Source organism: Nocardiopsis sp. TRM 82005, from assembly GCF_056312425.1.
On the sequence record NZ_JBWDTQ010000005.1, the window covers coordinates 171116 to 286458 of the forward strand.

Annotated in this window: 104 protein-coding genes and 1 pseudogene (2 of these 105 running past the window's edge); 43 read left to right on the forward strand and 62 right to left on the reverse strand. The window is 71.3% G+C overall.

Translation table 11 applies throughout. The annotated features are described in order from the left end of the window. The 5 genes from AC0T5L_RS03275 to AC0T5L_RS03295 all read left to right on the forward strand — a co-directional run. Positions 1-330, forward strand: the end of a protein-coding gene (locus AC0T5L_RS03275) for a YbgA family protein (protein ID WP_476163827.1). 603 nt of this gene lie to the left of the window's left edge; only the last 330 of its 933 coding nucleotides appear in the window; its start codon lies off the left edge, out of view; its stop codon occupies positions 328-330. 104 nt (positions 331-434) lie between these two features. Continuing rightward, complete coding sequence (locus AC0T5L_RS03280) at positions 435-1427, forward strand: alpha/beta hydrolase (protein WP_476163828.1); 993 nt, start codon at positions 435-437, stop codon at positions 1425-1427. Positions 1428-1537: 110 nt separating this feature from the next. Continuing rightward, on the forward strand, positions 1538-2836 hold the full coding sequence (gene mshA / locus AC0T5L_RS03285) for a D-inositol-3-phosphate glycosyltransferase (protein ID WP_476163829.1): 1299 nt from the start codon (positions 1538-1540) through the stop codon (positions 2834-2836). Between the two features lie 10 nt (positions 2837-2846). After that, entirely contained in the window at positions 2847-3365 is a 519-nt protein-coding gene (locus AC0T5L_RS03290; protein ID WP_476163830.1) for a YbjN domain-containing protein, read from the forward strand. 52 nt (positions 3366-3417) lie between these two features. Continuing rightward, on the forward strand, positions 3418-4164 hold the full coding sequence (locus AC0T5L_RS03295; RefSeq protein WP_476163831.1) for a phosphoglyceromutase: 747 nt from the start codon (positions 3418-3420) through the stop codon (positions 4162-4164). Positions 4165-4291: 127 nt separating this feature from the next. On the opposite strand, the gene AC0T5L_RS03300 is transcribed toward AC0T5L_RS03295, so the two are convergent. Both AC0T5L_RS03300 and AC0T5L_RS03305 read right to left on the reverse strand, forming a co-directional pair. After that, positions 4292-4654: a DsrE family protein gene (locus tag AC0T5L_RS03300; RefSeq protein WP_476163832.1), complete on the reverse strand. Its 363-nt coding sequence runs from the start codon at positions 4652-4654 to the stop codon at positions 4292-4294. 14 nt (positions 4655-4668) lie between these two features. Then, positions 4669-5442, reverse strand: a complete 774-nt coding sequence (locus tag AC0T5L_RS03305) for a GIDE domain-containing protein (RefSeq protein WP_476163833.1) — start codon at positions 5440-5442, stop codon at positions 4669-4671. Positions 5443-5651: 209 nt separating this feature from the next. Between AC0T5L_RS03305 and AC0T5L_RS03310 the strand changes: the two genes are divergently transcribed. Next, entirely contained in the window at positions 5652-6191 is a 540-nt protein-coding gene (locus tag AC0T5L_RS03310; RefSeq protein ID WP_476163834.1) for a nitrobindin family protein, read from the forward strand. 403 nt (positions 6192-6594) lie between these two features. Beyond that, on the forward strand, positions 6595-7623 hold the full coding sequence (gene ygfZ, locus AC0T5L_RS03315; RefSeq protein ID WP_476163835.1) for a CAF17-like 4Fe-4S cluster assembly/insertion protein YgfZ: 1029 nt from the start codon (positions 6595-6597) through the stop codon (positions 7621-7623). An 84-nt stretch (positions 7624-7707) separates the two neighbouring features. Here the strand turns inward: ygfZ and AC0T5L_RS03320 are convergent, their stop codons facing one another. The 12 genes from AC0T5L_RS03320 to AC0T5L_RS03375 all read right to left on the reverse strand — a co-directional run bounded on the left by AC0T5L_RS03320 (position 7708) and on the right by AC0T5L_RS03375 (position 18847). After that, complete coding sequence (locus AC0T5L_RS03320) at positions 7708-8379, reverse strand: DUF4352 domain-containing protein (RefSeq protein WP_476163836.1); 672 nt, start codon at positions 8377-8379, stop codon at positions 7708-7710. Positions 8380-8587: 208 nt separating this feature from the next. Beyond that, on the reverse strand, positions 8588-9508 hold the full coding sequence (locus AC0T5L_RS03325; RefSeq protein WP_476163837.1) for an NADP-dependent oxidoreductase: 921 nt from the start codon (positions 9506-9508) through the stop codon (positions 8588-8590). Between the two features lie 115 nt (positions 9509-9623). Next, positions 9624-10334, reverse strand: coding sequence for a type 1 glutamine amidotransferase (locus AC0T5L_RS03330; protein ID WP_476163838.1), 711 nt, complete (start codon positions 10332-10334; stop codon positions 9624-9626). Between the two features lie 10 nt (positions 10335-10344). Continuing rightward, on the reverse strand, positions 10345-11601 hold the full coding sequence (locus AC0T5L_RS03335; protein WP_476163839.1) for a MurT ligase domain-containing protein: 1257 nt from the start codon (positions 11599-11601) through the stop codon (positions 10345-10347). Positions 11602-11692: 91 nt separating this feature from the next. Further along, a complete protein-coding gene (locus AC0T5L_RS03340) occupies positions 11693-13843 on the reverse strand; it encodes a hypothetical protein (protein WP_476163840.1) in 2151 nt (716 codons plus the stop codon). Between the two features lie 470 nt (positions 13844-14313). Then, on the reverse strand, positions 14314-14619 hold the full coding sequence (locus AC0T5L_RS03345) for a DUF1416 domain-containing protein (protein WP_476163841.1): 306 nt from the start codon (positions 14617-14619) through the stop codon (positions 14314-14316). Beyond that, entirely contained in the window at positions 14616-15461 is an 846-nt protein-coding gene (locus tag AC0T5L_RS03350; RefSeq protein ID WP_476163842.1) for a sulfurtransferase, read from the reverse strand. Before AC0T5L_RS03350 ends, AC0T5L_RS03345 begins: the two co-directional genes overlap by 4 nt. Positions 15462-15539: 78 nt before the next feature. Then, entirely contained in the window at positions 15540-15962 is a 423-nt protein-coding gene (locus AC0T5L_RS03355) for a DUF4395 domain-containing protein (RefSeq protein ID WP_476163843.1), read from the reverse strand. An 82-nt stretch (positions 15963-16044) separates the two neighbouring features. Further along, entirely contained in the window at positions 16045-16131 is an 87-nt protein-coding gene (locus AC0T5L_RS03360; protein WP_352983320.1) for a putative leader peptide, read from the reverse strand. A gap of 96 nt (positions 16132-16227) precedes the next feature. Further along, a complete protein-coding gene (locus tag AC0T5L_RS03365; protein ID WP_476163844.1) occupies positions 16228-16557 on the reverse strand; it encodes a thioredoxin family protein in 330 nt (109 codons plus the stop codon). Between the two features lie 181 nt (positions 16558-16738). After that, positions 16739-17437 (reverse strand): LmeA family phospholipid-binding protein, encoded by a 699-nt coding sequence (locus AC0T5L_RS03370; RefSeq protein WP_476163845.1) that lies wholly within the window; start codon positions 17435-17437, stop codon positions 16739-16741. 252 nt (positions 17438-17689) lie between these two features. Further along, positions 17690-18847 (reverse strand): putative quinol monooxygenase, encoded by a 1158-nt coding sequence (locus tag AC0T5L_RS03375; protein WP_476163846.1) that lies wholly within the window; start codon positions 18845-18847, stop codon positions 17690-17692. 264 nt (positions 18848-19111) lie between these two features. On the opposite strand from AC0T5L_RS03375, the gene AC0T5L_RS03380 reads away from it, so the two are divergent. Further along, positions 19112-19909 carry an HAD family hydrolase gene (locus AC0T5L_RS03380; RefSeq protein ID WP_476163847.1) on the forward strand — a complete coding sequence of 266 codons (798 nt, stop codon included), beginning with the start codon at positions 19112-19114 and terminating at the stop codon, positions 19907-19909. Positions 19910-20128: 219 nt separating this feature from the next. Here AC0T5L_RS03380 and AC0T5L_RS03385 read toward each other — a convergent pair whose 3' ends face one another. The 5 genes from AC0T5L_RS03385 to AC0T5L_RS03405 all read right to left on the reverse strand — a co-directional run bounded on the left by AC0T5L_RS03385 (position 20129) and on the right by AC0T5L_RS03405 (position 24400). Continuing rightward, on the reverse strand, positions 20129-21061 hold the full coding sequence (locus tag AC0T5L_RS03385; protein ID WP_476163848.1) for an NAD-dependent epimerase/dehydratase family protein: 933 nt from the start codon (positions 21059-21061) through the stop codon (positions 20129-20131). A gap of 225 nt (positions 21062-21286) precedes the next feature. Then, positions 21287-21385, reverse strand: a complete 99-nt coding sequence (locus AC0T5L_RS03390) for a 30S ribosomal protein bS22 (protein WP_013155353.1) — start codon at positions 21383-21385, stop codon at positions 21287-21289. 218 nt (positions 21386-21603) lie between these two features. Continuing rightward, positions 21604-22239: a histidine phosphatase family protein gene (locus tag AC0T5L_RS03395; RefSeq protein WP_476163849.1), complete on the reverse strand. Its 636-nt coding sequence runs from the start codon at positions 22237-22239 to the stop codon at positions 21604-21606. A 40-nt stretch (positions 22240-22279) separates the two neighbouring features. Further along, positions 22280-23575 (reverse strand): glutamate-1-semialdehyde 2,1-aminomutase, encoded by a 1296-nt coding sequence (gene hemL / locus AC0T5L_RS03400; protein ID WP_476163850.1) that lies wholly within the window; start codon positions 23573-23575, stop codon positions 22280-22282. A gap of 123 nt (positions 23576-23698) precedes the next feature. Continuing rightward, positions 23699-24400 (reverse strand): phosphatase PAP2 family protein, encoded by a 702-nt coding sequence (locus AC0T5L_RS03405; RefSeq protein ID WP_476163851.1) that lies wholly within the window; start codon positions 24398-24400, stop codon positions 23699-23701. Between the two features lie 250 nt (positions 24401-24650). On the opposite strand from AC0T5L_RS03405, the gene rraA reads away from it, so the two are divergent. Beyond that, a complete protein-coding gene (rraA, locus tag AC0T5L_RS03410; protein WP_476163852.1) occupies positions 24651-25139 on the forward strand; it encodes a ribonuclease E activity regulator RraA in 489 nt (162 codons plus the stop codon). A gap of 137 nt (positions 25140-25276) precedes the next feature. Here rraA and AC0T5L_RS03415 read toward each other — a convergent pair whose 3' ends face one another. Continuing rightward, positions 25277-25960 (reverse strand): SdpI family protein, encoded by a 684-nt coding sequence (locus tag AC0T5L_RS03415; RefSeq protein ID WP_476163853.1) that lies wholly within the window; start codon positions 25958-25960, stop codon positions 25277-25279. A 201-nt stretch (positions 25961-26161) separates the two neighbouring features. On the opposite strand from AC0T5L_RS03415, the gene AC0T5L_RS03420 reads away from it, so the two are divergent. Beyond that, a complete protein-coding gene (locus AC0T5L_RS03420; protein WP_476163854.1) occupies positions 26162-27505 on the forward strand; it encodes a histidine kinase in 1344 nt (447 codons plus the stop codon). Beyond that, entirely contained in the window at positions 27502-28164 is a 663-nt protein-coding gene (locus AC0T5L_RS03425; RefSeq protein WP_476163855.1) for a response regulator, read from the forward strand. The genes AC0T5L_RS03420 and AC0T5L_RS03425 overlap by 4 nt, the downstream gene beginning before the upstream one ends. A gap of 29 nt (positions 28165-28193) precedes the next feature. On the opposite strand, the gene AC0T5L_RS03430 is transcribed toward AC0T5L_RS03425, so the two are convergent. From AC0T5L_RS03430 to AC0T5L_RS03465, 8 genes are all read right to left on the reverse strand, one after another. Next, positions 28194-28844: a bifunctional DNA primase/polymerase gene (locus AC0T5L_RS03430; protein ID WP_476163856.1), complete on the reverse strand. Its 651-nt coding sequence runs from the start codon at positions 28842-28844 to the stop codon at positions 28194-28196. 93 nt (positions 28845-28937) lie between these two features. Beyond that, positions 28938-29936, reverse strand: a complete 999-nt coding sequence (hemB, locus tag AC0T5L_RS03435) for a porphobilinogen synthase (RefSeq protein ID WP_476163857.1) — start codon at positions 29934-29936, stop codon at positions 28938-28940. Between the two features lie 51 nt (positions 29937-29987). Beyond that, complete coding sequence (locus AC0T5L_RS03440) at positions 29988-31670, reverse strand: bifunctional uroporphyrinogen-III C-methyltransferase/uroporphyrinogen-III synthase (RefSeq protein WP_476163858.1); 1683 nt, start codon at positions 31668-31670, stop codon at positions 29988-29990. A 104-nt stretch (positions 31671-31774) separates the two neighbouring features. Next, complete coding sequence (hemC, locus tag AC0T5L_RS03445; RefSeq protein WP_476163859.1) at positions 31775-32752, reverse strand: hydroxymethylbilane synthase; 978 nt, start codon at positions 32750-32752, stop codon at positions 31775-31777. Further along, positions 32749-34254, reverse strand: coding sequence for a glutamyl-tRNA reductase (locus AC0T5L_RS03450; protein WP_476163860.1), 1506 nt, complete (start codon positions 34252-34254; stop codon positions 32749-32751). Before AC0T5L_RS03450 ends, hemC begins: the two co-directional genes overlap by 4 nt. A gap of 134 nt (positions 34255-34388) precedes the next feature. Next, a complete protein-coding gene (locus AC0T5L_RS03455; protein ID WP_476163861.1) occupies positions 34389-35084 on the reverse strand; it encodes a redox-sensing transcriptional repressor Rex in 696 nt (231 codons plus the stop codon). Between the two features lie 328 nt (positions 35085-35412). Beyond that, positions 35413-35679 carry a glutaredoxin family protein gene (locus tag AC0T5L_RS03460; RefSeq protein ID WP_476163862.1) on the reverse strand — a complete coding sequence of 89 codons (267 nt, stop codon included), beginning with the start codon at positions 35677-35679 and terminating at the stop codon, positions 35413-35415. A gap of 34 nt (positions 35680-35713) precedes the next feature. After that, positions 35714-35971, reverse strand: a complete 258-nt coding sequence (locus AC0T5L_RS03465) for a MoaD/ThiS family protein (RefSeq protein WP_476163863.1) — start codon at positions 35969-35971, stop codon at positions 35714-35716. A 108-nt stretch (positions 35972-36079) separates the two neighbouring features. Here AC0T5L_RS03465 and AC0T5L_RS03470 point away from each other — a divergent pair, with 108 nt between their 5' ends. The 7 genes from AC0T5L_RS03470 to AC0T5L_RS03500 all read left to right on the forward strand — a co-directional run bounded on the left by AC0T5L_RS03470 (position 36080) and on the right by AC0T5L_RS03500 (position 43677). After that, positions 36080-36847, forward strand: coding sequence for a winged helix-turn-helix transcriptional regulator (locus tag AC0T5L_RS03470; RefSeq protein ID WP_476163864.1), 768 nt, complete (start codon positions 36080-36082; stop codon positions 36845-36847). Between the two features lie 266 nt (positions 36848-37113). Beyond that, complete coding sequence (locus AC0T5L_RS03475; RefSeq protein WP_476163865.1) at positions 37114-38235, forward strand: hypothetical protein; 1122 nt, start codon at positions 37114-37116, stop codon at positions 38233-38235. Between the two features lie 120 nt (positions 38236-38355). After that, positions 38356-39348, forward strand: coding sequence for a mycothiol synthase (gene mshD, locus AC0T5L_RS03480; RefSeq protein WP_476163866.1), 993 nt, complete (start codon positions 38356-38358; stop codon positions 39346-39348). Between the two features lie 344 nt (positions 39349-39692). Beyond that, entirely contained in the window at positions 39693-40658 is a 966-nt protein-coding gene (gene pstC / locus AC0T5L_RS03485; protein WP_476163867.1) for a phosphate ABC transporter permease subunit PstC, read from the forward strand. Beyond that, positions 40655-41740, forward strand: coding sequence for a phosphate ABC transporter permease PstA (gene pstA / locus AC0T5L_RS03490; protein WP_476163868.1), 1086 nt, complete (start codon positions 40655-40657; stop codon positions 41738-41740). Before pstC ends, pstA begins: the two co-directional genes overlap by 4 nt. Before the next feature lie 55 nt (positions 41741-41795). After that, entirely contained in the window at positions 41796-42575 is a 780-nt protein-coding gene (gene pstB / locus AC0T5L_RS03495; RefSeq protein WP_476163869.1) for a phosphate ABC transporter ATP-binding protein PstB, read from the forward strand. Positions 42576-42711: 136 nt separating this feature from the next. Then, positions 42712-43677 (forward strand): nucleoside hydrolase, encoded by a 966-nt coding sequence (locus AC0T5L_RS03500; RefSeq protein ID WP_476163870.1) that lies wholly within the window; start codon positions 42712-42714, stop codon positions 43675-43677. A gap of 175 nt (positions 43678-43852) precedes the next feature. Here the strand turns inward: AC0T5L_RS03500 and AC0T5L_RS03505 are convergent, their stop codons facing one another. After that, positions 43853-44473: a DUF47 domain-containing protein gene (locus tag AC0T5L_RS03505; RefSeq protein ID WP_476163871.1), complete on the reverse strand. Its 621-nt coding sequence runs from the start codon at positions 44471-44473 to the stop codon at positions 43853-43855. Between the two features lie 422 nt (positions 44474-44895). Between AC0T5L_RS03505 and AC0T5L_RS03510 the strand changes: the two genes are divergently transcribed. The 3 genes from AC0T5L_RS03510 (at position 44896) to purM (ending at position 48036) form a co-directional block, all read left to right on the forward strand. Further along, positions 44896-45372: a sterol carrier family protein gene (locus tag AC0T5L_RS03510; protein ID WP_476163872.1), complete on the forward strand. Its 477-nt coding sequence runs from the start codon at positions 44896-44898 to the stop codon at positions 45370-45372. A gap of 9 nt (positions 45373-45381) precedes the next feature. Beyond that, positions 45382-46878 carry an amidophosphoribosyltransferase gene (gene purF / locus AC0T5L_RS03515; protein WP_476163873.1) on the forward strand — a complete coding sequence of 499 codons (1497 nt, stop codon included), beginning with the start codon at positions 45382-45384 and terminating at the stop codon, positions 46876-46878. 99 nt (positions 46879-46977) lie between these two features. Continuing rightward, positions 46978-48036, forward strand: coding sequence for a phosphoribosylformylglycinamidine cyclo-ligase (purM, locus tag AC0T5L_RS03520; RefSeq protein WP_476163874.1), 1059 nt, complete (start codon positions 46978-46980; stop codon positions 48034-48036). A 153-nt stretch (positions 48037-48189) separates the two neighbouring features. On the opposite strand, the gene AC0T5L_RS03525 is transcribed toward purM, so the two are convergent. Continuing rightward, positions 48190-48417 (reverse strand): DUF3073 domain-containing protein, encoded by a 228-nt coding sequence (locus tag AC0T5L_RS03525; RefSeq protein ID WP_476163875.1) that lies wholly within the window; start codon positions 48415-48417, stop codon positions 48190-48192. Positions 48418-48652: 235 nt separating this feature from the next. Here AC0T5L_RS03525 and AC0T5L_RS03530 point away from each other — a divergent pair, with 235 nt between their 5' ends. Together AC0T5L_RS03530 and bldC are read left to right on the forward strand one after the other, a co-directional pair. Continuing rightward, complete coding sequence (locus tag AC0T5L_RS03530) at positions 48653-49504, forward strand: DUF8083 family protein (RefSeq protein ID WP_476164092.1); 852 nt, start codon at positions 48653-48655, stop codon at positions 49502-49504. A 705-nt stretch (positions 49505-50209) separates the two neighbouring features. After that, positions 50210-50413 (forward strand): developmental transcriptional regulator BldC, encoded by a 204-nt coding sequence (gene bldC / locus AC0T5L_RS03535; protein ID WP_013155387.1) that lies wholly within the window; start codon positions 50210-50212, stop codon positions 50411-50413. Between the two features lie 189 nt (positions 50414-50602). On the opposite strand, the gene AC0T5L_RS03540 is transcribed toward bldC, so the two are convergent. Both AC0T5L_RS03540 and AC0T5L_RS03545 read right to left on the reverse strand, forming a co-directional pair. Then, positions 50603-51922 (reverse strand): hypothetical protein, encoded by a 1320-nt coding sequence (locus AC0T5L_RS03540; RefSeq protein ID WP_476163876.1) that lies wholly within the window; start codon positions 51920-51922, stop codon positions 50603-50605. 430 nt (positions 51923-52352) lie between these two features. Then, positions 52353-53660: an LPXTG cell wall anchor domain-containing protein gene (locus AC0T5L_RS03545; RefSeq protein WP_476163877.1), complete on the reverse strand. Its 1308-nt coding sequence runs from the start codon at positions 53658-53660 to the stop codon at positions 52353-52355. A 565-nt stretch (positions 53661-54225) separates the two neighbouring features. On the opposite strand from AC0T5L_RS03545, the gene AC0T5L_RS03550 reads away from it, so the two are divergent. The 4 genes from AC0T5L_RS03550 (at position 54226) to AC0T5L_RS03565 (ending at position 57417) form a co-directional block, all read left to right on the forward strand. Further along, a complete protein-coding gene (locus AC0T5L_RS03550) occupies positions 54226-55110 on the forward strand; it encodes an N-acetylmuramoyl-L-alanine amidase (RefSeq protein WP_476163878.1) in 885 nt (294 codons plus the stop codon). A 79-nt stretch (positions 55111-55189) separates the two neighbouring features. Beyond that, on the forward strand, positions 55190-55510 hold the full coding sequence (locus AC0T5L_RS03555; RefSeq protein WP_476163879.1) for a hypothetical protein: 321 nt from the start codon (positions 55190-55192) through the stop codon (positions 55508-55510). Between the two features lie 27 nt (positions 55511-55537). After that, positions 55538-56266, forward strand: a complete 729-nt coding sequence (locus AC0T5L_RS03560; RefSeq protein WP_476163880.1) for a DivIVA domain-containing protein — start codon at positions 55538-55540, stop codon at positions 56264-56266. A 218-nt stretch (positions 56267-56484) separates the two neighbouring features. Further along, positions 56485-57417, forward strand: coding sequence for a M48 family metallopeptidase (locus tag AC0T5L_RS03565; RefSeq protein WP_476163881.1), 933 nt, complete (start codon positions 56485-56487; stop codon positions 57415-57417). A 118-nt stretch (positions 57418-57535) separates the two neighbouring features. Here AC0T5L_RS03565 and AC0T5L_RS03570 read toward each other — a convergent pair whose 3' ends face one another. The 3 genes from AC0T5L_RS03570 to AC0T5L_RS03580 form a co-directional block, all read right to left on the reverse strand. Further along, on the reverse strand, positions 57536-57787 hold the full coding sequence (locus AC0T5L_RS03570; protein ID WP_476163882.1) for a DUF6504 family protein: 252 nt from the start codon (positions 57785-57787) through the stop codon (positions 57536-57538). Between the two features lie 146 nt (positions 57788-57933). Next, positions 57934-58404: an NUDIX domain-containing protein gene (locus AC0T5L_RS03575; protein WP_476163883.1), complete on the reverse strand. Its 471-nt coding sequence runs from the start codon at positions 58402-58404 to the stop codon at positions 57934-57936. 10 nt (positions 58405-58414) lie between these two features. Next, a complete protein-coding gene (locus AC0T5L_RS03580) occupies positions 58415-59032 on the reverse strand; it encodes a GNAT family N-acetyltransferase (RefSeq protein ID WP_476163884.1) in 618 nt (205 codons plus the stop codon). Positions 59033-59146: 114 nt separating this feature from the next. On the opposite strand from AC0T5L_RS03580, the gene AC0T5L_RS03585 reads away from it, so the two are divergent. Beyond that, complete coding sequence (locus tag AC0T5L_RS03585; RefSeq protein WP_476163885.1) at positions 59147-60415, forward strand: ROK family transcriptional regulator; 1269 nt, start codon at positions 59147-59149, stop codon at positions 60413-60415. Between the two features lie 8 nt (positions 60416-60423). Here the strand turns inward: AC0T5L_RS03585 and AC0T5L_RS03590 are convergent, their stop codons facing one another. Continuing rightward, the gene (locus tag AC0T5L_RS03590; RefSeq protein ID WP_476163886.1) at positions 60424-63231 is read right to left on the reverse strand and encodes a glycoside hydrolase family 3 C-terminal domain-containing protein; all 2808 of its coding nucleotides are present in this window, start codon (positions 63229-63231) and stop codon (positions 60424-60426) included. A gap of 196 nt (positions 63232-63427) precedes the next feature. On the opposite strand from AC0T5L_RS03590, the gene AC0T5L_RS03595 reads away from it, so the two are divergent. Genes AC0T5L_RS03595 through AC0T5L_RS03605 form a run of 3 tightly spaced genes read left to right on the forward strand, consistent with a single transcriptional unit; the run spans position 63428 to position 67033 of the window. Beyond that, positions 63428-65092, forward strand: a complete 1665-nt coding sequence (locus AC0T5L_RS03595) for an extracellular solute-binding protein (RefSeq protein WP_476163887.1) — start codon at positions 63428-63430, stop codon at positions 65090-65092. After that, entirely contained in the window at positions 65085-66125 is a 1041-nt protein-coding gene (locus AC0T5L_RS03600) for an ABC transporter permease (protein ID WP_476163888.1), read from the forward strand. The genes AC0T5L_RS03595 and AC0T5L_RS03600 overlap by 8 nt, the downstream gene beginning before the upstream one ends. Continuing rightward, positions 66122-67033: a carbohydrate ABC transporter permease gene (locus AC0T5L_RS03605; RefSeq protein ID WP_476163889.1), complete on the forward strand. Its 912-nt coding sequence runs from the start codon at positions 66122-66124 to the stop codon at positions 67031-67033. Before AC0T5L_RS03600 ends, AC0T5L_RS03605 begins: the two co-directional genes overlap by 4 nt. Positions 67034-67104: 71 nt before the next feature. On the opposite strand, the gene AC0T5L_RS03610 is transcribed toward AC0T5L_RS03605, so the two are convergent. Beyond that, positions 67105-67896, reverse strand: coding sequence for a hypothetical protein (locus AC0T5L_RS03610; protein ID WP_476163890.1), 792 nt, complete (start codon positions 67894-67896; stop codon positions 67105-67107). Positions 67897-67942: 46 nt separating this feature from the next. Beyond that, a complete protein-coding gene (locus tag AC0T5L_RS03615; protein WP_476163891.1) occupies positions 67943-68413 on the reverse strand; it encodes a MarR family winged helix-turn-helix transcriptional regulator in 471 nt (156 codons plus the stop codon). A gap of 70 nt (positions 68414-68483) precedes the next feature. On the opposite strand from AC0T5L_RS03615, the gene AC0T5L_RS03620 reads away from it, so the two are divergent. Beyond that, positions 68484-69734, forward strand: coding sequence for a Bcr/CflA family efflux MFS transporter (locus AC0T5L_RS03620; protein WP_476163892.1), 1251 nt, complete (start codon positions 68484-68486; stop codon positions 69732-69734). Between the two features lie 82 nt (positions 69735-69816). Here AC0T5L_RS03620 and AC0T5L_RS03625 read toward each other — a convergent pair whose 3' ends face one another. Both AC0T5L_RS03625 and AC0T5L_RS03630 read right to left on the reverse strand, forming a co-directional pair. Next, positions 69817-72567, reverse strand: coding sequence for a cellulose binding domain-containing protein (locus AC0T5L_RS03625; protein WP_476163893.1), 2751 nt, complete (start codon positions 72565-72567; stop codon positions 69817-69819). A 148-nt stretch (positions 72568-72715) separates the two neighbouring features. Beyond that, positions 72716-75070 carry a glycosyl hydrolase family 95 catalytic domain-containing protein gene (locus AC0T5L_RS03630; RefSeq protein ID WP_476163894.1) on the reverse strand — a complete coding sequence of 785 codons (2355 nt, stop codon included), beginning with the start codon at positions 75068-75070 and terminating at the stop codon, positions 72716-72718. A gap of 84 nt (positions 75071-75154) precedes the next feature. On the opposite strand from AC0T5L_RS03630, the gene AC0T5L_RS03635 reads away from it, so the two are divergent. The 3 genes from AC0T5L_RS03635 to AC0T5L_RS03645 all read left to right on the forward strand — a co-directional run bounded on the left by AC0T5L_RS03635 (position 75155) and on the right by AC0T5L_RS03645 (position 79131). Further along, a complete protein-coding gene (locus AC0T5L_RS03635) occupies positions 75155-77158 on the forward strand; it encodes a beta-galactosidase (protein WP_476163895.1) in 2004 nt (667 codons plus the stop codon). 56 nt (positions 77159-77214) lie between these two features. Then, positions 77215-78372: a xylose isomerase gene (xylA, locus tag AC0T5L_RS03640; RefSeq protein WP_476163896.1), complete on the forward strand. Its 1158-nt coding sequence runs from the start codon at positions 77215-77217 to the stop codon at positions 78370-78372. 186 nt (positions 78373-78558) lie between these two features. Beyond that, entirely contained in the window at positions 78559-79131 is a 573-nt protein-coding gene (locus tag AC0T5L_RS03645; RefSeq protein WP_476163897.1) for a hemerythrin domain-containing protein, read from the forward strand. Between the two features lie 338 nt (positions 79132-79469). Here the strand turns inward: AC0T5L_RS03645 and AC0T5L_RS03650 are convergent, their stop codons facing one another. The 6 genes from AC0T5L_RS03650 to AC0T5L_RS03675 all read right to left on the reverse strand — a co-directional run bounded on the left by AC0T5L_RS03650 (position 79470) and on the right by AC0T5L_RS03675 (position 87213). After that, positions 79470-80453 carry a LacI family DNA-binding transcriptional regulator gene (locus AC0T5L_RS03650; RefSeq protein ID WP_476164093.1) on the reverse strand — a complete coding sequence of 328 codons (984 nt, stop codon included), beginning with the start codon at positions 80451-80453 and terminating at the stop codon, positions 79470-79472. A 146-nt stretch (positions 80454-80599) separates the two neighbouring features. Then, positions 80600-81358: an iron ABC transporter ATP-binding protein gene (locus tag AC0T5L_RS03655; protein WP_476163898.1), complete on the reverse strand. Its 759-nt coding sequence runs from the start codon at positions 81356-81358 to the stop codon at positions 80600-80602. Beyond that, positions 81355-82359, reverse strand: coding sequence for an iron chelate uptake ABC transporter family permease subunit (locus AC0T5L_RS03660; protein ID WP_476163899.1), 1005 nt, complete (start codon positions 82357-82359; stop codon positions 81355-81357). Before AC0T5L_RS03660 ends, AC0T5L_RS03655 begins: the two co-directional genes overlap by 4 nt. Next, the gene (locus AC0T5L_RS03665) at positions 82346-83371 is read right to left on the reverse strand and encodes an ABC transporter permease (RefSeq protein ID WP_476163900.1); all 1026 of its coding nucleotides are present in this window, start codon (positions 83369-83371) and stop codon (positions 82346-82348) included. The genes AC0T5L_RS03660 and AC0T5L_RS03665 overlap by 14 nt, the downstream gene beginning before the upstream one ends. A gap of 4 nt (positions 83372-83375) precedes the next feature. Next, positions 83376-84323, reverse strand: coding sequence for a siderophore ABC transporter substrate-binding protein (locus AC0T5L_RS03670; RefSeq protein ID WP_476163901.1), 948 nt, complete (start codon positions 84321-84323; stop codon positions 83376-83378). 412 nt (positions 84324-84735) lie between these two features. Continuing rightward, complete coding sequence (locus AC0T5L_RS03675; RefSeq protein WP_476163902.1) at positions 84736-87213, reverse strand: PEP/pyruvate-binding domain-containing protein; 2478 nt, start codon at positions 87211-87213, stop codon at positions 84736-84738. A 215-nt stretch (positions 87214-87428) separates the two neighbouring features. Between AC0T5L_RS03675 and AC0T5L_RS03680 the strand changes: the two genes are divergently transcribed. Continuing rightward, entirely contained in the window at positions 87429-87794 is a 366-nt protein-coding gene (locus AC0T5L_RS03680; protein WP_476163903.1) for a hypothetical protein, read from the forward strand. Positions 87795-87809: 15 nt separating this feature from the next. Then, complete coding sequence (locus AC0T5L_RS03685) at positions 87810-88289, forward strand: hypothetical protein (RefSeq protein WP_476163904.1); 480 nt, start codon at positions 87810-87812, stop codon at positions 88287-88289. A gap of 46 nt (positions 88290-88335) precedes the next feature. Here AC0T5L_RS03685 and AC0T5L_RS03690 read toward each other — a convergent pair. The 5 genes and pseudogenes from AC0T5L_RS03690 to AC0T5L_RS03710 all read right to left on the reverse strand — a co-directional run bounded on the left by AC0T5L_RS03690 (position 88336) and on the right by AC0T5L_RS03710 (position 95087). Then, positions 88336-89050, reverse strand: a pseudogene (locus tag AC0T5L_RS03690) (class I SAM-dependent methyltransferase). A gap of 10 nt (positions 89051-89060) precedes the next feature. Further along, entirely contained in the window at positions 89061-89432 is a 372-nt protein-coding gene (locus AC0T5L_RS03695; RefSeq protein WP_476163905.1) for an STAS domain-containing protein, read from the reverse strand. A 352-nt stretch (positions 89433-89784) separates the two neighbouring features. Next, the gene (gene meaB / locus AC0T5L_RS03700; protein ID WP_476163906.1) at positions 89785-90831 is read right to left on the reverse strand and encodes a methylmalonyl Co-A mutase-associated GTPase MeaB; all 1047 of its coding nucleotides are present in this window, start codon (positions 90829-90831) and stop codon (positions 89785-89787) included. An 81-nt stretch (positions 90832-90912) separates the two neighbouring features. Continuing rightward, positions 90913-93135 (reverse strand): methylmalonyl-CoA mutase, encoded by a 2223-nt coding sequence (gene scpA / locus AC0T5L_RS03705; protein ID WP_476163907.1) that lies wholly within the window; start codon positions 93133-93135, stop codon positions 90913-90915. Next, on the reverse strand, positions 93132-95087 hold the full coding sequence (locus AC0T5L_RS03710) for a methylmalonyl-CoA mutase family protein (RefSeq protein ID WP_476163908.1): 1956 nt from the start codon (positions 95085-95087) through the stop codon (positions 93132-93134). The genes scpA and AC0T5L_RS03710 overlap by 4 nt, the downstream gene beginning before the upstream one ends. Positions 95088-95224: 137 nt before the next feature. Between AC0T5L_RS03710 and AC0T5L_RS03715 the strand changes: the two genes are divergently transcribed. Further along, the gene (locus AC0T5L_RS03715) at positions 95225-95719 is read left to right on the forward strand and encodes a DUF4184 family protein (protein ID WP_476163909.1); all 495 of its coding nucleotides are present in this window, start codon (positions 95225-95227) and stop codon (positions 95717-95719) included. Next, positions 95620-96087 (forward strand): DUF4184 family protein, encoded by a 468-nt coding sequence (locus tag AC0T5L_RS03720; protein WP_476164094.1) that lies wholly within the window; start codon positions 95620-95622, stop codon positions 96085-96087. The genes AC0T5L_RS03715 and AC0T5L_RS03720 overlap by 100 nt, the downstream gene beginning before the upstream one ends. A 9-nt stretch (positions 96088-96096) precedes the next feature. Here the strand turns inward: AC0T5L_RS03720 and AC0T5L_RS03725 are convergent, their stop codons facing one another. From AC0T5L_RS03725 to AC0T5L_RS03755, 7 genes are all read right to left on the reverse strand, one after another. Further along, positions 96097-96498, reverse strand: coding sequence for a spore-associated protein A (locus AC0T5L_RS03725; protein ID WP_476163910.1), 402 nt, complete (start codon positions 96496-96498; stop codon positions 96097-96099). 17 nt (positions 96499-96515) lie between these two features. Further along, positions 96516-98171 carry a serine/threonine-protein kinase gene (locus AC0T5L_RS03730; RefSeq protein WP_476163911.1) on the reverse strand — a complete coding sequence of 552 codons (1656 nt, stop codon included), beginning with the start codon at positions 98169-98171 and terminating at the stop codon, positions 96516-96518. 147 nt (positions 98172-98318) lie between these two features. Beyond that, positions 98319-102719, reverse strand: coding sequence for an FtsK/SpoIIIE domain-containing protein (locus AC0T5L_RS03735; RefSeq protein ID WP_476163912.1), 4401 nt, complete (start codon positions 102717-102719; stop codon positions 98319-98321). 102 nt (positions 102720-102821) lie between these two features. Further along, positions 102822-103118 (reverse strand): WXG100 family type VII secretion target, encoded by a 297-nt coding sequence (locus tag AC0T5L_RS03740; RefSeq protein ID WP_476163913.1) that lies wholly within the window; start codon positions 103116-103118, stop codon positions 102822-102824. Positions 103119-103273: 155 nt separating this feature from the next. Further along, complete coding sequence (locus tag AC0T5L_RS03745; RefSeq protein WP_476163914.1) at positions 103274-103921, reverse strand: hypothetical protein; 648 nt, start codon at positions 103919-103921, stop codon at positions 103274-103276. 25 nt (positions 103922-103946) lie between these two features. Continuing rightward, entirely contained in the window at positions 103947-104276 is a 330-nt protein-coding gene (locus AC0T5L_RS03750; protein ID WP_476163915.1) for a hypothetical protein, read from the reverse strand. 18 nt (positions 104277-104294) lie between these two features. Then, complete coding sequence (locus AC0T5L_RS03755; RefSeq protein WP_476163916.1) at positions 104295-108059, reverse strand: RHS repeat domain-containing protein; 3765 nt, start codon at positions 108057-108059, stop codon at positions 104295-104297. Positions 108060-108381: 322 nt separating this feature from the next. On the opposite strand from AC0T5L_RS03755, the gene AC0T5L_RS03760 reads away from it, so the two are divergent. Further along, entirely contained in the window at positions 108382-109785 is a 1404-nt protein-coding gene (locus AC0T5L_RS03760) for a hypothetical protein (RefSeq protein WP_476163917.1), read from the forward strand. Positions 109786-109844: 59 nt separating this feature from the next. Here AC0T5L_RS03760 and AC0T5L_RS03765 read toward each other — a convergent pair whose 3' ends face one another. Together AC0T5L_RS03765 and AC0T5L_RS03770 are read right to left on the reverse strand one after the other, a co-directional pair. After that, entirely contained in the window at positions 109845-111389 is a 1545-nt protein-coding gene (locus AC0T5L_RS03765) for a hypothetical protein (protein WP_476163918.1), read from the reverse strand. 118 nt (positions 111390-111507) lie between these two features. After that, positions 111508-112128: a YigZ family protein gene (locus AC0T5L_RS03770; RefSeq protein ID WP_476163919.1), complete on the reverse strand. Its 621-nt coding sequence runs from the start codon at positions 112126-112128 to the stop codon at positions 111508-111510. Between the two features lie 135 nt (positions 112129-112263). Here AC0T5L_RS03770 and AC0T5L_RS03775 point away from each other — a divergent pair, with 135 nt between their 5' ends. The 3 genes from AC0T5L_RS03775 to AC0T5L_RS03785 all read left to right on the forward strand — a co-directional run bounded on the left by AC0T5L_RS03775 (position 112264) and on the right by AC0T5L_RS03785 (position 114184). After that, positions 112264-112980 (forward strand): helix-turn-helix transcriptional regulator, encoded by a 717-nt coding sequence (locus AC0T5L_RS03775; RefSeq protein ID WP_476163920.1) that lies wholly within the window; start codon positions 112264-112266, stop codon positions 112978-112980. A gap of 33 nt (positions 112981-113013) precedes the next feature. Next, entirely contained in the window at positions 113014-113496 is a 483-nt protein-coding gene (locus AC0T5L_RS03780; protein ID WP_476163921.1) for a DUF3291 domain-containing protein, read from the forward strand. A 64-nt stretch (positions 113497-113560) separates the two neighbouring features. Then, positions 113561-114184, forward strand: a complete 624-nt coding sequence (locus AC0T5L_RS03785) for a superoxide dismutase family protein (RefSeq protein ID WP_476163922.1) — start codon at positions 113561-113563, stop codon at positions 114182-114184. 75 nt (positions 114185-114259) lie between these two features. Here the strand turns inward: AC0T5L_RS03785 and AC0T5L_RS03790 are convergent, their stop codons facing one another. Continuing rightward, complete coding sequence (locus AC0T5L_RS03790) at positions 114260-114976, reverse strand: YidC/Oxa1 family membrane protein insertase (RefSeq protein ID WP_476163923.1); 717 nt, start codon at positions 114974-114976, stop codon at positions 114260-114262. Positions 114977-115166: 190 nt separating this feature from the next. Next, positions 115167-115343, reverse strand: partial view of a DUF6412 domain-containing protein gene (locus tag AC0T5L_RS03795; RefSeq protein WP_476163924.1) — the 3' portion only. Its footprint extends 114 nt past the window's final position; 177 of the gene's 291 nt are visible here — the last part of the coding sequence; the start codon falls outside the window, past its right edge; its stop codon occupies positions 115167-115169.

Sequence of the window (115343 nt, forward strand, 5' to 3'; positions counted from 1 at the left end):
GCACGTGCGGGGACCGCCGCCCCCGAGGAGACCGAGGCCGCGTACACGGACGCGTTCCACCGGGCGATGGCGGTGCGTCCGAGCAGGGGCAAACACGTCAACGCGCTGCAACACGCCTTCGGGATGCTGAGCACGCTGCTGGACGACGCCCGCAGGCACGACCTGTTGGTGGCGATCGAGGACTATCGGCGGGAGCAGGTTCCGCTGAGTGTCCCGGTGGCCCTGCTGCGCCACCACTGCGCGGCGGAGGACGTCGGGTGGGCACGCGACCAGACCTACCTCCGCCCCTACCCCGACGAACTGCGGTTGCGGCACTCCGTCGCGGTCTGACCCTTCGCCCCACACCGTGGACACGCCTTGAGACCGATCCACTACAGTGAGCGACACCCCTGGTCCTCGACCGGCTTCCGGTGACCCGACTCTGAGGTTTCGGTGTGTTCGCGACTCTCTCCCGGCGGGCCGTCGTGCTCGCCTCCTCCTGCGCGATCGCCACGGCTGTCGCCACGCTGGCCACGCCTTCGCCCGAAGGAATGACGGAGCGGTTCGGCCGCCACCTCGGCCCGCCCGCCCGGGTGGTCGGCGGCGGGCCTCGGCCCCCCCTGCCCCAGGAGGCGTCCACGCCCGCGCCCGTCCCCCGCCCCGGACAGGTGTCGGTCTGCGACGAGCCCGGCAGCGACGAGATCGTGACCCTGCCCGCCCCCGGTGCTCCCGGGGGCGGGCGCCCCCTGTGGATTCGCCGCCCGCCCGGACCCGACAGCGCTGACCTGCCCGTGCTCTACCTGCTGCACGGGTCCGCGTCCACCCACGAGACCCTCATGGACGAGAACGTCGGCGAGCTCATGGACCGCGAGATGTGCCGGTCGGGGGTCGAGTTCGTCATCGCCGCCCCGCATGGCCAGGAGTACCGGGGCACCACCACCGAGTGGGGTGACGCCGCCCACGGACGGTTCGCCCTGGAGAGATTCGTCACAGGAGCGTCCGTGGCGGCCGTGGAGGGTGAACACGTGCGCCCCCGCGCGTTGCGCGCGGTCGGCGGATTCTCCATGGGCGGGTACGGGGCGGCGGCGCTGGCCCTGCGCAACCCCGGCCTCTACACGCAGGTGGCGTCCTGGGCCGGGTACTTCCGTGTGGACGACCCGCACGGCACCTTCGGCGGCGATACCGCGCCCCACTCGCCCAGCCTGCTGTTGGACTCCGAGGAGGTGCGCGACATCAGGTTCATGCTGGTGGAGGGCACCGACGACCACACCCCGCTCCAGGAGGGCAGCATCCACGGGGAGGCCGAGCGCTTCGCCGGCCTGCTTGCCGAGCGCGGTATGACGGTCGCCACGCTCCATCCGCACGGAGGCCATGACTTCGCGACGTGGAAGCGCGCCTTCCCCGACACCGTCGACTTCCTGGTCTCCGGCTGGTCCGCTACACCGTAGGCCGCCCCGAGTCAACACCCGGCCCCTCGAACAAACCGCTGGGGAACAGTGTGTACCTTCGTCGCTGTTGACGACAGCGGCTGTGCACACGACCTGAAGGGACCCGCCCGGTGTCTGGAATCGTTCCCGTGGGAGGACAGGCGGCGGTCCCGTCCCGGGTCGCGACCGTCAGTCTGCACACCTCTCCGCTCGACCAGCCCGGGACCGGCGACGCGGGGGGTATGAACGTGTACGTGGTCGAGGTGGCCCGGCGCATGGCCGAGCGCGGTGTGGCCGTGGACGTGTTCACCCGAGCGACCAGCCCCGATCTGCCCCCGGTCGTGGAGCTCGCCCCGGGCGTGAACGTGCGGCACGTGCCCGCCGGGCCCTACGGCCACCTGGACAAGCACACCCTCGCCGAACACCTGTGTCCGTTCATCTTCGGGCTGCTGCGGGCCGAGGCCCAGGGCGAGCCCGGCCACTACGACCTCGTACACGGCCACTACTGGCTGTCCGGCCAGGTCGGCGTGGTGGCCGCCCGGCGCTGGGGCGTGCCACTGGTGCAGTCCATGCACACCATGGCGCGGGTGAAGAACGCCTCCCTGGCCGAGGGGGACAATCCCGAGCCCCAGGCCCGGGTACTCGGAGAGGACCAGCTGGTCCGCCAGGCCGACCAGCTGATCGCCAACACCGACGACGAGGCCCGCCAACTGCGGAACCACTACGGTGCCCGCGACAGCCAGATCAGCGTCATCCCGCCCGGTGTGGACCTGGAGGTGTTCAGCCCGGGATCGCGCCAGGAGGCGCTGGAGCGGGTCGGGCTGCCCGCCGATGCCGAACTCCTGCTGTTCGTGGGACGTGTGCAGCGGCTGAAGGCCCCCGACGTGCTCATCCGCGCCGCGGCCGCGCTCCTGGAGCGCGACCCCTCGCTGCGGTCGCGCCTGGTGGTGGGCGTGGTCGGCGGCCTGTCCGGCGGCGGTATGCGTGAGCCCGAGCTGCTCACCGACCTGGCCCGCTCGCTGGGCGTGGCGGACGTGGTGCGGATCGAACCCCCGCAGAGCCGCGAGCGGCTGGCCGACTACTACCGCGCGGCCGCGGCGACCGTGGTGCCCTCCTACTCGGAGTCGTTCGGCCTGGTGGCCGTGGAGTCGCAGGCCTGCGGCACCCCGGTGCTGGCCGCGCGCGTGGGCGGGCTGACCACAGCGGTGGCGGACGGGGTGTCCGGGGTCCTGGTGCGGGGGCACGACCCAGCCGACTACGCGGCCGAGCTGCACCGGATGATCACCGAACCGGCGTGGCGTGCCAAGCTGGCGATGGCGGCACCCGGACACGCCGCCACCCTGGGCTGGTCGCGGACCGTCGACGAGCTGCTGGACGTGTACCGGGCCAGTACGACCCCGCGCGCGCTGCCGCTGGCCGCGTGCAGGTGACCGAGGAGGGATGTACGACGTGGGTAGAGAAGCGGCTCGCGACGCCGCGGTCGAGGCGGTCACCGCCGCCGTGGCGGAGGCCGAGCTGGAGGTGGAGCGCCCTCGCGAGGGAGCGTTCCTGGTCACGCTGCCGGGCAGAGCCAAGCTGAAGACCCTCGTGTGGCTGGAGGCGGGGCTGCACAGCCTCACCCTGACGTCGTTCTTCTGCCGCCAGCCGGACGAGAACCACGCCGACTTCTACCTGTGGCTGATGCGCCGGAACGCGGACATGTACGGGATGGCGTTCGTCGCGGACGAGGTCGGCGACGTGTACATCCGCGGCCGTCTGCCGCTGGAGGGGGTCGTCCCCGGCGAGGTCGACCGGCTGCTGGGATGTGTGCTCACCTACTCGGACGAGAACTTCAACGGGGCGCTGGAGCGGGGGTTCGCCTCGGCGATCCGCAAGGAGTGGCGGTGGCGGGCCGAGCGCGGCCACGACATGCGCAATCTGAAGGCGTTCACCCACCTGGTCGGACGGGACGACCGGTAAGAGTGCCGGGTGGGCTCCCGAGCGCGGCGGCCGGGTGGCTAGGCTGGCTCGCATGGGAACTCTGGTACTGCTGCGGCACGGTGAAAGTGTCTGGAACGCGAAAGGCCTGTTCACCGGTTGGGTGGACGTCGACCTCTCCACGACGGGTGAGGAGGAGGCCCGCCGGGGCGGTGAACTGCTCAAGGAGGCCGGTGTACGGCCGGACGTGGTCTACACCTCCCTCCTCAAGCGCGCTATTCGCACCGCGAACCTGGCGTTGGAGACCGCCGACCTGAACTGGCTGCCAGTGGAGCGCACCTGGCGCCTGAACGAGCGCCACTACGGCGCGCTCCAAGGCAAGGACAAGGCGCAGACGCGCGAGGAGTACGGCGAAGAGCAGTTCATGATCTGGCGCCGCTCCTACGACACCCCGCCGCCGCTCATCGCGGACGACGACACCTACTCACAGGCCGGTGACGCCCGCTACGGCGAGCTGCCGCCGGAGCTGCTGCCCCGCACCGAGTGCCTCAAGGACGTGCTGGAGCGCACCCTGCCGTACTGGTACGACTCGATCGTCCCGGACCTGGCCGCGGACAAGACCGTGCTGGTCGTCGCGCACGGCAACTCACTGCGTGCGCTGGTCAAGCACCTGGACGGCGTCAGCGACGCGGACATCGCCGGGCTGAACATCCCGACGGGCATCCCGCTGCGGTACGACCTGGACGACCAGTTCAAGCCGAACAACCCCGGTGGCACCTATCTCGACCCGGAGGCCGCCAAGGCCGCCATCCAGGCAGTCGCCAACCAGGGCAAGAAGTAGCCCCCGCATCCGCTGCCGCTCCCGTGCCCGCGCCGCCTCCGGTGGTGCGGGCACGGGAGCGTCCGGGAGCCGGGGCGCCGGCGCCGCTCCGGCTCGTGGGCGACACGGACGGTCCCGGCGGAGCCCTTCAGTAGACCAGGGCCTGCGCGCCGTCCTGGACGGCCTCCTCCACGAAGGTCGGCGCCCCGGCGATGCGTACCCCGTCGACGAGGTCGTCCCGGGTGAGGTCACGGCGGGCGGCGCACTGGGTGCACACCGTCACCCGGCCCGCGGCGAGCACAGCGTCGAGGAGGTCTTCGAGGGGCGCCGCGTGCGGCAGGGAGAAGCGCTCGGCACGGCCGGGAACCGCGAACCACGCCGACTCCCCGGTCAGCCACAGTGAGACGCCGACACCACTGGCCAGGGCCGCGGCGGCCACCGTGAACGCCTGGTTGCACCGCTCGGGGTCGTCCTCCCCGGCGGTGACCTTGATCACCAAGGAACGAGACATGGCCGCCAGCCTACTCAGAGCGCGACGGCGGTGAGCACGGCACCCGCCACCGCGCAGACCGCGAGGGCCGCGGCGAGCACCAGCACCTCGGTCCGGCGGGGAGGAACACGCACCGGCTGGTCGTCCACGCCGTGCTCGATGCTGAGGGTCCCGCCCTCGGGGGCGGCCAGGACCACGCGCCCGCCGCGTACCTGGACCTGTCCGGTGACGCGCACCCGGGAACCGGGGCGGATCACCCACTCGCGGTACTCGAACTCGATGGTCTCGCCCCGGAAGACACCCGAGATACGGCCGCGTACTCGTGGCAGCAGGTCGTCGGCCGGGGAGGCCACACCCGGCTGCGGGCGTCCCACCAGGCGCTTCAGGCACAGCTCGGCCCCCCGGGGCCTGGTGTCGCCCGGTTCGACGAAGACCCGGTTGGCATCACCGGACCGGCCCTCGGCCACGATCCCGAACAGGTCCTCGGAACCGTAGTCGGCGATGGAGTCGCAGGTGCGCTCGCGGACCGCGCCCTCTTCCACGTCGCGGTTGAGCGGCCAGTAGTGGCGCAGCACCTCATGGCCGTGCCACACACACTCCGTTCCGGCCAGGCCGGAGGAGACGGGCCCCTCGGGTCCGGGGGCCGCCGTACCGGTGAGCGTGACGCGCTGGCCCTCCCTACCCACGAGCGCTCCCGGGCGCAGCTGGGCCAGGCCGCGCTGGCGCAGCCAGCGCCGCAGGGCGAGCAGGGTCAGGGGGAGCAGTAGCACCGCGGCCACGAGCAGCGCCGAACCGATCACCAGTAACACAGGCCGCCCCTTTGGAAAGTGTGTGAGGTCATACGACAGCGGCTGGCATAACGCCCCGTGGCCACACCGCGTTGCTGACAATCTTTACCAGTTCTCCGGGAAAGCGGGGCCAATTGGGCATGTCCAGACCAGAGCGAGGGGGTGGCGGCCACCACCCGGGCCTGTCGGTGGTCACCGCCACCCCCTCGCCGCCGTTACCCTCGGAGGTTATGGACGCTGAGGTACACCCCGATCTGGCGAAACTGTCCTTCCTTCTCGGCCGTTGGGAGGGCGTGGGAGTCGCCGGCTACACCGACGTGGAGGAGTTCCAGTTCGGCCAGGAACTCGAGTTCGCGCAGAGGGCGGACCTGCCCTATCTGGCCTTCACCAGTAAGGCCTGGCGGATGAACGCGGACGGCGAGCCGGGCGAGCTGGTCACCGAGGAGTCGGGATACTGGCGCGTGCGCTCGGAGTCCGACGCCGGGGGGAACGGACAGGACGGGACCGTCGTCCACCTGGAGGCGCTGATCGCGCACCCCGAGGGCTTCACCGAGGTGTACTTGGGCAACGTGTTCGCGAACCGGGTGGAGATGTCCACCGACGCCGTGGTGCACACCGAGACCGGGATCGACGCGACCGCCTCGCACCGGCTGTACGGCCTGTTCGGCGAGGACCGGGAGACGCTGGGGTACGCCTGGGACCTGGCCGCGAGCGGCCAGAGCCTGCGCTCGTACATGTCCGCACAGCTCAAGCGGGTCGCCGCGAAGTAGTCGGGGGAAACAGTCGGGGGCCTGCCCCGGACAGGGGCAGACCCCGGGCTCTCTCCCGCCTTGGAGGCGGGGCCGGTCGGACGAGGCCGGCAGCCCGGGGTCCGGGTGTCCGTCTGGGATTCGCTGCGAACGACGTCGCGCGAACGCGAGCGTCGTCCTAGCGGACGGCCACCTCGCCAGTCCTAAGATCGATCATTACTTGGACCACCTCCTTTCCTGCGTGACACCGACATTACGTTCCGCCCGAGCCGTGGGGCAAATGTTTTTTCTGTGAGCAAAACCGCAGGTGGGAGGCGTGTTCTCCGCATCCCTGGCGGGGCGGCCAGGACACGCCCCGTGGGCGCCGCCCGTCGTGGCACGCGGCGGGGTGTGGACCCGCGGAGCATGTCCTAGGCTCGGCGGTATGACTTCGCCGCTGCTGAGCACACCGGGCGCCGTGAGCGCCGAGTCCCCCGATTCCGGGGTCGCCGCGCACTACGGCGATCCCTCGCACGAGGGGCGCGCCATCGAGCGTTCGAGCGCATGGGTCGATCGGAGCAACCGGGGCGTGGTCCGTGTGAGCGGTCCCGACCGCCTGGGCTGGCTCAACGACCTCACCAGCCAGCTGACCACGGGGCTGGCACCGGGAGCCGCCACTGAGGCGCTGGTCCTGGACACCCGTGGGCACCTGCGACACCACATGTCCCTGATGGACGACGGTGAGGCCACCTGGGTCCACACCGAACCCGGGGGCGGGCCGGAGCTGGCGAAGTTCCTGGACTCGATGCGGTTCATGCTGCGCGTGGAGGTGGAGGACCTGAGCGACTCCCGCGCCGTGCTGACCGTGCTCGGCCCGGACCGCGCCAAGGCGATCGGAGCCCTCCAGCTCGACGATGTGCCCGTGCGCTCGACCGAGGCCGAGGGGGAGGCCGACCTGTTCCTGCCCGCCGCGCGGCTCACCGAGGTGGCCGAAGCGCTCACGGCGGCCGGGACGCGTCCGGCCGGCATGTGGGCCTACGAGGCGAACCGGATCGCGGAGCACCGGGTGCGTCCGTGGCTGGACACCGACGACCGCACGATCCCGCACGAGGTGGACTGGGTGGGCCGGGCGGTACACCTGGAGAAGGGCTGCTACCCGGGGCAGGAGACCGTGGCGCGGGTGCACAACCTGGGCCGCCCGCCGCGCCGTCTGGTGATGCTGCACCTGGACGGTACCGCCGAGCGCCTGCCGGAGGTGGGTGCCACGATCGAGCTGGACGGACGCGCCGTGGGCCGGGTGGGCACGTCGGCCCGCCACCACGAGCTGGGACCGATCGCCCTGGGCGTGGTCAAGCGCGCGGCGCCGACCGAGACCGACCTGAAGGTGGACGGTATCGCCGCCGGGCAGGAGGCCGTGGTGGACCCGGACACGGGTGCCAACGTGCAGATCAACCTGCGCCGCCGTCCTCGCTGACGGTGTGGCGCGCTGGTTCGACCCCTGGCGGCGCTGTGGAGCACCGACGGCGCCGCTGGGAGCGGGACCGTCCCGCGCGGGCCCCTACCGGGGTTCGAGGAGGGTGTGCCCGGCGATCCTGACCTCGGCGAACTCGGTCTCGTCCGGAACCAGGAACATGATGTGGGTGGTGACGCTCTCCTCGGGGTTGACGTCCTCCCAGAAGTAGTCCCACGCCACGACGATCTCGGCGTCGACGTCGTTGACGTACTCCAGGCCGTCGGTGGTCGTGCCGATGGTCCCGTAGGTGTCGAAGACCGCCGGATCGGTGCCCTGGTTGGTCACGTTGAGCCGGTAGATGTGGAACTCCATGCCCGCGGGCGCCGTGTCGGAGGTCCCTCTCCCGTCGGTGATGGTGGTGTCGGTGTAGGCCGCCTCGACCTCCACGAGAAAGGCGCCGAACATGGTGGAAGCCCCGTTGTAGGACTCCGGTGGCACCGACTGCGGGGTCGGCCCGTCCTCCTCGGTGGTCGGTTCCTCGCCGGGTCCGGTACCCGATGCGGGGGACGGCTCCTGGCTCGGTCCCCGCGCGGTGCCAGAGCCCGGCTCCTCCTCCCCCACGACCAGCCGGACATTCGGTAGCGGTGCGCTCGCCAGCGCGACGACCATGGTGACGCAGGCGAGCCCGGCCAGGAGTACGGCGGCGGGGATGGCGAGGACGCGTGCGAAGGATCCGGGCCCGTTGGACGGTGACGGGCGCGGGCCACTGGTACTCATGCCTGTGTGACGCATGACATGTGTGGTTCATTCCGGTTTCGCACTTTTGTCCTGATCTGTCCCGTATCAGATCGACCGGCAGTGTCTCCGGTGACGGGTGACGAGGCCGCTGAAGCCGCTGGGACCTTCGGTATCCCCACGGACGAACACGACGCGGGCCCGGCCGGTGTTCCGGCCGACCCGCGTCGGTCAGGGTGGACCGGGTCCGTCAGGCAGTGAGGACGATCTTGCCCCGGGTCCGGCCGGCCTCGTTCAGGCGCCAGGCGTCGGCCGCCTCTGCCAGCGGGAACTCGCGGTCCACGTGCACGGTGAGCCTGCCGTCATCGGCCAGGCCGGCCAGTTCGGCGAGGTCGGCGGAGTCCGGGCGCACCCACAGCCAGTGGCCGCCCTGCTCCTGGATGTCGGGGTCGGCGATGGACACGACCCGGTCGGCGTCGCCCACGAGGGGCAGCGACTCCCCGGCGACCCCGCCGCCGACGAAGTCGAGCACCGCGTCGACCCCGTCCGGTGCCAGGTCCCGGACCCGGTCGTTGAGGCCGTCTCCGTAGACCACCGGCTCCGCGCCCAGGGAACGCAGGAAGTCGTGGTTGCGCTCACTGGCGGTACCGATGACCCGTGCCCCGCGGGCGGCGGCGAGCTGGACGCCGAACGACCCGACACCGCCCGCCGCGGCGTGGACGAGCACCGTGTCGCCGGAACCGATCTCCGTCCGCTTGACGGACTGGTAGGCGGTGAGGCCCGCGAGCGGGACCCCGGCGGCCTGCTGCCAGCTCAGCGAATCCGGCTTGGGCGCGATCATGCGCACGTTTGCCGACACGAGTTCGGCGTAGGTGCCGTTCTTGGCCCAGTCCTTGCGGAGGTACCCGTAGACCTCGTCCCCGACCTGGTACTCGTTCGCGTCGGGCCCGACCGCCTCGACGACACCGGCGACGTCCCATCCGGGGATGAACGGAAAGTCCGCCTCCATGATGGCGTCGAGCCCGCCGGAGGCGAGCTTCCAGTCCACGGGGTTGACCCCCGCGGCCCTCACCCGGATCAGGACCTCGCTCGGCGCGACCTTGGGATCGGGAAGCTCCACAAGGGACAGGTCGTCAGCGGATCCGTACTGCTGTAGTGCGATTGCCTTCATGCACGCAACAGCGATCGTCCCAGGTGGTTCATTCCGCGACACGCCGTGACGTGTGAGACGGCACGGGGCCCGGCGGGACGTACCCGCCGGGCCCCGGACACGCTTCGGGGACCGGTCAGCGCAGGCCGGCGGCGAGGCGCTCGTCGTGCAGGCGCTCCCCCCAGGACGGGGCGAGCGGAGCCACCTGGCCCACGCGCCAACGCAGCAGCAGGTCGGCCAGCTCCGGGTTCCGGGGCAGGGCCGGACCGTGCAGGTAGGTGCCCAGCACCTGCCCCTGGTAGGCGCCTTCGGTGTGGTCGTCGTTGCCGATGCCGCGCACCGTGGTGGACAGCGGCCTGGCCGAGGGACCAATGGCCGTGCGGCCCTGGTGGTTCTCGAAGCCGGTGATGCGGCCCACGCCCAGGGCGGGGTCCACGTCCGCGACGATCTCGCCGACCGCGCGGGTCTGCCCGCGGCCGCTGCGGATGTCGATGATGCCCAGGCCCGGGAGCGGGTTGGAGTCGTCGTCGCCGTAGGACTCACCGATGATCTGGTATCCGGCGCACACCGCGAACACGCAGGCGCCGCGGGCGGTGGCGCGGGCCAGGCCGCCGTCGGCACGCAGGCGTTCGGCCGCCAGGATCTGCGGGCGGTCCTCGCCGCCGCCGAGCAGGTAGACGTCGCCCTGCTCGGGCACGGGGTCGCTGGAGTGGACGTGCACGATCTCGGTGGGGATACCGCGCAGCTCGGCGCGGCGTTTGAGGATCAGGACGTTGCCCTGGTCTCCGTAGGTGCTCAGCAGGTCGGGGTAGATCCACACGATCCGCAGGGCGCTGGTGTTCGTCATGGGTCTCTCCCTACTGGACGCGGCCGTAGGCCGTGCGGATCTGCTGGAAGGCGGTGTAGTTGGCGATGAGGTCGACCTTGGTGATGTCGGGCTGCTCCGCCTTGAGGCGGTTCAGGACCTCGTCCACCCGGTCGGCGACCTCGAACTGGACGCCGTCGGTCTCCAGGCGCAGCGCGAGGTCGGTGCGGCGCTCACCCATGACGAACACGCGTCGGTCGCGCAGCACGGTGTAGTCGACGTCCCACAGCCAGGAGGTGTCCTTGCCGTCGGGGACCTGCGCGTTGACCGCGAGGATCACCGGTGTGCGGGGCGGGTCCAGGACCGCGAAGGACTCCAGCCACCCGGCGGGGTTCTTGGAGAGCAGCAGCCGCACCTCGACGCCCATGGTCACCACCGAGGTGTAGCGGCCCGCGACCGAGGTGATCTCACGCAGCCGCTCCACGGTGCGCTCGGGGTGGATGCCGTACCCGGTGGCGGTCGCGGCGGCGATCGCGGCGTTGGAGCGGTTGGCGTCGCCGGGAAGGTTCAGCCGCAGCTTGACGCGCTGGCCCTCCGGGGTCAGGAGGGTGTCGGACTCGTTGTCCACCGACCAGGTGGTCTGGGGCCGGGCCAGCCCGCACTCGGGGCACTCCCAGTACGGGTCGACGTCGCGCTTGAGGTGGCCGCCGCACTCGGGGCAGCACCAGGAGTCCTCCTTCCAGCGCTGGCCCGCGGAGACCCAGGTGGCGTTGGGCGCGCCCAGCCCCGCCCAGGCCACGAGCGGGTCGTCGGCGTTGGCGATGACGTGGGCGTTGCTCTTGCCCAGGGAGGTGCGCCACTTCTTGGCGAGCAGGTTGATCTCGGAGGCGCGGTCCATCTGGTCGCGGCTCAGGTTCATCAGCACCACGAACGCGGGCTGGGTGGCGAGCAGCACCTGGGGGAGGTACTTCTCGTCGACCTCCAGCACGCCGTTGACGGCGGACGTGTTGTCGGACAGCGCCGTGATGTGCCCGGTGGGCATGTTCGCGCCGTATTCGTTGGTGGCCACGTCGCCGAACTCGCGCAGGGTCTGCGCGATGAGCTTGGTGGTGGTGGTCTTGCCGTTGGTAGCGCTGACCAGGGCGAGCCTGCGGCCCCGGGCGAGCTTGGCGAGCAGGTCGGGTTCGACCTTGAGCGCCACCCGGCCACCGATCACGGAGCCGTCTCCCCGCCCGGTGGCACGGGACAGGCCGGCTGCGCTCCTTCCCAGAACAGATGCCAGTTGGGCGCGCAAGGGAAGCTCGCTCATCTCATTCTCCAGAATTGCTGGATCACCCGCGCCATTCGCTCCTGGGAGGCGGCGGGCGATGTGTCGGGCCAAGCCTATTGTCCACCTCGGATCAGACCCGCCAGTCCAACCGCTCGGGCGGCGGCCCCAGATTGGGCGGAACCTGGCCGTCGGCCCCCACCGGCGCGGGGAACCCGTCCTCGGAGGCGGCTCCCTCGGGCGCGTCAGGGTCGGTGGGACCGGAGGGCGCCATGCGGGGGCGGACACCCGCGACGCGCCGTCCCCTGCCGGGTCCGTTCCCGGCCGCCGTGTCACCGTCCTCAACGTCCGGTCCGGCGACGGTGTTCCGGGAGTCGTCCACCGTGGCGAGGGTGGCTGTGGACAGGGAGAGGATACCCGGGTTGGTGTCGACCAGCACGGGACCGCCCGCGGTCAGGACCAGGGCCGCGGTGGAGGGCAGGCCGCGCAGCGACTCGGCGTCCAAGCCGCAGGTACGGACCGGAAGGGCGGCGTCGCCTTCGACGGTGGCGGGCGCGTCGACCCCGACGGCCTGCGCGGTGGCCCGACCCCAGACGGTGTCGGAACTCACATGGCGGACGAGGTCGAGAGGGGCGATCGCGGCGGTCGCGTTGCGGATCACCGCGCCGGACTCGGTGTGGGGGGAGGGGAAGAACCGGTCGTCGGCCTCCACCTCGGAGTCGGGGTCCTCCTCGGCGCCGGTGACCGAGTCGCCCACGGCCTCGCCGATCACCTCGGTGAGGAGGTGCAGCCGCAGCCCGTCGGGGTCGTGGCCCGCGCCACCGGGCCCGGCGGCCACGGCGCGGGCCACGGTCTCGGCCGAGCCGCCGTCCTGACGCATCACCACGGGCAGGCAACCGGGGTCGGTGAATCGGGCGAGGGCGGCGGGGGTGGCCGTCCGGAACATCAGGACGACCTCCACTCCGCCGTCAGCGGCAGCGGCGAGGACCTGGTCGACCTCTCCCGGGGGGAGGGTATCCGCACCGCAGACCACCACGGTACGGGTGCGGTCAGGACGCACCCTGACACGCCTGCCGTCCACGGTCCTGGGTGCCTCGGGAGCCTCCAGCAGCTCGCTGAGCGCGGACACGGCGTAGGTGCCGTAGACGCGTGCGGCGGCTCTGCCGGAGGCCCTGTCCGTGGAGATGATCTTGACCTGGGCGTATTCGGCGTCGTCCGCACGGGTGCCGACGGCCTCGAAGGGACTGAGGCGGCGTTCGAGCTCCCAGGCGCGCCTGCGGATCCCGGGCCCGTCGGCACAGCGCTCGCGCACCCGGACGCGTTGCACCGGTGTGAGCAGCGCGAGCGCGGGGTCGTCCTCCGCCGCGTCGTCCTCGGGGGTGAGGAGGGCGCGCAGGCCGCCGATGAGCTCGGCGATCCCGGCACGCGGCCCCAGCACCTCCAGCAGGCGCAGCAGGAGGGTCTCGTCGGCGTCGACGCCGTCGGTGTCGCCGGACGCGGCCGCGACGGCGGAGAGGACGCGGGCGCGCTGGCCCGCGTCCAGGTTGGTGCCCAGGGTCATTCGGGGCAGGTCGGCCGGGAGCACCCAGCGGCGCGGGGCGACGGCGCAGCGCCGGGCCAGCCGGACGAGTTCGCGGGCCACCGAGCGGCCGGTGAGGTCGACGACGGTGAGGTCGCCTCCCTCGCGCAGCCGGGAGAGGCCGACGGTGGCGAGCAGCGCGGACCATCCGGCATCGTCGCCGCCGGCCACGACGACGGCGTCGGTGTCGGTGTCGGCGGTCACCCCGTGCCAGAGGGGCTGCGCCTCGTAGGCGCGGGCGGCCGCCCGCCACTCGGTGTACCTGCGGGCGTGCTCCCGCTGCCGCTCGTGCAGGGCGCGGTCGCGTTCGTCCCGCTCGGCGGCCAGGCGCTCGCGGGCCCTCTCCAGCCGCTCGGCGATGACCTGCCGGCTCTGGGCCAGGGCGAAGGCGATGGGTGCGGCGATGGCGACGCAGGCGAACACGCCGCCGAGGGCGAAACTGCCCGGGAGGATGCGCAGCGTCCACAGCAGCGGAAACAGCAGGACGAACAGGACGAGCCCGGCCAGGGCGTAGTAGAGCGGCCGGTTGGTCCGGGCCTCGCTGTCGCGCTGGGCGGCGATCCACTCATCGCTGACGGTCTCGCCGTCGGCTGGCGTCGGACGGCGCGGTGCCGGACCCGGGTGCGGCAGGAGCACGGCGTGCCGCCAGCCGACGTAGGTACGGGCCTCGCCTCGGGATTCGCCGCCTGACCGGGGGTTGGGCACCGTCCGAACACCTCCTGACCGGCCGTCGTGGGGGCGGCCGGAGACTCGTCCACGCAAGGGCTCCGACCGAACCGGAGTGTGGGCAGAATGCTGTCACCCGCCCCGCATGTTTGTCACGGACCCGCCGGCACCTAACACGAATCCGGAGTGTGTTCGCAAATCCGGGCGTAACGCCCGGCCGGGGCGGTGAGCCCACAGGCTGGGGACGAAACGCGGGGCGCCGGTGCCGACGGTCTCCCGTCGGCACCGGCGCCCGTACTTTCTTTGGGGCTCCGCTTCGCCCGCCCGTCGCCCTCCGCCACCCTCAACGGACGCCTGCGGCGCGGAGCCTCTCCGTGTTCGGGCGACCTACAAGCGGGAACCCTCGGATCCTCCGGTGTGACGACTCGTTCCTCACAGCCACACCTACGAATCCTCCAGAACCCCGCCGGCGCCCGAACGGCACCCCGTTGGGGCTGAGCTCCCAGGTACTAGGCCTGGACCTGCAGGTCGATGACCTTGCCCACCTCGGCCTGCACCGTGTACTCGCCGGTGAAGCCCTTGGAGGCCAGCACGCGGACCTTCCAGGAGCCGTCAGCGGCGAAGAAGCGGAACGTGCCCTCCTCGCCGGTGGCCACCTCGCCGACGAAGTCGTCGGAGGAGTTGAGCAGACGGGCATAGGCCCCGCGCAGCGGCTCGCCGTCACGGGTCACCGTGCCCTGGATGACCGCCTGGTCGCCCGCGTCGACGTCGGCGAGGGCGACGCCGCCGACCGGTGCTCCGCAGCTGTCACTCACTTGGCCTCGGCCTCCCCCAGCTCGACCGGGACGCCCACCAGGGAGCCGTACTCGGTCCACGAACCGTCGTAGTTCTTGACGTTCTCCAGCCCCAGGATCTCGTGCAGGGCGAACCAGGTGTGCGAGGAGCGCTCGCCGATCCGGCAGTAGGCGATGATGTCCTTGCCCAGGTCCACCCCGGCCTCGGTGTAGAGGTCGCGCAGCTCGTCGGCGGTCTTGAAGGTGCCGTCCTCGTTGGCGGTCTTGGCCCACGGGATGTTGCGCGCGGTCGGGATGTGGCCGGGGCGCTGCGAGGTCTCCTGCGGCAGGTGCGCGGGGGCGAGCAGCTTGCCGGTGAACTCGTCGGGCGAGCGCACGTCCACCAGGTCCTTGGCACCGATGGCCTGGACGACCTCGTCGCGGAAGGCGCGGATCGAGGAGTCCTGCTCCTTGGCGGTGTACTGGGTGCGGGCCCGCTCCGGGACCTCCTCGACCAGCTCGCGGGAGTCGAGCTCCCACTTCTTGCGGCCGCCGTCCAGCAGGCGGACGCTGTCGTGGCCGTAGAGCTTGAAGTACCAGTAGGCGTAGGCGGCGAACCAGTTGTTGTTGCCGCCGTACAGGATGACCTGGTCGTCGTTGCCGATGCCCTTGGCGGACAGCAGCTCCTCGAAGCCGGCGCGGTCCACGAAGTCACGGCGTACCGGGTCCTGGAGGTCCGTCTTCCAGTCGACCTTGACGGCGCCGCGAATGTGCCCCTTGTCGTATGCGGACGTGTCCTCGTCGACCTCGACAAGGACCACGCTGTCGTCGTCCAGGTGAGCCTCCACCCAGTCGGCGTCCACGAGGACGTCGGAGCGGCTCATGGGGAACCTCCTGTGTTTCTTGTGCGGTGTCGCGTGTGTGGGTCGGTGTTCCCGGGGCTGGCCGCCCGGGGACGGGGATCAGGCCGTCCTTCCCGGCGCCAGCAGGCGCCGACCGAGAAGGTAGGTCTCGCATCCGGCGCAGTAGCCGAACGCGGCGTCGAGGAAGGCGGCGAGGAGTGCGAGGGCGGTCGCGGCGATACCGAGCCACTCCGGTCCCGCCAGGTATCCGGCGAGTCCGAGTGCGGCGAAGGCGAGTCCCGCTCCCTGTGCGAACCGGGGCGGCCGGGCGTCCTCCGACGAGTACGAGGGGCCGGGCCTGGGGCGTATCGCAGCGGCGAACAACAGGCCGTAGGGCGACCGGTGGACTCCCAGGACCACCGCGACGACGAAGACCAGCGCCTGGAAACCGAGGATCCAGGGGTTACCGGTAGCGAGGGCCGCGGCCAGTACGAGAGTGGTCAGGACAGCCGCGAAGCGCTGCCCGCGAGGGTCGACCTGCATGGCGTGATGTCCCCAGCTGCGTACACGGAAAACGATGAACCAGTCGCACGGAGGAGGCGTGGGCCTTCAGAGCCCGTCCGCCCTAGGGACACAGACAGAGCGCGGCGGCGACGCGGCAGAAGTCCACTGCCCGTCGCTTCGTCAGGTACGCGCTCGTCAAGGAAGTCACACCCCAGACGCTACAGCCCTCGCTACGCGTTTGTCACGGGTGGGGTGGATCACAGGGGTGGTATCAGCCCCGGTGGGGGGTTTGCCGGTAAGAGGTTCAGTGGACGGCCGCACCGATCGCGGCGATCACGTCCGGTTTGCGGGGCTGCCCGCTGGCCCGGCGCACCATCCGGCCCGAGGCGTCCAGAACCAGGACCGTGGGGGTACGCATGACGTCCAGGCGGCGGACGAGGTCGAGCTGGGACTCGGCGTCCACCTCCACGTGCGCCACGCCCTCGACCATGTCCGCGACATCGTCCAGGATCCGCCGGGTGGCCCGGCAGGGCTGGCAGAAGGCGGTGGAGAACTGCACGAGCGTGGCCCGCTCCCCCAGCGCGGCGCCGATCTCCTCGGCGGTGAGCGCCACGTCCCCGTCGGATCCTGCCATGTCGGTTCCCTCCCCCTGGATGTCCTCGTTCCGGCGCGCCGCCCGCGGATCGCCCGCCGGGGCGGTACGCCCGTGCGCCCCCCTGGTTCCCGGAAGCGTCCCAGGCCCCGCCGCCACACTATTCCGGCGACGGTGCCCAGGAGCAGTGTCGCCGCGAGCACGACGACGCCGGGCAGGTCCATCAGGCCGCCTCGGCGTCCATCAGGGGGATGTCGGAGCCGGTGCCGGTGATCCGCAGGCCGCTGGAGGTGGACTCCATGTCGGTGGCGGTCAGGCCCAGGGGCAGCGGGGGGATCTGGAAGCTGGAGGTGAGCATGCCCGAGACCACGTCGCCGGCGCCGGAGGGGGCGTCACCGATCTGGATGTCGGTGGGGGCGACGGTCACGGTGTCGCCGTCCACGGTGAACTCGCCGCTGGCGTCGACGGAGGTGCTGATACCGGACCCGGGCAGGGCCAGCTCTCCGCTGATGCGGGGCTCTCCGCCCTCGGTGGCGACGGTGATTCCCTCAGGCAGATAGGCGTTGAAGTAGGAGTAGGGGACGGTGAAGGAGCCGTCCAGCCGCCCGGCCACAACACTGGGCTGGTCGAGCAGGTCCGCGAGGGGGGCATCGATGTCGGTGGCGGTGACGTCGACCTGCTCGACGGTGACACCGTCCATGGTGGCGGAGGCCGCGGTGATGTTGATCTCGGAGTAGGTGCCGCTGACCGCCTGCGGCAGGAAGGCCCAGCCCTCGATGGAGACCTCGGGCTCCTCCGACATCTGGAGCTGCTGGGTCATCTGGCGCGCGACCATGTTCTGCGCGAAGCTGCGCGCTCCCACGTCGGCCGCCACCACGAGGGCCGCCAGGAGGGCGAGGAGGACGACGAGGAACTTACGCATCGGAGATCCAACACACTTTCTTTCGTTCCGGCGCGCCTCGCGGCTGGATCGTCCCGCCGGTCTCGGTCACACGCCATCGGCGCCCGACGGGCGCCGGTCATGGAAAACCTGTAGGGAAGGGTACTTCACCCGGGATCGGACGCCTGGGGCCTTCCGGTAGTTCGTCGTACCTGCACAAGTACACCGATCTGAGACATTCCCCGATCACGGAGCGGGGCGGTCGCGGGGTTTCCCGGGACCGAGGACCGGGCTTCAGCGGGGCATCAGCATCGCGGCGAGGCCGTCACTGGCCGCCGCGCCCGCGAGGGAGAGTTCGATCACGTTGGTGGCGACCACGTACTGGGGGCTGAGGCGGGCGAACTCCAGGACGTGCGGCTGCCGCTCGTGCTCCTCCTGCGCCAGCTCGTCGCTGTAGATCGCGTAGACGATGCGCTGTAGCGGAGCGCTGGGCACCGTGTGGCAGGCGAACAGCAGGGTGTCGGGCTCCCGGGCGGACACCTGCGCCACGACGGCGTCGGCGATGCGGTCGAATCCCTGCGCCCGTCCGTCGGCGAGCGTGTAGATGGTGATGACGCCGCGCAGCTTCGCAGGCGGTGCCTGACGAACCGGCGGGCCGTCGTAGTAGTCGTCGTAGGGGTCGGCTTCGCGACGCTTACGGCGCACGGGTTCCTCCAGGAGGTCGTCGTCGAAGTCCTCGTCCGCGCCGTCGTAGTCCTCGTAGTCCTCGTAGCCGTCGTAGTCATCGTCGTCGTACGGGTCACGGCGGGGACGCGCGGCCAGGGCGGCCGCACCCCACATGGCGGAGACGGCGCCGAGCATCAGCAGCGGCCCTCCTGCCCCGAGGCCGAAACGGCCGGCCACGACGGAGAGCACCGCGGCCAGGGCGACCAGCCCCAGCACCGACAGGTCGGTGCCGCGGCTGGCGGAGTCGCGTCTGGCGACCGCGACGAACGCGATGACGAGGAGGACCGCGACGAACGCCTGCGCGGCGTTGGCGAGCGAGCGCGGGATGAGGTCGTAGTGGTCGCCCAGGGCGGGGTAGGAGTCGCCGAAGCGGGTACTCACCCGGTCGACGAACAGCACCACCAGGGGAACGATGGTGAACGCGCTGAGGAACAGGCGCGAGGTGAACCGGCCGCGAGGCGAGCGGACGCCGTACTCGAAGGCGCCCCAGGCCATGTAGAGCGGGCCCATGAGGCTGATACCGATGTGCAGCAGTCGGAAGGTGGTCTCGCCGAAGTCGAACATCGCCCCGACCACGCCCGCGCTGAGGCCGACCGTCGTACCCAGTGCGGCGATGAGCCAACCGACGGCGGCCACACTGGGACGGCGCTGTGCATACGCGGCGAGCGCGGCGGTGGCGCTCCAGCCCACCAACGCGCTTATGAATGCCAGTCCTACCGTCACCATCCCGACAATGATGCTGCACGCCAGCGGGTGGATGTGCACTCGGTACGGGTATGGGAGGTTCGCTTCGGGGAAGATCCCGCAGACTGGAGGCCCCTAGAGGGATTCACACTGTGATCTTCCTCACCAGCTTTACCGACGCATCCCAGTGGCCGAACCCGCACCGCGGGTGGCCGTAGGCTCGCACTACGCGGGGAGCGCCACCCCTGCGCCGCAGGCCCGACCGCACCGGAGGGCCGTCTCCCCCGCCCAAGCCAGGAGAGAACCGTGTCACACGACGCCGCGCCCCCGCCTCCGAACGGCCCCGGGGCCGCCTTCTTCGACGTGGACAACACCCTGATGCGGGGTGCCTCGATCTACCACTTCGCCCGCGGCCTGGCCTCCCGTGACCTGTTCACCACCCGCGACCTGGTGCGGTTCGCGTGGGGCCAGACGGTGTTCCGGGTGACCGGAAGCGAGCAGCCCGAGCACATCAACGCCGCGCGCGAGTCCGCGCTGGCCTTCGTGGCGGGGCACGATGTGAACGACCTCGTCGCCCTGTGCGAGGAGATCTACGACGACACCATGGCCGACCGGATCTGGGAGGGGACCCGGGCACTGGTCCAGGGGCACCTGGACGCGGGACGGCCGGTGTGGCTGGTGACGGCGACACCGGTGGAGCTGGCGCAGATCATCCGGCGGCGGCTGGGTCTGACCGGGGCGCTGGGCACCGAGGCCGAATGCGTGGACGGGGTGTACACGGGGCGGTTGAACGGGGACCTGCTGCACGGTCCGTCCAAGGCCGTGGCGGTGCGCTCACTGGCGCGGCAGGAGGGATGGGACCTGGCGTCCTGCTCCGCCTACAGCGACTCCTCCAACGACCTGCCGCTGCTGTCCCTGGTGGGACGCCCGCACGCGGTCAACCCGGACGCCGACCTGCGCCGGTACGCGCGTACGCACGGGTGGCCGGTGCACGACTTCCGGCGGCACCGGGCCGCGCTGCGGGTCGCCGTTCCGGCCGCCATGGCGGGCGCGGTCGCGGGCGCGGTGGCGCTGCGTGCGGTGAGGCACCACAGAGCGGGCTGAGGAGGAGGGCGTTCGCGAGGGTGGTCGGTGCCGACCGGGGGCCATGCGGTGGCGGACCTTCGTCCACCGTCCACAGGCCGTGGAGGAGCCGGGCGCCAGCCGCTGGACCGCGTGCGAGGGACTCGGGCCAGAAAAGGTACTGATTGCCCCAAAAGCTCTCAGGTGCCCTGACTGAACGTTTCCGGAGTCGGGCCGCACCCAAAGCCGGGTGAGGGGTGCTCAGCGTCTCAGCGTGCTTCTGGCGAGCGCGAGCACGTGAACGGGCCGCAGGCCACCACCTCGCGAGGACGAGCGGCGGCTGTCGGCGTAGGCGTCGAAGGCCTCCACCGAGCTGTAGGCGGGCGCCCAGTCCAGTTCCCGTTCCAGGGAGTCGGACTCCATCCCGGAGGTGTTCAGCCCCGCCTGCACAGCGCGGTAGGTACTGGAGCTCGCGTAGGCGATCCGGCCGTGCTTGGCCAACCCGCGCAACACCTTGAGACCGCGCGCGGGAACGGGGAGCCGCTGGCCGCCGACACGGCGCAGGCAGTGCGAAAGCGGGACCGGGTCCGATCCCGCCACGTCGAAGAACCCCGTGCTGTCGCTGAGTGCCATACGCACCAGCGCCTCGGCGCCGTCGTCCTCGTGCAGGAACTGCACGTGAGGATCACTGCCGAGCACCGTGGGCACGAAGCGTGAGTCCAGATAACGGGTGAGGGGAGTGCGCACAGAGGGACCGATGAGGTTGGCGAACCTCAGCACGGCCACCGACAGGTCGGGGCGACGGCGTTGCAGGCCGCGGGTGTGCCGCTCGACCTCGGCCGTGTCGTCGGCGTCCAGGGTGGCGCTGGACCGCACCACCAGGCGCCGGACGCTCGTGGAACGCTGGGCCGCACCGAGCACCCGCATGGTGCCCAGGACGTTGTCCTCCCGGTTCGGGCTGTTCTCGGTGTCCAGGCCCAGATGTAGGACGAGATCGGCACCGGAGTCGGTGACGATCCTGTCCAGGCTCCCGTCGTGCAGGTCGACGTGGGCGTACTCGACCCCCGTGTCCGTGGGCGGCGGTGAGGAGTCCGCACCGATCACCCGACGGACACCGGGCTCCTCGCGCAGGGCCTGCGCGACCCTGGCGGCCAAAGGGCTGGAAACCCCGGTGACGAGTACGACACGAGCCATGGCGACACGTTCCTTGAAAGGAGACGGGAACTGTTCCGGTAGGCCCGCGGACCGTTCACCCTGAGGGTGAACCGGCGACCGCGACCCGTGAGGCACAACAGCACCTCACCCAGAAAATTCCATTGCTGCGGCAAAGGCCGCGCAAGGACGAAGGTGTCTCCGCGCCCGGGGACGTGCCTGTGGCGCGCCCGCGCCCGCGGAGAGACGACGTTCGCCGCGACCGTCCTACTTCTTGTTGCGACGCGCGACACGCGTGCGCTTGAGCAGCTTGCGGTGCTTCTTCTTCGCCATCCGCTTACGGCGCTTCTTGATGACGGAACCCACGGGATCACCTTCTCGCTAACGAGAGTTACGGACATGCCGCACCGCTGGGCGGTGAAAACCGGCAAGGAACTCGGATGCGGCCGCTGGGCCCACTGAGCACCGACGCGCAGGACGCGAGGTGGCCGGTGCGACCGGGACGAGCCCGGGGAGGCCAGCGCTGGAGAGCGCACCCACCGCACCCGAAGCACCAGCTTACCGCCATGGGTAAGCGCTCCGACTCACGCCCCCGGAAGCGGGGGCTCGTCCTTGTACAGGGCGGCGGCCGGCTCAGCGTAACTTACGCTGGTCAGGCGCTGCTCGACGAAGGTCAACGAGGTCACGCTCGCCAGGTTGCACTCGCGCAGGTCCGGCCGGTGCCACAGGCGCTTCCCCTCGGACGCGCGGCGCGCCATCCAGATCGGCAGCTGGTGGCTGACGCACACGGCTTCGCGCCCCCACGCGGCGCGACGGGCGACCTTGACGGCCTCCACCATGCGGGCGACGATCTCGGTGTAGGGCTCTCCCCAGGACGGCAGGAACGGATTGTAGACCCGGCTGAACACGCGGGGATCGCGCACCGAGCGCCGTGACAGCGCCATGCCCTCGAACTTGTTGGCCGCCTCGATGAACCGATCGTCCAGGGTGACGGGCAGGTCCGTCGCCTTCTGGAGGGGAACGGCCGTCTCCTGGGTGCGGTCCATCGGCGAGGAGAACAGTGCCGCGATGTCGTGGCCGTCGAACCACTCGGCGGCCATCTCGGCCATCTGCTGGCCCCGGTCGCTGAGGTGGAAGTCAGGGAGTCTTCCGTAGAGCACCTTGCCTGGGTTGTACACCTCTCCGTGTCGCAGCAGGTGCACGACGGTGGTCGTCGTCATCGTGTGTGTCTTTCCTTCATGGTCGTGGGCGTTGGCAGGGTCAGCCCTGGGCCTCGGCCGCGGCCCGGGCCGCTCTGGGCAGCGCCGATACCACCCTGTCGACGGCGGCGTCGTCATGCGCCGCGGAGAAGAACCACGACTCGAAGGCGGCCGCCGGCAGGTACACGCCCTGGTCGAGCATGGCGTGGAAGAACGCGGAGAAGACCGCGGTGTCGGTGGTGCGCGCGGTGTCGAAGTCGACGACCTCGCGGTCGGTGAAGAACACCGTGAAGAGGCTGCCGCCGTTCTGGACTCGGTGGGCGACCCCGGCGGCGCCGAGCTCCTTGGAGACCTCGGCCCGAACCTGCTCGGAGACCCGGTCGACGCGGTCGTAGACCTCGGGGGTGGCGCCCCGCAGGGTGGCGATGCCGGCAGCGGTGGCCAGCGGGTTCCCGGACAGGGTGCCCGCCTGGTAGACGGGGCCGTCCGGGGCGAGGCGGTCCATGATCTCGGCGCGGCCGCCGAACGCGGCGGCGGGCAGGCCGCCGCCCATGACCTTGCCGAAGGTCATGAGGTCGGGGCTGACCTCCTCCAGGCCGTACCAGCCCGAGGCGCTGACGCGGAAGCCCGTGAGGACCTCGTCGAGGACGAGCAGGGCGCCGTTGGCGTGCGCGATCTCCTTGAGCCGGGCGTTGAACCCGGCCCGGGGCGGTACGACACCCATGTTGGCGGGGCAGGCCTCGGCGATGACACAGGCGATGTCGTCGCCGTGCTCGGCGAAGGCGCGCTCGACGGCCTCGGCGTCGTTGTAGGGCAGCACGAGGGTGTCGGCGGCGCTGGCCCCGGTCACGCCCGGTGAGTCGGGCAGGGCGAAGGTGGCCAGTCCGGACCCGGCGGCGGCCAGGAGCGCGTCAACGTGGCCGTGGTAGTTGCCCGCGAACTTGATGATCTTGCTGCGTCCGGTGAAGCCGCGCGCGAGGCGGATCGCGGACATGGTGGCCTCTGTGCCGGAGTTGACGAGGCGGACCTTCTCCACGGGGGTGCGTCCGACGATCAGCTCGGCGAGTTCGACCTCGCCGGGGGTCGGCGCGCCGTAGGAGGTCCCGGCCGCGACCGCGCCGTGGAGGGCCTCCACGACGGCGGGGGCGGCGTGGCCGAGGACGAGCGGTCCCCAGGAGCACACGAGGTCGACGTACTGGCGGCCGTCCGCGTCGGTGAGGTAGGGGCCCTCCCCCTTCACGAAGAAGGGCGGGGTGCCGCCGACGGCGCCGAAGGCACGCACGGGCGAGTTCACACCGCCGGGCACGACGGCGGAGGCACGCTGGAAAAGCTCTGCGGAAGTCTGTTGATTACCCACGTAACCAGTGTGTCAGCTGTTTCCCGCACCGGAGTCGTGACCCGCCCCGCACCGCCCGGGCGGCCGGATCCGAGCGTGTCCGTGCCCCGTCCCGGATCGGGACGGGGCACGTGGGGAGGGCGCTCAGACCTGTGCGGTGCGGCCGCCCGCGGGGGTGTCCACGGTGGCTTCGGAGGCGACGGCGGGAGCGGTCCGGCGGGCCGTGTCCGGTGTGTCCCGCCGGTCGGCGCGCACGAGGGGGCGCAGGCGCTCGTTCCGGGCGGCGCGGTCGACGAGCGCGGTCATCGGCCGGGACGCGGCCAGGGAGACCAGGACCGCCACGAGGGCACCGATGAGGAGGCCGACGGTGACGTCGTGCGGGTAGTGGGCGCCGACGAGGACCCGGGAGAAGGCCTCCAGGAGGGCCGTCAGGACGGCGACGACGGCGATGCGCCGCCAGGCGAGGACGAGGGCGGCGGCTGCCGCGCCGGCGATCGCGGAGTGGTTGCTCGGGAAGGACCAGTCGCCGACCGGGTCACAGGTGGCGATCGTGGCCAGGTCGGCCATGGCCTGGCACGGGCGCATCTGTTCGAAGAACGACTTCACCGTGCGGCTGGCCACGTAGGCGATGACGGTCGCGACGGGGGCGAACAGCGCCAGGCCGACCAGGCGCGGACCCATGGAGCGGGCGCGCCACCAGGCGGCGAGGAAGAGGACCGCGAACACGCCGAGGAGGAGGTCGGTACCCGTGTAGGCCGCGTTCTGCGCCCATGGGGGGAGGCCTTCCGTGAACTCGATCACGGCTCGGGACCAAGCGGCGCTGATGGCGAAGATCTGAGAGACCATCTCTCTCCAGTGGATCGTACGGGGAGGGTCGCGCGCTGGGGGAAGGGGCTGGGCGACGTTCCGCCGATAAGTGACGGGACTCCCACGGGATGATGACGGGAAAGGCATCATCCTGTCATCAACCGGCACCCCGGGAACCACCGAGAAGTGCCGTATCGACGAAAGGGTCGTGCGGAGCCGACGAAAGAATCGTCGATACCGATGAGTAACTTTGGTGGTGTCCATCCGTTGCCCCGAGACCGGAGCTGTCATGACCTCGAACTTCTCCACGGCGGACCTCATCGACGACCACGGCGACACCCTGCGCAGCTGCTCCACGCAGCTCCGCCGGTTCGGCGGGCACGAGGTGTTCTCCGGCCGGATCCGCACCGTCAAGTGCCATGAGGACAACGGCCTGGTCAAGCAGGTCCTCAACACCCCCGGCGACGGCGCGGTCCTGGTGGTGGACGGCGGCGGATCGCTCCGGTCGGCCCTGATGGGCGACATGATCGCCGAGGCCGCCGTGGCCAACGGCTGGGCCGGTGCCGTGATCTGGGGAGCGGTCCGCGACACACGCGCCCTCAGCGGTCTGGAGCTGGGGGTCAAGGCCCTGGGCTCCAACCCCCGCAAGTCCCTCAAGGACGGTGCCGGGCGCCTGGACGTGCCGGTGTCGTTCGGCGACGTCACGTTCGTCCCGGGTGAATGGCTCTACGGCGACGAGGACGGCGTGGTGGTGAACACCGAGGAGATCGGGGTCTGAACTCACGATCAAGCGGACATGACCGGAGGGGGTCACCGCGGTGACCCCCTCCGGTGGTTCTCCACCCCGCTCCGGTCCCCGGAGCCCGCTCGCCCCGTACCCTTTCGCTTCCCCCGTCTCTTTCCTCCCGCGCCTTGTCAGACCCGGCCGCGGATGAGGGGATAGGCCATCGCGAGGCCCATCGCGGGGAGCAGCAAAAGCGAGAGGAGGGACCACACCAGCGGATGGTCCACGAGCAGCGCGGCCGCCGACAGCACGAGGCCGACCAGCGCGACGGCGACCCTGACCGGTTGGTAGGCGGCCATCCACCAGCGGACGAGGACGTGGTCACGGCCGTCCTTCGGCTCCGGCCTCGGCACGCCCGCGCCGATACCGACCAGGAGCAGACCGACCGCCACACCCATCACCTGGGCGACCGGGACGTCCCATCCGGCCTGGGCGAAGGTGAGGGCTCCGTGCGTCACCAGCAGGAACGGGGCCAGCAGAGAGAGGACGGCGTTCATGGCCCGGGTCGTGCTCCGCGCCGTCGGCGTGCCGGGCAGCCCCAGCGCCTCCTGGACCCGGTGGCCGATGATCGCGCTCGCCGACAGCACGACCGTCAGGAACACGGTGCTCGCGGGCAGGGCCAGCGCGAGCACCACGCGGGGGACCGTGTCGGGGGTGCCGTCCAGGCTGGTCCTACCGCCGTGCACCGTCTCCGGGAGGTCGGGCCAGGCCGTCCAGGAGACGAAGGCCATGAGGGCGGTGACCGCCACCGCGACGAGGATGCCCAGAACGGGCAGGCGGGGCCTGTCGGTGTTCTTCTCCGTCGTGCTCTCCATACCACCCACTCCTTTTCCTCTCCTCTTCCGGTATTCGGAAACCATAGGGAGGACGGGGAAGAAAGCGCATCGAGCGTGCGGCATGGTGCGGTCACAGCGTTCACGCGGCCCCGGGCATGCCAGAGGTCATGGTGAGAATGTGCTTCGGATATGACCCCCGCACGGCGGGGCGCACATCGCTTTCCCGGCTACGCTCGAAGAATGCGCGCGCTCGGTTCCCTGCCCGACCTGTCCTCCTGGGTCACGCTGCACGAGAGCCGTCCGCCCAGGGTGCTGAAACTGCTCTTCTGGGGTGCGGTGGCGCTCACCCTGGCCCTCTACGGCCTGCTGTTCCTGAGCGGCCTGCTGCCCTTCCCCAGCGGTGATCCGACCGCCGACACTGCCGTGGCCGTCAGTGTCGTCGTCCTCTTGGTCTGCTGCACGCTGTGGCCGTTCCTTGCCTGGTCCTCGACATCGCCGTGGCCACGCAGGGCCGCCAGTGCGACCTTCCTCGTCCTCACGGTGCTCTGCATGCTCAGCAGCAACCACACGACGTTCCTGTTGCTGTGCGTGGGCACCATGAACGCGGTGGCCGTGTTCGGTCTGCCCGGCGGGATCGGCTACGGCTCCATCGTCCTGGTCTTCAGCCTCGTCCTGCCCCTGCTGATACCCGAGCTGACGTTCGTGTCGGGGCTGCTCACTGGGATGGTCCTGTCGTTCATCGTGGTGGCGTCGGGGATGGTGTTCGTCGGCCTGACCGTGGCCGCGCGACGGGCCGAGCGCACGCAGGAACTCCTGGCCGCGCTGGAGGACGCGCACGGGGAGCTGGGGAGGGCGCACGAGGAACTGCGCCACCGCTCCGAACGCATGCGCGAGCTGACCGTCGCGGAGGAGCGGGCCCGCATGTCCAGGGAGATGCACGACAGTACCGGTCACTACCTGACCGTGCTCGCCATGTCGCTGTCGAACGCGCTGCGCTTTCGTACCGCCCGGCCCGACGCCGCGTGGGAGGAGGTGGAGCAGGCCCGCGAACTCGTCCGGGACGCCCTCACCGACACCCGGCGCTGGGTGCGCGCGCTGCGCCCCCTGGGGCTGGAGGGACGCGCGGGGATGGCAGCGATGCGGGCGCTGGCGGACTCCTTCGACGGTGGCGGCATCCGCATCGCCTTCACCGCCACCGGTGACGACGGCGGCACCGACTGGCCGGACCTGCCGGAGGAGGCCGAACTGGTCTGCTACCGGGCGCTCCAGGAGGGTCTGACGAACGCGATGCGCCATTCGGGCGCCGACCGGATCGAGGTCGGGGTGGACGCCCGCGCCGACGGGGTCACGGTCACGGTGTCCGACAACGGCGGCGGCGCCCCGGAGGGGGCGGTGCGCGACGGCTTCGGGCTGCGCGGCCTGGCCGAACGGGTCGAGGCCGCGGGCGGGACGGTGACCACCGGCAACGTGGTCGCGGAGGGCGCGGAAGCGCCGGACGTCCGCGGTTTCCGTCTCCGGGCGGAGGTTCCCGCGCGCGTCACGGAACGAGAGACTGTCCCCAGCGAGGCTGGAGGCACCGCGTGACCACTGTTTCGGTTCTGATCGTCGACGACCAGGTTCTGATGCGGCAGGGCCTGCGCAAACTGCTGGAGACCGAAGAGGGCGTCGACGTGGTCGGTGACGCCGCGAACGGGGTCGAGGCCCTGGACTTCCTGGCGGCCGCCGACCCGCTCCCGGAGGTGGCCCTGGTGGACGCCCGCATGCCGCGCATGGACGGGATCACCCTCATCGGCCGGATGCGCGCGGAGTACCCGCGGGTACCCGCTCTCGTACTGACCACGTTCGACGACGAGGAACTGGTCTTCGGCGGCCTGCGCGCCGGGGCGCGCGGCTATCTGCTCAAGGACGTCCCGCCGGACGAACTGGTGACGGCGATCCGCCGGGTGGCCCGGGGAGAGACCGTCCTGGGCGATCCCGCCGCCCAGAGCCTGGTGGCCGCCCTGGGTCCGGACCCCGGATCCGCGCCGGTGGAGCCGACCGTCCCCGTGGCCGCGTCACCGCTGTCGGAACGCGAGGGGGAGGTGTCCCGACTGGTGGGTACGGGCGCCACCAACCGGGAGATCGCGCGCGTCCTGTTCATCACCGAGGGCACCGCGAAGAACCACGTCACGAGCATCCTGCGCAAGCTCGGCCTGCGCGACCGCACCCGGCTCGCCCTGTGGGTGAACGGCCAGAAGGAGTAGACCGCGTTCCTTGGACCGTTCCCCGCGACCTAACCGGTGAACTCCTCGCTGGCGTCGGCGAGGATGCCGAGCACCGCGATCGGGTCGGGCAGCACCACGGGACCACCCGTGTCATGAGGGGCCCGGATCCAGGTGAACCGGCCGCCGAAGGGAAGCTGCGACGGGGCTCCGAGCACGAAGCTGTTCCGGCAGTGCCAGCGCAGGCCCGGCATGTCCTCCACGGCCTCGGGCACGCAGTCCAGGTGGCAGGACCACCACTCGTCCTCGTCCACCGGGGAGCGGGTGGCCACGAAGAACAGGTAGCGGGAGGACTCCGCCGCCACGGGGCCCGAGGGCACACCCGAGCGGCCCATCCGGGCCAGCGCCATCACGCCCGCCTCGCGGGGCACGTCGAACACGTCGAAGACCCGTCCCGTGGGCAGGACGATGTTCGCCTCCGGTGTGGCCGTCCACCACCGGCGGATGGTGTCGGTGTCGGTGCTGGCCTCCACGCCCCAGGCCATCGTCACCGGATGCGCCGCCGGGTCCGGACAGCCCATCCGGTCACAGCTGCACGCTCGGTCCTGGCCGGGTGAGGTGCCGCGTGCCACGGGCCAGCCCAGTCGGGCGTAGCCCAGCGCGGCGTCGAGCATGCTGTCCGTCGCATGGCGCCGTTTACGTCGGTGCAGAACCTCGGCCATGGAGCCTCCCCGGTGGTCCTCGTGATCCAGGCGCGGCCTCGACGTCGTGGGGCCCGCGCCCGGCGACCGCGACCGGGATGAGGCCTGGTCGCGCTACCGCAGCATGCGGGCGGCCTCGGTCGCCCAGTAGGTGAGGATCTGCTCGGCCCCTGCCCGCCGGTACGAGGTCAGGGCCTCCAGGACGGCCCGCTCGCGGTCGATCCAGCCGCGTTCCGCCGCGGCCTCGATCATCGCGTACTCACCGCTGACCTGGTAGGCCGACACGGGGACCGGGGAGGCCTCGGCCACCTTGGCCACGATGTCGAGGTAGGCCAGACCCGGTTTGACCATCACCATGTCGGCTCCCTCGGCCACGTCCAGGGCGACCTCGCGCAGGGCCTCGCGCGCGTTGGCCGGATCCTGCTGGTAGCCGGAGCGGTCGCCGGACTGGGGCGCGCCCTCGGCGGCCTCGCGGAAGGGGCCGTAGAAGGCCGACGCGTACTTGGCGGCGTAGGCCAGGACCGGTACCTGCTGATGCCCGGCGCGGTCCAGGCCGGCGCGGATGGCCGCGACCTGGCCGTCCATCATGCCGCTGGGCGCCACCACGGCGGCGCCCGCCTCGGCCTGGGCCGCGGCGATGGAGGCGTACCGCTCCAGGGTGAGGTCGTTGTCGACGTGCCCGTCGGTCAGCAGCGGGCCGCAGTGGCCGTGGTCGGTGTACTCGCACAGGCACAGGTCGGCCATCACCACGATGTCGTCCCCGACCTCGGCGTCCAGGTCGCGCAGCGCCACCTGGACGACCCCCTCGGGGTCGTCGGCGGCCGAACCCCGCTCGTCCTTGTGGCCGGGGATGCCGAACAGCATCAGACCGCCGACCCCGGCGGCGGCCGCCTCGTGAGCGGCCTTGCGCAGGCTGTCACGGGTGTGCTGCACCTGGCCGGGCATCGAGGAGATCGCCACCGGCTCGGAGATCCCCTCCTTGACGAACATCGGTAGGACGAGGTTCTCCGGGAGCACCCGGGTCTCGGCGACCAGGCGGCGCAGCGCCGGTCCGCGGCGCAGGCGGCGCGGCCGGGCTACGGGGAAGACGGCGTCGTTGCTGGAAGCGGTCATCGCGGGGCTCCCGGTGTGGGTTCTTGCGGCGGGCTGGCGGCGGGGCGGGGCTCAGAGCTTGCGTCGGCGCCCGCGCCGCTTCTGGCTGGGCTTGAGGACGGGCTTGCCCGCCTCGACGGCTTCGTGCCTCTTCGCGGCACCGTACTCCGAAAGAGCGTGCGCGAGGGCGGAAACGGAGGCCTTCGGTGCCACGACGTCCACACGCAGGCCGAACTCGATCGCGGTCTTCTCCGTCTCGGGTCCGATCACGGCGATGGCGGTGGTGTTGTGCGGCTTGCCCGCGATCCCCACCAGGTTGCGCACCGTGGAGGAGGACGTGAACAGCACCGCGTCGAAACCGCCGCCCTTGATCGCCTCACGGACGGGCGCGGGCGGGGGCGCGGCGCGCACGGTGCGGTAGGCGGTGACGTCGTCGACCTCCCAGCCGAGCTTGTCCAGGCCCGCGGCCAGGGTCTCGGTGGCGATGTCGGCGCGCGGCAGCAGCACGCGCTCGATCGGGTCGATCTCGGCGTCGTAGGGCGGCCACACCGACACCAGGCCCGCGCTGGACTGCTCTTCCTCGGGCGGGGCCAGGTCGGGCTGGATGCCGAAGGCACGCACCGCCCTGGCGGTGGCCTCGCCGACGACGGCGACCTTGACCCCGGCGAAGGCACGCGCGTCCAGGCCGTAGGACTCCAGTCGCTCCCGGATCGCCCGGACCGCGTTGACGGAGGTGAAGGCCACCCACTGGTAGCGGCCGGTGACCAGGCCGCGGACGGCGCGCTCCATCTGCTGAGGGGTGCGCGGCGGTTCCACGGAGATGGTCGGCACCTCCTCGGGCACCGCGCCGTAGCCGCGCAGCTGGTCGGACAGGGCGGCCGCCTGCTCCTTGGTGCGGGGCACCAGGACGCGCCAGCCGAACAGCGACCGGGTCTCGTACCAGGACAGGTCGTGCTGGCGGGCCGCGGCGGGGCCGACGATCATCAGCGCGGGCGCGGTGGCGTGGTGGCCCTTGGCGTCCTTGGCCTTGAGGTCGGCGACCAGCCGGGCCAGCGTGGAGGTGACCGTGGTCTGGCGTGTGGTTCCCCCGGCGCGCACGACCGAGACGGGGGTGGTGGCGGGGCGGCCGCCCGCGACGAGGGTCTTGCACAGCACGTCGAAGCCGGGGCCCTGGTGCTCGGGGGGCTCTCCCGCGGGCGCGTCGGCGCCCATGACGACCAGGGTGGCGCCGCTGGCGGCGGCCTCGTGCCAGTCGACCCCGCCCTCGCTGCGGGCGTTGAGCACGCGCACCTCGGGGCTGTCCGCGTTCATCAGCGGCACGCCCGCGAAAGCCGGTACGGAGGTGATGGCGGAGACGCCCGGGGCGACCTCGACCTCCACCCCGGCCTCATGGCAGGCGGCGACCAGTTCGGCACCGCGGCAGCCGAAGAAGGGATCGCCGGAGTACAGGCGGACCACCCTCCGTCCCTCCCGGGCACGGGTCACCGCGAGGGCGTTGACGTCGCCGCCGCACTCGGCCGCCTCCACCACGGAGACGTCCTCGGAGCAGTGGGCGAGGAGTTCGTCGCGGTAGCCCGCGAGCTCCTCTGCGGCTGGCTCACGCAGCGTGATGACCACGTCGGCCCGGCGCAGCAGCTCGGCGCCGCGCAGGGTCAGCAGGTCGGCACCACCCGGCCCGGAACCGACAAGGGCGACGTGTCCGGACCGCGTGGTGGTACGCGGCTCCTCCGGCGGGGGATTGGCGTTGGCGTTCACGTACTGGCTCCTCTGTGTGGGTCGCCCGCGCCCCGGTGCGCGGTATCCGGGACGGTTGCGGATGCGGCGGGCTCCGGCCGAGGACGCCCGCCGTCGGCTCCTGGTTAGGGTGTGTCCCTCTCCGCGAAGGCCTCCGCCACGATGCGGTCGGCTCCCTCGTCGATCATCTGGCCGGCCAGGTCCCGGCCGAGCGCGGTGGCGGCGGTCAGGTCCTCAGGCGAGTCGAGGCCGATGGTGCGCTCGCGGCGCACGGCGCTGGACCCGTCGGTGGCGACCACGGCGGCGCGCAGGCGCAGGCGGCCGGTCTCGGCGTCGTACTGGGCGTAGGCGCCGACCGGGGCGGCGCATCCGGCCTCGAGCTCGGCGAGCACGGTGCGCTCGGCCGCGACCTCGACCCGGGTGGCGGGGTGGTCGACCGAGGCCAGGTAGGCGAGGTCGCCGTCGCGGCGCTCGGCGGAGCACTCGACGGCGAGGGCGCCCTGGCCGGGCGCGGGCAGCATCTGCTCGGGTTCGAAGACCTCGGTGGCGTCGTCCGCGCGGCCGACTCGGCCGAGTCCGGCGTAGGCGAGGACGACGGCGTCGAGTTCGCCGGAGGCGACCTTGCCCAGGCGGGTCTCGGCGTTGCCGCGGATCGGCGTGTAGGCCAGGTCCGGGCGCAGCAGTGCGAGCTGGGCGACGCGGCGCGGCGAGCCGGTGCCGACCCTGGCACCCGCGGGCAGGTCGGCGAACTTGAGGCCGTCGCGGGCGCACAGGGCGTCGCGCGGGTCGTCGCGCTCGGGGATCGCGGCCAGCACGAGCCCCTCGGCGGGGGTGGTGGGCAGGTCCTTGAGCGAGTGGACGGCGAAGTCGACGGTGCCCGCGTGGAGCTCGTCGCGCAGGGCGTTGACGAACACTCCGGTGCCGCCGAGCTGGGTCAGGTGGGCCTTGGTGACGTCGCCGAAGCTGGTGATCAGCTCCAGCCCGATCGCCCGGCCGGTGCGCTCGGTGATGGCGTCGGCGACCATCCGCGACTGGCTGGTGGCCATGGCGCTGCGACGGGTGCCGAGCTTGGCCGGGGTGTCATGGGCGGGCGTGCCGGTCATGGCTTCTCCTGAGCGGTCGGTGCCGCGGTGGCGGGTTCCTCGGGAGCGGCCAGCGCCTCCGGGCTCCCGGGGTCGAGTGCGAAGAGTTCCCGCAGGGCCGCCTCGTAGGACTCCCCGTCCGGCGCGGCGGCCAGTTCCTTGACCCGCACGGTCGGTCTGTGCAGGAGTTTATCGGCAACACGGCGCATGGCGCGGGTGATCTCCTCACGCGTGCGGTCGTCGAGGTCGTCGGGAAGGCGTCCGTGCAGGCGCGACAGTTCGGACTCCACGACGTCCTTGGCCTGGGCGCGCAGGGCGACGACGGTGGGGGTCACCTGGTGGGCGCGGCGGACCGCGCGGAACTCGGCGGCCTCCTCGTCGACGATGCCGCGCACGAGGGTGAGGGCGCTGTCACGGCCCACGTCGGCACCGGGGGCCGTGGCCGCGGCCTGGCGCAGGTCCTCGATGTCGACCAGGTCGGTGCCGGGCAGCCCGCGCACGGCGGGGTCGATGTCGCGGGGCAGCGCGAGGTCGAGGAAGGCCAGCGGGCGCGTGCGTCCGGCGGTGGCGGCGGCCACGGCCTCAGCGGTGAGGACGAGGCCCTGGGCGCCGGTGCAGGAGATGACGAGGTCGACGCCTTCGAGGACGCCGGCGGCCTCCTCGAAGGCGACGGCACGGGCGTCGACGGTCTCGTAGGCCTCGGTGAGGCACTCCGCGAGCCGGGCGGCGCGCTCGAAGGTGCGGTTGGCCACCACGACCGACGCCGCGCCCTGGCGGGAGACGGTGTTGGCGGACAGGGCGCTCATGGAGCCGGCGCCGAGGACGAGGACGCGAACGCCCGTGAGGGGCCCGTGCGCGGGCTGGGCGAGGCCGGGAGTGTCGGCGGTGTCCCCGGGGTCGGCGGACATGGGGCAGCCCGCTGGGGGCACGGCGTCCACGGCCGGGACGGTCTGGTCCGCGGTGGTCCGGGGGGCGCCGGTCGGGCCGAGGCCCAGACCGCCGGACGCCACGGTGAGGCCGAAGCTGACCATGTCGGCGCCCGCGTGGTCCAGGTGGGTTTCGGTGTGGGCGCGCTTGCCCACGCGCAGGGCACGCTGGCCGAGGTCGTTGAGGACGCGGCCGACCGAGCCGGTCTCCTGGCCCTCCTTGAGGGCGTCGCGCACCTGGCCGAGGATCTGCCCCTCACCGACGACCATGGAGTCCAGGCCGCAGGTGACGGAGAACAGGTGCTGGACGGCACGATCCTCGTAGTGCACGTACATGTGCTCGGAAAGCTCCCCGAGGGGGACCCCCGTGTGCCAGGAAAGGAGTTCGGTGATGGCCGAGACTCCGCCGTGGAAGGCCGAGACGTCGGCGTAGACCTCGGTGCGGTTGCAGGTGGAGACCACCATGACCTCGCTGACGGAGTCGGAGCCGATCATCTCCCCGACCGCCTTGGTGCGCGTCTCCCCGTTCAGCGCGACACGTTCGAGCAGCGCCACCGGCGAACTCCGGTGGCTCAACCCCACGGCCAGGACACTCATCCGCATTCTCCTATGCAGGCACTACACAGCGTCTTCGTATGCTCCAGGAAGCGGCCAGACCCCCGGAAGTGCGGCGCACGCTCGCTCATCGCCCACCGCTCATGCGGGCCTCACGGCCCTGAATCGTCGAAGTCTCACGTCAGTTCCAGTCCCGCGCGTTCCGTGCCCCGGCCGTCGCCATCGGCCCTACGCTGCGCGTGAAAGGCGAGGATCTGGAGTTCGATGGACAAGTCGACCTTACGCACATCGACTCCATCCGGCACATTGAGGACGACCGGCGCGAAGTTGAGGATGCTGGCCACCCCCGCGTCGACGAAACGCGTCGCCACGCCCTGGGCCGCGGCCGCCGGTGTCGTGATGACGCCGATGGAGACGCCCTTGGTGCGCACAACCTCCTCCAGGTTGTCAATATGCCTGACGTCAAGGGACGCCACGCTCTGTCCGACCATCGCCGGGTCGGCGTCGAGCAGGGCCGCGATACGGAAGCCGCGGGTGCCGAAGCCCCCGTAGTTGGCCAGTGCGCGGCCCAGGTTGCCGATGCCGACGATGGCCACGGCCCAGTCCTGGGTGAGACCAAGCTCACGTGAGATCTGGTAGACGAGGTACTCGACCTCGTACCCGACTCCGCGCGTTCCATAGGACCCGAGGTGGGAGAGGTCCTTGCGCAGCTTGGCCGAGTTCACGCCGGCCGCGGAGGCGAGGGCTTCGGAGGAGACGGTGAGGATCCCGCGGTCCTGGAGCGCCTGGAGAGCGCGCAGATAGACGGGGAGCCGGGCCACGGTGGCCTCCGGAATGCCCCTCTCCCGGGGCTGTGGCGGGCGACTGATCACAGGCGGGCGCTCCTGGGCGGCGGTCGGTGCGGGCGGGTGCGGGGACGGTCCGCGCGGGAGACGGGCCGCGCGGCCCGGCGCCGGGAGCGGGAGGACTGCCGCCCGCTCCCCCGACAGGTCTGGAACCCCTAGATTACGTGCTTGTGAAAGCACGCACAAAGTGGGGTCCGCTGTGACAGTGGGCTCATAATTTCCCACGTGGAAGGGCCTTGACACGTCTCCCGTAAATCAGGAGTTCGGGTTACGGCATTCAGGACAACCGGAATAACGCGGATGTGAGGTTTTGTGGACACAACAGACTTTTTCGCTCCATCGAGCACGCTCCCACTCAGTCGCCGAGGGCGGCGCGCAGGCGGTCCCCGCTGACCCTCCAGAAATCGTGGCGGCGACCGTCCACGAACGTCACCGGGACCTTGTCCCAGTACTCCTCCCGGTCTGCTTCGCCCACATCGTCCAACTGCTCCTGAGCCCGGCTCGCGCCGAGCTCATCAGTGACCCGCCCGATGACCTCCCAGGCGTCCTCGCACAGGTGGCACCCCGGCTTGCCGAGCATCACCACGCGCGCACGGCCCGCCCACTCGGGGGTTTCCCTCATGTTCCCTCCCTGTTTCCCAGCCGTTTCGCCCTACTCATCCGCCCGCGAAGGGCGGTAGGACCTCGATCACAGTCCCGTCCGCGACCGCGACCTCGCCGTGCGGCCTGCGCCCGACGGGGCGCTCGTCGACCAAGAGCGACGAAGACCCGAGTACGCGCTGGAAACGGTCTTCGGGATGCAGCCGACACGCCGTCGCGAGGACCTCTTCGAGTGTGGTGGCCGCGACCGTTTCCTCAGCGGTTCCAGCCGCTTCCTTGGCCGCTGCCCAGTACCTGATAGTGCACTTCGCCATCTGTTGATTATCCTTGGTGTTGCTCGGAGGCGACGTACAAGACATCTTCACCCGGGGGCAATGGCGCCTTCGATCGCCCGTACAGCGCGGGATGACGAGAAGAGACGCATGAGCCATCTGCTTCTGTTGACGAACTCGAACGAACCGTCGGACCACGTACTGCCCGCTCTCGGCCTCCTCCTGCACTCTGTGCGGGTGGCACCGGCCGAGGCCGGGGCGCTACTGGCCTCAGGCGCGGCCGGCGGTTCCAGCTCACCGGTCGACGCCATTCTGGTCGATGCCAGAACCGATCTCGCCGCGGCCCGCAACTTCTGCCGCCTGCTCGACACCACCGGCCTGGACTGCCCGTTGATCGTCATCCTCACCGAGGGCGGCGTGGCGGCGCTGACCACCGACTGGCAGGCGGACGACTTCGTGCTGGCCACCGCAGGTCCCGCGGAGGTCGAGGCACGCCTGCGGCTGGCCGTCGGATCGGCCGACGCCGGGACGGACGACCCCGACGAGATCCGCAGGGGTGACCTCGTCATCGACGAGGCCACCTACATCGCACGTCTGCGCGGCCGCATCCTCGATCTCACCTTCAAGGAGTTCGAGCTGCTCAAGTTCCTGGCGCAGCACCCGGGCCGGGTGTTCACGCGGGCGCAGCTGCTTCAGGAGGTATGGGGCTACGACTATTTCGGCGGCACCCGCACCATCGACGTCCACGTGCGGCGCCTGCGCGCCAAGCTGGGCTCGGAGTACGAGTCCCTGATCGGCACCGTACGCAACGTGGGCTACCGCTTCGTGCCCGACACGGCGTCCAAGGCCTCCTCGGCCCAGGCCAAGGACACCGATCCGCTGCCCGCCGCCCGGACCGCCGAGTCCGGCAGCCGTTAGACAAGGCCCGCGGGCCGTGGCCACACGTCCGCGGACGGGTCCGGGGCGCCGCGCATCGCGTGGGCGCCCCGGACCCGTCCGTGCCCTCTGCCACCGCGATATGACCAACGGTGCGGAAGCGGGCGCTCGAACACTCGTTTTCGGCGGCCACAGGTCCTAAGATCATGGGGCACCCGAACGCCGGGACGTCAGGCGCGGCGAACTCCTCGCGGCCGGGTGTGCCGAAACCGCTTTGGCGCGCCATCCGCTAGGAGGAGAACGCACCGATGACCACGTCCGCCGCGAGTTCCCCGCTCACCTCCGGTCAACGCCGCGCGAGTGTCGCCCTGGGCGCCGTCTTCGTGGGTTCCAGCCTGATCGCCGTGATGTCCCCGGCCTACGCCGGTCCGTCGGCGTCGGAGGAGGCCTCTCCCCCGCCCGTCCCGTCGGCCGCCATCGCCTTCGCGAGCGACGCCGACGAGGTGGAGCTGGGCAGTGCCGCGCCGTCCAACCCCCTCACCGTCACCAACACCGGCGACGCCGGTATCTGCCTGGTCGGGCTGAACGTGGGGGCTTCCGAGTTCAGCTCCCACGGGTTCGAGCCCCAGCAGGTCGGCCCGGGCGGGAAGGCGTCCGCGGGCGAGGTCACCGGTGCGCCCCGCAAGTCGGCCGAAGTCGTGGCGACCCTCGCGTACGCGCTCGCCGAGGAGGGGACCGACTGCACGGCCCCCGACCTCGCGAACCAGCACAAGGTCTCCACCGGTACGTGGACGGTCTCCGTGACCGGTCCGGAGCCGACGTCCCCGCCCACACCGACGCCGACCCCCTCACCGACGCCATCCCCCACTCCCACACCCACACCCACACCGACCCCCTCACCCACGCCGTCCCCCACACCCACCAAGGGCGAGAGTTCCCCTCCGCCGGACCGCCCCGGCCCGACCCGGACACCTGAGGAGACCGAGGACCAGGCCAGTGGCTCCGGCGACACGGGGAACTCGGGAGGTTCCAGCGGATCCGGGGCCTCAGGCGGCTCAGGGAGCTCAGGCGGCCCGCCCTCGCGCCCGACTCCCTCGACCGGCGGGGTGGGTGACATCCCCACCAGTGACGTGCCCACCAGCGACCCCGATATCTCGGACCTGCCGAGCGACGAGGCCGTCCTGCCCGAGGTCACCCCCGGCGCCGAGGACCTCGCCGAACTGCCGCTGGTGACCCCGGGATCCGACGACGACGAGCTCGACGGCACCGAGGTGGCCGCCGACCACGGCGACCTGGGCCCGAACATGGCCCCGGCGGTGCTGCTCGCGGCGTTCCTCCTCGCGCTACTGCTCGCGACCCCGCTGGCGCCGGTGCGGCGCGTCCGGGTCGGGGCCGGCGCCGGCTACCAGGGCAAGCGCCGCAAGCGGTAGTCCGCGGACTGGAGCCCGCCCCCGCACACGCGCGGACGCGGGGCGGGTTACCAGGACGAATTTCCCAGTTGCCGTGCCTGATCGAATCTTCGCGGTTGCTCCGTCGTAGGCTTTCGGTTCATGAGCACCCCGCTAGTCACCGAGGACCTGGACCCAACACTCACCGACCAGGTGCTGACACTCGCCGAGGCCGCACGCGCGGCCGACGGCACCGCCCCGCTGTCGGAGCACACCCTGCTCCGCATCAGGCACGGCGCCCCCTCCGGGAGCAGCCGCTTCCACCTGGTCGTCGAGGACGAGCGCGTGGTCGGCTTCGCCTTCATCGAGCGTGTCCCGGGCGAACCCGACTCCGGGGAGGTCGTCGTCGATCCCGCCCACCGGGGGCGCGGGCACGGCACCGCCCTGCTGCGCTCGGTCCACCAGGACGCCGGACCCGACGGAGTCCGCTTGTGGGCGCACGGGCGCACGCCGCAGGCGGTCTCGGTCGCGCTCGCGGGCGGCTGGACCGCCGTCCGCGAACTCCACAAGATGCGGATGCCGCTACGCGACATCGGCGCCGATGAGGCGGGCGGTCCCTGGACGGCCCCCGAGCTGCCCGAGCCGGAACTGCGGCCAGGCGTGGCCGACCGGGTGCGGCTGCGGCCGTTCGTCGTGGGCCAGGACGAACAGGCGTGGCTGGAGGCGAACGCGCGCGCGTTCGCCGACCACCCCGAGCAGGGGCAGCTGACCCTGGACGACCTGCTCCAGCGCGAGGTGGAGGACTGGTTCGACCCGAACGGCTTCTTCCTGGCCGTCGCCAACGACGGCCGGATCGCCGCGTTCCACTGGACCAAGACCCACGCCGACGGCGCCGGTCTCACCGAGGGTGAACCGGTCGGCGAGGTCTACGTGGTGGGCGTGGACCCCGACTGGCAGGGCACCGGCCTCGGCCGCACGTTGACCCTGGCCGGGCTGCGCCACCTGCGCGAAGCCGGGCTGCCGTGGGTGCACCTGTACGTGGACGGGGACAACAGGGCCGCCGTGCGGCTGTACGAGTCACTCGGATTCGGCATGTGGGACACCGACGTGATGTACGCGCCGCCCGTCGGCGGAGGCCAGCAGACCCCCTCCTGACGTGCGGATAGTCACATTCACCGAGCAATTCCCCCGATGCCACGGGAGTGCGACGCGCCGTTCATCTCTCGTTCACCTTCTCTGGTGCAGCTCGTCACCTGACGCACCTACCTTCACATTCGGCGCAACACGGCCATCGCACGTCACGACCGTGACGGAGTGTGACCGGTGACCAGCTACACGCAGGGCTCGGACGTGTCTTCGGCGGGGAGGCGGTCCCCCTGTGCCCCCGGGAGGACGGCGCCCCGTCGGAAACAACGAGATCAGGCACGCACGCAGGTGCACGACCCGCACCGCACCATCCGGGCGAACCGCCCTGAGACCTTCCGAACCGGAGTCAACCCATGACGACCACGGACGCGCCCGAGGCGGCACCTCCGCCCAGGGGCAAGCGTCGGATCGGCGACGTCGCCTTCGCCGGGCTCGCCCGAGGCTCGGGCATCCTGATCCTGCTGATCCTCGCCGGTGTCGCAGCCTTCCTGCTCGTTCAGGCCTGGCCGTCCCTGACCGCCAACACAGCGAACTTCCTGACCACGCGGGAGTGGGCGCCCAACGTCCGCGAGGACCCCGCCTTCGGTGTCGCCGCCCTGGCGTTCGGCACCGTGCTCGCCGCGACCATCGCGCTGCTGCTGGCCACACCGGTGGCGATCGGGATCGCGCTGTTCATCGTCTTCTACGCGCCGCGCAAGCTGGCCTCGGTGCTCGGCTACCTGGTGGATCTGCTGGCCGCCATCCCCAGCGTCGTCTACGGCCTGTGGGGCATCGGCTTCCTCGCGCCCCAGCTGGTCCCCGTGTACGAGGCCATGACCCGCTACCTGGGCTGGTTCCCGCTGTTCTCCGGTCCCGCCTCCACATCCGCGCGAACCCTCCTGACCGCGGGCGTGGTGTTGGCCGTCATGATCCTGCCGATCATCACCGCGATGTCTCGCGACGTGTTCCTCCAGACCCCGCAGGGGCACCGTGAGGCCGCTCTGGCCATGGGTGCCACCCGCTGGGAGATGATCCGGCTGGCCGTACTGCCGTTCGGCAAGTCCGGAGTGATCGGCGGCGCCATGCTCGGCATGGGCCGCGCCCTGGGCGAGACCATGGCCGTCGCCATGATCCTGTCCCCCTCCCTCATCCTCTCCTGGAACCTGCTACAGAGCGGCAACCAGACCATCGCCGCGCACATCGCGCTCCAGTACCCCGAGGCCACCGGGTACGGGGTGTCCGCACTGATCGCCGCCGGCCTGGTCCTGTTCGCGATCACCCTCGTGGTCAACATGGGCGCGCGCTACGTGGTGGCGCGGGGGAACAAGGAGTCTCGATGAACACGACGACCACCCAGTCCTCCGCTTCCGGTCCGGACACGGGATCGAGCCGGCGCGACCTGCGCGGCGGGACGCTGCCGCGCCGCTTCCCGGCCGCTCTGCTGGCCTCCTGCGCCGCCGTGGTGGCCGGGGTCCTGCTGGCCTTCTCCTCCTTCGGGTTCCTTCTGTGGGGGGTGCTCACCGCCGCCGCGTACGTGGTGATCGCCGTGACCGCCTCCGCCCGCGTCGAGGGCGGGCGCAAGGCCAAGGACCGGTTGGTCACCTCGCTCGTCTACGGGTGCTTCCTGCTGGCGATGCTGCCGCTGGCGTCGGTGCTGTGGACCGTGCTCGTCAACGGCGTGGCCCGGTTCGACAGCTACTTCCTGACGGTGTCGATGAACGGCGTCCTGCCCAGCATGGACGCGGGCGGTGTCTACCACGCGATCGCCGGCACCCTGGCGATCACCGGGCTGGCCACGCTCATCTCGGTGCCGATCGGTGTGATGACCGCCGTCTACCTGGTGGAGTACGCCCGGGGCCGCATGAAGCAGACCATCATGTTCTTCGTCGACGTCATGACGGGCATCCCGTCGATCGTCGCGGGCCTGTTCGTGGTGGCGCTGTGGATGATGTTGTTCGGCCCGGGCCGGACCAACGGCGCGGCGGGAGCGATCGCGCTGGCGGTGCTGATGATCCCGGTCGTGGTGCGTTCCAGCGAGGAGATGCTGCGGCTGGTCCCGCAGGACCTGCGCGAGGCGTCGTACGCCCTGGGCGTGCCCAGGTGGCGGACCATCACCAAGGTGGTGCTGCCGACCTCCGCGGCCGGGCTGACCACAGGAATCATGCTCGCCATCGCACGCGTTATCGGAGAGACGGCTCCACTGATCCTCACGGCGGGCACGTCGGCGGTGTCGATCAACTGGAACCTGTTCGACGGGCAGATGATGAGCCTCCCGGTGTTCATCTACTCGCAGGTCCGCATGGGCGGCGCCATCAACTACGAACGGGCCTGGGCGGCGGCGCTGACGCTGATCCTGGTGGTGATGCTGCTGTTCTTCCTGGCCCGCATGATCGGCCGCCTGTTCGCGCCGAAGACCCGCTGATCCCAGACCAAACGCCCACGCCCCGCGTGCGGAGCAGATTCACGAGGAACTTTCAGTGGCGAAACGTATCGACGTCTCCGGACTCCACGTCTACTACGGCGACTTCCTCGCCGTGGCGGACGTGTCGATGACCATCGAGCCGCGGTCGGTGACGGCGTTCATCGGATCGTCCGGTTGCGGCAAGTCCACCTTCCTGCGGACCCTCAACCGGATGCACGAGGTGACCCCGAGCGCCCGCACCGAGGGCAAGGTGCTCCTGGACGACCTGGACATCTACGGGCCCGGCGTGGACCCGGTCATGGTGCGCAGCGAGGTCGGCATGGTCTTCCAGAAGGCCAACCCGTTCCCGACGATGTCCATCTACGACAACGTCATCGCCGGTGCACGGCTCAACAACAAGCGGATGAGCAAGTCCGACGCGGACGGCCTGGTGGAGCAGTCGCTGCGCGGCGCGAACCTGTGGGAGGAGGTCAAGGACCGGCTGAGCAAGCCTGGTTCGAGCCTCTCGGGCGGCCAGCAACAGCGGCTGTGCATCGCCCGCGCCACGGCGGTGAAGCCCTCGGTGCTGCTGATGGACGAGCCCTGCTCGGCTCTGGACCCGATCTCGACCCTGGCGATCGAGGACCTCATCCACGAACTGAAGGAGGACTACACGATCGTCATCGTCACGCACAACATGCAGCAGGCGGCGCGTGTGTCCGACCGGACGGCGTTCTTCAACCTGTCGGCCCCGGGCAAGCCCGGCAAGCTCATCGAGATGGGCGAGACGAACCAGATGTTCACGCGGCCGGACAAGAAGGAGACCGAGAACTATATCACCGGCCGCTTCGGCTGATCCGTCACCTTCCCGCCCCTCGTAGAGAGGGTGACCGGTGATGGGGGCGGCCGCTTCGGCTGATCCGTCACCTACCCGCCTCCCGCAGGGTGTGACCGGCGACGAGACGGCCTCAGCGGCCAGGAGGAGAGAAGGCGTGACCACTTCGCTGGTGATCGACACGGACACCGCACAGGACGACTGCGTGGCGCTCCTCGTGGGGTTGCTGGACCCCGACGCCGACCTGCGCGCCATCACCATGGTGGCCGGGAACGTGGGTTTCGAACAGCAGGTGCGCAACGCCTTCCTCACCCTCAGCGTGGCCGGACGCCTCGGCGAGGTGCCCGTGCACCTGGGCTGTCGCCGCCCGCTCGTCCGGCCGTGGGTGAGCGCGGAGAACGTGCACGGTGACGGATCCGGCGGCATGGCCATGGACCTCTCGGGACTGGAGCCCGAACCGGAGCACGCGGTGGACACCCTGGTCCGGCTGGCCGCTGAGAACCCCGGCGAGCTGTCGATCGTGGCGATCGGACCGCTGACCAACATCGCGATGGCCGTGGCCAAGGACCCGGACTTCGTCCGCAACGTCGGCGCCCTGTACGTCATGGGCGGGTCCAACAACGGCCGCGGCAACATCACCGCCGCCGCGGAGTTCAACTTCTACGTCGATCCGGAGGCCGCGAAGGCCGTGTTCGCGGCGGGCTTCGAGATCACCGTGGTCCCGTGGGACCCGCTGACCCTGCGCCAGGCGGTGTTCGACCAGGAGCGGCTGGACGCCATCGCCGCCCTGGGCACTCCGCTCTCGGACTTCTTCGGCCGCGTGTGCTCGGCGACGCTGGAGTTCGACCGAAGGGTGGGCATCGACGGCACCACGCACCCGGACTCGCTGACCGCCGCGGTGCTGCTGCACCCGGAGCTGGTACGCCGCTCCGGGCGGTACCACGTGGACGTGGAGACGGCCGGGGAGCTGACCCGCGGGTACGCGGCCATGTCCTGGGGCGTGCACGGGCTGGCGGCCAACGCGACCGTGATCGAGGAGATCGACGCCGAACGGTTCTTCAACCACCTCGTCGGGGTGTTCTCACGCCGAACGGTTCCCACCCGCGAGATCACCGGTCCGTAGGCCGCTCCCCGGTGGCACCGGGGGGTGAGCGCTGGGGCGCTCCCGCGCCCGTCCGCACGGGCGACGACGGGAGCCTCGAGGCGCCCGTCAGGCACGGGGCCTGCCGGGCGCGGCTTCTGTCCACCGTCGGTCTTCGCGGGGAGGTCGGTCAGGGGGATCTGGAGGGGCGGGGGCTTCAGCCGTTCTTGACGACGATGGTCTCCACCGTGTTCGCGACGTGCTCGAACGCGTCCGCGGCGGTCTCCAGTTCTTCGATGACGTCCTTGAGCTTGAGGACGGTCAGGGCGTCGTACTCCCCGCTGAACAGGTTGGCGAGGAGCTTGCGGTAGATGCGGTCGGCCTGGTTCTCCAACTGGTTGATCTCGATCCAGTACCGGGTCAGGTCCTCCAACACGCGCAGCCGGGGCATCGCCTCAGCGGTCAGCTCGGCGGCGCGTTCCAGCACCTCGATCTGATCGATGATCCCCTTGGGAAGGCGTTCCAGGCCGTAGAGGCCGATCAGGTCGACGGCGGCCTCCATGGAGTCCATGACGTCGTCCAGGTTCGAAGCCAGTCGGTAGATGTCCTCGCGGTGAATCGGTGGTGTTGCCGAGCTCTTGTTGAGGCGACGCATGATCGCGTGGGTGGCGTCATCACCCGCGTGCTCGCAGGCGCGCATCTTCTCGGTGATGGCCTCGCGGTCGGCCCCGTCACTCATCAGCTCCACCAGCAGGCGGGCCGCGATGACCAGGTTGTTCGCCGAGTCGGTGAACATCTCGTAGTAACTGTCATCACGCGGGCGCAAGCGCAGGCGCACGTCGTTCTCCCGATGGTGCGGTGGTGTTCCTTGGTGGATGTTAGACGCGCGGGCCGGTTGGTCCGGCGCGGCAGGGCAGGGCGGCGCGGGTCCGACGCCGGAGGGGACCGGCGGGCACGGACTTGGTCACCCCTTGTTCATTTGTCGGTGTCGCCGCGTGGAACGCCCGGGGGCAAGGGATCCATCGCAATCCTCCCAATCTCGACAACACCGGGACGGTTCGGGACGCTACCGTGTCCCGCTCCCGCTGGCCAGCGGTGCGCTGAGACAGGAATCACCCAATCGAGTGGAGACCGGCGGACAGTTCCACCAGCGTTCTTCGATGTCCACCTTCAGGCCATTTGAGCGCAATAACAAGTACCCCCCTCGTTCACCCGCCCGATGGCTCAGCGCCCGTCGACCAGCACCGTAGGCTTTCGTCCATGCCTTCCGCTCTGAGCGCGGGCGCCGTTCGGCGCCTGCGCGCCTCCTTGGACGAACAGCTCTCCGCGTTGGGCGAGGACCCCTTCGAGGGCGGTGACGAGGCCGCCGTCGCCGCCTGCGCGGAGGCGGTGCTACGCGCAGGAGAACCGCTGCGCGGGGCCGTCAAAGCCGCCGTGCGGGGCAGTCTGGCGGTACTCGCGGACCGCGCCCCCGGGCACAGCCTGGAGGTGCGCGTGCCACCGTACGGAGCCGTCCAGGCGGTCGAGGGGCCCCGTCACACCCGGGGCACGCCACCGGGGGTCGTGGAAGCCGACCCCCTCACCTGGCTGCGCCTGGCCACCGGCCGCCTCCCCTGGGAACAGGCCGTTTCCGAGTACTCGGTGCGCGCCAGCGGCGCCCGCTCCGACCTGTCCGGGCACCTGCCTCTGTGGCCGGTACCGCCCCCGGATGGTGCCGGGCATACGCCCAGGCACTAAGCTGTGAACGTGTCGTACTCCGACGGCCGGCTCTCCATGGACCTCGATCCGCTCGAACGCGGCCCGCAGGACGCCTGCGGTGTCTTCGGGGTCTGGGCTCCCGGCGAAGAAGTCAGCAAGCTCACCTACTTCGGTCTCTACGCCCTACAGCACCGCGGACAGGAGTCCGCGGGCATCGCACTGAGCGATGGGGAACGGATCCTCGTCTACAAGGACATGGGACTGGTCTCCCAGGTCTTCAACGAGGCGACCCTGGATTCCCTGCGCGGCCACCTCGCGATCGGCCACTGCCGCTACTCCACCACCGGTTCGCCGGTGTGGGAGAACGCGCAGCCGACCTTCTACACGGCGCGCGAAGGAGGGCTGGCACTCGGCCACAACGGCAACCTGATCAACACCCCGGAACTGGCGGCGATGCTGCCCGACGCCCGCCGGGGGGCCACCACGGACACCGAGGTCCTCACGAACCTGCTGGCCGACCGGGCCAAGCACGGCAGTTCCGTGGAGGACGCGGCGGCCGAACTCCTCCCGAAGGTCAGGGGTGCCTTCTCCCTGGTGTTCATGGACGAGAACACCCTGTACGCGGCGCGCGACCCGCAGGGCATCCGCCCGTTCGTACTGGGCCGCATGGGCGAGACCTCCGGCGCGGGCGGCTGGGTGGTCGCCAGCGAGACCGCGGCCCTGGACATCGTGGGCGCCACCATGGTCCGCGAGATCGAACCCGGCGAGCTCCTCACCATCGACGAGCGCGGTGTCCGCTCCCGCCGCTTCGCGCCCGCCCTTCGCAAGGGCTGCCTGTTCGAGTACGTCTACCTCGCCCGCCCCGACACCACCATCGCGGGCCGCAACGTCAACTCCACCCGTGTGGAGGTGGGTCGCCGCCTGGCCAAGGAGCACCCGGTGGACGCCGACCTGGTCATTCCGGTGCCCGAGTCCGGCACGCCCCCCGCGGTCGGCTACGCCGAGGCCAGCGGTATCCCCTTCGCCCAGGGCCTGGTGAAGAACTCCTACGTGGGGCGCACCTTCATCCAGCCCAGCCAGACCCTGCGCCAGCTGGGCATCCGGCTCAAGCTCAACCCGCTGCGCGACGTCATCGAGGGGCGCCGCCTGGTGGTCGTGGACGACTCGATCGTGCGCGGCAACACCCAACGGGCCCTGGTCCGGATGCTGCGCGACGCGGGCGCCGCCGAGGTGCACGTGCGCATCTCCAGCCCGCCCGTGCTGTGGCCCTGCTACTACGGCATCGACTTCGCCACCCGGGCCGAGCTCATCGCCGCGAACCTGACCGTGGACGAGATCGCCGAATCGGTGAACGCCGACTCCCTGGCCTACGTGGACCTCGACGAACTCATCGCCGCGACGGAAGTGCCCAAGGGCAACCTGTGCCGGGCCTGTTTCGACGGCGTGTACCCGATCGAGGTGGACGTCGACTCCCAGGGCAAGCACCTGCTGGAGAAGTCCTGCGGCACGCCCGGGGACTCGTCCCTGGCCACCAGCGACAAGTAACCGCCGCGCCGGTCCGGACCCAGCACGGCGGCTCCGTCGTGCCCGGGCCGGCCCGCCGGGACCGCACCACCACCGCAACACAGCACGAGGAGAACTCGCGTGGCAGCCGACAACACGGGGACGGCGGGCGCGTACGCGGCCGCGGGCGTCGACATCGCCGCCGGTGAGCGCGCCGTCGACCTGATGAAGCGCCACGTAGCGCGCACCCGCCGACCGGAGCAGGTCACCGACGCCAGCGGTTTCGCGGGCCTGTTCCGCCTCGACGTGGGCAGGTACAAGGACCCCGTCCTGGCCACCTCCACCGACGGCGTGGGCACCAAGGTGCTGCTCGCCCAGCGGATGGACAAGCACGACACGATCGGCGTCGACCTGGTGGCCATGGTCGTCGACGACCTGGTGGTCAGCGGTGCCGAGCCCCTGTTCATGACCGACTACGTCGCCTGTGGTTCGGTGGTCCCCGAGCGCATCGCCGAGATCGTCGGCGGTATCGCGGAGGGCTGCCACCAGGCGGGCTGCGCGCTGATCGGCGGGGAGACCGCCGAGCATCCCGGCGCCATGGAGCCCGACGAGTACGACCTGGCCGGCGCGGGCACCGGCGTGGTGGAGGGCGACTCGATCCTCGGCCAGGACCGGGTCCGCGAGGGCGACGCGGTGATCGCCATGGGCTCCTCGGGGCCGCACTCCAACGGCTACTCGCTCATCCGGCGCATCGTGGACGGGGCGGAACTGGACCTGTCCGCGCACGTCCCGGAGCTGGACGGGGTGCTGGGCGAGGTCCTGCTCACACCGACCCGTGTGTACGCCAAGGACTGCGTAGCGCTGACCGAGGCGGTGAGGGTGCACGCCTACGCGCACGTCACCGGCGGCGGCCTCGCGGCCAACCTGTCCCGGTCCCTGCCCGACCACCTGGACGCGGAGCTGGACCGCGCCACCTGGTCGCCCGCCCCCGTGTTCGGCTATCTCGCCGACCAGGGCGGCGTGGACCGGGAGGACATGGAGACCACGTTCAACATGGGTGTGGGCATGGTGGCGGTCGTCGCGGCGGAGGACGCCGAACACGCACTCGGGGTACTGGCCGACCGCGGTGTCCCGGCCTGGCGGCTGGGCACGGTGACGGCGGGCTCCGGGCAGGCGACCCTGACCGGCGAGTACGCGTGAGAGACGGACGCGAACATAGCCGGTGCGAACCACCATGGTGGTTCGCACCGGCTATATCCACCTGTCCGCTACGGCTTCCGAGCGGGAAAACCGTGACCGCCACAGGTCAGCGGCTGTTGTCCGAGCGACCTGTAAGTCTCGGCCGACCAGGTATTACTTGTCGGAGTCCGAGTACTTGTCGGCAAGATCCGCATAACGGTCGACTAGGTCGTCGTGAGGATCCGCGTAGGAGTCGTCCGGACCCGACGGCCCGGAGGTAGACCCCTCGCCCTCAGCGACACCCAGCTCCGACCGCAGCCGATCAAGGTCGGTCCCGCCAGAGCTGTACTTGAGCTTCCGGGCGACCTTCTGCTGCTTGGCCTTGGCTCGGCCGCGCCCCATTGGCTCGACCCCCTCAACGATTGGGTTCCGACGAACCCCAGATCACTTACTAACCCGCACTATCGGGCTGACGGCCGTCAAACGCGACTGACGACAGGCGCCAGCTTACGTACACATACAACCGTACCTGGTCGGCCCCCGTCGTGCCTACGCCACCCGGGTGTGAGGGATGTGGTGCGCACACGGACAGGCGGCCTGCCAGGGGATCGCCGAGGTGAGTGCCACACGCAGCGATATGTGCCACGATGCGTTCGTGCTGCCCTACACCGCCTACCTTCGCGTCTACCAGCCGATCCACGCGTTCTCCCCATGTGACCGCAGCCACTGGGAACAGTACGCGGCCTCGTCCGACCGCCCCCGGCGGATCAACGCGCTGGCGGCGGAGCACGCCGAGAGCCTGGACAGGCTGGTCACGACGCCTCCGGTGGTAGCGCCGACGGAGGAGAGCCGCAACGCCTACCTACGGCGGGTGAACGAGCGGCTGTACGTCTGCCCGTGGCAGACGAGGCTGCGCTCGTGGCGGGCCTTCACCGAGTTCAGCGACACGATGCCGGCGACGGTGATCGGGGCGTTCGTGCCCGGCCCGGAGGCCGAGCGCACCGAGGAGCGTTACCGGGAGTGGCGTGACTCGGGAGCGCCGGTGCGGCCGAACATCCTGTCGAGCAACTGGACCATCCCGGTCCCCTGGTTCGTGCCGTTCCAGTCCCAGGAGCGGTGCCTGGTGCTGTCGTCGAACTCCACCCGGACGCTGCTGTACCTGACGCGGACCTCCCTGGCCATGCGCCGGCTCGAACACACCCTGGCCGTCCTGCGGGAGCACATCGGCCGGCGGGGGGTGTCGGCCTCGACCGAGAACCTGGCTGACTGGCTGTCCATGACGGCGCACCCGGACTCGTTACTGGAGCTGGACTACGGCGGCCTGCCGCACCTTCTCAGCGACGACCACCTGAGCGAGGACCATTCGGTGGCCGAGGTGTCGGGGGCGGTGGAGGCCCTGGCGTCGGGGGAGGCCGAGCGCGTACTGGAGCTGCGGGAGAGGCTCACGCGCCGCTGGAGGTCGGTACGCGCCCTGGAGCACGCCAACTGAGGGTTACGGTATCCCCAGTTTTTCGTGGACGCCCACGTGCCTTCCGTCGTATCCACTTGACCAGGAAACGTCCGCGCCACGCCAACGGCCAACCTGGTACACCAGGTTTCTCGGTCTCTCCCGGAGATCCTTCCGCACGTAACAAGGGTGCGAGCCCGGACGTCATCCGCGCGCGACATCAAGCGTCGTGAAACTGGGCATAACGCCCGTCAGGGATCGGCGTAGACTGTAACCAGTCGATCACCGAGCGCACTCAGAGTAACCACGAAACCTTTACCGCGCGGGCGTTCCGCGTAGTCGGACCCGCCAGCCGAAGCACGTGGAGCCCACGCCTCCACCGACCCGCCCCACGCCCCCACGCCGCGGCCAGCCCAGGCCCGCGGCCCTCCCTTCCGGAACTTGACACCGGGTTTCGGTCAGGCCTCCGTAGCACTTCAGGAACTCCGGATCGAGAAAAACGAGGCCGGAGAACGAAGTTTTGACCGAATACGCCACATGCCACTAAACGTGTCGCTAGAATCACTTAGCGTGACGCGGCCACGGGCGGCTTTCTTGGCCTCCCACGTGCAAAGTTGCTTGGAGTGGTCGTAAAATCACCTCGGGTGATGCCAATATAGACCTAGAGGGAATATTGGACATCCGGGCCAAGTGCCAGGATTAAGGCTCAAGGATCGGCACACAGATCCAGGAGGAGAGGCCGTACACATGTCAACTCGCACGCCCGAGGCGGAGCCCCTGTTGACCCCCGCCGAGGTTGCCACCATGTTCCGCGTGGACCCAAAGACCGTGACACGCTGGGCCAAGGCGGGCAAGCTGACCTCGATCCGCACCTTGGGCGGACACCGTCGCTACCGCGAGACTGAGGTCCGCGCCCTGCTGGCCGGAATTCCAAGCCAGCGTACGGAGTGATCTCCCGGTCTGTGCCGGTTCCGGGGGGAACGGTCTGGCAGGCTCCGGCCACCGACAGAGCCGAGCAGGACTGACCAGGTCGAGGGCGGGTCTTCCGAGGAGAGGGCCCGCCTTCCGTATGTCCCGATCCAGGCGGAGCGGTCAGGGCGCCGGGATGGGAGGGCCCGAGCAAGGGTCCGGGAAGATGCCCTAGTAATCACCGATCTGGTCGTCCATGGCGGTGGTGCGCTTGCGGGCCAGGAAGGTCGCGGCCGAACCGCCGCCGACCGCCACCACCGCGGCGGTGATCAGCGCGGCGAGCGAGCTTCCCGTGGTCGCCAGACGGTCGTCCCGCCTTGCCGCCTCCTCGGCCTCACCGGTCTCCTCGCCCTTGTCGTCCGGGACCGGCGACGTGCTCGCGGCATAGGCGGAGCCGAGCGCCCAGGAGTCGGCGAAGTCGAACGCGAACCCCTTCTCCTCCTCTGGTTCGCCCACCTGCACCCGCACTGTCATCCAGCTACGGCTTCCCAGGCCCTCCCAGTCGGGGTCCTCGTCCTCGAAGGTCGTCTCGTTCACCACGAAACGGACGCTCACGGGCACTTCCAGGACCACGTCGCCGTCCTCGTCGAACACCTCCACGAGATCCCGTGCCACGACCCCGTCCTCTCCCGCCTCCAGCGCCCCCACGGGAGCGCCGAACGCGGTCAGGTCACCGTGTGCGAACGTCGCCTCGGCCTCACCCCCGTACCCGGCGGTGGCCGTGGTGGTCACGTCGGCGAGGGTGAACTCCACCGCGTTTCCGTCGGCGGAGACCGTCTCCGAGGCGGTCTCGTCGAGGACGAACACGTCGTCCTCGTCCGGAGAGTCGCTGGGCGGGGAGGCGGTCTCCGCCGGTTCACGGAAGGGGAAGTCGGACGGAGCGTCGCTCTCCTGGGCGCCCCCGACGCCGTCGGAGGCAGCGCCGGCGCTCCCGTCGCTCTCGTCCTCCTCCTCGCCGTCACCGGCTTCCCCGTCACCGCGCCCGGGTTCCTTGTCACCCGGGACGGGTTCACCCTGGAACGGGGGGAGGTCCTCATTCGTGGGTTCGTCCTCCGGTGAGGGGGAGGAGGACGGGGTGGGAGAGGGGGACGGCGAGGGGTCGGGAAGTGCCGCGTCCGGTGGTGTGTCGGCCATCCCCTGGGCGGCGAGGTCGGCGACGCCCATCCGGAAGGTCGCGGTCCGCACGGTGGAGGTGGCCCGCACACCCGCGTCGTCGACCACGGTGTGGCTCTCACCGTCGATCTCCATGTAGTCCGCCACCGGACCGAAGGCGTCCTCGGCCGTGGCGCTGCCCTCGGTCCTGCCACCGAAGCTGACGGCGGTCGAGTAACCGGTGGCGACGTCGCCGTCCGCCACCCAGGCCTGGGCGTTTCCCCAGACGAGCTGGTCCGCGGAGGCGGGGATCGCGGAGGAGGCACCGATCGCGCCGAGGGCGACGAACAGGATGCCGCCGCGGAGGAGGCGACGTGCGGTCGGTTTGGCGGGAGACACCACAACTCTCCTGTTGCTCTGGGGGATGCCCGACCCGGAGGTCGGCCCGTGTCCGCCGCGGGCGGTGGACAGGGATGCCGGGCCAGCCCGGGACGGCCGGTCGCGGTGCGCGGGGCGAACTCGTACCGGGTCTCTTCCCGCCCCGGGAAGGAACCCGTCATACGGCGTGTGCAGGGGCCGCTACAGCGAGCCTAACCCCTTGGTCACAAAACGGAAACCATCTCTCCTACGACCGTCGACAGACATATACGCGCTCACAGCCGGATAACGGAGGTGACCGGCACGAAGTTCCGAAGCGGAGCAGCCGGGACCGGGAGGCGGTCGAGAGCGGAAGAGCGGGGTTCCGGTGGAGAGGGGCCGGAGAAACAGGAAGGCCCCGGGGATCACCTCCCCGGGGCCGGGCCGGCTCAGCCGGCCGCCGAGCTACGGCTTAGCCCTCGTTGGTCTCCGCGGCGGAGTCAGTGGTGTTCTTCTTGCGGCGGGCGAAGTACGCGGCCGCGCCACCACCGGCGGTGATCGCGGCACCGGCCGCGACCAGACCGCCGACCGGGCTACCGGTCTGTGCCAGGGACTCGGTGTCCTCCAGCTTCTTGGAGTCCTTGTCGTCGTCCTTGTCGTCGTCCTTGTCGTCGTCCCCGGGGTGGGTCGGAGCGGGCTTGTCGTCACCGTCGTCGACGTTGACGGTGCCGATGCCGGCCGCGCTCTCGGCCAACTCGACGTAGTGGAAGGGAAGCTCGGCACCGTCAGCGGTGAAGGTCACCGCGTGGCCGGTGTAGGCGTCCTTCCAGCTGATGCCGTACTCCTCGTCCACGTATTCGTCGATGTACTCGTACCGCTGGATGTCGATCGTCACGGTGATCTCCTGGCCGTCGGCCAAGGTGACGACCTCCGGATAGGAGATCCTGTCGACGTCGTCGGCGTGGGTGACCTGACCGTCCCAGCTCTGGGTGGTCGTGGTGCTCGCACCCGTGATGGTGGCGTTGAAGACGATCTCGTCCGAACCGCTGCTCAGCTCGGTGTTCTCCTCGTCCAGCAGGAGAACCTCGTCGTCCGAGGCAGAGGCCGAGGACTGTTCGCCGTCCTCACCGCTGGTCTCCCCCTCACCGGGAGTGGGCTCCGTGGAAGCGGCGGCGTCGCCGTCGTCGCCGTCCTCGTCGCCGGCGCCACCCTCCTCGGCGGTGCCGCCGTCCTCGCCGGGCGAGGGCTCATCGGACGGGGCCGACGGCGCACCGTCGCCGTTCTCGCTGCCCTCGTCCTCGTCGCCACCCTCCTCGGCGGTGCCGCCGTCCTCGCCGGGCGAGGGCTCATCGGACGGGGCCGACGGCGCACCGTCGTCGTCCTCGTCACCGTCCTCGTCGTCACCGTCCTCGTCGTCGGCGTCCTCGTCCTCGTCGTCCTCGTCGTCCTCGTCCTCGTCGTCCTCGTCACCACCGAGGTGCTCCTCGACGATCTCCTCGACATCGGCGACCGTCATCTGGACGCGAGCGTTGTCCACGGTGGCCGTGGAGGTGACGCCCTCATTGTTCACGGTGGCGCTGCTGGTACCGGAAAAGGTCAACCAGTCGCCGACGGAGCCGGAGTAGCTGTTGGTGGTGGTGCCGTCATAGCTGGTGGAGACACCCCCGCCGTTGCCAACGGAGGCGTAGGCCCAGCCGTAGTACTCCGTGTCAGCGGCGGCGGGGAGAGCCGTGGCAATACTGAGTGCACCCAGGGCGGCGAAAGCGGCACTACCCTGCATAATCCGGCGTGCGTTAACGCGAGTGTTCTTCAAGTCAATCCTCTTCGGATCTCCACAGCCCGAACCCGTCGGGCTGGCCTGGATACGCATACCACCGCCGGTTACGGGGAGGCCGGGGACGAGGAACACGAACCAGGGTCGGATGGGGACGGCGGAGGCATACAGAAGCCCACCACCAGCGAAAACGGGCGGACAAGGCCGCGACCACAGAACGGAGGGGTCTCGCGGAGCCGAGTCGCAATCACGTCCCATTTCCTGGGCAGGATCCTACACGGACCAAAGGGGAAATCCCACCAAATGGCGTAACAAAAGGATCACAGCAGCCCTTCTGTCACCCCGGGCAACAATCCCATTCGCTTGGGGAAAGTTTTCCCGGGCCGGTAAACCAGACGCCAAGTCAAGCGTCTTACCAATAAGTATGGTCGCATGGAAATGTATCTGGAATAGCCTCCGCCATCCCCGATAACCCACGGGGCAAAAGGCTGCGTGCCCCGCCGAACGCGCTTCCCGGGCCTGCCCCTGACGGAGGTACGCCATGGGCACCGTGAGCGGCTAGGTTGTGGGCATGCCCGTCTCCGTACCGCCAAGGCCCCGGAGCCGCGCCATCCGCGCCCTGTGCCTCGCCTCCTCGTTCCTGTTCCTCACCGCCGCCTGTTCGGCACCGGCCGGAGCGCCGCCCGGCACCGACCCCACGGCGGCCCCGCCGCTTCCCGGCCCCGAGGACGGTACCGACCCGCCCGGGGACGGCGCCCCCGACGAGGACGGCGGCGCGTCCGGCGGTGACGGCCCCCTCGCCACCCGGATCGTCGTCATCGACCCCGGTCACAACGGCGGCAACGCCTCCGCCCCCGACGAGATCAGCGCCATGGTCCCCGCGGGGCCGGCCCAGAAGGCCTGTGACACCGTCGGCGCGGAGACCGCGGACGGGTACAGCGAGCACGAGTTCAACTGGGACCTGTCCCAGTTGATCAAGGAGAGGCTGGAGGACGACGGCGCCACCGTCGTCCTCACCCGTGAGGACGACGACAGTGTCGGGCCGTGCATCAACGAGCGCGCGGAGATCGGTAACGAGCTGGAGGCGGACGCCGCGCTGTCCGTCCACGCCGACGGCGGCCCCGAGTCCGGGCGCGGCTTCCACGTGATCATGCCCGGCGAGGTCAGCGGCTTCACCGAGGACATCGTGGCGCCCTCCCGGCTACTCGCCGAGGACGTCCACCGCGAATACCTGGAGGGGAGCGACGTCCCCTACGCCGACTACCTCGCCGACGAGGGCCTGGACGAGCGCACCGACCTGGGCGGGCTGAACATGTCCACCGTTCCCAAGGTGTTCCTGGAGGCGGGGAACATGCGCAACACCGAGGACGCCGCGCTCATGGAGGACTCCGAGTGGCGGGAACAGGCCGCCGACGCCGTCGCCCGCGGATTGGCCGCCTACCTCATGCGGCGATGAGGCCGACATGAACGTCCGCACCCGGACACGAACGCCCGTGGCTATGGCGGAGGCCACCCTCCGTGGGCATAATGCGACCATGACATCCCCTTCCCCTCAACCCCCGCCCGGCTTCGACGTGGTCCTGCGCGGCTTCCACCGCCGCCAGGTGGAGGACCTCCTCGACCGCGTCAACCTCACCCTGGCCGCGCTCACCGGCACCCCGGCCTTCACCGACACGGCGATGCCGGTCACCGAACCGCCCGACGGGCAGAAGCCGGAGCCCGTCACCGCGGAGGAGCTTCGGACGGCCCCCCTGGACGTGGTCCTGCGCGGATACGACCGCAACCAGGTCTCCCACGCCCTGTCCGACCTCGCGGAACGGCTTGACGACGCCGGGTCGCACACGGCCCGGGGATAACCGCCCCGAGAACCTCGGAACTGCACAATGGGGACCATGCCTCTGACACCGGCGGACATCCGCGAAAAGAAGTTCCATACGGTGCGTCTGCGCCCGGGCTACAACGAGGAGGACGTCGACGAACTTCTCGACCGGATCGAGGCGACGCTCGTCGCCCTGGAGGGCGGGCCGCGCACCGGCCCCCTCCTCACAGCCGATGAGGTGCGCAACTCGCGGTTTCGCACCACGAGGCTGAGTCCGGGATACCGCGAGGACGAGGTCGACGACTTCCTCGACGTCGTGGTCGCCGACCTGGCCGGTCGCGGCCTCGGGAGGCCCCACGGCCAGCAGCAGCCGCCACCCCTGCCGCCCGAGCCCGGCGAGGCGGGCGCTCCCGGTGAGCCGGACGCCTCCTCGCTGGCCCAGGAGCGCCGCGGGCCTCAGCACCAGCCCGGGGCGGAGCCGCCCGGTCAGCAGCCCCGGCCGCCGCGGCGCTCCGGGATGAGCCCCAGGGACATCCGGGAGCAGCAGTTCGCCACGACCCGGCTGACCACGGGCTACAACGAACAGGAGGTCGACGACTTCCTGGACCGCGCCGAGCTCACGCTGGAGGTGCTCCAACAGGGGCGTCCGGACCGGGCGACCCTCACCGCCGCCGAGGTGGAGAGGGTCCAGTTCGCCACCACGCGCGCGCGGCCGGGATACGACCCCGCGCAGGTGGACCGCTTTCTGGACGTGCTCGCCGAGGAGCTGCGCCAGTACGAGCGGCCGCGCTGACGGTCACGCCGGGTGATGGGCGGCGGAGGAAGGGCCCGGCAACGGAAGCACTCCGGCGATGACGGCACGCCGACTCCTACCTGGAGGACGGTGTGGGAGTTCCGGACACGCCGTCGCGCGCCAACTCCATCCCCAGAGCAGTGGAAAGTAATATTTGTGTACAGGCAGTAGTCATCCCCCGCTGTTACGCAGACCGCCGCGCTCCGAGGGGAGGCAGGATGTCCCAAGCGACGCCGCCGGAGGAACGTGCCGCCGCCTGTTCGGTCCACTGCGTACACGGATGTGCCACGGGACCCGGTCCGAGTACGCACACCCGCCCCTCCCCGTTCGGCCACTCCGGGGAGCTGTACGCACTCGACGCCGATGAGGAACTCGTCCCGGCGCCCGCGCACCCGTGGGAGGCGCCGCTGCTGGCCGTGTGCGTGCTCGTGACCCTGCTGATGGCCTCCGGTCTGGTCCACGCGGTGTGGTCCGCGACCGGGTCGTGGGTGTGGGCGGCCGCCGCCGCGGCCGCGGTGCCCGCCGTGTGCTGGAAGGTGCGGGGGCTGCTGTACGCCCGGCGCAGGGCGGAGTCGGTGAAGATCTCGCCCACGCAGTTTCCCGAGGCGTACCGGACGGTGGTGTCGCTGGCCGCCGGGATGGGGCTGTCCCGGACTCCGGAGGCGTACGTGCGTGTGGGATGGCGGCGCTGGGGGACGGACGCCGCCGGGCACGGACTACGCCGGTACCTGGTGCTGTCGGACGAGCTGTTCGGGCCGGACGGCAGGATCCGCGATCCGGAGGCCCTGGCCTTCCTGGTCGCGCACCAACTGGGGCACGTGGCCGCTGGGCACACCGGTTTCTGGCGGCGGACGGCGGCCCTGGGGGCGGACCTGGTCCCCGGGCTGGGGGCGGCACTGTCCCGAGCCATGGAGTACACGGCCGACAACCACGCCTACGCGCACGTCCCCGAGGGGGCGCACGCCGTACGGATCCCCGCCGGGGGCGGCCGTCTGTACGCACGGGTCAACATGGGCGAGATGGCGGACCGGGCGCGCACCGACCGGGGCTGCTCGCTGCTGCTGTACCACCTGCTGGTCCGGCACCCCGGCAACACCCGCCGGATGGCGGCTCTGCGCGACCGCACCCGGCGCGGCCGTGTCTTCCTCTGACCAGGGCCATCGCGACCGGCCCTGGAAACCACCCGCTCAGGACCCCGCTCCGGGTACGGGACCACCGGGGCTGACTAGGTTCTGTTCTCTGGTTCGTGGTTGAGCCAGAGAACAGAACCTAGTTCCACTGGCGGCGCATGGTCCAGCGGTCCGACGCGGCGTCCCGGGCGATGTCGACGATGCTGGGCTCGCCGGCGTCGGACTCAGCCGAGACACGGAGCATGTGGACGCGGCCGGCGGACGCCTCGGGGCGCGCGGGCCAGTCACCGATAATCCTGCGCACCCGGAAGGTACGGCCGCGCCAGGTGAACCGTACGGGACTCCCGCCCTCGGTGGAACGGACGTCGATCTGTTCGTTCAGAAGACTCACGCGGGCAGCCTATCGAACTCGAGTTCGAGAAAGTCAAGAATCCTGGACCCCGGCCCCAGGTGGGCCCGGCGGTCGCGGAACACCCTAGGGGCAGGCGGGGCGGCGGATGGTGGACCCTTGGCCGCGGCGTGTCGGCCGGGCCGGGATCAGACGACGTAGAAGGGGCCCGGACGGTTCTCGCGGGCGTATCCGATCCGGTCGAGGATGCGCTGGGGCATGTCCGGCAGGGATCCCGGAGCGAACCAGCGCACGTCCAGGGTCTCGTCTCCGCCGGAGTCGGGAGCGCCTCCCACGGAGCGGCAGCGAAAGGCCAGGTCGAGGAACTGCACCCGGTCGCCGTTGGGGTAGGTGAAGGGCTCCTGGGCGATCACGCTGACGAGCCGCTCCACCTCGACCACGACTCCGGTCTCCTCGCAGACCTCCCGGACCACGGCCCGGGCCGGCTCCTCCTCCGGCTCCAGGATGCCGCCGGGCGTGGACCAGCGGCCGTCGTCGGCGCGCCGGTGCAACAGGACGTCGCCCTCCTCACCGATCACCACCGCTGTCACACCCACGAGGGGCAGGAGTCCGTGTCCGACGTGGCGGCGCAGTGCGAGGAGGAAGTCAGGAACGGGCATGGGCCCGAGACTAACCGCTGTGCGGCCCGGGGCCGGGAACCCTCCGGTGGTTCCGGGCGGCGCGCGATCGGGCGTATTCCCCGGACAGGACCGACATCAGCACCGCGTCGTGCCATTCGCCGTCCCAGCGCAGGTACTCGCGCCAGACGCCCTCCCTCACGAACCCGGAGCGGGCGTAGGACTTCTGGGCGCCGGTGTTGAACGCGAACACCTCCAGGGAGACCCGGTGCAGCCCGGCCACGGTGAAGGCGTACTCCAGGACCAGGTCGGTGGCCTCGGTCCCGTAGCCCCTCCCGGTGACGGACATGCTGTTGAGCGCGATCCGGTAACCCACGTTGGCGTTGTCCGGGTCCAGGTCGATCAGGGCGCACTCGCCCACGGGTACACCGCCCTCCTGGTCGAAGATGACCCAGTCGGCGCGGTCGTGGTGTGCGGGACGGGTCGCGGCCCAACGGCGCAGCTCCTCCTCGGTGAACCTTCGGTGGGTTCCGGTGAGGCGGCGCACCTCCGGGTCCATGGCCAGGATGGGTTCGACGAAGTGCTCGCCGGTCACGGCGTCGAGCGGTTCGAGCCGTACCCTCACCCCGGTGAGGACCGGCTGGTCGCGGAAGACGTCATGGGGCACCATGCCTGGATCCCATCAAAGGGGCCGGTGGGGCGCAACCGCTTTTCTGAGCGCGTCCTGGCGCCCCTGTACGATCCGGACACAGTGTGCCGCGTCGCGAAGGACGAGGGGGACCAGGTGACAGTCGGTTCGGGAACGGTGAGCTTCCAGACGGTCCGTGAGACGAACCTGGGGGTCGTACTGCGCACGGTCCGCGAGCTGGCTCCCTGCTCACGCGCCGCGGTCGCCTCGGCCACCGGGTTGAACAAGACCACGGTCTCCAGTCTGGTCGCCGACCTCATGGCGCGCGGGCTGGTCCAGGAGACGGGACGCAACTCCCGGCAGCGGGTGGGCCGTCCCGGGGTGCTGCTGGCCCTGGACGACTCCTCGATCGCGGCGGTCGGCCTGGAGGTCAACGTGGACTACCTGTCGGTGGTCGCCGTGGACCTGCTCCAGCGCGAGCTGGTCAGCCGCCACGTCCCCTTCGACGCCAGCTCGGCCGGGGCGGAGGAGTGCGCGCGGCGCATCGCGCACACCCTGGGCGCGGTGGCGACGGCCCCGGAGCTGAGCGGACGCACCGTGGTGGGGGTGAGCGTGGCCGTCCCGGCGCTGATCGACGACGGAACGGTGACGCACGCGCCCAACCTCGGCTGGCGCGACGTACCACTGCGCGACCGGTTGTCGGAGCTGCTGGGCGAGGCCGGGTTGGAGGGCGTCCCGGTGCGGGTGGACAACGACGCGAACCTGGGCGCTGTGGCCGAGTACCGGGTGGGCTCGTTCGCGGGCGCGGCCGACCTGGTGTACCTGACCGGCGAGGTGGGGATCGGCGCGGGTCTGCTGGCCGGCGGAGAACCGCTGCGCGGAGCCAGCGGGTTCGCGGGCGAGGTGGGCCACCTGTCGCTGGCCCCGGACGGGCCGGAGTGCGCGTGCGGGCGGCGGGGCTGTCTGGAGGCACTGGCCGGAATCGGGGCGATCCTGCGCGGAGCCGTCCCCGACAGGGTCCCGGACCGCCCGCTCTCGGGTGACGACATCGCCCGGCTGGTGGAGGTGGCGGTCGAGCGCGCCCGCGGCGGCGAGGAGGCGGCCGTGGACGCGTTGGAGCGAGCGGGCACGTGGCTGGGCCGAGGCCTGGCCATGCTCATCAACGTCACCAATCCGGGCCTGGTGGTACTGGGCGGCTATTTCGTACCGATGGGGCCGTGGCTGCTGCCGAACTGCCGTTCGGAGGCGGTGGCGAGCGCGTTCGCGCCGGACGCGGGCGGCTGCCGGGTGGAGCTGTCGTCCTTGGGGCTGAGCGCGGCGGCCCGGGGCGGGGCCACCGCGATCATCCACGCACTCGACGCCGGGCTGCTGCCCCTGCCCGGGCCCCGGGACACGGCCGTCCCCACCGCCCCGGGCCCTGCCTGAACCTCCTCTCAGGCCCGGGTGAACCCCAGGGTCGCCACAGCCGTGCCCGGCCGGTCGAAGACCAGGTAGAGGTCGCGGACACCCCGGGCGTCGGCGACGGCCGCGCCGACTTCGGCGAAGTCGTAGCCGTCCTCGCCCGCCGGGACGTCGACGACGGCGGCGACCGGCCCGTCCTCGGGATCGTCCATGCGCAGCCGGAGCACGCAGGCGTGCTCGGCGTTCACCGCCAGACGGCATCCACTGGCCCCGTCGCCGAGGTCGACGTCGCGGAAGAGCGCCCACGCGCCCTTCTTCCGCGAGCGCACGGCGTCGCCCCGCTCGGGGGTGAGCGGGCACAGCGACGTGTCCCGTGCGTCGTCGTAGCCCACCGCCGACCAGGGGGTGAGCGCGTCGCGGGGCGGGATGCCCTCGCCTTGCACGTCCAGGGCGGCGGTGGCGCGGATGTCGGTCGCCGAGCGCCCGACGAGCACCTCGCGCGGGGCCGCCTCCACCACGAAGCGGTCCCGGGTGGTGTCCCACAGGGCGAGCCGGTCCACGTCGAACGACACCGTGGCCACGGCGCTGCTCCCCGGTTCCACACGCACCCGGGCGAACCCGCGCAGCGCCCGCAGCGGGGTCCGCACCCGCGAGGCCAGCTGGCGGGTGTACACCTGCACCACCTCCTCGGCCGGCCGCGCCCCGGTGTTGGCGACCATGACCGTGACGGTGACCCGGTCTCCGTCCACGTTGACCACCGGTGCCGCGTACTCGACCCGCGTGTAGCCGAGGCCGTGCCCGAACGGGTAGAGCGGCTCCCCCCCGAAGTACAGGTAGGTGCCGCGCGCGCCGATGATGTCGTAGTCGAGCATCCCGGGCAGGTCGTCGGCGGACCGGTACCAGGTCTGGGTGAGCCGCCCGGCGGGCTCGGCGTCACCGAACAGCACGTCGGCGAGCGCGTGTCCGTACTCCTGGCCGCCGTGCGCCGACCACAGGATCGCCGGGACGTGCTCGTCGGCCCACGTGATCCCGAACGGGTAACCGCTGCTGAGCACCAGGGCGGTGGCCGGGTTGGCCGCGTGCACGGCACGCAGCACCCGCTCCTGGGCGGCGGGCAGGTCCAGGTCGGTCCGGTCCTCGGTCTCGCGTCCGTTGACCATGGGGTGGTCGCCCAGGACGACCACCGCGGCGTCGGCGGCGGCGGCCGCCCGCGCGGCCTCGGCGGCGCCGGAGCCCAGGCCCCGGACCCCGAAGGACACGGCGTGCTCGGACCCCTCGGCCAGCACGAGGGTGAGTCCGTCACCGCCGACCCGGACACAGCGCCCGGTGTGGACCTGTACCAGCGCGAACCGCTCCGGCTCCACCTCCTCCAGCCGGAAGGTCTGACGCACTTCCCACGTGCCGGGGCCGGGAGCGGTGCAGACGAGGGTGCCGTCCGGGCCCTCGTCCAGGTACCGGCCCGTCGCCGCCGAGCGCAGCGCGACCGCACCGCCTCCCCAGTCCAGGAGGTCGAACGCGCCTCCCTCTGAGTCGTGGGCCGTGTCCGCCAGCCGTAGCGGGGCCCCCTCGTCCGGTCCGGTGACCACGATCCGGCCGGACACGCTCAGGTGTACGCGGTCGGCCCCCTCGCAGAACACGGTCTCGACGCGCTCGGCGATCCCGGCCCGTGCGGTGACGGCGTAGGGCAGGGTGCCGCTGTACCAGTCCTCCAGCACGGTGTCGCCGAGCTGGCCGATGACCGCGACCCGGCGCACACCGCGCAGCGGCAGAGTCCCCTCGTTGCGCAGCAGCACGAGCGAGCGGGTGGCCGCCTCCCTGGCCAGCGCCCGGTGCCCGGGGGTGTCGAGGGCCCCTCCGTCCGCGGGGTTCCCGGAGGCCTCGTCCTCGGGGTCGAACTCGCCCAGCCGGAGTCGGACCGACAGCACGTGCCGCGCGGCGCGATCGATGTCGGCCTCGGTGAGCAGCCCCCGCCGCAGGGCCTCGCCCACGTGCCCGAGAGTGGCCCCGGAGTGGCCGTCGTCCTGGGTGAAGCTGTCGAGTCCGGCCCGGATGGCATGCGCGTAGGCGGTGGGCGGGTCGGGGTGGAAGTGCTGCATCTCGGTGAGGTTGGCGGGCGCGTGGGCGTCACTGACCACCAGGATGTGGTCGGGGGCGGCACGGCGCAGCACGTCGTCGATCAGCGGGCTCAGATGCGCGGGCCGCCCGTTGACCAGGTTGTAGGAGGGCATGACGGCCACGGCGGCCCCGTCGGCGAGGGCGGGCAGGAATGCCTCCAGCTCGTACTCGCGCAGGACGCGCGGCGGCAGGTCGCTGGAGGTGGTGCAGCGGTCCTCCTCGTTGTTGTAGGCGAGGAAGTGCTTGAGGGTGGGCGCGGTGCGCAGACGCGGGCCGTCCCCCGCCAGGCCGCGGGCGTGGGCGGCGGCCAGGAGCCCGGTCAGCCACGGGTCCTCGGAGTATCCCTCCTCGTTGCGGCCCCACCTGGGATCGCGTAGCGGGTTGACCACGGGCGCCCAGACGTTGCGTCCGGCGCCCGCGTCCCGCCGGGCGAGCACCTCGTCGGCGGTGGCCCGGCCGACGCGGCGGACCAGGTCCGGGTCCCATGCGCTGGCCAGGCCGACGGCCTGCGGGTAGACGGTGGCCGGCCCGAGCCAGGCCAGCCCGTGCAGCGCCTCGGTTCCGGTGCGGAAGGGGCCGAGGCCGAGGCGCTCGACGGGGGCCTGGTGCTGGTGGAGCAGGCCGGTCTTCTCCTCGGTGGTGAGGCGGCCGAGCAGGTCGTCCAGGCGGTGGTCGTCCGGCATGCCGGGGTCCCGGTAGGGAGGGAGGGGTGTCTGGCTGGTCATGGGGGGTGTCCGCCTCTCGTACGCGGGGGATTGTCTCTTGAAATCGAACCGCTTCGACTTCGATACCCGGAGACCTTGTGTGCTACTTCACAGTGGAGTAATTTGTTTGCCTAAACGGACAACTAATTCATAGCAAAATGACCCTTCGTTTCCTACCCCCCTGGGCTGCGGCCTGGCCTACCGAAGGAACGACGCTATGCCTTCTCACCCCCTGCGCCCGGCGATCCGCCGGCGCCGATTCCTCGGCCTGGCGGGAGCCTCCACCGCTGCCGCGCTCACCGCGGGCACCATCTCCGGATGCGGGTCGGGGTCCGGTGGCGGCGGTGGCGGCGGGTCCGCCTCCGACGCCAGCTCGCTGGACGACCTGATCCCCACCCACATCCCCTTCGACGGGGTCGCCCCCGACATCGAGGGGCAGCACGGTGCTCCGGACGGGTTCACCTCCTACCCCGAGACCTTCGTCCGTGCCATGTCCGATCCCCCCGGAAGGGGTGGGCAGTACACGGCGATGACCCCTCTGTGGGGGCCGATTCCGCCCGGCCTGGGCAACAACTCCTTCTTCGACCACGTCAACGGCCGCCTCGGCGCCACGGTCGAGTTCAGCTTCCAGGACGGCAACACGGTCATCGACAAGATGAACGCGGTGATCGCCGGGCGCGACGTCGCCGACCTCACGATGTTCCCCGACTGGGTCATCAACCTGATCCCGCAGTTCAACCGGGCCGTCGGTGAACTCTTCGAGGACCTGACACCCCACCTGGCCGGTGACGCGGCCTCCGCCTACCCGCTGCTGGCCAACCTGGACAGCAACGCCTGGCGGTGGAACGTCTTCAACCAGCAGCTCCACGGCGTGCCATGGCCCTCCGAGCCCTTCGGCAACTGGGTCCTGTTCCGGCGCGACCTGTTGGAGGAGTACGGCATCGAGGCGCCCACCAGCCCCGACGACCTGTTCGCGATCGGTGAGGAGATCAACGACCCCGACAACAACCGCTGGGCGTTCGGCGACTTCAACCTCAGCATGCGCCAGGTCTTCGGCGCGCCCAAGCAGTGGCGCTACGAGGGCGGTGAGCTCATCCACATGTTCGAGACAGACGAGTGGAGGGCCAGCGTCGAGTACATGCGCAAGGTGTTCGACGCAGGGCTGGTCCATCCCGACATCGTCGCCCACGGCGACAACGCCAAGGAGCTGCTCAACTCCGGGCAGATCGTCTTCAACCAGGACGGCATCGGTGCCTGGCACGAGGCCTACATGCAGATGCTCGGCAACGACCCCGGCTTCCGCCTGGACCTGATGCCGGCCTTCGGCAACGGCGGCAACGACCCCGTCATGCACCGCAGCGACCCCTCCGGCCAGTCCGTGTTCGTGCGCAAGGGCATGGAGCCGGAGCAGATCGAGGAGATCCTCGGCATCCTCAACTTCTGCGCCGCGCCGTTCGGGACGCAGGAGTACATGGACTACCGCTACGGCGAGGAGGGCGTCCACCACGAGCGCAACGACGACGGTGCCCCTGAGCTGACCGAGCTGGGCAACGGCGAGGTCAACGACGGCTACTACTTCCTGAGCGGACGCCCCCAGGCGGTCACCGAGAGCCAGTACCCGGACTTCGTGCGGTGGAAGTGCGACTGGTACAACCACGCCGCCCAGTTCGCGGAGGAGGACCCGTTCGCGGGCATCCGCATCCAGCGCCCCGAGCGCTTCTCCGCCGCCGAGACCCCCATGACCGACAAGGTGGAGGACATCATCCGGGGCCGCGAGAGCCTCGGGGCACTGGACGACGCCATCGCGAACTGGCGCCGCGACGGCGGCGACGAGGGCCGCGAGTTCTACATGGAGGTCCTACAGGAGCACGGACGTGACTGAACGGACCGCGACCCACGACGAGACGCCGCCCCCGCCCTCCGCGTCCCGTCGGACCGGTGGCCGGGGGCGGCCCCCGGCCGTCCCCGGCCACCGGGGCGGGCACACCTCCGCGAGGCGGTCCGGGCCCCCGTTCCTGGCCAAGCTGCGCCGCGACTGGCAGCTGCTGCTGATGGCGCTCCCGGCGATCGGCCTGTTGGCGGTGTTCCACTACACGCCGACCCTCGGCAACATCATCGCCTTCCAGGAGTACAACCCCTGGGACGGTGTGCTGGGCAGCCCGTGGGTGGGACTGACCCAGTTCGAGCGGCTGTTCACCGACCTCCGCTTCTGGAGCGCGGTCGGCAACACCCTGATGATCGCCTCCGTCCAGCTGGTGTTCTTCTTCCCCATCCCCATCGCCCTGGCCATCCTGCTGGACAGCGTCCTGTCCCCGAGGCTGCGGCTGGTGCTCCAGAGCATCGTGTACATGCCGCACTTCTTCTCCTGGGTCCTGGTCGTCACCCTGTTCCAGCAGATCCTGGGCGGCGCCGGGCTGTTCTCGCAGGTACTGCGGCAGAACGGGTACGCGCCGCTGGAGATCATGACCAACCCGGACGCGTTCCTGTTCGTGGTCACCTCCCAGATGATCTGGAAGGACGCCGGGTGGGGGACGATCATCTTCCTCGCGGCGCTGGCGGCCGTGAACCAGAACCTGTACGAGTCCGCCGCCGTGGACGGCGCCGGGCGGTGGCGGCGCATGTGGCACATCACCCTGCCGGGACTGCGGCCGGTGATCATCCTGCTGCTGATCCTCAAGCTCGGCGACATCCTCAACGTCGGGTTCGAGCAGTTCTACCTGCAACGGGACGCGTTCGGATCGAACGTGTCGGAGGTGCTGGACACCTTCATCTACCACCAGACCCTGGTGACGGGAAACTTCAGCGCAGGTGCGGTCGCGGGCCTGGTCAAGGGCGTGGTCGGACTGATCCTGATCCTGGCGGCCAACAAACTGGCCCACAAGATGGGCGAACACGGAATCTACCGACGCGCATGAGCACACTGTTCAAGGACCGCCCCGTCTGGGCGGAACGTCCGAGCCTTCCCGCGCTCGCCGCGAAGAACACCACGCTGGCCGTCATCGCGGCCGTCATCATCCTTCCCCTCTACGTCGTGATCCTGACCAGCCTGTCCCCCGCCTCGGCGGTGAACAACGCGGGCGGCCTGGTGCTCGTCCCGCGGGGGGTCTCCTTCCAGGCCTACGCCGACCTGTTCAGCGGTGGCGTGGTGACCCGGGCCGTCCTGGTCAGCCTGGGGGTCACGGCGGTGGGAACGCTGGTCAGCCTGGTGGCGACCATCCTGGCCGCCTACGGGCTGTCCCAGCCGGGATCGCTGTGGCACCGGCCGCTGCTGTTCGCGGTGCTGCTGACCTTCCTGTTCGCCCCCGGGATGATCCCGCTGTACCTGCTGGTCAGCGACCTCGGGATGATCGACAGCTACTGGTCGCTGATCCTGCCGACGGCGGTGAACGCGTTCAACCTGGTGGTGATGCGGGCGTTCTTCATGAACCTGCCCCAGGAGATCGGCGACAGCGCCCGCGTGGACGGGGCGAGCGAGTGGACCATCCTGACCCGGCTGGTCCTGCCCATGTCCAAGGGCGTCACCGCGGTCGTCGGCCTGTTCTACGCGGTGGGCTACTGGAACGCCTTCTTCAACGCCATCCTCTACATCAACGACAACGCCAAGTGGCCGCTGCAACTGGTGCTGCGCCAGTACGTGCAGCAGGGCCAGCAGCTCAGTTCGAGTTCGGTGGTGGGCGACGCGGTACAGGGAACCTCGTCGGCGCCCAACCTGGCCATCCAGATGGCCATCGTGGTGGTGGCGCTGGTACCGGTCACGTTCATCTACCCGCTGGTACAGAAGCACTTCACCAAGGGCGTCATCATCGGCGCCGTGAAGGGCTGACCGCCTGGTCTCCGGCGCCGCCGGGCCGTCCCGGCGGCCCCGGGGGCATCATCCCCGGGGCCGCCGGCGGTTCAGACCTCGTCCCAGGCGAGCGAACCGCTCGACCGGACCCTCAGTTCCGTGTCGATCGCGGCGCCCGTCTCCGGGTCGACGGCCGAGCACCGGATCCCGGTGGGCTCGTCGGCCTCGGCCCGGACCATGTCGTCCATGTCGCAGACGGTGTACTCGGTGTCGTACTCGTGCCTCATGTCGGCTTCGGCGACCTCGCGCAGGAGCGGCCCCTCGGGAAGGCTCGTCTTCTCGTAGACGTTCTCCATGGTCCAGCTGGCGATGTCTCCCCCCTCGACGTCGGTGCTTCCGGAGAGAGCGGTCCCAGGGAGTGCGAGCGTCGCGACGAGCTCGACCGAGTAGGTGAACTCCTCGCCGAGGAAGGTGACCTCGCAGTCGACCTCCGTCCCCACCTCGGTCGTGAACTCGGGGCAGTGGTAGCCGGCGTCCGGATCCACGTGCCCGGCGAACCGGGTGACCTTGGTGAGCGCTCTGTGGGCGAGCCGCTCGACGTCGGTGGCGGGCTCACCGTCGATGGGGGCGAGCATGGAGTTGAGCGGAGCTTCGGGGAGTTCGGAGTCGTCGTACTCGTGCGCCTCCTCGGGGATGTCTCCCTGGCGGTAGTCGTCCAGGTCGGCCTGCTCGACCTCCCCGATCGCCTCGGATTCCTCCGGGCTCTGCGGGGCCGACTCGGAAGGGGCGGCCGCGGGCTCCGCCTCCTCCGCGGGCTCCCCTCCAGAACAGGCGGACAGGGCCAGCAGGACGACCGCGGTTCCGGTGACGGCGGACATGTGGGGGTGTCTGGTCACAAGCATGCGAATCATCCTGGCACGGCCACCCCGGCCCGAGGTGTGATTCGGATCACTCGCCGGGCCGGGCGTCCGACCCTTCCGGGCGCAGTGCACGCGCGAGGTCGTCGAGCAGGCCCGCGGCGTCCGCGATCCGGTCACGGCGGCCCCCGGCCACCGAGGCCAGCCGCTGTGACCACAGCGCGCGCAGTCGGCGCATGTTCTCGTCCGCCCGCTCCGTCGGGTGGAGCCGGATCACTCGGGCGTCGGCGGTGTCGGCCTCACGGTGGACCATCTCCTTGTCCTGTAGTACGCGCAGGGCCGCGCTCAGGTTGCTGCGCTGCATACCGAGGGCCCCGGCCACCGCGGCGGGTCGCGCCCCGGGGTGCTTGTGCAGGTAGCGCAGCACCGTCACCTGCGTGCCGGTGAGGCGCACGATCCCGGGATCGTCGCCGTGTCCGGGCTTGAGCTCCCGTGCCAGGTGCAGGACCGCGTGGGCAAGGTCGGCCAGCAGCTCATCGTGATCGTTGTCATCTGGTGTCACACGCCCAGTGTATTTATTATGTTTGTATAGTTATATCTTAATAATCACCATGCGGGCCGAGGAGTACCGAATGAGCGACACCGGGCGGCGCCCCCGGCAGGCGCCGCCCGACGCACCCGTCACCGAGGACCGGGTCGGGACGGGCCTGCTGCTGGTCCTGGGTCTGCTCGCCGCGGTGGCGCCCCTGGCCATGGACCTGTACCTGCCCGCCTTCCCCACCATGGCCGAGGAGCTGTCCGCCGACACCACGGCTGTCCAGGCGACCCTGACCGCGTTCCTTGTCGGCCTCACCGCCGGGCACCTGCTCTTCGGCCCCCTCTCGGACCGCTTCGGCCGGCGGCGTCCCCTCATCGCGGGAGCCGTGCTGTGCGTGGTGGCGGGCGCGGCGGCCGCCCTCGCACCGACCGCGCCGGCCCTGGTCGCGGCCCGCCTCCTGCAAGGGCTGGGCGGCGCCGCCGGCATGGTCATCGGCCGCGCGGTCATCTCCGACCTTGCCCGCGGGCGGGCCGCCGCACGCGCCTTCAGCCTGATGATGATCGTGGGCGGTGTGGCACCGGTCGTGGCACCCGTGCTCGGCGGGCTCCTCCTGGAGCCGCTGGGCTGGCGGGGTCTGCTGGGCATCGTGCTCGCCCTGTCCGTGGCGATGCTGGTCGCCGTGCTCATGGCCGTACCCGAGTCCCGGGAGGCCGCGCTCCGCGTGTCGGGACGCGCGCGTCCCGACACGGGGGTCTCCGAACCCTCCGGGCTGCGCTCCCGCACCTTCCTGGGATACGGGCTCGCGTTCGGCTTCGCCTTCGCCGCGATGATGGCCTACATCTCGGCCTCACCGTTCGTGTACCAGGTGATGATGGGCCTGGACGCGGCGTCGTACGGGGTCGCATTCGGAACCAACGCGCTGGCGCTGACGGCCGTCAGCGCCCTGTCGGCCCGCCTGGCCTCCTCCTACCCGGTGCGCGGGCTGCTGGGCACGGGCCTGGCACTGTGCCTGGGAGGCTGCGCCGGTACCGGGCTGCTCGTGGCCGCCGGAGCGCCCGTCGGATGGCTGGCCCTGACCATGCTCGTGTCAGTGGCGAGCATCGGCCTGGTGCTGGGCAACGCCACGGCCCTGGCCCTGGCCGCCGTACCGCGCGCCTCCGGAAGCGGATCGGCGCTGATCGGCGCCCTTCAGTTCGGGCTGGCCGCCGCGGTCTCGCCGCTGGTGGGCCTGGGCGGGGAGCACAGCGCCGGGCCGATGGCCGGGGTCATGCTGGCCGCGGCCGTCCTCGCGATCGGCGCGTTCCTCCTGGCGGGGAGGCCGCCGGAGGCGGACCCCGCGCCGTAGGAGGCGACCCCGGCGGGGTACTCCTTCGACGCGGGCGGGGGCCGGGAACCCGTGCGGTTCCCGGCCCCGCCGTGTCAGTGCCTCAGTCGCAGGCCCGACCGTTCAGGGTGAGTCCGGTCGGGTCCGCGGGTTCGCCGTCGACGGTGCCGTTGAAACCGATCCGCACCGAGTCGCCGGGGGCGATCCGGGCGTTCCACCCGGAGTCGGTGACCCGCACGGACGCGCCGTCCTGCGTGTGGGAACCGTTCCAGAGGCTGGTGACCTCCTCACCGGCCGTGAACTCCCAGCCGACCTCCCAGCCGTCCAGGTCCTCCGTGCCGGTGTTGGTGATCGTCACCCCGGCCTGGAAACCTCCGGTCCACGTGTTGTCGACGCCGTACCCGACTCCGCAGTCGCCCGGCTCGGGCTCCGGGTCCGGGGTCGGCGAGGGGTCGGGCTCCTCGCTCGGCTCCCCGGTCGGATCCGGGGACGGGGAGGGGTCGGGGTCGGTCCCGCCGCCTCCGCCCGCCAGGTCGCCGTAGACGATGCCGCGACCGTTGGTGCCGACGTAGACCCGCCCGTGGACGTTCGGGTCACCGGTGATGGTCGAGCCGGTCCAGCCCCACTGGTGCTGGTCGTCGTTGATCCGCACCCAGCTCCGGCCCGCGTCGTCGGAGCGGAAGATGCCGCGCACACCGCCGATCCGGGAACTGGTGTAGACGGCGGGGTAGTCCTCGCCCGGGGCGGGAGCGCCGAAGCCGACGTTGTCGCCCTCGTCCACCGCGTCGATCCGCTCGAAGGTCCCTCCGGCGTCGGTGGTGCGCCACATGCCGTAGTCGCCGCCCTCGGAGCCGCCCGCCACCCAGACGTCGCCGCTGTGCCCGGGGACAGCGCCGAAGCGGATGTCCCCCTCAGAGGGCAGTCCGTCGAAGCCCGCGGTGAAGGTGGCCCCGCCGTCGGTGCTGGTGTGGAACGTGCCGTCGGAGACCGCGTAGAACGTGTCCGGGTCCACCCTGTCGGCCTGTACCCGCGCGCCTTGGGGGACGCCCTCGGAGGCGGTCCAGGACGAGCCCTGGGTGGTGGATGTGTGCACGCCCGCGCCGTCGGCGCTCCACACGATCGCCGAGCCGTCGGCGCCGACCGCGACGGTGCCGCCGCCGGTCACCCCGCCGGGCTCCTGGCCGCCCCACCAGCTGTCGCCGCCGTCGGTGGAGATACCGATGTGGGAGTTGGCGTCGTCCTCGGCGTCGCCGACACGCACGATGGTCGAGGGCGACAGCTCGGCGAAGTCGACGCTGGTGCCGTTGCCCCAGTAGGGCTGCTGGTGCATCTGGTCGGGGACCCGGGTGACGTCCTCGTGCACGAAGCCGCCGATGTCGCCCATCACCGAGACCAGCGGCGGCCCCTCCGGCGGGGCGGCGAGGTCGTGGATGGAGGTCTCCTCCAGTCCGTGCACCTTGACATCGATGTCGAAGGTGGAGCCCGCGTCCCAGTTCGTGAGGTTGTCGCTGCCGTAGATGGTGGCGCCCGTGCCGTACATGAACCGGTCGGAGTCGAACGGGTCGATGGCCATGCCCTGGCTCATCCAGCCGAGCTTGGGCTGGGTCTCGGCGGGGTCGGTGGAGCCGCCGAAGTCCAGCCAGGGGGCGGTGGAGATGTCCATCTCGTACCGGGTGTCGCGCTCGGGATAGGCGCCCCAGTCCCAGGCCTGGGTCCAGGTCTCGCCGCGGTCGGTGCTGCGGAAGATCTGGAGATCCGGCCACCAGGACATCTGGGAGGTGACCATGAGGGTGTCGGGGTCCTGCCGGTCGATGGTCAGTCCGCCGTAACCGAAGGCGGCGTCCTCGGAGTCGGAGGGGACCGGACTGATGTTGGCCCACTCGGCGGAGTCGGTGTCGTAACGCCACACGTCGCCGGACTCGCCGTCGTAGGGGCCGGGGGTGTCGGTGGTGGCGAGGTAGAGCTGGCCGCCCTCGTGGTCCAGGACGGCGTGCGCGGGCAGGTGGCCGGTGGGAGCACCCGCCAGGGGTTCCCAGGACTGGCCGCCGTCCCGGCTGCGGTAGACGGGGTCGTCCAGGTCGGCGACGCCGACGTAGACGTCCTGGGTCACCGAGCCGTCGGATCCGGTGCGCTGGTCGAACTCCACCCAGGTCACGCCGGTGACGTCGTCGTGCACACCCCACTCGTCGTCGGGGTCCTCGACGTAGTCCCCCGGATTGGGGAACTCCTCCGCCTCGGCCCAGGTCTCGCCGAAGTCGGTGCTGCGCCACAGGCCGTGGCCGCCACGGGCACCGAAGTAGACGACGCTGTTGTCGTTGGGGTCGACGGCCAGGCGCTCGCCCAGGCCCCGGCCCGGCATGTTGCCGCCGAGTTTGAAGGGCAGCTCGGTGGCGTCCCAAGTCTCACCGCGGTCGTCGGAGCGCAGGATCGCGCCGTTGTTGGGGTCCCAGTCGTTGGTGTAGGTGCCCACGGCCGCGTACACGCGGTCGGGGTCGACGGGGTCCGTGGCGATGCTGACGACGCCCGTCCAACCCCAGTCGTCCCAGCCGATCCAGTCGAGCAGGGGGATCCAGCGCTCGGTTCCGGGGTTCCAGCGGTAGGCGCCGCCGATGTCGGTACGGGCGTAGACCAGATCGGGCTCGGTCTCACTGAAGACGATGTTGGGAACGTAGCCGCCGCCGGCGATCTGGACGTTGTCCCACTCGTAGGCGTCCTGCGCGGTGGCCGGTTCGGCGGGGGCGGCGCTGGCGGTGGTGAGGGCGAGGGCGGAGGTGGCCAGTGCGGTGGCCGCCGCGAGGGCGAGCGCCGGAAGCCCTCGGGCACGTCTCAGGGGCCGTTGCTGTTCGGGAGGCACGTGCGGGCTCCTTGGGGGAATCGGGGGGTGTTACCCGCCCCCCGGGAAATCCGGTTCCCCGGGGGCGGGCACGAATTCCCCATTAGTCTGGGTAGTCGACTAACGGAGCGGCAAGGGGTGTTGCGCGAGAAATTTCGAAGCGCTTCGACTACTGGCCAGTAACCATAAGGAATCGTAGGGACACCGCGCGGTCCGGAACCAGGGACACCCGCTTCCGCGTTCCGTCGGGGAATCCGACCACCGTCTGACGGGGCTCCACCGACCTCAGCCGCGCCGTCCCCCGGCCGGCGGACCACTCCAGGCGGTCCACGACGACCCCGCCGCGTGCCCGCAGCCCTTCCACACAGCCGGAGGGCCACTCCCGGGGCAGGGCGGGAAGCAGGTCCAGGCGCCCCTCCGCGGAACTGGCCAGCATCGTCGCCACGACGGACGGGAACCCGCCGCCGATGTCCACGTTGAACAGGCTTCCCCGGTTGTGGGTGGGCACCAGGGTGGGCCGCCAGTAGCGGGTGGCCAGCAGGGCCAGGGCCTCGTGCGCCTCGGCGGCCAGTCCGAGGTTGGCCGCCGCCTGGCCCAGCTGGACCAGGCCGAAGGCCATTTCATCGGACTCCTGGCCGCGCCACCAGTGCAGGCGGGCGCGCACGGCGGCGATCGCCGCCGTGCGCAGACGGGGCGAGGCGAACGCGGGATCGGGCTCGTACCAGAACGGGTACAGGTGGGAGGCGTGCCGGTGACCGTGCTCTTCGGTCTGCCCGACCGGCCCGGCCGGGCCCGCCCACTCGGCGAGTTCACCGCTCTCGGCGATCCGGTAGCCGGGCAGCCGCGCCCCCAGCCGGGCCCAGCGGCGGGTACCGGGCGCGCCCAGGACATGGTGGGCCCGCACCAGGTTGCGGACCAGATCGCGCACGGCGGCCACGTCCATGGTCGCGTTGACGGCGGCCTGCCCGTCGCCGTCGCCCGGGGTGTTCTCGGGCGAGTAGGAGGGGGAGAATCCCTCGTCGGTGAGGAAGTCCTCGTGGAACTCGGCTGCGGCGGTCAGGAAGGGGAGGGCGCGCTCGCGCAGGAACGCGCGGTCGCGGGTGTGCGAGTAGTGGTCCCAGTACAGGCGGGACATCCACGCCGCGCCGGCGGTCCAGCAGGTCAGGCACCACTCGGGGCCGAAGTGGTTGTGCCGTCCCGAGGTGGAGGCGTGCGCTGGCAGCAGGGCGCCCCGGCAGCCGTGGAGCCTCCGGGCGTTCTCGGCGAGGTCCTCGGCCATTCCGTCGAGCAGGTCGAACAGGCCGCACATCAGCTCGGGCGTGCCGGTGGCGTGCAGTCCCGCGACGGCGGAGGGCAGGTTGCCGTCGAAGGTGTACCCCGACCGCCACGGGGGATCGTAGGTGCCGCTCCACACGCCCTGGAGAGTGGGCGGCAGGTCTCCGCAGCTGGAGACGATCGCGTATCGTCCGGCGTCGACCAGCCGGGCGACCAGGCCGGGGGCGGGTCCGGCGGCCAGGAGGTCCTCGCCGAGCACTCCGTCCACGGACTGTCCGGAGCCCCCGCCCAGCTCCAGCCGGAACCGGGACATGAGTTCGCCGTGCACCGCCCGGTGGCGGTCGAGCATCCCCTCGAAGGCGGGCCCGGCCGTCCCGCGGGCGCCCTCGTCCACGGTGACCGTGCCGGCCGGTCCGCCGCCTGACGGGGCCCGCGTACGCGTGGCGGCGCCGTGCCCGGGGCCGGTCCCGGCGGAGGACGTTTCCGGTACCGGCTCGCCCGCCGGCCGCGGGGTGTCCACCCGTACACGTGCCACGAGCCGCAGTCGTCTGACCCCCCGGAGCTCCAGTCCGGCGCCGCTGGTCCGGACGCGTCCTCCCTCCGCGGCGACGGCGCAGGTCACCGTGTACCCGGGCAGGGCTCCGGGCGGCCGCTCGGGGAAACCCACCCGCAGGGTGAGCAGGGCGGGGGATGCCTCGGAGTCCACTGCGAGCAGAACCGGCGGGTCCTCCTCCAGCGGGGTGAGCCGCAGCGTCCCGTACAGGCCGTTCGACGAGACCGCCTCGGCGACCACCGCGTCGTCGGGCCGGGAGGCGAAGACCCTGTGCGCGGTCCCGTCCGGCAGTTCCTCGGTGACCAGGCCCGAGTCCAGGTCGCAGGTGCGCGTGACCGGCCCCTCGCAGGGGCCGAGCGGCGTGAACGAGAGCACCGCGGCCCCCACGAGGGGATCGATCCACCGGGTGTCGGCGTAGCCCGGGTGCTCCTCGGCCGCCGCCGCCACGATCCGCTCGGCGACGGCCCGGGAGCGGCCACGGCGCAGAAGTCCCCGCAGCTCGGGCAGGAGCCGTGCGGTCGCGGGGGCGGGCAGCGGCTCGGTGACGGGCAGGAAGAGCCTCTCGTGGCTGAGGGTGAGGCGGATCCGGTCCGCCGTCGAGTGCACGAGCGCCCCGTGGCGCCCGTTGCCGGTGACCAGTGCGTCCTCCCAGTCCCCGACGGGGTGGCGTGTGCGGACATGACGTGCTTCGGGCATGTGTGCTCCTCGCATGGGGGGTGTCGCCGGAGGGGACTTTCGCCCTACTTTGTTGGCGCACACCCCAAACTAAAAGGAGTTCCCATGTCCTCTCCGCTCTGGTTCGGCGGCGACTACAACCCTGAGCAGTGGTCAGAGGAGGTCCAGACGGAGGACGTGGAGCTGATGTGCCGCGCCGGGGTCAACCTCGTGACGGTCGGTGTCTTCTCCTGGTCCCTCCTCGAACCGAGGGAGGGCGAATACCGGTTCGGCTGGCTGGACCGGGTGATGGACCGTCTGGGCGAGAACGGGATCGGGGTCGCGCTGGCCACCCCGACCGCCTCTCCCCCGCCCTGGTTCGGCCTCGCCCACCCCGACGCGATGCCGGTGACCGCCGACGGCACCCGGCTCACCCACGGCAGCCGCGACACCTACGACGTGTGTGCCCCCGCCTACCGGGAGGCCTCCGTCCGGATCGCACGCGCCCTGGCGGAGCGGTACGCCTCCCACCCGGCGCTGCGGATGTGGCACGTGCACAACGAGTACGGGACGTGGTCGCACTCCGAGCACACCGCCCGGGCCTTCCGCGACTGGCTGCGCGGGCGACACGGCGGCCTGGAGCGGCTCAACTCGGCGTGGACGACGGCGTTCTGGAGCCAGCACTACTCGGAGTGGGAGCAGGTCCAGCCTCCGCGTGCCACCCAGTACCTGCCCAATCCGGCACACGTGCTGGACTTCCGGCGGTTCCTGTCGGAGGCGATGCTCGACCACTTCCTGTCCCAGAGCGACGTGCTGCGCGCCGCCCGTCCGGACGTGCCGGTCACGACCAACCTGGCGTTCGGCGACTGGGTTCCGGTGGATCCGTGGCGGTGGGCCGAACACGTGGACCTGGTCGCCGTGGACGACTACCCGGACCGCACGGGTACGGGCGGTGCCGAGCAGACCGCCTTCGCGGCCGACCTGGCCCGCTCGTGGGCGGAGCGGGTGCCCGGTCCGGGGCGGCCGTGGGTGCTGATGGAGCAGGCCGCCGGGGTGACCTACACCGGCGAGGCCACCCGGCCCAAGGCCTCCGGCGAGACCGTGCGGCACAGCCTGGCGCATGTGGCCCGGGGGTCTCGTGGCGCGATGTTCTTCCAGTGGCGGGCCTCGCGGGGCGGCGCCGAGCAGTGGCACTCGGGGATGGTGCCGCACGCCGGGCCGGACTCACGGGTGTTCCGCGAGGTGTGCGAGCTGGGGAACCTGCTGCCCCGGGTGGCGGAGGCAGGCGGCTCCGACGTGGTCGCCGACGCGGCCCTCACCTGGGACCCGGAGAGCTGGTGGGCGCTGGGCAGTCCGTCACTGCCCGCGCGGGGCGTGGACTACCTGGAGGCGGTGCGCCAGGTGCACCGGGTGCTGTGGCGGTCGGGGCGCACGGTGGACATGGTGCGCCCCGACCGCGATCTGCCCCGGGTGCCGCTGCTGGTGATACCCGCGCTGTACCTGCTGTCGGACGGAGCGGCCGAGCGGCTCGCCCGCTACACCGAGGACGGCGGAACGCTGGTGGTGAGCTTCCTGAGCGGGGTCGCCGACCCGGACGGGACCGTGCGCACCGGCGGTTACCCGGGGGCGCTGCGGGACCTGCTGGGGGTGCGGGTGGAGGAGATGTACCCGCTGCCGCCCGGAGAGTCGGTGGGCATGGACCTGGGGTCGGTGCGGGAGGAGGTCACACTGTGGAGCGAGCACGTCCACCTGGCGGGCGCCGAGGCGGTGGCGCACTACGCGGGCGGGCCGCTGGACGGGCTCCCGGCGGCGACCCGGCGGCGCCATGGCGCGGGCGAGGCCTGGTACCTGTCGGCGCGGCTGACGGACCAGGGGCTGGCTCGGCTGCTGGCGGAGGCGGCGGGGACGGGGCCCTTTCCCGAGCCGGGACTGGACGTGGTGCGACGCGTGGCCCGGGACGGGGTGTGGGTGTTCGTCACCAACCACGACAACCGGCCGCGGCGGATCGACCCGGCACGGTTCGGGCTGGACTCGGGAGCGCGCGACCTGGTGTCGGGCGGTTTCGCGGAGGGGATGACCCTGCCCGGAGGCGGGGTCGCAGTACTGCGCGGTCACCCCGTTGACAATTAGTTGTGAGACTAGACAAACTAATGCGGAGTCCCGCGCCTACCTCAGGAGACACGATCATGAGCGACTACCAGCCCGTGCCCGCGGACAGGTTCACCTTCGGCCTGTGGACCGTGGGATGGCGCGGGGTGAACACCTTCGGCGACCCCGTGCGGCCCCCGCTCGACGGGGCGGACGCGGTGCGCCGCCTCTCCGACCTCGGCGCGCACGGGATCACCTTCCACGACGACGACCTCATCCCGCCCGGCAGCTCGGCCACCGATCGCGAGGCCATCCTCAAGCGGTTCCGGACGGCCTTGGACGAGACCGGCCTCACGGTGCCGATGGTGACCACCAACCTGTTCTCCCACCCGGTGTTCCGCGACGGCGGCTTCACCTCCAACAGCCGCGACGTGCGCCGTTACGCCATCCGCAAGGTCATCCGCAACATCGACCTGGCGGTGTCGATGGGCGCCAAGACGTACGTGTGCTGGGGCGGCCAGGACGGCGCCGAGTCCGAGGCGGGCAAGAACGACGCCGCCGCCCTGGACCGACTGCGCGAGGCCTTCGACATCCTGTGCGGCTACGTGCGCGAGCAGGGCTACGACCTGCGGTTCGCCATCGAGCCCAAGCCCAACGAGCCGCGCGGCGACGTACTGCTGCCGACGGTCGGGCACGCCATGGCCTTCATCAACGAGCTGGAGCACCCCGAGATGGTCGGGGTCAACCCCGAGGTCGGCCACGAGCAGATGGCCGGGCTGAACTTCGTGCACGGCGTCGCGCAGGCGCTGTGGGCGGGCAAGCTGTTCCACATCGACCTCAACGGGCAGCGCGGGGTGAAGTACGACCAGGACCTGCGCTTCGGCGCCGGTGACGTCAAGGAGTCGTTCTTCCTGGTCGACCTGCTGGAGAGCGCGGGCTACGACGGGCCCCGGCACTTCGACTTCAAGCCGCCGCGGACCGAGGACATGAGCGGCGTGTGGGAGTCGGCGGCCGCGTGCATGCGCAACTACCTCATCCTGAAGGAGAAGGCCGCGGCGTTCCGCGCCGACCCCGACGTGGCGGAGGCACTCGCGGCGTCGCGCGTTCCCGAGCTGTCCCGGCCCACGCTGGGCGAGGGCGAGTCCCTGTCCGACCTGCTGGCCGAGGAGATCGACCTGGCCGAGGCGGGCGAGCGCGGATACCACTTCGAGCGCCTGGACCAGCTCGCCCTGGACCACCTCTTCGGCGTGCGCTGACCCTCCCCGGGGCGGGGCCCGTCGACGGGAGGCCCCGCCCCGTGTCCGGGTGGCGTGCGAGGCCCGGTGCACGGCCCGGACCAAGTCCGGGTCAAGAATGCGGGGTTGCGCGGAGTCGGCGTCTGAGTGCCCGGTCCGTGGGTAGTGGCGGTGATCGTCAGTGCCACTACCGACGCGGAGGCGACCATGGCCGAAGACGCCATCACCCTGATCACACAGGACCACCGCAAGATGGAGGAGCTGTTCGACCGGCTCCAGTCCGAGCCCGAGCAGCGGCCGCGGCTGCTGGACGAGATCGAGGCCATGCTCACCGCGCACAGCCGTGCCGAGGAGGCCGAGGTCTACCCGTCCACGGCCGAGGCGTCCGGTGAGGAGGCGCAGGTCCAGCACAGCACGGAGGAGCACCACGAGGCCGAGGAGCTGCTCCAGCGGCTGAAGGACTGCGATCCGAACAGCGAGGAGTTCGACGATCGGCGGCAGGAGTTCGTCGACGCGGTCAAACACCACGTCGACGAGGAGGAGAGCGAGGTTCTGCCCGCCCTCAGGCGCTCCGTGAGTGAGCAGCGCGTCCAGGAGCTGGGCAGGGCCTTCTCCGAGCGGCGTGCGCAGGAGCTGCGGCGCTTCAACATGCCCGCGTCGGGACAGATCCCCAAGCAGCGGGAGCTCTACGAGGAAGCCGAGCAGCTGGACATCAAGGACCGCTCCAAGATGAACAAGGACGAGCTCGCCGAGGCCGTGCAGCGGGCCAGGCAGCACTGACCGGCGGTCCCGGCCTGTGCGTTCCCCGCGTTCGCGGGGTCGCACAGGCCACGGACGTATGGCGACGGCCTCCGGACGAGAAACGGCCCCGCCGGGTTCGCACCCGGCGGGGCCGTCACGCATGCTGAACCGGTGCGGCGGTCGCCTCACGGCGCGGTGCACAACACGGCTCCTGCCGCCCTTGCGGGCGCGGTATTCCGTGAAGGCTATGAGTGGAGCCCGGGGGACACTTTCTACCGCACCGTCCAGCACCCGGTACAACGGGAGGGCGGGGGCGGGTATTCCAGGGCGGCGGGATTTTTCCCGCGATCTCTCCGGCCCCCTCCCGTAGGCCGGGGTCAGGCGCGGGAGGCGGTGCTCTCCCTGGAGGTCAGCCTCGGTGCCAGCAGGGTGACCCCGGGGTGCTCGGGACCGTCGATCTTGTCCATCAGCAGGCTGACCGCGCGGGCCCCGACCTCCTCGGCGGGCAGGTCCACGGAGGTCAGCGGCGGAGCTCCGGGAGGGACCGGGCCGATGGCGGCCACGGACAGCTCGGGAGGAACGCGGCCGTACTCGGCGAAGGCGTCGAGCAGCGGACCGAGCGAGGGTTCGTTGTGCACGATGAGGCCGGTGAGGCCGGTCCGCTCGCGCAGCAGCTCCTCCGCGACACCGCGCACGGTCTCGGGCGAGCAGGGGTGCAGGGTGGCGCGGACTCCGCGTTCGGCGGCGGCGAGCTCGAAGCCGGTGACGGTGCGCTCGGCGAACCCGGTGCGCCGTTCGTAGACCGAGGGCGGCTGGCCGACGAAGGCGAGGTCGGTGTGGCCGAGATCGGCGAGATGGTGCACACAGGCCGCGCCCGCGGCGGCGAAGTCCAGGTCCACGCAGGTCAGGCCCTCGGTGTCCTCGGGTACGCCGATGAGGACCGAAGGCAGGTCCAGCGCGCGCAGGACGGGCACGCGCGCGTCGTCGGCCTCCACGTCCATGACGATGACGCCGTCCACCATGGCGCCCCCGGCGACCCTGCGCAGACCGTCGGGCCCCTCGCCCTGGGTGAGCAGGAGAACGTCGTGGTCGTGCGCGCGGGCAGCGGTGACGACGGAGACGGCGAAGCGCATGGCGACGGGGACGTGTACGTCCTCGCGCAGCGGGATGACCAGGGCGATCACGTTGCTGCGGCGGCTGGCCAGGGAACGCGCGCCCGCGTGCGGCTGGTAGCCGAGAGCCTCGATGCTCTCGCGCACCCGGCGCCTGGTGGACTCGGAGATCGACCGCTTGCCGCTGAGGACGTAGGAGACCGTGCTCGGCGACACGCCAGCGTGCCGGGCCACATCGGAGATCCTCACCGTGCCGTCCCGTCCGTCGTCGAACCGATTCGAGGAGATGTTACGCACCACACCACCCCGGCGCAACGCCACTAGCACCGCCAGAGGACACGGGACGACGTGGCCAGGAGAGCGCGACGGCCCCGGGCACCGCCTCCCCCCTCGGGTCACCGGTAGTACACGCCGATCCGGGAGCCCGCGACCTCCTCCACCCGTACTTCCAGGTCGAACACGTCCTTGAGCACCTCGGGCGTCATGACCTCCTCCGGGGTGCCGGTGTGGGCGACCTGGCCGTCGCGCATCGCCACGATCCGGTCGGAGTAGGCCGACGCGAAGTTGATGTCGTGGATGACGATCACGATGGTCCGGCCGAGCGTGTCGGCGGCCCGGCGGATCTGCCGCATCATCGACACGGCGTGCTTCATGTCGAGGTTGTTCAGCGGCTCGTCGAGCAGCACGTAGTCGGTGTCCTGGCACAGCACCATCGCCACGTACGCGCGCTGGCGCTGGCCGCCGGAGAGTTCGTCCAGGAACCGGTCGGCGAGCGGAACCAGGTCCAGGAACCCCAGGGCCGCCTCGACCCGCGCGTGGCACTCCGCGGTCAGCCGGCCCTTCGAGTGCGGGTAGCGGCCGAAGCGGACCAGGTCGCGCACGGTCAGCCGGGTGGTGAACCGGTTCTCCTGGCGCAGGATCGACAGCTTCCGGGCCATGTCCCGGCCGGGTGCGGAGGCCACGTCCGCCCCGTCGACGGTCACCCGTCCCCCGTCGGCCCTGAGCAGGCGGCCGATGATGGTGAGCATCGTGGACTTGCCCGCGCCGTTGGGCCCGATGATCGAGGTGACGCCGCCGCGCTCGATCCGCAGGCTCACGTCCCGCAGGACGGTCTCGGCCCCGTAGGCCTTGGTGAGGTCGGTCAGTTCGATCAACGCGCGGCCTTTCGCAACAGGAAGTACAGGAACAGGGCGCCCCCGGTGAACTCGATGACGACGCTGAGCGTGCCCGCGTGCCCGAGGAGGTGTTCGAGGACGAACTGACCGCCGACCAGGGCGCACAGGCCCACGAGGAAGGCCACCGGAAGGACGTACCGGTGCTCGTGGCGGCCGGTGACCTGGTAGGCGAGGGTCGCGGCCATGAAGCCGAAGAAGGTCATCGGCCCGACCAGCGCGGTGGACACCGCGGTGAGCAGGGCGACGGTCACCAGGATCCGGAGGGCCGCGCGGGTGTGGTCCACCCCCAGGCTCACGGAGGTGTCCCGGCCGAGCGCGAGCACGTCCAGCAGCCGGTGCCGGCGCCACACCAGGACGCCCACGAGCACGACGACGACCGCCACCCAGGGCAGCAGGTCGGGATCGGCGCGCGTCAGCCGGGCGAACAGGCGGCCCTGTAGGGCGGTGAACTCGTTCGGGTCGAGCAGCCGCTGCATGAGCTGGGAGAGGCTGGTGAACAGCACCCCCAGGACGATGCCGACCAGCAGCATCAGGTGCAGGCTGCCGATCCCGCCGGTGAACAGGCGCTTGAACAGCAGCAGCGCGAAGAGCACCATCAAGGCGGTCTGCGCCAGGAACGCCGCCACCGGCGGCAGCGCGCTCAGCCCCGCGACGCCGAACACGAAGACCAGGCAGGTCTGCACCAGGACGAACAGGGACTCCATCCCCATGATGGAGGGGGTGAGGATGCGGTTGTCCGTGACCGTGTGGAACAGGACCGTGGAGACCGCGCCCGCGAAGGCCACCACGAACATGGTGAGGACGACGGTGGATCGGCGCTCGACCACGTAGGCGACGTCACCGGTCACCCCGTAGGCCAGGTAGGCGGCCGTGCACACGGCGGCGACCGCGGCCAGCAGCGCGATCCTCGCCCAGACCGGGAACCGGCGGGCGGGGGCGGCCCCGCGGACGGGAGCGGCGGAACGCTCAGCGACCGGCATGTGGACTCCTCCGCAGCAGCATGAACAGGAACACGGCCGCGCCCACGACGCCCAGGACGCTGCCGACGGGGATCTCGAAGGGCATGCGGATGGTCCGGGAGAGGATGTCGCAGAACACGAGGACACCACCGCCGAGCAGGCAGACCCAGGGGACCCCCCTGCGCACGTGGTCGCCGACCGCCATGCTGACCAGGTTGGGCACGATGAGGCCGAGGAAGGGCAGGCTCCCGACGACGGACACCACCACGCCGCTGACGACGGCGACGATGCCGACGCCCAACGCCATGACGGTGCGGTAGTTCAGTCCGACGCTGACCGCGATGTCGCGTCCGAGCCCGGCCACGGTCAGGCGGTCGGCGATGAGATAGGCGGTCAGGGCGAGGAGGCCGACCAGCCACAGCTGCTCGTACCGGCCCCGCATGACCCCGGAGAAGTCACCGGACTGCCAGACGCTCAGGGTCTGGAGGAGGTCGTGGCGCAGGGCGACGAAGGTGGTGACCGAGCTGATCACCGCACCGAGCATGATGCCGACCAGGGGGACGACCAGCGAGGACCTCAGGGCGACGCGCCGGAGCACGCCGAGGAACAGGGCGGTGCCGACGAGTGCGGCGACGCAGGCCGCGCTCATCTTCACGGGCAGCGGTGCGCCCGGGAAGAAGAGCGTTACCAGCAGGACGCCGAGGGCCGCCGACTGTACCGTGCCCGCGGTGGAGGGCTCCACGAAGCGGTTCTGGGTGAGCATCTGCATGATCAGGCCCGCGACGCTCACCGCGGCACCGGCCAGCAGCAGCGCGAGGGTGCGCGGGACCCGGCTGACCAGGAACAGGTCCCGGGTGTCCGGATCGGTCAGGAGCAGTGCCGGGGTGATGTCGCCGGCGCCGACGAACAGGCTGGTCACGGACAGGGCCGAGACAGTGAGTACGGCGAGGGCGAGGACCGGGCGCGGGGTACGCCCGCCCGGGGAGGGGGCGCTTCGCCGTTCCCCGGGCGCGGCGGTGGTCGTGGACGTCACCGGATCAGGAGAGGGCGCCGTCGATGTCGTCCATGGTGTTGAGGTGCGCCTGGACACCGCCGACCAGGTACAGCTCCGCGGAGTCGAGGTAGAGGATCTGGTCCTCCTGGGCCGCGGTGGTGCGGTCGACCAGTTCGTTGTCGAGCACCTGCTCGGCCGGGGAGGCGCCCTCCGTGCCGATGGCGCTGTCGCGGTCGATCACGTAGAGCCAGGCGGGATCGGCCTCGGCCAGGGCCTCGAAGGACATGGCCTCGCCGTGGCGGGCCTCCTCGTTGACGACCTCGATGGCGGGCTCCAGGCCGAGGACGTCGTAGAAGAAGCCGAAACGGGATCCGGGGCCGTAGGCGCTGATCTCACCGGCGTTGGACATGAGGACGAGGCCCTCACCCGCCTCGGCGACCTTGGCGCCGACCTCATCGACGCGGCTCTCGAACTCGGTGACGAGGGCGTCGGCCTCCTCGGCCCTGTCGAAGATCTCACCGTAGGCGGTGGTGCGATCGGAGATACTGCCGAGGATGTCGGCGGAGTCGAGGGACATGTCGATGGTGGGAGCGATCTCGGCGAGCTCTCCGGTGACGGCGGAGCTGCGCCCGCCGCTGATGACCAGGTCGGGGTCGAGAGCGGCGACGGCCTCGAAGTCCGGCTCGAACAGGGAGCCGACGTTGGCCACGTCGTCGCTCTCGGCGTAGTCGGCGAAGAGGGGCGGGACGACGTCGGCGGAGGGGATGCCCGCGACATCCACGTCGAGGGCGTCGAGGATATCGAGTTGGGCGTTGTCGAAGACGACGACGGTCTCGGGGTTCCGGGAGATCTCGATTCCACCGTTCTCGGCCTCGACGGTGACGGTCTCGGCCGGTTCCGTGGTGTCCGCCTCCGTCTCCGTCGAACATCCGGCCAGGACCAGGGCCGAGAGGGGGATCAGGGAGAACAGGGAGAGGGAACGTGGGGACACGACGGCTCCAGACACAGGGGAGCCCCACCGAAGTTCGGCAAGGCTTGGCTTACTAAGGCAAGGCTAAGGTTACACACCCCAGAAAAGGACAAACAGCCACCCTCCGGTTGTTAGGCGCCCATTGCTCGGCCGGGGCGGTGACACCGCTGGCCACGAACGGGCGCCCGTAGAGCTGGCAGCGGTGGCCCGCCCCAGGGGGTTGGGTAGAACATGCAAACCGGTCCCGACCCCAACCACGCACCCGTAGAGCGTCCAGAGGCGGGTAACCAAGACTGTGGTGACGCGCCAGCCCGGGCCCTACGGGTGCCTGGCTGAGGTCGGCCGGAAGCTCTACCAAACCCCCTTCGGCGGGCCACCGCTGGAAGGACCGACCGGGACGACGACTGTGAACCCCGCCTATCTGCGCGACCTCTCAGCCCCGCGGCTCCTCGGGTCCTTCCTGGTCCTCCAGCCGGATCGTTCCCGCGCCGCCGTCGATGGTGATCCGCTGGCCGTCGCGAAGCAGCTCGGTCACGTCGGGCACACAGATCACGGCGGGAATGCCGTACTCCCGGGCGACGGTGGGCCCGTGCGCCATGGTGGAGCCGGTCTCCACCACCACCCCTCCGGCGGTCATGAACAGGGGCGTCCACCCGGGGTCCGTGGTCTGCGCGACCAGAATCTCTCCCGGCGCCAACGAGGCCCTCGCCGGATCGTGGATCACCCTGGCCGCACCCGTGGCGGTTCCGGATGAGGCGGGCACACCGATGAGCTCCCCGTCCCCTCCCGCGGGGAGGGCGGGCAGTGCGGTCTCCACGTCGGTGCCGTCGGACAGCAGAACCGGGGGCACCCGGCGGCGGCGCCGCTCGCGCAGGTATTCGGCACGGCGCTCGGCGACCAGCGGACGCTGGTCAGCTCCGTCCGTCAGGGCGCGCGCCTCCGAAAGACTGAGGAACATGATGTCGTCAGGTCGGTCCAGCCGTCCCTCCCCGGCCAGCTCCGCACCGGCCAGGAGGAGCTGGCGGCGTGTCTCGGCGATCGCGTACAGCCAGGCGAACTTGGGATACTCCCGCATCCCGGCCAGGGCGCGCGCACGTCCGAAGAAGAACTCCGACAGGCGTGCGCGGACCGGCCGGGTGACGAGCGCCCTCCTGACCAGGACGTCCCGCGTGTGCTCGGCCTCGGCCACCGCACGGGCGAACCTGCGGTCGGGCGCCTGTTCGGGGTCGGCCACCCGTAGGTAGTTGGCGATCACCGCGAACAGGGGTGCCGGGTCCTCCGACCAACGGGGCACGCCGACGTCGATCTCGGCGGCGCCCCGGTGCCCGTACCTCTCCAGGAAACCGCCGAGACCGATATCGGGGAGCGTTCCCGCGCGGTGGCGCTCCGCCAGCTCCTCCGGCGGGGTGTCCCGGAGCAGCTCCCGGTGCTCGCGTGCCCCGACGGCCAGCCGCCACAGCGCGAGGTCCATCTCCGTGGTGACGTTGTGCGGCATCCCGCCGAGGACGGCGGCGACCTCACCCGGTCGCGCGATCCCCCTGAGCAGCAGCTCGGGTGCCTTGGCGGCGAGGAGGCCGACGTACAGGGGACCGAGCATCGAGGTCACCCCGCCCGTCATCGCCTCACTCTGGCCGGCCATCGCCTGCTCCAACCGGTCCCGGGCCGTGACCACGTGTTCCGGGGGACGGGAGGCCCGCTGCCGGATCTCCTCGCCCATCCGCAGGACGCGGCGCCTGGAGTCGTCGGGGTCGGCGAGCGCGTCCAGGCCCTGGGCGAGGAGGTCCTTGACGAGCGGCAGTACCCCCGCGACGATCCTGGCCGCCGTGCGCGGGTCGACGCCTCTGCCCGGGCGCGGGGCGAAGCGGGGATCGTCCAGGAGGGAGCGGATGGCCGCCGAGGCACGGGGACCGTAGAGGGTCATGGAGCCCGGTAGTGAGCCCCGGATCCAGCGGTTGCGGATGAAGGGGGTCAGGTCGAGGTAGAACCTGCCTCCCACGGGGACCATCATGCCGCCCTCGCCGTCGGGATCGGGGGCGACGCCCAGAGACTCGAACCACGCGGAGGCGATGAACCTCAACCCGGACATGCCCATCGGTGTGAACGGGCGGAGCATGCCCTGCATGTGTCCGCCCTCGAAGTAGACGCGGGGCCCGTCGTCGTGGTGGGGAGGTAGCGGGAAGAGGGTGGTGATCGCCCGGGACTGGAGGACCCAGAGGACTCCGTCGCGGTCGAGGGCCCACTCGATGTCCTGGGGCGGACCGAACCGGCCCTGGAGGCGCTCCCCCACCGCGCGGAGCGCTTCCACCCCGCCTGGGGACAGACACCCGTCGCCGGGGCCCTCGGTGGCCCCGTCCGCCGCCACGACGTAGTGGTCGGGTCGGACCGTGCCGTCGACCACGGCGGTGCCGAGGCCGGGGACGGCGTCCACGACGGTCTCGCCGCGGGTACCGGTGACGGGGTTCGCTGTGAACAGCACGCCCGCGGCCCGGGGTTCGACCATGCGCTGCACGACGACGGCCATGTGCGCCGCGTCGTCGTCGATACCCCGGTCCCGGCGGTAGGCGACGGCGCGTGCGGACCACAGGGAGTCCCAGCACCGCCGGATGGCCGTGAGGAGATCGTCGATCCCCTCGACATCCAGGTAGGTGTCCTGCTGGCCCGCGAAGGAGGCGTCCGGGAGGTCCTCGGCGGTGGCGCTTGAGCGCACGGCCACCCGTCCGCCGCCGAGGGACTCGTAGGCGGCGGTCACCTCACCGGTCGGCAGCGTCCCGGAGCGGTGGGCCTCGGTGGTCACGCAGAAGCCCGGTGGGACGCGTTCTCCGGCGGCGATCACCTCTCCCAGCCCGACGGCCTTGCCGCCGACCAGATCGATCATGCCCTCGTCGATTCGGTCCAGTCCCACCACGAGCACGGCGTCACCTCCGACTGTCCAGCCGCCTTCCCCCATACTCCTCGTCGGAGCGACGGTTTTCCATGGGATGCCACGGCCTGTGGAGAACTCCGGTGACCGAACCGCCGTCTCAGGGCACGAAGGCGGAGGGGCCGCGGACGGCCGCTCCCCGTACCGGTCCGGAAGCCGCCCGACACTAGGGTCTGGTCTGTCCCGCTCCCCGAGAAAGGCCCCGGATGTTCCCTGTCGCCCTCATCATGTCCCTCGGCTTCGAGAGCCTCTACCTGCTGGCCGGGATCATCGTGCTGATCCTCGTCGGCATGGTGCCCGCCGACCGGAGGGGGTTCGTCGCGGCGGCCGGCGTACTGATCACCCTCAGCGCCCTCGGCGACGTCCTCATCCAGGGTTGGAACTACTACTCCCTGTACCACGGGACGGACTCCCCGGTGTCCCTTCCCCTGGTCTCCGTGCTGCGCTTCGTGCTCACGCTCGGATTCGTCGGAGGCCTCCTCTCCCTGGTGCTGGCCGCTACCATGCGCCCCGCCGGGAAGGCGGCAGCCCCGTCTCCGCGCTCCGGTCCGCACGCCTCCCCCACCCGCTGACACGAGGAGTCCTCCATGTCCTACTTCTTCTACGGCTTCGGCCTGGCCTTCTACGTCACGGTGGGGATCACCGCCCTCGTCCGCGCTCGCCGGGCGTCCTCTCCGGGAGCCGTCCGGACCGCCGGAGCCCTCCTGGTCGTCACCGGGATCGTCCAGGGGGCGTACATAGCCGTCTCGCCCCTCCTCATGAACCTCGCGCTGTCCCCCGACGTGGCGCTGCTGGTCGTCATGTGGAGGAACAGCGCCATGGAACTCCTCTACGGGCTGATGGTCACCGGCGCTCTGGTCGCGCTCATGGTCGCGGTGATCCGCTCGAAGTCCGCCGCCCGCACCGGCCGTCCCGCCGCCGCGGGCCCGCGAGCCGGGTTCGCCCACACCGCCGGGCACCGCGACGGAGGAGTCTTCGACGGTGCTTCCGGCGACGGAGGCAGTGACGGTGGAGGACTCTTCGGCGGAGGGGGAGGCTTCGACGGCGGCGGGGGCGGTGGCGCCTGAGCCGCGTTCGAGCGGCCGAGCCGCCGCGAGAACGCTCCCACGGGGTTCAGGCGGGGCGCGTGTACACCAGCGAGTAGCGCCAGAACAGCAGCCGCCGCAGCCGGGCGCCGGGCAGACGTCCGGCGGTCTCCACCGCGATCTCGCGCAGGCTCATCCTCGGTTCGCGCACGGGCATCTCGGCGGTGGGGCCCACGCCGTGGAGGTCGGGCGTACCGGTGAGCAGGCGCCCGAGGCACATGCCGACCCCGATGGCCCACTGCGGCCCCAGAGCGGCCAGGCTGGCCGCCAGGTCAGCCGTGTCCTCTTCCCTGTACAGGCCGAGGACGGCCAGTGTGCCGCCGGGTGCGAGGGCGGCGGCCATCCGTTCGAGCGAGGGCCCGAACGGCATGTGGTGGATGCTGGAGACCGCGCTGACGAACCCGTATCCCCCCGGGGCCGGATCCGCCTCCTCCAGGGAGGCCACGCGGTACTCGACCGGCAGCCGCGAAGGTGTCCACTCTGCGGAAAACCGCGCGCGAAGCGCGACCGTTGAGGGTGGTGGAGGGCGACGGGCGGGCAATGGAGATGATCCGCGGCTCCGGATCGATCGCGTCGACGGTGACGCCACGGGCGGCCAGCACCCGGGCGAACCTGCCGCCGCCGCACCCGACGTCGAGCGCGCGGGTGCACCGCGGGGGCACGTGTCGGAGAAGGTGGTCGTGGTAGTGGCTGTTGTGGTCCCAGGAGATGCCGACGGGACCCGGAGGGAGGGCTCGGCTCATAGGCCGAAGGCTATCCAGCCTGGCGCTTGGCCTCCAGAGCCTCCATCGCGGTCACCGCGGTGGCCACGGTCTGGTGGACCGGTACCTGTCGATGCAGGCCGACCAGGCGGACGACCTTGGTGACGCGTTCGTTGAGCGCTGCCAGCGCCAGTGATCCGCCCAGCTCGCGGACGGTCCTGTAGGCGTTGATGACGACGTTCAGGCCGCTCGAGTCCATGAAGTCCAGACCCGACAGGTCCAGGATCAGCCAAGGACCGTGGTCGTTGATCGCGGACTGGATGTGTTCCTGGAGGTCGGCGGCGGTCGCGATGTCGAGTTCTCCCTCGATCGCGACGATGACGCTGCGGCTCTCTACCCGCGTGCTCAGCCCAAGCCTGTGCACGTTCACTCCTCCCGGCCCCACGTTGAGATGGTGAGGGGTCCCTTCGTTTAACCATACGCAGACCGGCGGACCGCGCCCACCCGATCCGGTGCCACTCCCACAGAACCGAACCAGCGAGGGGAGAACGCTTACACGTCCGCGAACCTGGTAAGTCGTTGGACACACACGGTATAAGCGAACTGCCCTTTCGGGAATGGCATCCCGGAAGAAATTTTCGCCTCGTGGGCACGAACCCTACCAAAGGTGACCGGTATGGCATGTTTACCGTGGGTTATTTCACGACATGGAATGCACCGAAAGCACATGCTCATCGACCATTGACCCGTTCAGCAGTGAATCGGTCACTGAGTGTTCATCCACCCGGCGCACGGTCACCCCGCGTGAAGGAGTCCAAAAGCGCGCGTGCGGCCAGAGTGGCCGTGATCTCCCCCGAGCGCACATCGGCCTCCATCCGAGGAAGGAGCTCCGCCACCCCCGGATCGCGCAGGAAGGTGTCCATCAGCCGGTCCCGGACCTGGTCCCACATCCAGCTGACCCCCTGGCGGCTGCGGCGCTCGGCCAGCGCGCCGTCGCGCTCCAGCACCGCGCGGTGCTCCACCACGGTGTCCCACACCCCGTCCAGCCCGTCACCGGTCATCCCGCTACAGGTCAGCACCGGCGGACGCCAGTCCGGGTGCACCGGCTGGAGCAGACGCAGCGCCCGCGACAGCTCGCGGGCCGCCTTACGCGCGTCGTCGGCGTGCGGGCCGTCGGCCTTGTTGACCGCGACCACGTCCACCAGCTCCAGCACGCCCTTCTTGATGCCCTGGAGCTGGTCGCCCGTGCGGGCCAGCGTGAGGAAGAGGAAGCAGTCCACCATGGCGGCCACCGCGACCTCGGACTGGCCGACGCCCACGGTCTCCACGAGCACGACGTCGAACCCGGCCGCCTCCATGAGCAGCATGGTCTCCCGGGTGGCCCGGGCGACCCCGCCCAGGGTCCCCGCCGTGGGCGAGGGGCGGATGAACGCGTCCGGGTCCACGGCCAGGCGTGCCATCCGGGTCTTGTCACCCAGGATGCTTCCGCCGGTCCGCGTGGAGGAGGGGTCCACGGCGAGCACCGCCACCCGGTGCCCGGCCCCGGTCAGCCTGGTGCCCAGCGCGTCGATGAACGTGGACTTGCCCACGCCGGGGACTCCGGTGATCCCGACCCGGTGGGCCTTGCCGGTGTGCGGCAGGAGCCGGACGAGCAGCTCCTGCGCGGCTTGGGCGTGGTCCGGGCGGCGTGACTCCACGAGCGTGATCGCGCGCGCCAGGGTGGGCCGGCGGCCGGCCAGGACCCCTTCGGCGAGGGCGTCCACATCCACCGGACGGCGCGTCCCCGAACCGCGCGCCCCCGGCGCGGAACCCCGGTTGTCCACGCTTTCGTCCCCCTCACGGCCCTCGGGCCACGTGTCCGCCGATCCGGCCGCTCCCGCGGCCGCCGTCCCGTCCGAGCCGTTCTACCCCAGCCGTTCCTCCAACTGGTCGAGCAGGTCGACGGCTGCCTCGGCGATGACCGTCCCGGGCGGGAAGATCGCCGACGCACCCGCCTCCCGCAACGACTCGAAGTCCGCCGGAGGGATGACCCCGCCGACCACGATCATGATGTCCTCGCGGTCGAGCCCGGCCAACTCCTCACGCAGGGCGGGGACCAGTGTGAGGTGCCCGGCCGCGAGCGAGGACACCCCGACCACGTGCACGTCGGCCTCCACCGCCTGGACGGCGACCTCGGCCGGTGTCTGGAACAGCGGGCCGACGTCCACGTCGAAGCCCAGGTCGGCGAAGGCGGTCGCGATCACCTTCTGGCCGCGGTCGTGCCCGTCCTGGCCCATCTTCGCGACCAGGATGCGGGGACGGCGGCCCTCCGTCTCGGCGAACTCGTCCACCCGACGGGTCACGCGGTCCATGAGCCCGGCCGCGTCGGTGCTGCCCGACGCCTCGTCCCTGTACACGCCCTGAATCGTACGGATCTGGCCGGAGTGGCGGGCGAAGACCCTCTCCATCGCGTCGGAGATCTCGCCGACGGTGGCCTTGGCCCGGGCCGCGTCGACCGCCGCCGCCAGAAGGTTGTTGCTCAGGCCCCCGTCCGCCCTGGACTCGCGCCCGGCCGCCTCGGTCAGCGCGTCGAGCGCGGCGCGCGTTCGTCCCTCGTCCCGCTCCTCGCGCAGACGGCGCAGCTTCTCCAGCTGCTCGACACGCACCCGGGAGTTGTCGACCTTGAGGACCTCGATCTCGTCCTCGGTGTCGGGGCGGTACTTGTTGACGCCGATCACCGGCTGGCGGCCGGAGTCGATGCGCGCCTGCGTGCGGGCGGCGGCCTCCTCGATGCGCATCTTGGGCAGTCCCGCGTCGATGGCGGCGGCCATGCCCCCGGCCTTCTCCACCTCCTGGATGTGCGCCCACGCCTTGGCGGCCAGCTCCTGGGTGAGCCGCTCCACGTAGTAGCTGCCGCCCCACGGGTCCACCGCGCGGGTGGTGCCGGACTCCTGCTGGAGCAGCAACTGGGTGTTGCGGGCGATGCGCGCGGAGAAGTCGGTGGGCAGGGCCAGCGCCTCGTCCAGGGCGTTGGTGTGCAGCGACTGGGTGTGGCCCTGGGTCGCGGCCATCGCCTCCACACAGGTGCGGGGCACGTTGTTGAACACGTCCTGGGCGGTGAGCGACCACCCCGAGGTCTGGGAGTGGGTGCGCAGGCTCAGCGACTTGTCCTTGACCGCGCCCAGGTCCTTGACCAGGCGGGCCCACAGTAGGCGGGCGGCGCGGAGCTTGGCGACCTCCATGAAGAAGTTCATGCCGATCGCCCAGAAGAACGACAGGCGCGGCGCGAACGCGTCCACGTCCAGCCCGGATCGCTGACCGGCGCGAATGTACTCCACTCCGTCGGCCAGGGTGTAGGCCAGTTCCAGGTCGGCCGTGGCCCCGGCCTCCTGCATGTGGTAGCCGGAGATGGAGATGGAGTTGAAGCGCGGCATCCGCTGCGAGGTGTAGGCGAAGATGTCGGAGATGATCCGCATCGACGGCTGCGGCGGGTAGATGTAGGTGTTGCGGACCATGAACTCCTTGAGGATGTCGTTCTGGATGGTCCCGGACAGTTTCTCCGGGGGCACACCCTGCTCCTCTGCGGCCACGATGTACAGCGCCAGGACGGGCAGCACCGCGCCGTTCATGGTCATGGACACGCTCATCCTGTCCAACGGGATGCCGTCGAACAGCTGACGCATGTCGTAGATGGAGTCGATGGCCACGCCCGCCATGCCGACGTCGCCCGCCACACGGGGGTGGTCGGAGTCGTAGCCGCGGTGGGTGGCCAGGTCGAAGGCGACCGACAGCCCCTTCTGCCCGGCGGCCAGGTTGCGCCGGTAGAAGGCGTTGGACTCCTCGGCGGTGGAGAACCCGGCGTACTGGCGGATCGTCCAGGGCTGGTTGACGTACATGGTCGGGTAGGGGCCGCGGAGGTAGGGCGGGATTCCCGACATCCCGTCCACGAAGTCCAGGCCCTCGCGGTCGGCGGGCGTGTACAGCGGTTTGACCCCGATGCCCTCGGGGGTCTCCCACTCCAGGGCGTCGGCGGCCTTGCCGGTGCTGGCCTCCAGGGCGCTCTGCCAGGCGGCCGAGCCGCCTCCCGGAGAGGTGCTCTCGGAGAACCCGGGAAGCTCCGGGGCCACGGTGGAGAAGTCGGGGATCATGTGTGCGCCCCCTGGGCTGCGGCGGACGGTTCCGGTGGATCGGTGATCAGGACGTCGACCAGGTCGGTGAGGAGGGCGACGGCGTCGCACCCCCGGTGGGCGAAGGCGTCCACCCCGGCCTCACGGTAGGTGTCGCGGGGCGTGCCCGCGAGCAGTACTCGGCGTGCTCCGGCACCCTTGAGCGCCCGCACGACGGCCTCTGCGTGCTCGACGTACAGCTCGTCGGAGGAGCAGATGACGGCGACGCGGGTGCCGGACGCGGCGAAGGCGTCCGCGACGGCGGCGGCGCCGTCGAGCGGGCCGGGCTCCTGGACCGCGATGCCGCCCGCCGCGAGCAGGTTGGCGGCGAAGGAGGCGCGGGCCGTGTGCGCGGCGACCGGGCCCAGCGTGGCGAGGAAGGCGGTGGGCCGGTGGCCGGTGTCGCCCGCCTGGGTGTCGCTACGGTCGCGCAGGGTCTCGTAGTCGTCAGCGTAGCGGCGCACCGGGAAGCCGCCGGGGACCGGCGCGGTCGGACGGGACCGCGCCGCAGGCGTCGTTCGGGGGTCGGCGGGCCGGATCAGCGGCACCTCGTCCGCGTTGGGGAACTCGCTGACGCCGGTGAGCGGGGAACGCCGGTGCGCCAGGTCGAGGCGGCGGCGTGCCCACACCGCGTCCACGCGCTCGCGCAGCAGACCGTGCTCGACGGCCTCAGCGGCCCCGCCCGCGGCCTCCACCTCCTGGAAGAACGCCCATCCCGCCCGGTACATGTCGCGGGTGAGCGCCTCCACGTAGAAGGATCCTCCGGCGGGGTCGATGACCTGCGCCAGGTGCGACTCCTCGATCAGGAGCGACTGGGTGTTGCGGGCGACGCGGCGGGCGAAGTCGTCTGGCAGGCCCACGGCGGAGTCGAAGGGCGCGACCGTGACCGAGTCGGCGCCGCCCACACCGGCGGCGAAGCAGGCCACGGTGGTGCGCAGCATGTTCACGTGTGGGTCGCGGCGGGTCATCATCGCCTCGGAGGTGGCGGCGTGCAGACGCATGGTGCGCTGGTCGGCGGGCACGCCGCTGGCGGCCAGTACCTGGTTCCACATGGCGCGGACGGCGCGCAGCTTGGCGATCACCGAGAACTGGTCGGCGTTGGCGGCCAGGCGGAACTCGACTCGCCGAGCGGCGTCGGGCAGGTCCAGCCCGGCGGCGTGCAGGGCGCGCAGGTAGGCGGTGCCGGCGGCGATGGCGAAACCGAGCTCCTGCCCCTCGGAGCCGCCCGCGTTGTGCACGAGGGTGCCGTCGGCCACGACCAGCCCCAGGCCGGGACGGCCCTGGGAGCGGTCCACGGCGAAGCGGACGGGGTCCATGACGTCGGGGTGCTCACCGGCCCGTGCGGCGGTGGTGATGGGGTCCACGCCCAGGTGGGAGATGATCCGGCCGTCGGGTACACCGGCGTCGGCGTGGGCGTCGAGCAGCGCGGTGGCGGTGTCGGCGTAGTCGGCGCCGGGGTCCAGGGCCACGGGTGCGAGGTCGAGGTGGACGTCGGTGAGCGCCTCACCGAGCGCTGAAGCGGGCAGGCCGGTTCCGCCGACGGCGATCCACAGGGAGCTGACGCCGTTCATGAGGTCGCTGTGCAGACGTCGCCGCAGGACGGCCGGATCGGCGTCGGTGTGGCGTGCGCGGATGTCCCAGCCCTGGGAGACCCCTCCGCCCGGCCGGTAGCCCCGGGTGAAGGGGGCCAGGCCGGGGAAGCCGGGGTCCGCGGCCGAGGAGTCGAAGGTGTGGAGGGGCTCGATGTCGAACCCGTCGTAGGTGTGCGTGGCCAGTACCGACTCGGGTGCGTCGGCGAGCCGTTCCTCGGAGACACCGCTCTTGCGCAGCACTGCCGCGACGAGTTCGCGCCACCGCTCGTACGTGGCGGCCGGGAACCCCTCGGCCAGGTTGGGGGCGCCGGATCCGGCGGCTCCGCTCTCAGGGACGTCCATATATCGGATGGTAGAGAATCGCATTCGATTCCGGAGCCCCGGGGTGGGGCGCGTGAGGCGCGGGAGGGCGTGTCACACGCCACTTCGGGGTCATGCTGTGATGTAGCCCACACTCCGGGCGGGGTGCGCCGAACCAGGTGTTCAACGGAGCGATCGAAGGCATTCACCCGGCCGCCCCAGCCCGGGACGGAGGCCCTCGTCCGGAGGCCCTCCGCCACGACCCTAGGACGACGTTGCCCTTCACCCTCAGCCACGCCGCCGCGGTCCTGCCCCTGGCGCGCACACGACTGCCGCTGGCGGCGCTGGTCGCCGGTTCACTCGCGCCCGACCTGCCGTACTACCTGCCTCTGCCCCTGGCCGCGACGACCACGCACGGGGCCGCCGGGCTGGGGACGGACGTACTGCTCGGAGGTGTCGCGCTGGCCGTGTACGTGTACGTACTCCGGGCTCCCCTGTACGCGCTGGCCGGGCGGGTGCCCGCGCCGACCGCCCGGGCCCCCGGTCCGCGCGGGAGGCGGTACGCGCCGCGGGGCTGGCCGCCGCGGCCCTCGCGACGGGCTCGGCCACCCACATGGCCTGGGACTCCTTCACCCAGACCGGCGGCGTCCTCGTACGCTCGTGGCCGGTGTTGAGCACCCCGGTGGCGGGCCCGCACCTGCTCTACAACATGTTGATGTACATCAGTTCCGCGGCCGGTCTGGCCGCACTGGCGTGGTGGGTCCACCGGAGGCACGGCCACCGCACTGGCGCGGGCCGCGCTGGCTCCGACGCGGACCGCGGCGGCCCGGAGGCGAACGGCCGCGTGCGCGCGGCGGCGCTGGCGGCCGTCGCGGTGTGCGCGGTCGCGGGGGCCGTGGCGGGCGGCCTGTCCGAACGCGCGGCGGTGAGCGGCTACGACCTCGTGCGGTGCCTGCTCGTCGGCGCCCTCACCGGAACCGGAGCGGGCCTGGCCGCGTGGACGGCCGTATGGTGGGCCCGGCTCCGAGGGGCGGGGCGCTGACGCGGCGGATCAACCGCAGTGGGTTCCGTTGCGCACGACCCACTCGTCGCCGATCACACCGCCCCAGTCCACGCACTGACCAGCGGCCTCGACGTAGACCGGACCGGCGTACTCCGTCCAGTTGCCCGGGTCGGTCTGCCATGAGGTGGAGTTGCTGCGCTTGAGCGCCACGTCCATGTTCATGGCGCTGCCCGGGCTGGACCGCACCACCACGGCGCAGTTCCTGCCGTTGGCGTTGTTGTAGGTCAGGAAGACGGTGCCTCCGCTGATGGCGGTCTTGTTGATCTCCTCGTACCCGCTACCGCACTGGTCGCCGTAGGAGGCGGCGGTGGCGGGCGCGGGGTTGGCCGACATCACGAGCAGGGCCAGCCCTAGCGCGGCGGCGGCCCTGCGGACGAGGGTCTTCGACATGTCTCTCCCGTTCACGGTTACCAGGGCGGGGTGCCCGTGCCGCTGGTGCGGTGCTGCTCCACCAGGCGGGTGATGGTGACGGTTCCGTCATCGGCGGTGGTGTAGGTGATCTCGGCTCTGATGGTGCGGTTGCCGTGATTGACGTAGCTGGTCAGGGCCGAGGGGCTGGAGGCGACCGACCCGGTACCGCCGTCGCCGACCGAACCGCCCTCGCTCTGGCAGAAACTCCACGCGCACACCACGGTGGCGCCGTCGAGCCGCGCGTACCGGCCGGAGCCGCCGGAGGGCTGGAAGGCCACGACGTGGTCCCCGGACGGGCGCGTGCCGCCGACGCCCACCCCGGCTCCGACCGTGGCCGTCTCGGTGACGGGCTCACCGCTCCCTCCGGAGTCGTCCTCCTCGTCCTCGTCGTCCTCCTCCGGGGCCTCGGACGCCTCTTCGGAGGGCTCCCCGGACGGGTCCTCGGAGGGCGGCGCATCCTCCCGGGGCTCCTGGCCCACCGGGCCCGGGCGGCGCTGGTCCCCGGCGGCGTCCGCCGCCTCGGCCTCATCAGCCGGGCCGTCTTCGAACCAGGCGGCGACGGGCAGGGAGTCCCAGTTGTCGGCGAGGGCCACACCGCCCGCGCCGAGCCCCGCGAGCAGGACCAGGGCGCCCACGGCGGCACCGACCACGGCCAGGACCCTGCCGACTCGGCCGGAGCCCCTGTCCGGGGCCACCGGGAACTCTCGTTCGGGTGCCGCCTGCACGCCCTGCCAGTTGCGGTCAACCACCGCGGCCATGACACCGTCGGCGGCCGCGGCGGAGTCCACGGGGGCGTAGGAGCGCCCAGGGGCGCCTGCCGCGACCACGCCGCTGACCAGGTCCAGCGCGGTGGGCCGCTCGGAGACCTCCTTGCTGAGCGCACGGGCGGCCAGGTCGGCGAGCGGGCCGGTGAAGCCCTCGGTGTCCGGCTCCCCGCTGATCACCCGGTGCGCGACGGCTGCCGGATCCCCGGTACCGAACGGCGGACGCCCCGTCGCGGCGTAGGTGATCAGGGCGCCCCAGGCGAAGATGTCGTCGGAGGTGCTGGCGGGCTCGCCCCTGTAGTGGTCGGGGCTGATCCAGCCAGGCGATCCCAGCACGGAACCGGTACGGGTGAGCGCGGTCTGGTCGATCGCCCGGGCCACGCCGAAGTCCAGGACCCGCGGGCCCTCCGGCGACAGGACGATGTTGGCGGGCTTGAGGTCGCGGTGGGCGATGCCGACATCGTGGATCTGGGCGAGCGCCTCGGCCACACCGGCCGCCAGGCCGAGCAGCAGCTGCTCGTTCAGCGGGCCGTGTTTGCGCATGTAGGCGCTGAGCGTCATCCCCCGCACCAGCGGGGTCACCAGCCAGGGCCGCTCGGCCTCGGTGTCGGCGGCCAGCAACGGCACCGCGCAGGCACCGCCCACCCGGCGCAGCAGCTCCACCTCACGGGCGAAGCGGGCCCGGAACTCGGCGTCGGCGGAGTACTCGGGGTGGATGAGCTTGACCGCGACCAGTTCCCCGCTCTGGTCGCGGGCCGCGTACACCACGCCCATACCGCCCGAGCCCAGGCGCCTGAGCAGACGGTAGGGGCCGATGCGCGCGGGATCGGAGGAGGTCAGAACGGTCGCGGTCGCGGGGAGAGTAACGGCTGAGGGGTGCGTACTCACGATCGGCTCACAGGTCTCGTTCAGGGCGGGGTGCGGTGGGAGAGGCGGGCCCTTCCCAGGGGCGGGGGAGGAACGGGACGCTCGTGGGATATCCGGAGCCTAGCTGGTCCGGCCGGACCGCTTCGCCGAGGGGACGGCCGGATCCGGTCAGGGCATCGGCACCCTCACCTGTTGGATGCGCCCGTCTCCCAAGTGCAGGTAGGCGGTACCCGGGGTGAGGCGGGGACTGGACACGCCCTTGGGCAGGCGCAGGCCCAGCACCTCGCCGTCGCTCTGGGTCTGTGGTGAGAGCAGGGCACCCACGCGGTTGCGCTTGAGATGGACGTGCCACCCGTTGAAACCGCCCTGGAGGGCCTCGTTGGTGCCCGCCGCGACAATGCCCCACCCGGCTCCGACCATGCCCCGGGCGATGCGGGTGAACTCCTTGCCGAGGTCGCTCTGTAGCAGGAGCTCGGCGTCGTCGATCACCACCGCGGCGGTCTCACCCCCGAACCGGCCGAGCGCCTCGTGCAGCTGGGACAGCTTCGGCTCGGCGGCGTCCAGGACGGCCTGCACGCCCGGTTGGCCGCGCAGGTCCGCCAGGCGCGAGCCGCGCGGGGTGACCAGCAGCAGCTCGGTGCCGCCCTCCAGCAGCGACCTGGCCATCAGGGTGAGCATGCTGGAGCGCCCGGACTGGGGCGGCCCGCTCACCAGGAACGTGGGGACGCGCGACAGGTCGGCGTTGATCGCGGCCAGCTCGTTGCCGCCCACGCCCAGCAGTGCGTGCAGCGGGCGGGCGGGCTCGGCCCGGTAGCGGGCCATGTCGGTGTAGGCGAGCTGGTCGGGCAGGACGTCCACCCGGAACGGCCGCGGCCCGGTCCCCTCCTGCGGACGCCGGGACACGAAGCCGGCGATACGGCCCACCTCGGCGCCCTGTACCGAGCCCTGCGGGTCGCGGTTGAGCAGGGCCAGCTGCACCTCCATGGCGTCCCCGGCCCGGAAGGCCCGGCCGTCGGGCACCTCCTCGGGCAGCGAGCGGGCGTTGAGCCCGGCCGCGCTGTAGTCGCCGTTGTCGTTGCAGCGCAGTACCAGCAGCTCCTCGGTGGTGGAGGAGTACTTGGTGCGGGTCAGGACGCGGTCACCCGTGGCCACGACATGCATGCCCACACCGGCACCGTCGCGCATGAGGGTGGTGACGTCCTCCACCAGCGCGCCGTAGTTGTACTCGCCGAAAGCCTGCTCGAAGGCGTCCACGCGGTCTATGAACACCACCAGGTGGGAGGGGCGCTCGTTCGGGGGCAGCTTGGCGCGCAGCTCCTCCAGGTCGGCGCAGCCGTGCGCGGCCAGCAGCTTCTGCCGCCGGTCCAGCTCGTCGCCAAGCATTCCCAGCAGGCGTACCACCCGCTCGCCCTGCGTGCGCTGGGCCACCGCGCCGCAGTGCGGCAGCCGCTCCAGCGGCAGCAGGGCGCCGTTGCCGCAGTCCAGGCCGTACATGTGCACGTCGCCGGGGTGGTGGGCCAGCGCCAGGGAGGCGGCGATCGTGCGCAGAGCCTGGGAACGGCCGGTGCGGCCCGAGCCCATGACGTGCAGGTGCCCCGTCCTGGTCAGGTCGAACGTGTAGGGGAACTGGCGCTGCTGGGCGGGCACGTCGACCAGCCCCACGGGGGCGGGCTGGATCCTGCCGTGCACCGCCTCAGGAGAGCGGCCCCGGAGCAGCTCGGACAGGGTGAGCGCGGTGGGCAGCGCGGGCAGCCACGGACTGGACTGGCGGCGCGCACCCGTCCGCTCGGCGGCCTCCTTGACCGCGCCGACCAGAACGGTCAGGTCGGTGACCTCCACGTCGCCGGCCTCGCCCTCGTCCTGCGCCGCCGAGGGCGCGGGCAGGGCCAGGTCCGACCACTTCACCGGGTGCGCGACCGGTTCGGAGGCGTCGGCCGCGGCCACGATCCGGCGCCCGCCCACCCGGCCGGACTGGAAGGGCAGCAGGGAGGTGTGGCCCAGGCGTGCGTAGGCCCGGCCGGGGGTGTCGATACCGATGTGCGCGGACTCGGGGGCGTCGATGACGTCGCGGCTCTCGTTCGCGTCGGTCATCCGCAGGGCGATGCGCAGGTTGGTGTTGGCGCGGATGTCGTTGGTGACCACTCCGCCGGGGCGCTGGGTGGCCAGGACCAGGTGGATGCCGAGGGAGCGGCCCCGCTGGGCGATGTTGACCAGGCCCTTGACGAAGTCGGGCAGCTCACGGGCCATGGACGCGAACTCGTCGATGACCAGCATCAGCCGGGGCATCTGCGGCATGCGCGGGTCCCGGTCCAGGAGTTCGAGGTAGTCCTCGATGTCCTTGGCCCCGGCCTTGGCCAGGATGTGCTCGCGCCGGTGCAGTTCGGCGCCCAGGGACACCAGGGCCCGGCTCACCAGGTGGGTGTCCAGGTCGGTGACCATGCCAACGGTGTGCGGCAGCTCCATGCAGTCCTTGAACGCGCTGCCGCCCTTGTAGTCCACCAGCACGAACGACATGGACTCGGGGCGGTTGACCGCTGCGAGGGAGGCCACCAGGGTCTGGAGCAGCTCGGACTTGCCGGAGCCGGTGGTCCCGGCGATGAGGGCGTGCGGGCCGTCCCTGCGGATGTCCACCGAGAACGGGCCGTCCAGGCCCACTCCGAGCGTGGCGACCGTGCTGCGGCCGCCCGAGGCCCAGTGGGCGGAGATGGCCTCGCCGTTCGGCGGCTCCAGGCCGATGACGTCGAGCAGGCGGGCGCTGCGCGGCAGCGATCCGCCGCTCTCGCCGACACTGCTGTCGCGCATGGGCGCCAGGGCACGGCCCAACCGGTCCACCCAGGCCGCGGAGGGGACGTCGGCGCGTACGTCCTCGACGTTGTCGTAGGAGGTGCGCCGCAGGCGCATGCCGTGCGGGGTGCTGCTGACGACGGCCTGGCACTCCTCGGGGAGCAGGCGCTCCTCGGCGTCCAGGCACAGGATGTAGATACCGGCCTCGGGGCCCTCGCGGAGCAGTTGGACCACTCCGGGCAGCGAGCGGGTGCGTCGGGCGCCGTCGAGCACCACCACGACCGCGGGCTGGTCGGCGAGGTCGCGGCGGGCCTGCTGGCGGGCCTCCAGGAGCATGAGCAGCTCCGAGACGCGGCGGGCGCAGGTGGTGGCGTCGATGCCGATACGGCCGAGCGAGAGTTGGGGGCGGTCGCCGCGCAGGTGGGGCAGGTAGCGGGTCCAGCGCCAGCGGTTGTGGTCGCCCTCCATGGACAGCAGGTAGACGTGCAGCTCGGCAGGGCTGTGCAGGGCGGCGAGCTGGGCGACCAGCCAGCGTTCCAGGGCCTCGGCGCCCTCGCCCCTCCCGGCCACGCCCACGACCCCGTTGTCCCTGACCGATACGCTCACCGGGACGTCGCGCATGTCCCAGGTGACGTCCCTGCGGTGGTCGTCCTTGGTGGGGTCGCTCAGGACCACCTGGGAGGGGATGCTCCCGGTGCCCACGCGCAGCTGGGTGAAGTCCTCGTCGATCTGGCGGCGTTCCCACAAGCGGGCGCGCGGGCCCGTGGCCATCAGCAGGACGGCCGCGGGGTCGGGGCAGGTGTCGCGGAGCTTGCGCTGTTCGGAGACGAGTGCGTCGCGGGCGTCCCGCGTGACGCGTTCCCTCTTCTCCTCGTACTCGGCGAGCTGCTTCTCGTAGCGGGCCCTGGTGGTGCGGCGCTGCATGATCTGCATGAACAGCACCGAGACGGGGGCGAGCAGGCCGATGAGCAGGTACTGGGGGCGGCCCATGATGAGTGCGCTGCCGACCGCCATGGTGATCGGCATGAGGATCATCATGATCAGCTGGACGATCGGCCGGTCCGGCGGCTCAGGCGGGCTGGGCAGCTTGAACTTGGTCTTGGTGGGCGCCGGGTGCAGGCGGGGCGGCCGGTTGTAGTCCAGGCCGGTACCGTCCTCTGAGGTCACCACGGAGGCGTCGGGCCGGTGGTTGGGCCACACCTCGAACAGGGTGCCGCCCAGAGTGAGCTGTTCACCCTGCGGCCAGACGGTACCGGGTTCGGCCTCGTCGCCCTCCAGGAAGCAGCCCGGTCCGCTGCTCGTGCCCACGATGGTGACGGTCGCGTCGGGCGCGACCCTGATCCGCGCCCAGTAGCCGTCGGAGTCCACGGCGAGCACGGCGGCCTCGTCGTCACCGACGACGTAGTCGCCGGGATCGAGACGGACCACGCGCCCGGCGTCGGGCCCGGAGACGACGCGGACCTCCACCACTCCGGGCGGCTCGCCCTTGACCGGGGCGGGGCCGCCCACACCGACCACCGAGCCGTCAAGGAACCCCGCGTCCGCCAGGGAGACGGCCGGGTCCACCGGCTGGTCGCCCAGGAACAGCGGCACGTCCTGGCCGGGGTCCCGGGGAAGGGTGCGCACCATCGGATCGATGACCCCGGAGAGCTGGCGCACCGTGGCGCTGGGGTCGGCGTCGACCAGGACGTCCATACGCAGTGCGGAGGAAGCCACGGGGCCGGTGCCGCCCGGTCCGTCCACGGTCGGACCGGTGGCTGGGGTCGCTGTGAAGAGGAGGCGCACGGTGGGGACTGCTTCCGGGTTGGTCGTCGTGTCGAAGGTGCGGGGGCGGCCCCCGGGGGTCGCCCCCGCCTTTCGCGTGGTGCCGGGACTCCGCCGCCGGGGTCAGCCCTTGAGGCCCTCGCCGAGCTTGTCGTCGGTTTCGCTGAAGGTCTCACCGACGGACTTGATGTACTTGCCGATGCCTTCGAGGCCCTTGTTCACGCCCTCGAAACCGGTGTTGAACTCCTCGAAGAACGGGCGGAAGTGCTTCTCGGCGGCGGGGGTGCTGTAGCCGTCCGAGATGAGGCCGTCGACCTTGCTCTTGATGCCCTCAAGGCGCTCGGTGAACTCGTTGAACTCCTGGATGAGGGAGGTCGAGGTCTCTTCGGTCTTGTCGCTGTCGACGTTGTACACGGGCATGTGTGCCTCCTGTCGGTCCGAATGGGTGGGTCCGGGTCGCTCGTGCCCGACCGGCACGGTCGCGGCGGGGCCGGGGCTGCCCCTGCGGGCACCATTGTGGTGGATACGTCCGCTGACGTGATGGTTCACCCCGGAAATCATCGGCACCGATCCGGTCAGGCTGTCCCCTCGACCTCGCGCTCCCAGAACCGCGCGGTACCGGTGATGGCGTCGAAGAGGTCCAGTACGTCCTCCGACTGGAGGGCGTTGGGGCTGGAGCAGCTGACCAGGATCCGCTTGTCCAGGCCGGGAGCGGCGAAGGAGGTGTGCATGACGACGGAGCGGACGACGGTGTCGTCCATCTCGTAGTCGGTGACACCGTAGATCCGGCCGCACTGGTCGGCTCCAGAGTCGGGGAGGTCGACCGTGGTCTTCCTCAGCCAGGTGCCCTCGCGTGCGACGGCGTCGTCGGAGTGGACGGACTCCATCATGCGGATCGGGTCGAGCGTCTGGGAGCCCTGTCCAGCTGGGAAGGAGAACACGCAGACGGTCGCCATGAAGAAGCCGTCCTCGTACTCCTCGAAGGTGCCGGCGGCCGAGAGCAGGCCGCCCCTCCTGGCGTCGCCGGTCACCTGGGAGATCTCGGCGAGCAGATCACTGAGCGCGTTCAGTTCCTCGGGCCGGTTCGCGTACATCTCGACGGCCTGAGCGCGCATCTTCGCGACCGCGTCACCGGTGAGGTCGTACTCCGTCCAGCCCTCGGGAACCGAGACGTCGAACCCGATGTCGGACTCGGGCACGCCCTCCTCGAACAGGTACGGCACGGCGGTACTCCTTCCTCGGTACTTGCTAGACGGCGAGCTGGCCGCCGTGCTGCGGCGGTCCCTGCTGGTCCTCCTCCAGGGCCTTGCCCAGCTCCGTGTCCATCTCGTGGAAGGTCGAGATAACGGGTTCGAGCGCGTTGAGCAGCTTGCCCAGGTTCTCAGACTGCCGCTCGTAGTTCTTCTTGCAGTCCTTGCCGTAGTCCTTGGCGGCGTCCACGAGCCGGCTCGGGCCGATGTCCTCGGCCCGGTCCTCGGGGCTCTCGACGTCCTCGCCCGCGAAATCGGTCTGGATGCGGCTCAGCGAACGCCGCATCTCCTCCAACGTGTCGGTGTCGATCCTCACCACTCTGGCCATCGGGCCCTCCCTTTCTCCCTAGCCTCCGGCTTCGGTGAGTTTCTCACCGAGCAGCCGCCGTTCCCGCGCGATCCTGTCCATGACCTCGTCCATCCGCCGGCGCTCCGCGTCGGACATGTCGCCGCGCTCGGCGAGGTGCTCCTCGCGCATCTCCGGGGAGAGGGCCGCGTCCAGGACCGCGATGTGGTCCCTGAGGTCCTCCTTCACAGCACCCATGACCTTCGGCACCTCCTCGTCCTGCCCGGCGGCCTCCGCCTGCGCGGCCAGGTTCTCCTGGTGGAGCCCCGGTTCGTGGTGCTCTATGTACTCCTCCTTGAGGTCGTTGCGCATGGCCTGGTGGCCCATCTCCATGGGGATGTCGGCGAGGTCGCCACCGGGCATCCTCCCGAGCTCCTCGTAAGCACCCTTGGGGAGGGCGGTGGCGACCTGCATGGCGTTCTGGATCCAGTAGGGCTTGTCGATACTGACCTCGTCGTCCCACCACTCCTGCCAGAGCCGAAGGTTGTCCATGCCGAACCCTCCGGCCAGGTTGAGGACGTTCTTGGCGACCTGCCAGACGGCTTCCTGGCCCGCCGCCCGGATCGAGCCGGGCTCAGGCCGGGTCGAGTTCGGGAGCCCGCCCTGGTCACCGTTCCGGTCGGGGTAGTCCACCCTCTGCGCAGAACCGTCGGGGTTGGAGACCCGAACCCCGTCCTGGTTGATGTGCAGGTCGGGGTTCTCCGGCCCGTTGTCCACCCGGACGCTGCCGCGCCCCTCCCTGACCGTGGTCTCGCCGTCGGTGAGCGTGGTCCGGCCGTTGGCGGTCTGCGTGCCCTCGACGTCCCCGCTACGGAAGCTGACGTCGTCGGAGGGGCGGTGGGGAAGGCGTCCCGCCTCTCCCGGGGGACGCGCGTCGATCCGGTGGTCGGGGTGCGTGCCCCCGCTGACACCGCCGCGGGAGTCGGCCGACACCTGCCATCCGGGCGTGTCCCGGCCCGCGTCCCCGGCGTGCTCCCCCGTTCGCGGCGGAGTGTGTCCGGGGCCGTCCGGGGAGGGCCCGCGCACGCTGACGCCGCCGGGTCCGGTGTCGATGGTGCGGTTCCCGTTCCTGATGCTGCGGCTGGCTCCGTCGGAGGGCACGTCCGTGCGGACCCGGCCGTCCTCGATCCGTGTCCGCACGTTGAAACCGTCCCGGGTGGTCACGTTGGCCTCGGCGCCGTCGTGCCCGGCGACGGTCGTGCGGTCGTCTCCGTCGCCTCGCGTGGTCTGCGCCGTACCCTCGCCGGGCGCCCTCCCGTAAGCGGCCTCGGTCCGCGTGGTGCCGTCGCTCACGTGCGTGCCGTTCCGATCGCTTCCGGCGCTGACGCCGCCGGGACCCCTGGCCGTGACGCTGCCCGTCCCGGTGTCGGAGCCGACACGGTGGGTGCCGGTGCCCATCTCGGTCGATCCGTTCGAACGGCGGGTGACCTGAAGCGCGTCCCCGTCACCGTTCTCGGGTGTGCGCGTGGACATCTCGCCGTCGCGTGAGGTCGTCACCGTCCAGCCCTGGGACGTCTCCATCCGCAGGGAGGGTTCGGCGCCCTGGGAGCCGGGCCTGGGCACGACCGACACCCTGGCTCCGTCCGAGACGACGTAGGGCTCGCCCGTGTCGGGGTCGCGGCTCAGCGGCGGGTAGTGGCCGTGCGGTTCTCCGTCGGGACCGTAGGAGCGCCTGGTCCCGTCGGAGTGCCACACCTGGACACTGGTCCGGCCTTCGCGATCCAGCACCACGACACCGGTGCCGTCCTCGGTGCGGACCTGGCCCGGCCAGGCGTCGCTGCCGCGAGGACCGTCGCCGTCGATCCTGACGTGGCCGTCCGCGTCCTGAGTGGCGCGCGGGGAGGGGGAGGGGTTGTCCGTCCGGATGTCGGCGCTGCCGTCCTCGCGGACCGTGGCGTGGGAGCCGGCCCCGTCGGCGATGCCCGCCCCGTTGTCCCACTGCTGGATGTCGACACCGCGCGCCTCGTCGACGGCCCTGACCGAGCCGGGTCCGGCGCTGATCCTGGTGCCGCCGGAATCGATGGTCGCGGTGTCCGAACCCCGGTCGTAGCTCTGCGAGCTCCCGGACTCGGTGTCCATCCGGTAACCGTCGGAGCCGACCTCGGCGCTTCGGCCGTCCGGATCGATGACCTCGGTCCGGGGGACGCTCCCGGTGCCGTCGGGCTCCGGCCGGGAGATGGTCGGGCCGGACCCGCCGAAGTCGAGGTCGACGCGGTCGCTGCCGCTCTGGGTGATCTGCGCGGGCTCGTCGTTTCCACCGGGATGGACCGAGAGCCCGTCGTCGGTCCGGATGGCGGGACCGCCATCCGGGTCCCTGGACACGGTGACGCTGCTGTCGTCACCGGTCGGAACGCTGATCTCGTTGTCCCGGTAGGAGGCACCCGGAGTGCCGCCCGGGCCGGTCAGGTCGACGGTTCCGCTCCCCCCGTCGCGCGTGGTGCTGACGGAGGAGTCGTCGGGACGGCTCACCTGGAACCCGTCGTCGCCGGCACGGACGGACATGTCGCCGACCGAAACGTCGTCGGGGCTCACCGTCATGGTGAAGTCCGGCTGCCCCTCACCGCCGGGGTGGGTGTAGGTGGTGGTCGGGGTCCCGTCCGGGCCGGAGCCACTGTTGTAGTTCCCACCGCCCTCGCCGCCGAAGAACGAGGGCAGGTGCCCGTGGTCCCGGGCCACTCCGGCGCTGGCACCGAGGGCGTTGGTGCCGAACGCACCGAGGAGCTCGTGCCCGAGATGGATGTCGTCCATGTCCTTGCCCGCGCCGACCTGCACGGCGACCGAGGACCCCATGCCGACGGCGGTGTCCCGGGTGACGGAGTAGGCGACGTCCGCGCTGACGTGGTTCGCCCGGAACCTGGTGAAGTTGGTGCTGCCCCTGCGGACGCCGCTGGCGACCCGGGTGCTCACCTGCTGGACGCCCCGGCCGGCCCGTGTGGAGGCGGCGGCGCCACGGAGCCCCCGGCCCATGGGGCCGGTCATCGGCCGGGCGAACCGGGCGAGGGCCTGTCCGCCCTTCAGGAACGCGCCGCCCGGAACCAGGGAGAGCGCGTCCATGCCGAGGGTGACGACGGTCTCCATGTTGAAGCCGAGCTTGTCCTCCCGGAACAGTCTGGCCGAACTCACCGCGAACATGGCGACTGCCAGGGCGATGCCCAGACCGGGGATGAAGATGGCCGCCAGGCCCGCGACGATCGTGATCACGGCGGTGAGGATCGGGTTCTCCTCCACCCATGTGACGACCGCGTCCAGCCACCCCCACAGCTCGCGCGGACTGCCCTGTTCGGCCTTTTCCAGAGCGGTCCTGCACGTGTCGACGGCCTCGTTCATCGTGGTGATGATCTGGTCCAGACGACCGATGTACTCCGCCTGGAGGGAGTCGTCCCCGTCCTTCCACTCCTCGGGGTCGTCCAGGCCCTGGTGGGCCTGGTCCGCCAGGCGGGCGACGGTCCCGCTGCAGTCCCTGGCTGCCTGGAGGGCCCCGTACCAGGTGTTCAGCGCGTCGTAGCCCCCCTCGTAGGCTTCGTGGGCCTTGTCCAGGTACTTGGGCAGCTCCTTGACGAACTCCTGGAGGGTCTCAGCGGTCTTGCCCTCACCGAAGTTGTCGTCGTCGAGCCTGCGGACGTCGCGGGCGGCGTTCTCCGCCGCGTCCGACAGCCGCTCGTAGAAGTCCTTCAGGGCCTTGACGTCCTCCGGGTCCCAGGGGACCGGGTCCTTGACCTGGTCGAAGAGCTCCCATTTCAGATACTCACGCGGTTGCTGCGCCACGTCCCGTCGTACTCGCTTTCCAGTTCCCAGAACGGCGCGGATCGGGGCGCGCCACGGGGAGGGCGGCGCGATCCGCCGGGGGCGTCGGAGCCCGGGGCACTGGGGCCCAGTGCGGACCCGACATCATAGACTGCCACGCCCGTGAGTGAACAGACGCCCCGGGAGCGAGCTGAGTTCCCGTGAACCGGGCACCGATTTCCGCCGTCTCCCCCAGAGGCGACCCACCAGCGAAGACAGCCACAGGAGAGAGCGAGTGACCCTGACAGCGGCGGCACGATCCGGACACCCTCGCACCCGATGTTCCTGGTGGCCACGGGCGGCCGTGGCCGTCCTCGCCGGTCCGGCCCTCGTCGCGGCGCTGGTGGCGCCGGCCGCCGCGGACGCGGGGACGGAGGAGGAGACCTACGAGATCTGCCCGACGGTGTACTACTACGTGGTTCCCGAGGGCTCCCCCGGCCTGGACTCCATCGCCGAACTCATCCTGGGCGGCTCCGAACGCTCCGACGAGATCTACGAGTACAACTCGGGCCGCACCCAGGCCGACGGCGGCGCCCTCGGCGAGGACCGCGAGGTGGCCCCCGGATGGCGCCTGGTGGTGCCCTTCGACGCCGGAGGCGAGGGTGTCTACGAGGGCCCCGACCCCCTGTGCGTGCTCTCGGTGGACCAGGCCAACATAGCGGGCGTCACCCCGCCCACCCCTCCCCCGGCACCGCCCGCGTACACCCCGCCGCCGGAGGACGAGCCGTCCGAGGAGTCCGCCGCCTCCGCCTCGGGGGAGGACGAGAAGCCGGCCATCGACCCGCGTATCCTCGCCGTGGGCGCGGCGGGCCTGATCCTGCTGACCCTCATCACCCTGTTCTGGCAGCCGATCGGCCGGGCCGTCACCTGGCCGTTCCGCAAGGCCGCCGCGGTCAGGGCCGACCGGCCCAAGGGGCGGCGGCCCTCGCGGCCCGGAGCCGCCGCGCGGCGCCGCCGGGCCGCGACCGACCTGATCGCCTCCGACCCAAGTGCCCCGCGCCGTGCCGGAGCCGCGCACGCGGAGCTGATCGGCGCACCGGCGGATGTGCCCGCACGGCCCGTCGCCCTCCTGACCACGCCCACCGAGACGACCGGCGTGGTGCCCGGCGGAGCGACCCCCCCTCCGGCAACCTCCTGGCGGGTCGTGGACACCACCACCTGGCGGTACGGCAGCGGCCGGTCGTCGGCACCCGTGCACTTCGGCACGTCCGTGCAGACGAGGATGGGAACCGCGCTGCGGGGCGTGCTGGTGTGCCTGGGGCAGAAGGAGGACACCGACGCGCTCGTGCACGTGGACTTCACCCGGATGCGCGGGCTTCTGGCCGTGGACGGGGACCCCAAGGTGGCCGCCGACACGGTGCGGGTGGTCGCCGACGGGCTGCACGCGGCCGGGCTGTCAGTGCGGGTGCTCAGGCCAGGGCGTCCTCTGCACTCGCTGGTGCCGGACACGACCCCGGTGGTGACCGCCCCGGATCCGATCCACGGTCTGGACCCGGGCCCGGAGGCGCCGGCGGCGGTGGTCGTCCCGCGCCCGCTGGGGCAGGCCGACGCACATGTACTGACGAACCTTCCGCCGAGCACGATCGTGGTCGCCGCGGGTTCCTCGCACGCCGCCCGCTGGCAGTGGGAGGCGTTCGACGACGGCACGGTGGACACTGGTGCGCTGGGGATCGACGTGGTCGTGCGGCTGCCCGAGCGGAGGAGCTGAGGGAGCGGTCCTCCCGGGCGGTACCGGGTACCGCGCTGGGCACAGTGGTACGGAGGACCTCAGCCGGAACCGCCGTCGGAGGCCTCGGCGGACCCGTCGTCCGCGGACTCCGCCGAGGGGCCCTCGGAAGGGCCCTCCTCCGGGGGCGGACCGTAGACGAAACGCTGCCTGTCGTGGACGAGGACGGCGTGCCCGCTCTCGGTGACCGCCTCCACGTACGCCGGCGTCTCATCCTCGACCACGTCCATGGTGACGGCGTCGAGCACCAGCTGCCGGTCCTGGCCGGTACTGGTGCGGGAGTCCCCGTAGACGAGGCCGTCGAAGGCGAAGGCCGGGGAGATCGGCTCGGCGTCGTCCTCCATGCCCCACAGGACCTCTCCGGCGGCCAGGCCGATCGCGACCACCGGGGCCTCACGGCTGGCCTGGGGCAGCAGGAGCGTACCGGTGCCGGCGTCGTACAGGCTGCCCGTGGCCCCCGCTGAGTCGAACGGCTCGGCGATCGGGTTCGTGCCCGGCTCCTCCAGGGTCCACAGCGGGTCGCCGGTCTCCGGGTCGTGCGCGGAGAGCGTGGAATGCGCCTCGGACTGGGCCCAGCGCAGCAGCAGGACCTCCTCGGCCCCGGCCTCATCGGCCTCCTCGTCGTCGCCGGTGTCCCCCTCGTCCCCGCTGGATTCCTCCGGTTCACTCCCGGGCTCGTGCAGCGGGTAGAAGCCGATCACCTGCGGCGCGGGGACGGGCGCGGAGGTGGGCAGGCCCAGGTCCGCGTCCTCACCGTCGATCGTCCACAGCTCCTCGCCCCCGGAGCCGGAGCCGGAGCCGGAGTCAGGATCGACGGAGTAGGCATGCAGGACGGGACCTCCGGAGGCGAGCAGGACCAGGTCGTCCCGGGCGGCCACGGGCACGCCCAGGCCGGGCTCCTCCTCGGCTTCTTCGCCGACCTCCTCGTCGGCCCCGTCCGAATCGCTCCCCGGGGTTTCCGAACCCTCCGAGCCCCCCTCGGCCTCGGGATCCTCCTCGGCCTCGGCCTCGAAGTCGTAGGACCACAGCTCGTCGCCCTCGGCATCCAGCAGTGAGAAGGCGCCGTGGGGCTCCTCCCCGCTCCACCCGGCGGGGTGGCGCACGGCGAGGCCGTCGAGGTAGGCGTCCCCCTCCTCGGCCGGCTCCCACAACCGCTCTCCGAGGGAGTTCAGGACGAACGGGGTCCCGTCAGTGTCCGCCATGCGCAGGACCCGCTCGCCGTCGCGGTCGGTGTCGAACCCGCGGAAGCGTGCCCCGCCCTCCCACAGGGCCTCCCCGGTGGCGGCGTCGTGCAGCAGATGGCGGTCCTCGCCGCCGGAGCTGACGAGAAAGGCGTCGCCGACCGGGCTGATCCGTACCCCGGAGGGATCGTCGAAGATCTCGTGGACGTCCGCTGTGTCACCGTGCAGGTAACGCAGCACCTCACCCTCGATTCCGGGCGGCGCCTCCCCGCCGAAGGCGGTGGGGACCGGGGCCGGACCCTCCTCCGGCCGGGGTTCGGGGGGTTCCGGATCGCCGGTGCACGCGGCGGCCAGCAGCACCGCGAGGCCACAGGTGAGAGCCTGGGGCACCCGTGAGCTGCGCATGGACGGTTTCTCCCCACGAACGATGACGTTTACGGCAAATCCTAAGCCGCGCCATGATACGCCGACACACACGGACCGCCACTCGTTACAGCTCTGCGAACAACGCGTGCGGCGGGGATCAGGACTCCACCTCCACGACCGTGGTGCCCCTCACCGAGGACTCCGCCCTGCCACCGGTCAACTCGGCCAGGCGGAACTCGAAGTCCGCCAGCTCCTCCTCGGGCAGTGCCACCTCGATGCGGACCCGGTCGGCGTAGGAGACCCCGCGCACGGTCAGGGAGGAGTCGCGCAGGTCGCTCTCCAGGCGGCCGCCGAGCACGTAGTCGGCGAACACGTCCACGACGAGGAGCCGGCGCCGTTCCAGGACCCCGAACTCGTCCACGGCGGCGGAGACCGCGTTGCCGTAGGCCCGGATCAGCCCGCCCGCGCCGAGCTTGACCCCGCCGAAGTAACGGGTGACGACGGCGACGGTGTCGGTGAGCCGCCGGTGCCGCAGTACCTCGAGCATGGGCACCCCGGCGGTCCCGCCGGGCTCGCCGTCGTCGCTGGAGCGCTGCACGTCGCCCTGGTCACCGAGCACGTAGGCGGTGCAGTTGTGGTTGGCGCTCCAGTGCTCCTTGCGGCGCTCGGCGATGAAGGCGCGTGCGGCTTCCTCGCTGTCGGCCCTGGTCAGCGCGCAGATGAAGCGGGACTTCCTGATCTCCAGCTCGTACTCGCCGCCGCGTCTGATCGTTCGCATGTCGCCTGTTCGGCAGGGGTCGTGGTCGTCCACCAGTGTCCCATCCCGGCGGCCGGGAGCGGGCACGGGGCGGTGGCGCGAACAGCGGCGGCGGGCACCGGTCGCCCAGTGGTCCCTCGCGCGGACAATGGGGACATGGACGACTCCTCGATCGACGCGGCCCAGGCCCTGGCCGACCCCATGCGCCGCAAGCTGTACGAGTACGTGGCGGCGAGCGGCGAGACCAGCCGCGGGCAGGCCGCCGACGCGCTCGGCATCCAGCGCACCCTGGCCGCGCACCACCTGGACCGGCTGGCGGACGCGGGGCTGCTGGAGACGTCCCAGCGCAAGGTGAGCGGCCGTGAGGGGCCGGGTTCGGGACGTCCGGCCAAGATGTACCGGCGTTCCGGCAGGGAGCTGTCGCTGCACCTGCCGCCGAGGGACTACGAGATGGCCGCCCACGTGCTGGCGGAGGCGGTGGAGCGGCACGGCGCGGAGGAGGCCCTGTACGCGGTCGCGCGCGAGGAGGGCCGCAGGGTCGGGGCCGGGCACCGGGGCGGGCCGATCACCGAGCTGCTGCGTGCGCGGGGTTACGAGCCCGAGGAGGAACGGGGGGCCGGCCCCGGGGCGGAGGGCGGCCACGGTGGGGACCGCCGATGCGGCGACGAAGCGGACGCCGGAGACGGCGGCATGCGGCTGCGCAACTGCCCCTTCCACACCCTGGCGCGCACCTTTCCGCCACTGGCCTGCGGACTGAACCTGGAGCTGCTGCGCGGAATGCTGGAGGGGCGCGGTGAGGACGGTGGACGGGCCCGGATGGAGGCCCGTCCAGACCGGTGCTGCGTGGTGATTTCCAAAACCAATGAACGTTGACATAGAAGTTCAGGCTGTGGTGTGCTGTGCCCCATGAGCGCGCCCCCCTCCTCCGGTTACCACCTGGCCCAGATCAACGTCGGCACCCTGAAGGCACCCCTCAGCGACCCCTCCATGGAGGGGTTCACCTCTCGGCTCGACCCCGTCAACGCCCTGGCGGACACAGCACCGGGGTTCGTGTGGCGGCTGGTCGAGGAGGGCGGGGAGGACGCCACCGGCCTGCGTCCCTTCGGCGACGCGCTCCTGATCAACTACTCCGTCTGGGAGGACGTGGAGTCGCTGTGGAACTTCACGTACCGGAGCGAGCACCTGGAGCTGCTGCGCGGACGGAGGGAGTGGTTCAACCGCTTCAAGGGCGCGCATCTGGCCCTGTGGTGGGTTTCCAGCGGTACGATCCCCACAGTCGAGGAGGCCGGAAGGCGCCTGGACCTGTTGCGCGAGCACGGCCCCACCCCGGAGGCCTTCACCCTCAGGACGCCCTTCCCTCCCCCTGCAGACCACGCTCCGCACGTCTAGTTATCGTTTGGACACTTTGGGTAGTCTTGCGGGCGACCGTTGAAAACACACCGGGAGTTCCGTCATGCGCAAGACACCGCTCACCCTCGGCCTGGCCCTGACAGCGATCCTCGCTGCCGGTTGCGCGCAGTCCGATCCCGCCGCCAGTGACGGATCCGCCGCCCCCGACACCTCGGACGCCCAGCCCACCGCCTCCCCCAGCGTGACCGCGTCCACCTTCCTGCCGCCCGGCGAGGGCACGGGCGCCATCACCTACGACGAGACCGCCGTACCCGAGGGCGCCACCTCCGACGTCCAGGTGCGCGAGCAGAACGGCGAGACCTACGTGCAGTTCACCGGCACCGGCCTGGCGGCCGACCGCGACTTCGGCGCCCATGTGCACACCCAGCCCTGCGGCGAGAAGCCCGGGGACGCGGGTCCGCACTACCAGAACGAGGCCGATCCGGCCGCCGCCGAGGACGAGCCCTCCACCGACCCCGAGTACGCCAACCCCGAGAACGAGATCTGGCTGGACTTCACCACCGACGAGCGCGGTAACGCCTACGCCACCACCACGGTGGACTGGGAGTTCCGCGAGGGCGAGGCCCGGTCCCTGGTACTGCACGAGCACCACACCGAGACCGGTGAGGGCGAGGGCGAGGCCGGTACCGCGGGGGATCGTCTGGCCTGCGTCAGCGTCGACTTCTGAGGCCGACGGCCCCTCCCGGGGCACGGGCCCGGGAGGAGCCGGGGGAACAGGCCGGACCCGCCGTCACCGGCCCGCTCAGTCGGGGATGATCCGGCGCAGGAGGAGCCGCTCGCCCAGCGCCCAGGCACCGGAGGTCAGCAGGTACAGACCTCCGGCCAGCGGCACGAGGGCGGCCACCACCACGGTCATGAACTGCATGTAGCTCAGGACGCCCAGCTGCGGCTGGTTCGGGTTGGCCGCCGCGTTCGCCCGCATGACGGGCAGCATGAGATAGCGGCGGTTCGCCCAGGCCACGAGGGCGATCAGAGCGATGACGGCGGCGAACACGGGCGCCACGAGCAGCCCGTCGGCGCTGGCCGCCATGGTCGCGTCCAGTCCGACACCGCCGAAGGTGTGCTCGAGCATCGGCTCCCCGGTGCTTCCCGCCCCGATGAACACGCCGTAGATCGCGACCATGACGGGCATCTGCGCCAGGGAGGGCAGACAGCCCGCCAGCGGTGAGGTGCCAGCCTCGGTGTAGACCTTGCGCTGTTCGGCGACGAGCTTCTCGGGGTTCTTGCGGTGCTTGGCGGTGACCTCGGCCAGCCGTGGGGCCAGGCGCGCACGGGCCTTTTCCGCGCGGACCTGCATCACGCCCAGGGGCACGAGCAGCAGGCGCACGATCACGGTCAGGACCACGACGGCGAGGCCGGCCGCCAGTCCCGCGGTGAGAGGCGTGAGCAGCGAGGTGAGGGTGGCGAGGATCGTCGAGAGCAGTGTCATGGCGGCCGCGATCGGCCCGAAGCTGTACAAGGTCGGATGGCCCTTCGTCCGGAAAGTGCAGGGAGACAGACGTCGGGCCGCTCGGGGCCGTGTACCCGCCTGAGCCGCGGGAGCACCCGGGACGGTCTGCGCCTTCCGGGGCCGTCGGCGCGTGGAGGCGCCGGGCACGGTGAACACGGGGACACGCGCACGCCGAGGCGTGCGAGGCGTGACGGAACGGTCAGCGAGCGGCCGGAGCGGCCGCCCCCGGTGCTCTCGGACGGGGGCGTCCGGCCGCGTCGGGGTCGCGGAGAGTAGGCACGGGCAGGCATGCCGACCGGCGGCGCATCGCGTGCGCCGCGCCCGTGGCGGTGTCGCCCACGGGCCATGGACCGGTGCCGCGCAGGACGTAGCAGGC

Coding starts and splice junctions, on each gene's coding strand:
- AC0T5L_RS03290 (WP_476163830.1), top strand. CDS start 2,847: ATGTACGACGTGGGTAGAGAAGCGGCTCGCGACGCCGCGGTCGAGGCG.
- AC0T5L_RS03295 (WP_476163831.1), top strand. CDS start 3,418: ATGGGAACTCTGGTACTGCTGCGGCACGGTGAAAGTGTCTGGAACGCG.
- AC0T5L_RS03300 (WP_476163832.1), bottom strand. CDS start 4,654: ATGTCTCGTTCCTTGGTGATCAAGGTCACCGCCGGGGAGGACGACCCC.
- AC0T5L_RS03310 (WP_476163834.1), top strand. CDS start 5,652: ATGGACGCTGAGGTACACCCCGATCTGGCGAAACTGTCCTTCCTTCTC.
- ygfZ (WP_476163835.1), top strand. CDS start 6,595: ATGACTTCGCCGCTGCTGAGCACACCGGGCGCCGTGAGCGCCGAGTCC.
- AC0T5L_RS03320 (WP_476163836.1), bottom strand. CDS start 8,379: ATGAGTACCAGTGGCCCGCGCCCGTCACCGTCCAACGGGCCCGGATCC.
- AC0T5L_RS03325 (WP_476163837.1), bottom strand. CDS start 9,508: ATGAAGGCAATCGCACTACAGCAGTACGGATCCGCTGACGACCTGTCC.
- AC0T5L_RS03330 (WP_476163838.1), bottom strand. CDS start 10,334: ATGACGAACACCAGCGCCCTGCGGATCGTGTGGATCTACCCCGACCTG.
- AC0T5L_RS03335 (WP_476163839.1), bottom strand. CDS start 11,601: ATGAGCGAGCTTCCCTTGCGCGCCCAACTGGCATCTGTTCTGGGAAGG.
- AC0T5L_RS03350 (WP_476163842.1), bottom strand. CDS start 15,461: ATGAGCCGCTCCGACGTCCTCGTGGACGCCGACTGGGTGGAGGCTCAC.
- AC0T5L_RS03355 (WP_476163843.1), bottom strand. CDS start 15,962: ATGCAGGTCGACCCTCGCGGGCAGCGCTTCGCGGCTGTCCTGACCACT.
- AC0T5L_RS03365 (WP_476163844.1), bottom strand. CDS start 16,557: ATGGCAGGATCCGACGGGGACGTGGCGCTCACCGCCGAGGAGATCGGC.
- AC0T5L_RS03370 (WP_476163845.1), bottom strand. CDS start 17,437: ATGCGTAAGTTCCTCGTCGTCCTCCTCGCCCTCCTGGCGGCCCTCGTG.
- AC0T5L_RS03375 (WP_476163846.1), bottom strand. CDS start 18,847: ATGGTGACGGTAGGACTGGCATTCATAAGCGCGTTGGTGGGCTGGAGC.
- AC0T5L_RS03385 (WP_476163848.1), bottom strand. CDS start 21,061: ATGGCTCGTGTCGTACTCGTCACCGGGGTTTCCAGCCCTTTGGCCGCC.
- AC0T5L_RS03395 (WP_476163849.1), bottom strand. CDS start 22,239: ATGACGACGACCACCGTCGTGCACCTGCTGCGACACGGAGAGGTGTAC.
- AC0T5L_RS03405 (WP_476163851.1), bottom strand. CDS start 24,400: ATGGTCTCTCAGATCTTCGCCATCAGCGCCGCTTGGTCCCGAGCCGTG.
- rraA (WP_476163852.1), top strand. CDS start 24,651: ATGACCTCGAACTTCTCCACGGCGGACCTCATCGACGACCACGGCGAC.
- AC0T5L_RS03415 (WP_476163853.1), bottom strand. CDS start 25,960: ATGGAGAGCACGACGGAGAAGAACACCGACAGGCCCCGCCTGCCCGTT.
- AC0T5L_RS03420 (WP_476163854.1), top strand. CDS start 26,162: ATGCGCGCGCTCGGTTCCCTGCCCGACCTGTCCTCCTGGGTCACGCTG.
- AC0T5L_RS03430 (WP_476163856.1), bottom strand. CDS start 28,844: ATGGCCGAGGTTCTGCACCGACGTAAACGGCGCCATGCGACGGACAGC.
- hemB (WP_476163857.1), bottom strand. CDS start 29,936: ATGACCGCTTCCAGCAACGACGCCGTCTTCCCCGTAGCCCGGCCGCGC.
- hemC (WP_476163859.1), bottom strand. CDS start 32,752: ATGACCGGCACGCCCGCCCATGACACCCCGGCCAAGCTCGGCACCCGT.
- AC0T5L_RS03450 (WP_476163860.1), bottom strand. CDS start 34,254: ATGAGTGTCCTGGCCGTGGGGTTGAGCCACCGGAGTTCGCCGGTGGCG.
- AC0T5L_RS03460 (WP_476163862.1), bottom strand. CDS start 35,679: ATGAGGGAAACCCCCGAGTGGGCGGGCCGTGCGCGCGTGGTGATGCTC.
- AC0T5L_RS03465 (WP_476163863.1), bottom strand. CDS start 35,971: ATGGCGAAGTGCACTATCAGGTACTGGGCAGCGGCCAAGGAAGCGGCT.
- AC0T5L_RS03470 (WP_476163864.1), top strand. CDS start 36,080: ATGAGCCATCTGCTTCTGTTGACGAACTCGAACGAACCGTCGGACCAC.
- AC0T5L_RS03475 (WP_476163865.1), top strand. CDS start 37,114: ATGACCACGTCCGCCGCGAGTTCCCCGCTCACCTCCGGTCAACGCCGC.
- mshD (WP_476163866.1), top strand. CDS start 38,356: ATGAGCACCCCGCTAGTCACCGAGGACCTGGACCCAACACTCACCGAC.
- pstC (WP_476163867.1), top strand. CDS start 39,693: ATGACGACCACGGACGCGCCCGAGGCGGCACCTCCGCCCAGGGGCAAG.
- pstA (WP_476163868.1), top strand. CDS start 40,655: ATGAACACGACGACCACCCAGTCCTCCGCTTCCGGTCCGGACACGGGA.
- AC0T5L_RS03510 (WP_476163872.1), top strand. CDS start 44,896: ATGCCTTCCGCTCTGAGCGCGGGCGCCGTTCGGCGCCTGCGCGCCTCC.
- AC0T5L_RS03525 (WP_476163875.1), bottom strand. CDS start 48,417: ATGGGGCGCGGCCGAGCCAAGGCCAAGCAGCAGAAGGTCGCCCGGAAG.
- AC0T5L_RS03530 (WP_476164092.1), top strand. CDS start 48,653: ATGTGCCACGATGCGTTCGTGCTGCCCTACACCGCCTACCTTCGCGTC.
- bldC (WP_013155387.1), top strand. CDS start 50,210: ATGTCAACTCGCACGCCCGAGGCGGAGCCCCTGTTGACCCCCGCCGAG.
- AC0T5L_RS03545 (WP_476163877.1), bottom strand. CDS start 53,660: ATGCAGGGTAGTGCCGCTTTCGCCGCCCTGGGTGCACTCAGTATTGCC.
- AC0T5L_RS03550 (WP_476163878.1), top strand. CDS start 54,226: ATGCCCGTCTCCGTACCGCCAAGGCCCCGGAGCCGCGCCATCCGCGCC.
- AC0T5L_RS03555 (WP_476163879.1), top strand. CDS start 55,190: ATGACATCCCCTTCCCCTCAACCCCCGCCCGGCTTCGACGTGGTCCTG.
- AC0T5L_RS03560 (WP_476163880.1), top strand. CDS start 55,538: ATGGGGACCATGCCTCTGACACCGGCGGACATCCGCGAAAAGAAGTTC.
- AC0T5L_RS03565 (WP_476163881.1), top strand. CDS start 56,485: ATGTCCCAAGCGACGCCGCCGGAGGAACGTGCCGCCGCCTGTTCGGTC.
- AC0T5L_RS03575 (WP_476163883.1), bottom strand. CDS start 58,404: ATGCCCGTTCCTGACTTCCTCCTCGCACTGCGCCGCCACGTCGGACAC.
- AC0T5L_RS03580 (WP_476163884.1), bottom strand. CDS start 59,032: ATGGTGCCCCATGACGTCTTCCGCGACCAGCCGGTCCTCACCGGGGTG.
- AC0T5L_RS03590 (WP_476163886.1), bottom strand. CDS start 63,231: ATGACCAGCCAGACACCCCTCCCTCCCTACCGGGACCCCGGCATGCCG.
- AC0T5L_RS03595 (WP_476163887.1), top strand. CDS start 63,428: ATGCCTTCTCACCCCCTGCGCCCGGCGATCCGCCGGCGCCGATTCCTC.
- AC0T5L_RS03605 (WP_476163889.1), top strand. CDS start 66,122: ATGAGCACACTGTTCAAGGACCGCCCCGTCTGGGCGGAACGTCCGAGC.
- AC0T5L_RS03610 (WP_476163890.1), bottom strand. CDS start 67,896: ATGCTTGTGACCAGACACCCCCACATGTCCGCCGTCACCGGAACCGCG.
- AC0T5L_RS03620 (WP_476163892.1), top strand. CDS start 68,484: ATGAGCGACACCGGGCGGCGCCCCCGGCAGGCGCCGCCCGACGCACCC.
- AC0T5L_RS03630 (WP_476163894.1), bottom strand. CDS start 75,070: ATGCCCGAAGCACGTCATGTCCGCACACGCCACCCCGTCGGGGACTGG.
- AC0T5L_RS03635 (WP_476163895.1), top strand. CDS start 75,155: ATGTCCTCTCCGCTCTGGTTCGGCGGCGACTACAACCCTGAGCAGTGG.
- xylA (WP_476163896.1), top strand. CDS start 77,215: ATGAGCGACTACCAGCCCGTGCCCGCGGACAGGTTCACCTTCGGCCTG.
- AC0T5L_RS03645 (WP_476163897.1), top strand. CDS start 78,559: ATGGCCGAAGACGCCATCACCCTGATCACACAGGACCACCGCAAGATG.
- AC0T5L_RS03660 (WP_476163899.1), bottom strand. CDS start 82,359: ATGCCGGTCGCTGAGCGTTCCGCCGCTCCCGTCCGCGGGGCCGCCCCC.
- AC0T5L_RS03680 (WP_476163903.1), top strand. CDS start 87,429: ATGTTCCCTGTCGCCCTCATCATGTCCCTCGGCTTCGAGAGCCTCTAC.
- AC0T5L_RS03685 (WP_476163904.1), top strand. CDS start 87,810: ATGTCCTACTTCTTCTACGGCTTCGGCCTGGCCTTCTACGTCACGGTG.
- scpA (WP_476163907.1), bottom strand. CDS start 93,135: ATGATCCCCGACTTCTCCACCGTGGCCCCGGAGCTTCCCGGGTTCTCC.
- AC0T5L_RS03710 (WP_476163908.1), bottom strand. CDS start 95,087: ATGGACGTCCCTGAGAGCGGAGCCGCCGGATCCGGCGCCCCCAACCTG.
- AC0T5L_RS03725 (WP_476163910.1), bottom strand. CDS start 96,498: ATGTCGAAGACCCTCGTCCGCAGGGCCGCCGCCGCGCTAGGGCTGGCC.
- AC0T5L_RS03740 (WP_476163913.1), bottom strand. CDS start 103,118: ATGCCCGTGTACAACGTCGACAGCGACAAGACCGAAGAGACCTCGACC.
- AC0T5L_RS03750 (WP_476163915.1), bottom strand. CDS start 104,276: ATGGCCAGAGTGGTGAGGATCGACACCGACACGTTGGAGGAGATGCGG.
- AC0T5L_RS03765 (WP_476163918.1), bottom strand. CDS start 111,389: ATGCGCAGCTCACGGGTGCCCCAGGCTCTCACCTGTGGCCTCGCGGTG.
- AC0T5L_RS03770 (WP_476163919.1), bottom strand. CDS start 112,128: ATGCGAACGATCAGACGCGGCGGCGAGTACGAGCTGGAGATCAGGAAG.
- AC0T5L_RS03775 (WP_476163920.1), top strand. CDS start 112,264: ATGGACGACTCCTCGATCGACGCGGCCCAGGCCCTGGCCGACCCCATG.
- AC0T5L_RS03780 (WP_476163921.1), top strand. CDS start 113,014: ATGAGCGCGCCCCCCTCCTCCGGTTACCACCTGGCCCAGATCAACGTC.
- AC0T5L_RS03785 (WP_476163922.1), top strand. CDS start 113,561: ATGCGCAAGACACCGCTCACCCTCGGCCTGGCCCTGACAGCGATCCTC.